The following is a 115,028-nucleotide window of genomic DNA, read 5'->3' on the forward strand; positions in this document are numbered from 1 at the left end:
CCGAAATAAGGCTTTAAAAATCGCCGGCAAAACTCATGATATTGTTATGCTCTGTTTATCTTTGCACATTACAACTTTAATTATGAGGCACCTTTCTGTTGTGATCATTACGTTTAATGAAGAACGAAACATTGGTCGTTGCCTCGATTCTGTTAAAGAAATTGCGGATGACATTGTAGTGATTGACAGCGGGTCAACCGATCAGACAAAAGAAATATGCCTCCGAAATCAGGCACGCTTTATCAGCCATCCATGGCAAGGATTTGTTGAAACCAAGAATTTTGCCAATGCTCAGGCAAAATATCCATTTATATTATCGCTTGATGCCGACGAAGCCCTGTCTGATAAACTTATCGAGTCAATAAAGGCTGCTAAGAGCCAAAAAACAGAGCCCACATGCAGTATGAACCGCCTTACCAATTATTGTGGCAAATGGATCAGGCACTGCGGCTGGTATCCAGACCGAAAAATAAGGCTTTTTAATCGTGAAAAAGCCCGTTGGACGGGAATGGTTATCCATGAAACCCTGAGTGTTGACCCGGATATAAAAATCCAACATTTAGAAGGCGATCTCCTGCATTATTCATACTATAGCATAGCCGGACACGTTGCACAGGCCAACCGCTTTACCGATCTTACTGCCGAAGAAGCATTCCGAAAAGGCAAAAAATCTACCCTGTTGCACATTCTGATAAAACCTGTTGTTAAATTCATAAGAGATTATATTTTCAAACTTGGGTTTCTCGATGGCTATTATGGCTTTATAGTATGTTATATCTCCGCTCAGGCTACGTTTTTAAAGTATGCTAAAATCAGGCAATTAGAGGGCAGCGCCAATTAATTACATGCAGATGAAACCCAGGCATATTATTATTAGCCGTACAGATAGTATTGGAGATGTCATGCTTACTTTCCCGCTTTTGGGTTTGCTCAAACAAAAGTATCCTGACATCAGAATTACTTTTCTTGGAATGAATTACACCAGGCCGGTTATTATGTCGTGCAGCCACGTTGATGACTTTCTTGACTGGAATGAAATGCAAAGCCAAACTGCAGCTGCAAAAGTGAGTTTGCTTAAAAGCATGGAAGCCGATACCATTCTGCATGTATTTCCCCGGAAAGAAATTGCCCAACTGGCCCGCAAAGCCGGAATTCCTGTCAGAATAGGAACAACCGGCAGAATCTATCACTGGCTCAATTGTAATCATCTGGTAGGGTTATCACGCAAAAACTCACCCTTTCACGAAGCTCAACTGAATATCATGTTAGCCAAAAAGTTGCTTGGCCAACCGACATTACCACTTGATAAAATCTCCGGTTTCTATGGTTTTAATAAAATTGTAAAACTTCCTGATGAGCTTGCCTCTCTGATTGATCCGGTAAGATTCAATCTGATATTACATCCCAAATCGAAAGGAAGTGCCAGAGAATGGGGAAGTGATAATTTTGCCAAACTCTCAGTTCTTTTGCCACATTCCTTGTTCAAAATATTTGTCACCGGCACAAAAGCGGAAGGTGACCTATTGATTCAGGAAGGCTTTTTTGACAAGGCAACCAATGTAACCGACCTCACAGGCAAAATGAGCCTGGAAAAAATGATTTCATTCATTAACGCTGCCGACGGGCTTATTGCGGCAAGTACAGGCCCGCTTCATGTGGCTGCGGCCTCAGGTAAAATAGCGCTGGGTATCTACCCCCCAATCAGGCCGATGCATCCCGGGCGGTGGGCTCCTGTTGGGCAAAAGGCTGGTTTTATTGTTGAACAAAAAGAGTGCAGCGATTGCCGTAAGGAAGGAAACTGTCAATGTATGCTCAACATCAGCCCGCAACAGGTAAAGCTCAAGCTGGAATCAATGCTTAATGATGACTTTCAATAAAAATAAACTATGGATTTTACTGGTGAATGGTTTGTAATTGTGAATCCAAATGCTGGCCGACGGAAAGGCGAAAAAGACTGGCTTGAAATCGCAGCTTTGCTCAATGAAGCTGACATTAAGTTTACCAATGTATTTACTGAACATCCCAACCATGCGGTTAAACTTGCAAGAAAATACATTGAATCAGGCTATCGCAAAATTATTGTTGTAGGTGGCGACGGCACCCTCAATGAGGTGTTGAATGGCGTATATACTCAAAAAAAATACCCGCCCAGGGAAATTACCCTGGCCATGATTTCAGTAGGCACCGGCAATGACTGGGGACGATCCTTTAATATTCCGATGGGATACCGCGAAGCCATAGAAGTTATCCGTCAATTTAAAACAAAACCTCAGGATGTAGGCCGTGTTAATTACATGCAAAATGATTTACCCAAACACCGCCATTTTATCAATATGGCCGGTCTCGGGTTCGATGCAATGGTTGCCAAACGTACCAACAAAGTTAAACAAGAGGGCAAAGGCGGTCCGTTTTCATATTTAATCAGCCTGTTCACCAGCCTTATTTCCTATCAGTCTATTAAAAGCCGTGTGATAGTTGACGGCCTGAAAACAAATGCAGATGTTTTCAGTATGAGTGTGGCTATTTGCCGATTTAACGGAGGCGGTATGATGCAGGCCCCTGACGCCATTCCCGACGACGGCCTTTTTGACATCACCATCATTACCCGTGTAAGCCGGTTTATGGTCATCAGAAGTGTAAAGAAACTCTATGATGGTACTTTTCTGAAAATGCCGCAAGTGTTAACTTTCAGAGGGGCTAAAGTAGAAATTGAATCAGAACCTGCACTTTTTCTTGAAACTGACGGAGAATCATTAGGACATACTCCCATGCAGTTCGAAATTATCCCGTTGGGAATCAATGTAGTTGTGGGCGACTAGTTATGCGCAGAATCAATATGTGACAAAGAAAGTTTGTCACTTATCCTTCTGCAGGATAAGCCCGGCATTCAACTAATCCTGAATAGCATTCGCAACGTTTACGCCTGATTTCTTCCCACTTTAACTACCTTTGCTGTATGGCAGGAATTTATATTCACATACCTTATTGCAGACAAAAATGTCATTATTGCAATTTTTTTTCTGTTGCCTCTCGCTCCACTATGCCAGCCATGGTGAATGCCATTTGCCATGAAATGACGCTTCAACGCGAATACACGGGCGCACAAACAATTGAAACCCTATACTTTGGAGGAGGAACACCTTCCATGCTTGGACCTGAAATGCTAGAACAACTTTTCATGAGCCTGAAACAAAATTTCAGCCTTGCAACAAATGCTGAAATTACACTGGAAGCCAACCCTGACGACATTAACGATGAAAACCTGTATCAATGGAACAAATCAGGCATTAACCGGTTAAGCATTGGCGTTCAATCTTTCAGAAACCACGACCTGACATATCTGAACAGAGTTCACACTGCAGAAAGATCCATCAAATGCCTTCATCAGGCTAAAGATGCAGGTTTTGAAAATTTAACAATTGACCTTATTTTTGGCATTCCGGGCCTTACAGACAATGACTGGGAACATAATATCCAAACTGCCCTTGACCTCGAAATACCACATATTTCAGCATATTCACTTACCGTAGAGCCCCGCACTGCTCTTGACCTCATGATTCAAAAAAAGCAGGCAGCACCGGTTGATGAGCAGCAATCCGCCCGACAGTTTGAGCTTTTGATGCAGCTGATGCAAAAAAGAGGATATGAACATTACGAAATCTCCAACTTTTGCCTTCAGGGGCATTATGCAAGGCACAATACATCTTACTGGAAAGGCGAACCCTACCTGGGACTTGGCCCATCAGCCCATTCGTTCGATGGCAGGTCAAGACAATGGAATGTTTCCGCAATCAAACCTTACCTTGACGCTGTTAAATCGAATCAAATTCCCTGTGAAACAGAGAAACTGACTACTGAGCAGATGTATAACGAGTTTGTAATGACAGGTTTACGAACCATGTGGGGCTGCAACACCATTGAAATTGAACAGCAATATGGCAAACTTTTCTCCAACTTCTTTTCGGCCAACGCCATAAAATGGATCAACAGAGGTTGTGTAAACAAAACGGGGCATGTATACACCCTTACGCAACAAGGCAAGCTGCTGGCCGATGGCATAGCATCAGACCTTTTTATGATTGAAAACGCTGAATAGCCATCAACCATTCAGATTTAATAAATCTGTTTCAGTTTAATAAAGAATAATCATCCGAAACAGGCATATCTGCCTGATTTTAGTTCAAAACCACCTTCATGGTAACGGGTTGATGGTCTGATTCCATGAAGCCAGTAGGCGTTGTTCTGACAAATTCAAGCTTTACATTGGGTGAAATCACAAAAAAATCTATCAGGGTTGATTTTGTTTTTCCTTCAGTATAAGGCACATCCACATCACGATTGGTAGAATGCAAGGGATCAAAGGCATACTTCCAGCCTGAGGGCAGGAAATCGTCAGGAATAGGAGGATTAATTGTTTTTACCAGGTATTTATCAAGAACCAGCGTACTGTCAAAAACAGAAGGATTCTGGTTCCAATCGCCTCCCACAATCACATAATTACCTTTGCCTGTTTCATCCAGCATAACTTTTTTGAGCTGAGCCAGTTCCTTTTGGCGAATTTCAGCGGCATCACTAAATGCCGAATTATGGATATTTAAAATCAATAAATCCTTCCCGTTTTTAGTTTTATACCTGGTAGCCACAAAACACCGCTTGAGCATAAATAAACTCATGGGCCACGAATAACCCGACTCAAACGCATGCCTTACGGCTTCGGCCGGTGTATATTTGCTTAAAGTGAGAATGCCCGCTCTGACTTTTCCCATAGGTGATTTTAGCGGCATGGGCACCCAGGCTTTGTAATTCATACCAAATGATGACTGGTAATCGGGCAGTTTTTCACGCAATATTCCATATTCATTTACAAACCCGCTTCGTTTAGCTAAAGAGTCAACTTCCTGCAGAAGAATAAAATCTGATTCGCCAAATGAAGAAAGCCGCTGCAGCAGGCCTGAAAGATATTTATCAAATTGCGCTTGATCAGGTTTAACCATAGAACCTCCCTCATAAAAAAAGTCCATATCGGCGCCTAAGCCACAATAACCAATGTTGTATGTTGTACATATTAAAGTATCAGGAACAACCTGTGCCTGACCGTGAACACGAATAATTTCAACAGGTAAAGGCCTGTAATCCGTTAAAGTCTGATAAGCTAAAAATGAGCCCACAGACAGCAACAAAATAGCAACAATCATCAACAGAACACGAAAAATTCTTACAACAGCTCTCATAATAAATTACCGCTTTTTTACACAAACATCAACTCATTCATTTATCAGAGGAATTTCTGATTTTTTGGTAAAAATAACGAAGCTTTATCAAAATAAGGGAAAATAAAAACACACTGCGTGAAACAATTAAGAAGTGTACACGTCAAAATACGGTGAGGAATACTATCAGAAACGGTCATTCGGACAATCTCAAGCCTCAATCAGTAAATAAAAATCACTAATTTTACACCCGCAAAAGGATAAACTAAAAAAAAACAGATATGCCTATACTGGGTTCTATCATCAAAAGCGCGATTGAATTTCCCGGAAAAATCCCGCTGGAAAAAATCAGACGAGCCAATCCTGCTCAACAACAGGCTGCAACCCTCAAAAAACTATTACGAAATGCGCAATACACCTCCTTTGGTGAGAACTACAATTTTGCAGGTATTCTGAAAAAAAAGGATGTAGTAGCAGAGTTCAGGCAGTTAGTTCCATTGCACGACTATAATTTAATTCATCAGAAATGGTGGTATCGCACACTCAACGGAGAAGCCTTTGTAAGCTGGCCCGGTAAAATCAAATACTTTGCATTAAGCTCAGGCACCAGCGAAGCATCGAGCAAATACATTCCGGTTACGGAAGACATGCTCAAAGCCATCAAGAAAACCAGTATTCGCCAGATATTTTCACTGGCTAAGTATGACTTACCCCGCGATTTCTACGAGCGTGGGATTCTTATGCTTGGTGGAAGCACACACCTGCACTTCAATGGCACTTATTACGAAGGCGACCTTTCGGGGATTACCACCGGAAATATCCCCTTTTGGTTTCAGCATTTTTATAAACCCGGCAAACGCATTTCAAAAGAACGCGACTGGACAACCAAACTTGATGAGATTGTAAAAAATGCCAAAAACTGGGATATTGGAGTTATTGTTGGGGTTCCGGCATGGCTACAAATCCTTATGGAAAGGATTATAGCCCATTATAATGTCAAAACCATTCACGACATTTGGCCCAATCTATCCATTTATGTGCATGGAGGCGTTTCTTTTGCCCCGTATATAAAGACATTTGAGAAATTACTGGCCAAGCCACTTATCTACATTGAAACCTATTTGGCTTCTGAAGGATTTATGGCATATCAAAGCCGCCCCGGCACCAATGCCATGCAGTTGGTTCTGGACAATGGTTTATTTTTTGAATTTGTGCCGTTTAACGAAAACAACTTTGACGCTGAAGGAACGCTGAATCCGGACGCAGAAACACTTACAATAGACCAGGTTGAAGAGGGCCGCGAATACGCACTTTTGATCTCTTCGTGTGCCGGTGCCTGGCGTTACCTGATTGGTGATACCATCAAGTTTACGTCAAAAGCTTTGTCTGAAATCGTAATTACAGGCCGTACAAAACATTTTCTGAATCTTTGTGGCGAACACCTTTCACAGGAAAACATGAACCGGGCCATTCAGCTGCTGGAAGAACAAATGAATATTCCTGTTCCCGAATTTACGGTAGCCGGAATCAAGCATACCAGCATGTTTGCTCACAAATGGTACCTCGGAACACCCAATGACCCTTCAACCATTGACATTGAGGCCATCAAAGAGCGCATTGATCAAAACCTGAAAGATCTTAACGACGATTACCGTGTTGAACGTATCGCTGCAATCAGAGAAATCATTGTTGAAGTATTGCCATTGCACCTGTTTTACGATTATATGAAATTGCTTGGCAAAGAAGGAGGCTCACATAAGTTTCCCAGAGTTATAAAAAGTAATAAACATACTGAGTGGGAAGAATACCTGGATAATAATTACAGGAAAAAGTAAACTAAGATGCATCCGTTTTTCGAAGGTATGATTCTGGGCATGACCCTGGCGATTATGCTTGGACCAGCAATGTTTTCGCTGATTCAAACAAGCATTCACCGTGGGTTGAGCAGCGGAATACTGCTTGCAGGAGGCATTTTCCTCAGCGATTTAAGTCTGGTTGTCCTTTGTTACCTCGGCGCAGTGCAGGTGATCGGCAACGATCGAAATTACCTCATGTTTGGCATCATTGGTGGCATTGTACTGATGATTTTCGGAGTAGTCACATTTTTGCGCAAAGTTCAGATAGCCGACGATAACAATCTGATTGATGTAAAAATGCCCGGGCCTTTAACTTATATTTTTAAAGGTTTTTTTCTAAACTTCGCAAATCCGTTTGTTTGGATTTTCTGGGTTTCTGTGATGGTTTCCGTCAGTTCAGGCTATGGCACTGACTCCTGGTCAATCAAAGCGTTCTTTTTAGGCTCTTTACTAACCATTTTTTCAACTGATATATTAAAAGTAATAATAGCCAGCAGGCTAAAACGTTACCTGAAACCGCGCATTCTCATCATGATAAACCATCTGGTAGGGATTTTACTGGTGCTATTCGGCATTTATCTGATGATAAGAACTTTTATCAACTTTTAATTTATCATAGAACACAGCGGGGTCAGCAATACTGACCCCGCTGTGTTCTATGGCGTTTGAAAAATATTCTGCCGCAGTATTTTTGGCTAATCTTCTTCCGAAGGAATCTTTATATCCTTAATATTCAACTGAATAGACTTTTGATTATTCCATTCATTTTCTTCAATATGGTAACAGATATTGAAAGAATTTCCCTGGCTGATATAGTGAAAATGATCGCCCTGCTGAAAAGCAATGGCCGGGAAAGGAACTGAAGCAATTTCGGGCTGTCCAATTGTAAGTTTCAGATGATTTTTTCCAACAACCCGTCCATAACCATTATCGATTACCCTTTTGGTTTGAAACACCGGCGACATATTACCTGGTCCGAATGGAGCAAATTGCTTGAGCACCCTGAAAAATTTCTGATTGATTTCATTCAGATTAATTTCAAGGTCTACTTCAACTTCAGGAGTAAGCATTTCATCAGAAATCATCCGGGCAGCCACGGTTTCAAATTTTTCGATAAATGCTTCAAGATTCTCAGGTTTCATTGATAAACCTGCTGCATATTTATGACCACCAAAATGCTCAAGCAATTCGCTGCATTCATCAATTGCATCATAAATATCAAAATCTTTGATCGATCTGGCCGAACCGGTAATCAGGCCATTTGATTGTGTTAAAACAATGGTTGGCCGGTAATAAGATTCAATCAACCTTGAAGCAACAATCCCAATAACTCCTTTGTGCCAGTCGGGGTTATAAACGACTGTGGTTTTGGCATTTTTTAACCGCGGAATCGTTTTTATGGCATCCATTGCCATATCTGTGGTGTTGGAATCCAAATCACGACGGGTAGTATTAAAGTCATTGATTTGTTGTCCGATTTGTTCTGTTTTTTCGGGATCTTCACAAATAAGAAGCTCGACAGAATTCCGGCCACTTTCAATTCTTCCGGCAGCATTTATTCGCGGCCCTACCAGAAAAACAAGATCAGAAATAGTTAACTCCCTGCTAAAAATAAAGCAACCGTTATCTTTTCCATTTCCATTGATCAAACCACTACCCGGCTCCTGCCCGTTAACCTGCTCTTTTCGATTGATATTTGAAAACTTCAAAATAGCTTCAAAGCCAGCTCTGGGGTTTTGATTGATTAGTTTCAGTCCATAAAAAGCCAGAATCCGATTTTCGCCTGTAATAGGAACAATATCAGAAGCAATGCTGACAACAACCAAATCGAGGTACTTATTGAGCGATTCAAACGGCACATTTCTCACCGAGGCCAGGGCTTGAATTAACTTAAAGCCGACACCACATCCCGAAAGCTCTTTGTAAGGATAAGGGCAATCCTGCCGTTTTGCATCCAACACGGCAACAGCATCAGGCAATGTATCGCCAGGCCTGTGGTGGTCACAAATAATATAATCAACTCCCTTTTCTTTTCCTTTAGCTACTTTTTCAATGGCTTTTATTCCACAATCAAGGGCAATAACCAACTTAAATCCGTTTTCAGCGGCAAAGTCAACACTTTGAAATGATATGCCATATCCTTCAGCATATCTGTCAGGAATATAAAAATCAATTTGTTTATGACCAATTTCTACCAAAAAGGTATATACCAGTGATACGGCAGTGGTTCCATCAACATCATAATCGCCATATACCAGAATTTTTTCATTGTTATCCAGCGCTTTAGCTATTCTTTCAACAGCTTTATCCATATCCTTCATCAGGAAAGGATCATGCAGGTTACTTAGTTCGGGTCTGAAAAAAGCACGTGCTTCCCCGTAAGTATTTATCCCTCTTTGCACCAATAGTTCGGCCAGTTTTGGCCCCACGCCCAACTCTTCAGCCAGTGCAGTTACCGTTGCCGGATCACCCCCTGGTTTCAAAACCCATCGCTTTTGCATTCACGTAATTTTTAGATGGGTAAAATTAGGGATAAAGTCGCATAAAAAGGAATAAAATTGTTCATAATTATGCAGTGCTGACGAATACCAACAGTAAGTTTTATGATATTAAACCATTTCGTATTCTTTGTGCCCATGATGTGAACAGCTCCCTGGTGCTATGTTTTCCTTTGATTTAATATTCAAAATTGCACCATTCATGGTTAGAAAATGACAATCAGCCTATCTATCATGTTGATTATCTTTCCCTTAAAACTGACATCGGTTAAATGCAAGTCATTTTCCTGCAAAATTTCAGCAAAGCAACTTTATGAATTCAATGCAATGGCTTCAACTGATTGCTGTCTTTTGCCCGAAGCCTGAAAATTTTTGCATAAGCTAACCAACCCTTCATCATCGGTAATGATAAAAGTTTCCATCATAAACACTGAAGAGGAAGCCGCTAACCTGTTTGGGGAGAATTAGCGATTATTCACGATTTTCATTAAAAGTCCTGGGGCTGTATTGTCTTTTCAGCCAGCTGCTTAATCCGTCGAGTCCGGGAAACAGCACTCTTTCGGTAATGTTGGCCTGATCAAGTTTGTCGCGTATTTCCCATTTAAGTTCGGCGGGAATAATAATTCGGTAAAACAAATCAGGGTGATCACTCAACCATCGGCTCATGAGAAGAGTTGCATTTGACATAAGAGAAAATAATGCATGCTGATTAACAATTCTTTCGTCCATTGACGGAGGTTCAAGAAACAGAGCAAAGCGGTGTTCTGACATAGCATCGAGATGCTTTAAAGAGCTACACTGAAGTTCGAGCATCTGAGGCGTAAATGCATTCGAACCTTCCTCTCTGATGATCTGGTGCAGGGCTTTTGGCAGAAAATTATTGGATCTCACATAATTTACACACCAGATTACACCATCAATATCAAACTTTAACAGATTGGCTGTGGCAAAATGCAATGCTACATAAGGCGAATAAGTCCAATCGAGTAACCGGGTAGGCAAACCATGATGCTGGGCCAAAGCCAGCAAATTCCAGACAGACTCGCCGGAAATGGTATTCCGGTAAGCATATTTTCTGAAATTTCTGAGCAGATGCCGTTCAAGTTCATTGTATGGCCCTTCAATCCTCATCAGGCTGGTTTTCAGCTCATAGTTTACATCTGAAAGCCCTCTGAAAACATAGGAGGATCTGAATCGTCCCAGATTACCGTCCCACGAATCGCGAAAGAGCATTTCCTGAAGTTCACTCCAGTTAGAAACTCTGATATCTGTTGTTTCGTTCATAATGAATAAATAGCGATGAAAGGAAACCCTTAAGTCAAATAATTCATCAGTCGGATAAATTTCAGATGGCTATTTCGTGAAACGGAGAATTCCATTCAGAAATTGAAGATCATCATCAGGCCACTTTATACACACAATTATTAATCAGCAAAAGACACTATAATTCATTCAAATAAAATGACTTAAAATAAAATTTAAAACGTTGATCGCATAGCTTCAACCGGATCAAGGCGTGAGGCCGACCAGGCAGGTAAAAACCCTGAAACCAACCCGATTACGGCCGAAACAGTAACACCCAACGCAATATTGCCGGCTGTCAGAACAAGATTCATATCAAACACAGCCGAAACAGCCAACGTTAAAACATAAATTATCAACAAGCCAACCAGTCCTCCAAAAAGCGAAAGAAACACTGCTTCGAAGAGGAATTGCTGAAGGATAAAATAATTTTTGGCTCCCATCGATTTTTGAATACCTATTTGTGCAGTCCGTTCCTTTACCGAAACAAACATGATATTGGCAATGCCAAACCCTCCTACAAGTAGAGAAAAACCACCAATTATCCATCCAACAATGGCCACGATACGAAATAAGTTATCGAAACCCTGAGAGATAACACTGGTTTCATTAATTGAGAAATCGTCCTCCACACCGGGTTTTAACTTCCGGACTGAGCGCATTATGCCGGTGAGCTCATCGGCCAGTTCATCATTAGACACCATGGGCTTGGCTCTGACGATGATGGCGGCACCAGTATTGTCATTTTTAAGGTCAACAAAATTCCGGGCAAAATTAATGGGCAGTAAAACCTGGTTATCAGCCGAATTGCCAAAACTCTTTTCGCCTTCTTTTTTAAGCAGGCCAATGATTTCAATTTTCTGGCCAAAAACTTTGATTCTTTTTCCGATGGGTTCACTATTGCCAAACAGATTTTTGACCAGTTCATCGCCAATGATACAAACAGGTCTTCCTCCGGCCGATTCCTCGGCGGTAAAATAACGTCCATCAGCAAATTCAACAGGCATCACCCTGCTGTAATCATGCGACACCGCCATAATATTGGCATTGTCGACCGAAGATGCTCCATATTTAACATTTTTAGAAAGGCTAAGCATAAAAGTACTGGCTTCCGAAGCATTACTCCGCCTTTGAATTTCATTTAAATCAGCCATTGTTGGTTCAGGCCGTTTCATATATTTCCACCAGGGGTAGTCTCCACCAAATGCCCAGGGCCATTTTTGAACAAACAACACATTACTGCCCAGCGAATTGATACTGTCGCGCAAAGTTCTTTCAATAGAGTCAAAAACTGTAAAAACGGAAATAATGGAGAAGATGCCAATGGTGATCCCCAGCAGAGACAAAATAGTTCTGACCTTGTTAACTACAATAGCACTAAGAGCAAATAAGTAGCTTTCACGCAGCAACCTTACAAAAATTACAGTCTTTTTCATTATATTGGTTTTATCCCGTTGTAAAATTAATAATTTCCCGATAAGGTATGAAAGTAATTCTTGCGCTTTGCCGCGATTTTTAATAAACTTGCACAATGGGAGCAAACCGATATAATCAGTATTTTTTGGCAGGTAATATTTTGCAGGTCAAATAAATAATAATTTCTTACGTTTCCATTTTTTAACGTATCTGAAGCGCCAAACGTTTCAATCGCAAATTTTTGATATGAGCCAGAACAAAAAAATCAAGTCAGCACTAATTTCAGTTTTTTACAAAGATGGTTTAGCCCCGCTCGTAAAATTACTCGACCAGGCAGGAGTTAGTATCTATTCAACCGGCGGAACTTTTGACTTTATATCGTCATTAGGGATAAAAGCGCATACCGTTGAATCGCTTACCAATTACCCGTCAATATTGGGAGGCAGAGTAAAAACACTGCATCCCAAAGTACTGGGAGGAATCCTGGGCAGACAATCACTTCCATCTGACATAGCTGAAATGGAACAATATGGCATTCCGCCATTTGACTTGGTTATAGTTGATCTGTATCCCTTTGAAGCAACTGTTTCTTCAGGTGCTTCGCATCAGGACATTATAGAGAAAATTGACATTGGAGGAATTTCACTGATTCGGGCGGCCTCTAAAAATTACCAGGATGTAGTGGTGGTTCCTTCATCAAAACACTATCCTGAGCTTATCAATCTGCTTGAGAACAGCGGTTGCAGCACAACGATTGAAGACCGGCTTCGTTTCGCATCCTATGGTTTTGCAGAATCATCACATTATGATTCTGCCATTTTCAATTACATGGGGCAATTATCAGGACATCAGGAATTTCGCTACAGTGCTCCGTCGGGCAATGTATTACGCTACGGCGAAAACCCTCATCAAAAGGGAGTATTTTTCGGCAATCTCCATCAGGTATTTGAACAGCTACATGGTAAAGAACTATCATACAACAACTTACTGGATTTAGATGCTGCTGTTGGATTAATCAAAGAATTCAAGGAAACAACATTTGCCATATTAAAACACAACAATGCATGTGGTGTTGCCTCCCGTCCGCTGCTCACAGATGCCTGGAAAGCAGCTCTTGCCGGAGACCCGGTTTCTGCCTATGGCGGTGTGTTGGTAACCAATACCATCATTGACGCTGAAGCTGCTGCCGAAATCAATTTGCTGTTCTTCGAAATTATTCTGGCACCAGGTTATGAAAAAAATGCACTAGAACTACTGAAGAGCAAGAAAAATAGAATAATTTTGCAGGCTAAATCGTTTGATTTTCAGCCTAAACAGTTTCGCACTGTGCTAAACGGTGTATTACAGCAGGATAAAGATCTGAAAACCGAGACAGCAAATGATTTAAAAGTAGTAACCCGGCTTGCCCCGGAAGCTGAATTGATTGACGATTTGCTGTTTGCCAACATTTTGGTAAAACACAGTAAATCAAATGCCATAGTGCTGGCAAAGGGCAAACAGTTGCTTGGCAGTGGTGCCGGGCAAACATCACGGGTAGATGCGCTCAAACAAGCCATCGAAAAGGCCAATGGCTTCGGCCTAAGCCTTACCGGTGCAGTCATGGCATCTGACGCTTTTTTCCCTTTTGCTGATTCAGTTGAAATAGCACATAAAGCAGGCATAATATCAGTAATTCAGCCTGGCGGATCTGTAAGGGATGAAGACTCAATTGAGTATTGTAATGCCAATGAACTGAGTATGGTTTTTACCGGTGTCAGACATTTTAAACACTAAAAAAGCTTTAACTCCATCAATTAAAACATTAACAGGAAATTAAGAAATCATATAAAATGGGACTTTTCTCCTTCATGACTAAAGAGATCGCAATGGATCTTGGAACTGCCAACACCATTATCATTTATAATGACAAGGTTGTGGTAGATGAACCATCCATTATTGCGATAGAGCGCAACACCGGAAAGATTATTGCCGTAGGGAAACGGGCTATGATGATGCATGGAAAGACCCACGAGAATATCAAAACAATCCGACCTCTTCGCGATGGCGTAATTGCTGATTTCCAATCAGCAGAATACATGATTCGCGAATTAATCAAAATGACCGGCCCTACCCGCAGTTTGTTTCCACCAGCGCTAAAAATGGTTATCTGTATACCTTCCGGCATCACCGAAGTAGAAGAAAGGGCGGTAAAAGATTCAGCTGAACAAGCCGGAGCCAAAGAAGTAAGACTCATTCATGAACCCATGGCTGCTGCCATTGGAATTGGCATAGATGTGTTGGAACCTACCGGAAATATGATTATTGATATAGGTGGCGGCACAAGTGAAATTGCTGTAATTGCACTGGGTGGAATCGTAAATAATAAATCTATCCGCATTGCCGGCGACGACTTTAACAATGACATTGAGGAGTACATGCGCAAGCAGCATAACATCAATATTGGCGAGAGGACTGCCGAAGCCATCAAAATTAATGTTGGGGCAGCCATGACCGAAATTGACAATCCACCGCCCGACTATCCAGTTCACGGACGCGATATGCTTACCGGCATTCCCAAGGAGATTTATGTAAACTATTCCGAAATCGCCCATTGCCTCGACAAATCTATTGCCAAAATAGAAGCAGCAGTTCTAAATGCGCTAGAAATGACACCTCCTGAGCTTTCAGCAGACATATACCGAACCGGTATTTACCTCGCAGGCGGTGGTTCAATGCTTCGCGGACTCGACAAAAGGCTGCACCTCAAAACCAAACTTCCCGTTCATGTGGCCGACGATCCCTTGCGGGCTGTTGCCAGAGGAACCGGCATTGCACTGAAAAATTTCAACAAGTTTACTTTCCTTATTAAATAACAGGCAGGTCTTCTCATGAGCAAGGCCTGTCAGGACTTGTAAACGCCTATGCGACATATTCTGGCTTTCATCTGGAAGCACAATTTCTTTTTTCTGTTTCTGGTGCTCGAAGTAGTGTCTGTTATCCTGATCGCCAATAAAAGTTATTATCAGCGATCTGTGATTACCAAAGCTACTGATGGCATTACCGGAAGCGTATTCTCAACCTATTCAGGTATCACATCATACTTTACTCTGAAACAGGAAAATGCAAGATTAGCCAACGAAAATGCGCGCTTGCTTAACCAGCTCAAGGCAAATCAGGTTGCCATCGATACAACTACACAAACCGTTACAGATACTGTATATCAACAACAATACATTTTTACAGTAGCCCGGGTTATCAGCAATTCTACAACCCTCAGGAGCAATTATATTATGCTGAATAAAGGAAGCCGTCAGGGAATCCACCGCGATATGGCTGTTATCAATCCTGATGGAATTGTGGGAACAGTGGTAAGTGTTTCGGAAAACTTCAGCTGGGTGATGTCTGTTTTAAATAAGCACACCAAAATCAGTGCAAGAATCAATCGCCTGAACCAGATGGGCACTGTGGTCTGGAACGGAGGCAGCCCTGCATCAGGCACACTGCTTGACATTCCGGCGCACGTAAAGGTTAATAAAGGCGATACCATCACTACAAGCGGATTCAGTCATATTTTCCCTGAAGGAATTATGGTGGGTAAAGTTGAAAAAATACACATTGAAAGTGGTGAACATTTTTATGTAATCGATTTCAGATTTTCAGCCGACCTTAACAGCCTGGGAAATGTGTATGTAATTGAAAATCTTCATAGAAAAGAACAGTTGGAACTCAGCAAAAATGTGATTGATGAATAGTTACGGCAAAGATATTCTCAGATTTTTTGTTCTGATTGCGGTTCAGGTGCTTTTGCTTGACAACGTTCATATTGGCGGGTACATCAATCCCTGTTTATATGTATTCTTTATACTTCTTCTTCCATTTGAAACTCCTGGCTGGCTGTTACTTGTCAGTGCTTTTTTTCTGGGGCTAAGCATCGATTCATTCACCAATTCAACCGGATTGCATACTGCAGCCACTGTCTTCATGGCCTTTTTAAGGCCTCAGGTTATCAGAATAACCGGAGCACCAGCCGATTATGAAGGCAACCTGAAACCCGGAATCGCGGATATGGGGTTTCGTTGGTTCCTCATTTATTCGCTCATTCTTATATTAGCCCATCAATTCGTACTGGCCCTGCTCGACGCATTCAGAATAGCCGAAGCTGGCATGATTCTGCTCAGGATGCTCCTCAGTTCACTCGCAACGCTTTCTTTGGTGCTTATTACTGAATATCTTTTTATGCGGCGCCGAAAATAAGCAACCGAACACCTTCTTTTATTACTTGGCTTATATATTTGATTATTTTTGGCATTCAAATCTATAAATCAACACGATGAAAAAACTACTTTTTTACATGTTGGCTGTTTTTGTAATAAGCGCCTGCAACAGCCGTAAAAGCAACGAATTTATTATCAAAGGCGAAATCAGGGGCGACTTTGCCGGACAGGTTTATTTACAGAAGAGCAAAGAAGGTAAATTTGAAGTGCTGGATAGCGCAAAAATTGAAAACGGAAAATTTACTTTTAAAGGCATTATCGAAGAACCCGACTTGTATTTTATTGGTATTGACGAATCGCGTTATATCGGTTTTTTTAATGAACCTTCTGAGATTCAGATGAGCTTTCATATAGACAGCATCATGTCTCCTCAATTCAGCGGCTCCGTTTCAGACAAAGTTTATCGCGAATACCTTAAAAAACAGGAAATTCAGCGTTCAGAAGAAATCAGTCTTTACACTGCTTATAACGAAGCCAGCCGAACCAATGATACGGTTAAAATGAAAGAAATTGAAACCACCATTGACCAGGCCGATAAAAAACAAAAAGATGATATGATGATGTTTGTCAAGGAAAACAGCAGTTCATATGTCGCTCCTTTTGTCGTTATGCGCCATGCCTACCAGTTTGATTTAACAAATCTTGTTGATATCATCGCTGGGTTTGATTCTAAAATAAAAGAATCTATTTATGGCAAAAAAATAGCCGACAGGATTGCAGTACTTCAGAATGTTGAAATTGGAAAAACAGCCCCTGATTTCACGATGAACGATGAGAACGGCAACCCGGTTACTCTTTCACAACTTCGCGGAAAAGTACTTTTGGTTGATTTCTGGGCATCGTGGTGTGGCCCCTGCCGCAATGAAAACCCAAACGTTGTAGCTGCTTTTAACAAGTATAAGGATAAGGGATTTGACATACTTGGCGTTTCTTTTGATAAAGAGAAAGACGCCTGGGAAAAAGCCATTCAGGACGACAAACTTACCTGGAAGCATGTTTCAGACTTGCAATACTGGAGCAATTCAGCAGGTAAACTTTATGGCATTATGTCGATTCCCGCCAATGTTTTGCTTGACAAAGATGGTGTAATTGTGGGCAGAAACTTACGCGGAGAAGAACTTCACAAAAAACTTGCTGAATTGCTGGGTGCTGTATAATCATTCATTCATTTTGGCACAAAAAAGGCTGTCCGAACGGACAGCCTTTTTTGTCTTATACTTTACTTCGATTTACCTTTCAATAACTTTTTATCCTTTGTCATATTTGCCTGATTATTTCCTTTCAAGCCTTTGTGCGACTTTCCAGGTTTCTTATCATTTTTTACAGTTTTGTCGTCTCCTGTTTTTTTTGTCTGCACATTCGCCTGACTAACCTGGGCAGTCTTTACATCCAAAGCCGCCGCTTTTGTTTCATCCTTAGCAATTGGCTTTTGTGCCTCATGCTTTACAATAGTTTTTGATTTAGTTGATTGAGGTTGTCCTTGCTGATTCTGTGAAGCCAGAATCGGAGTACTTGCTGCAAAAATTAACGCAGTTGCGATAATCAGAAGCTTTTTCATTTCAAATAGTATTTATTGTTTATGTTATGTTTTGTCCATCAAAAAGGACACACAAAGGTATGCTCAGCCAAAGGCCTCTATTGTTAAACCACTGTTAAATACTGTGAATAAGTGTTAAAGCCTCATTTACCCAACAGCACAAACCTATCTTTTTTTTCTGAAGAAATCCGACATCAGGCTGCTACACTCATCAGATAAAACCCCTCCTCTGACGATTGTTTTTGGATGTAAAAGTTTAGAACTAATGGTTGAATAACCTCTTTTAGAATCAGCAGCCCCGTAAACTATGGTTCCTAACTGTACCCAGAGTGAAGCAGCCGCACACATGGGACATGGCTCAACAGTTACATACAAAGTACAGTCATTCAAATACTTACCGCCAATAAAGTTTGCTGCAGAGGTAAAAGCCTGCATTTCAGCATGTGCCGTAGCATCGTTAAGTGTTTCGGTTAAATTATAGCCACGTGCTATAATCTGACCATTGCTAACAATAACAGCGCCAACAGGAACCTCATCACGGGCTGCTGCTTTGTGAGCCTCCAGCAGCGCCTGCCTCATAAAATGTATATCACTTTGTTCTTTTTCCATCATTCAATAAGAATTACAACCCTTTATTCGCATAAAAGACTGTTAAAATCTGAAGCATAACTTTGCTCAAAATTACAACAAACAGCTTGAAAACAGAAAAATTAAAAGCAATTCACTGCTGGTCTAAACAAATCAGTATAATGCTTGTTATAAAAAAGTGACCGGGTTTTTGAAAATTTTCAAACGCAAGTCTTCACAAACAATATTTTGTCCCCAGAAAGGGTTATTAGGGTAATTTTTGCTATAATTGCACTCATTATAGTAATGTAAATTTTAAACAGCAGTGGATCCGGAAAAAGCATGAGGACATTTTTACTATCGATTATATTCCTGCTCGGCAGCCTTGGGGCATTTTCATCTAACCCTTCGCATGAAGAACCGCTGCAAACAGGGCACGAAGAAACAAGCCACGAAGAAAAATTTAATGCCGGCAACATGATAATCGATCATATTGTTGACAGTCATGACTGGCACATCGCTTCATTTGGACATACACATTTTACCATCCCTTTGCCCATCATTCTGATTGATGAGGGAAAACTTGTCACCTTCAGTTCTTCAAAGTTTCATCATGGCGAACAATCATACGAAGGATATAAAATTGAAACAGACCGCAAGGCCGGAAAGGGGAAAATTGTAAAAGTGATTCCCGGCACAATGGAAACAGATAAAACGGCATCCAGGCCAATTGATTTGTCCATTACCAAAACAGTGGTTGGCATTTTTGTAAATTTTATTGTGCTGCTGGTGGTTTTCTTTCAGGTTGCCAAATCGTACAAACGCAATGCCGGCCATGCACCCAAAGGGCTACAGGCTTTGCTCGAACCACTTATCTTATTTGTGCGCGACGACATTGCTGAGCCGTCAATAGGCAAGCATTACAAGAAATTTATGCCTTTTTTGCTCACTTTATTCTTTTTCATTTTTTTCAGCAATCTGATTGGGTTGTTCCCATTTTTCCCCGGAGGCGCCAATGTAACAGGCAACATCGCAGTAACATTGGTACTGGCCGCTTTCACTTTTATCATTACCACCTTCATTGCCAACAAGTCGTACTGGCTTCATATATTCAATCCTCCCGGAGTTCCGTGGTGGCTTAAATTTCCGCTGCCATTACTCCCCCTCATTGAATTTACAGGTGTCTTTATCAAACCATTTGTATTAATGGTGCGTCTCTTTGCAAACATCACGGCCGGCCATATTATAGTTCTCGGATTTGTAAGTTTGATTTTCATCTTTGCCAATATGAATCCGGCCCTGGGTTATGGTGTTTCGCCCGTCTCTGTTTTGTTTTCAGTATTTATAAGCCTGCTCGAGTTGTTGGTTGCATTCATACAAGCATATGTGTTTACAATGCTTTCGGCCCTGTATTTTGGAATGGCTACCGAAGAACATGAACATGTACAGGAAGCTTCACATTAAAAAATTGCATTAACCAGATAAACCCTAAAATCAATCAATTATGTCACTTTTATCATTACTTCTGCAGGTAGCTGCTGACCTTGCCCCGGTTGCAAAAATGGGTGCTGCGCTTGGCGCAGGAATTGCTTCAATCGGAGCCGGAATCGGCATTGGAAACATTGGCCGTGGCGCACTTGAATCAATGGCAAGACAGCCTGAATCTACCGGCGACATCAGGTCAAACATGATTGTAGCGGCTGCTCTTATCGAAGGAGTTGCTTTTTTTGCAATTGTTGTTTGTCTGCTTGTTGTATTTATTTAGTGTACAAAATCCTGATGGGGTAACGGTTGGTTGCTTCATCAGGATATTTTTGGGTAAAAAACATTAAACTCTAAACTATGGAATTAGTTAGTCCCGGAATTGGACTTATCTTTTGGATGACGCTTGCCTTTGGGCTGCTTCTTTTCATTCTGGGTAAGTTTGTATGGCCCCCGGTAATGAGAGCGTTACATGAAAGGGAAGAGGCCATCGAGCAGGCACTGCACGAAGCAGATAAAGCCCGCAAAGAAATGCAGGAATTACGGTTTAGTAACGAGCAACTGATGCGCGAAGCAAAAGAAGAACGCGATGCGCTGATGCGTGATGCCAGAAAGGTTAAGGAGACCATTATTGAAGATGCTCGGGTTAAAGCCAATGAAGAAGCTAACCGTATTTTGGAAAATGCCAGTGAACGCATTCACTTTGAAAAAATGGCAGCAATTACCGACCTGAAAAACCAAATTGCCAATCTTTCGATTGAAATTGCCGAAAAAGTATTGGGTCAGGAGTTGTCAGATCCCGCCAAGGATAAGGCTATTGTTCAACAGTCAATCAACGACATTAAACTTAATTAGCCTTTATGGACAACCCCAGGATTAATATTCGTTATGCCACGGCCCTATTTGGCCTTGCAGAGGAAAATAAGGTCCTTGAGCAAACCAGCAAGGATATGGTTACCCTGGCTGAAGTGTGCCAGCAAAACCACGATCTGCTCAACTTGCTGAAAAGCCCTGTGATACCGGCAGGCAAAAAAAACAGGATCATGCGTGATATCTTTGGTAAAACCCTTAGCAGTTTATCTATGGGCTTTGTTGAAATCATCATCAGAAAAAGACGGGAAGCTCACCTGTTTCATATTGCTCTTGAGTTTGGCAATCTTTACCGTGAGTATAAAAACATCAAAAAGGCCGTAGTCACAACTATTTCGCCGCTCACCGAATCAGAACGAAAAGACCTGCTCAACGTACTGTCAAAACAAACCGGCTCAACAATTGAATTACACGAAGAAGTTGACCCGGCCATTATTGGCGGTATCATTGTCAAGCTTGACGGAATTCAGTTTGACGACAGCATCCGCAAAAAGCTACAGAACCTTCGGTCAGAATTTAATGTAAACACCTATATCAAAGAATTTTAAATAAGGAATAACCATATGGCAGAAATTAAACCCGCGGAAGTATCAGCAATTCTAAGGCAGCAGCTTGCCGGATTCAAATCAGAAGCCGAGCTGGAAGAAACAGGAAGCGTATTACAGGTTGGTGATGGAATTGCCAGGGTATACGGCCTTAATAATGTACAGGCCGGTGAATTGGTTGAGTTTACCACAACAGGTGTAAAAGGAATTGTGCTTAATCTTGAGGAAGACAATGTAGGAATTGTGTTACTGGGAGAAGCCGCAGGCATCAATGAGGGCGATTTGGTGCGCCGCACCAAATTAATTGCATCTGTACCGGTAAGTGAAGGAATGCTGGGCAGGGTTATCAATACCATTGGTGAACCCATTGACGGCAAAGGGCCCATTACTGGCGAAGTTTTTGAAATGCCACTTGAACGTAAAGCGCCGGGTGTAATTTTCAGACAACCCGTAAATCAGCCACTCCAAACCGGCATCAAGGCTATCGACTCCATGATTCCTATCGGAAGAGGTCAGCGTGAATTGATAATTGGCGATCGCCAAACCGGAAAATCAGCCATTGCCATTGATACAATTATCAATCAAAAAGAATTTTTCGATAAAGGTGAACCTGTTTACTGTATTTATGTAGCTATTGGACAAAAAGGCAGTACTGTGGCCAATATTGTTCAGACTCTTGAAGAAAAAGGTGCATTACAATACACTGTTGTAGTAGTGGCAACAGCCGGCGACCCGGCAGCTATGCAGTTTTATGCCCCATTTACAGGTGCAGCCATCGGAGAGTATTTCCGTGACACAGGACGTCCGGCTCTCATTATTTATGACGACCTCTCAAAACAAGCCGTTGCTTATCGCGAAGTTTCGTTGTTGCTCAGACGTCCGCCCGGACGTGAAGCTTATCCCGGCGACGTATTTTACCTTCACTCCCGTTTGCTCGAAAGAGCTGCCAGGATTGTTGCCTCAGACGAAATTGCAGCCAAAATGAATGACCTGCCTGAAACTATCAAACATAAAGTTAAAGGCGGAGGTTCACTTACAGCATTACCCATCATTGAAACACAGGCTGGCGACGTTTCAGCTTATATCCCAACCAATGTAATTTCTATTACTGATGGCCAGATTTTTCTTGAAACAAACCTGTTTAACTCAGGCATAAGACCTGCTATCAACGTTGGTATTTCTGTTTCGAGGGTTGGAGGAAATGCCCAGATTAAAGCCATGAAAAAAGTAGCCGGAACCCTTAAGTTAGATCAGGCACAATTTCGTGAGTTAGAAGCCTTTGCAAAATTTGGTTCTGACCTTGATGCTGTTACCAAGTCCATTCTTGAAAAAGGAGCACGCAATGTAGAAATCCTGAAACAGCCCCAATATTCACCTATGAACGTTGAATCACAGATAGCCATTATTTTCTGTGGCTCAAAGGGTCTGCTGCAAAAAATTCCAACAAAGCGCATCCATGATTTCGAAACTGAATTTCTTCATAATCTGGCCGATACCAAACCAGCACTTATGGAATCGCTGCGCAAGGGAAATTATACGCCTGAGATTGAAAAAGAACTTGAAACAGTTGCTCTTGACCTGCGCAGAAAATACGAAGTATAACCAACCAATTTTTCTGAAATGCCCAGTTTAAAGGAAGTTAGAACCCGAATTGCTTCGGTAAAATCAACTCAGCAGATTACCAGCGCTATGAAAATGGTGGCTGCATCAAAACTGCGCAAGGCCCAGACAGGAATTCTCCAGTTAAGACCTTTTGCCCAAAAACAAAAGCAGATGCTGCAGGAGTTGAGCTCAGGAAACGATACTCTCGACTCGGGCAGCTATGCAGTTCAGCGCACTGGTAAAAAGCTTTTAATCGTAGTCTTTTCATCAAACAGAGGCTTGTGCGGAGCTTTTAATACCAATGTGATTAAACAGGTAAATAATACGATTTCAAATTGGGGAAAACCTGATAAACCTTCCGATCTCGGATTGATTACCATCGGGCGAAAAGCTTCAGAATATTTCAGACGGCAGGGATTTAATGTCATTGAATCGCATGATGATTTGTACGATAACCTTAACTTCAACAATGCCTCAGTAATTGCTGAAAAATTGATGAAGATGTTCAAAGAGGGCCATTTCGACAAAATAATGTTCGTTTACCACCAATTCAGAAATGCAGTGGTTCAGAGGTTAATTACTGAACAATTTCTTCCGGTTGAACCTGCGCTGAATGATTCGGAAGAATCTCATGTTGTATCAGAGTTTATATACGATCCTTCGAAAGAAGAAATTCTTGAAGAACTTATCCCGCAGATTCTTAAAACCCAGTTTTACAAAGCATTACTTGATTCATGGGCCTCAGAACTTGGAGCACGCATGACAGCGATGTCGCAGGCGACTGACAATGCTGCTGAACTGCTTAAAGACCTCCGGTTATCGTATAACAAAGCAAGGCAAGCTGCCATTACCAAGGAAATACTAGAGATTGTAAGTGGAGCCGAAGCTTTAAAAAACAGCTGATTTCGGGCAATCTTTTGCCCATTAAATCGTTTAACCAATACAAAAACATTTAGATTATGATCTCAAAAAAAGTTGAAGAAGCCATCAATATCCAGATTAAAAATGAAGAACATTCTTCGAGGATTTACATGGCAATGGCCTCCTGGTGTGAAACCAAAGGTTACCGGGGTGCTGCTGATTTTCTATATAAACAGTCGGACGAAGAACGGATGCATATGCTAAAGTTCATTAAATTTTTGAATGACAGAGGCGGTTATGCAGTATTATCAGCACTTGAAGTTCCTGCATCAACCTACAACTCTTTGCTCGACGTTTTTAACCATGTGATGAGCCATGAAGAGTTTATTACCGACTCCATCAACAAGCTTTATGAAGTTTCGTTGAATGAAAAGGATTACACCACTGGCAACTTCCTGCAATGGTACATCAATGAACAGATTGAAGAAGAAAGCACAGTACATGGAATACTGGACAAAATGAAGCTTGTTGGTGAAGATAAAGCAGGAATGTTCCACATGGACAAGGATCTGCAAGCTATGGCTGCAGCCAAAGTAGTGGCACCTATTGCTGAATAATTTCTTATTTTTTTGAAAAATAACATAAAGCTGCCCTTACAGGGCGGCTTTTTTTGCTATTTCTCAGTATTTTTCTGAGCCTCAATTCCGTCACATAACTGCGCATACCATTTTTCACCATATTTCCTGACAAGAGAGTCTTTCAGAAAAACATACATGGGAACATTCAGTCTTTTCCCCAATTCAAGTGCCGGTTGACATATATGCCACTGATGGTAATTGACAGCATCAAAATCGTTGTAACGATTGATACGAACCGGGTATAAATGACATGAAACAGGCTTGCGGAATTTGGATTTGCCAGCCTCCCAGGCCTTTTCAATAGCACAACCAGCAATTCCGTCTTCTGAAAATACAACAAATGCACATTCAGCTCCATTTACAAGAGGAGTAACATAATGGCCGAAAGCATCGTAATCGAACACACCCAGGTGTTCAACAATTTCAAGTCCATCCTGCCGCATAAAGGGCTTAATGTAATCAAGCGAATCTTCGAGTTCACCTATTTCGCTTTCTTCAAGCGGAGCTCCGGCATCACCTTCCACACAGCAGGCTCCCTTGCATTTCATTAAATCGCATACAAAGCAAACCTTCCCAAGGTCGTCAGAATTAATTGTATCATCAATGGCTATCATGCTGCAAAGATAAGTGGAATGAATTTCACTATAACAATTGTTGAATTTACGGCTTCAATCATTCAGTCCTTATAATTTCAAAATTGTTGACCACCGAAACCAAAATTTCAATCATCATCATATAAATTGCAGATTTACGGGCAATTAAACCACAGGTTTTGGAAGCGATATAATCATGAACATTTCGCCATCAGGCATCATCTAACCATACCCATTCTGAAAAATCTTAAAAACTTGATAAATCTATTTGCGTTTTTAAAAAATGGTTTACTTTTGACTGTCTATTCGCACATAAAATGACATCCAGGTATTCTTACAGGCTAACGGCCAAAACAATCTTCCGCAACATTAAAAACAGGGATGAATATCAGTCCTGACTCCCTCCTTTGTTTTCATTTTTTCTAAAAATTACCTTTTTATTTTCCTTAAACATCTAATTATCATGGAATTACCATTTGCCGAATCATATAAAATAAAGATGGTTGAACCTATCCGCCGCAGTACCCGCGAACAGCGTGAGCAGTGGATAAAAGAGGCCAACTACAATCTTTTCAAACTGAAAGCTGAATATGTTTTTATTGACCTGTTAACCGACTCAGGAACCGGTGCTATGAGCGACCGTCAATGGAGTGAGATGATGTTGGGAGATGAAAGCTATGCCGGAGCGTCATCATTCTACAAAATGAAAGACACCATCAGGGAATTGCTCGGTTTTGAATACTTTTTACCCACACATCAGGGCAGGGCTGCAGAAAATGTTTTGTTTTCGGCCATGGTAAAGGCAGGTGATTTTGTACCTGGAAACTCACATTTTGACACGACCAAAGGGCATATAGAATCGCGCAAGGCCAAAGCTATTGATTGCACCATTGATGAAGCTTTTGATACGAGCGTATACCATCCGTTTAAAGGCAATATTGACCTGAATAAGCTGGAAGATGTGCTCAAAAACCATCCCAAAGAAAAAATTCCATTTATAGTTGTAACCATTACCTGCAATTCGAGTGGAGGACAACCTGTTTCAATGGCAAACATCAAAGCAGTTAGACAACTGGCTGATAAATACGGAATTTTTGTACTGTTTGATTCAGCCCGCTTTGCAGAGAATGCCTATTTTATAAAAACCCGTGAAGAAGGGTATAAAGATATTTCCATCCGCGATATCGTCCTCGAGATGTTTAGTTATGCTGATGGCATGACAATGAGCAGCAAAAAGGATGCAATTGTGAATATGGGCGGATTTATCGCCCTGCGCGACAGAGAGTTGTTTGAGAAAGCGACTGTTTTCAACATCATGTTTGAAGGTTATGTGACCTATGGTGGCATGTCAGGTCGCGATATGAATGCCCTGGCTCAGGGGTTGCGCGAAGGAACTGAGTTTGATTATCTGGAAACACGTATCGGCCAGGTAGCATATCTGGGCAACCGTTTGGTTGAGTTTGGCGTTCCGGTGCAACAGCCTTTCGGCGGACATGCCATATTTGTTGATGCCAAACGCTTTTTACCTCAGTTGCCCAAAGAACAATTTCAGGCGCAATCTCTGGCTGTTGAACTTTATCTTGAAAGTGGCGTAAGAGGTGTTGAAATTGGAGCTCTGCTTGCCGACCGCGACCCTGAAACCCGCGAAAACCGCTACCCTGCTCTTGAACTGCTCAGGCTAACTATTCCCAGAAGAGTTTATACAAACAACCATATGGACTATGTTGCTACAGCTCTGGCCAATGTTTATGAGCGAAGAAACACTTTGACAACAGGGCTCAAAATTATTCATGAAGCTCCGATTATGCGCCATTTTACTGTGGATCTTGCAAAAGTTTAGGCTTTTTCAGCCATTCTTCAGAAACCTGCCATAAACAGCGTTCCGGCAAATGGCTAAAAATAAAAGAAAGCCCTTCCGGGCTTTAGAACAAAGTGCACATCAGATGTATCAATCACCACATCAGATGTGCACTTTGTTATTTCCCGCTTGCGCATTTATCCGGCAATTCTGCAAAAAACCACAAAAATGAGACCCGGGTTATCTGTCAAGCCATTCCCTGAAAGCCTGCACCCGCTCACGGGCAACCACTATATCTTTATCATCCACTCCGTCAATCTGAAGACGCAACCTGCTGTTTGACCACGCTGTAATACTGGCACAGGCATTCAATGAAACCAGATATTTTCTGTTTATTCTGAAGAATTTTTCCGGATCAACTATTTCTTCAAGATGATCAAGGGCAAAGTCGATGCAATAGCTCCGCTTTCCTTTCGTATGCAAATAAGTAGCTTTTTCATAGCTATAGAAAGCATCAATTTCTTCAATTGGAATGGATTTGATTCGATCGCCTATCTTTACCAAAAACCTTGATTTATATTGCTTTTCCTGTTTTTGGGCAACCATTTCAAAAAGTTTCTCAAGCGCAGGCATCGGAGAAAACTGTTTTACCTTTTCAATGGCTTTCAACAAACGTTCTTCCTCAACAGGCTTTAACAAATAATCAATACCGTTGGTGTTAAAAGCTTCAATAGCATAATGATCCCAGGCTGTTGTAAAAATGATCGGGCAACTCACCTTTATCTGCCTGTAAATCTCAAAACTTAATCCGTCAGCAAGTTGAATATCAGAAAAAATCAAAGCGATGCCCTGGTTTGTCGATAGAAATTCAACAGAATCGCGCACTGATTCCAGGCTTGCAACAACATCCATATCCGGAGCAACCTTGCTGAGCAAACGTTCAAGATGGCGTGCGGCTCTCGCCTCATCTTCAATTATAAGAACCTTCATTTCTCTGTTTTTTGAATGATAGGAATCCTTACCAGGTAAGTTTTAGTGTCAGCATGTATCTCAATTTGCCTGTCGGTAAAAAAGCTATATTGCTGCGAAATATTCCTCAGCCCGGTATTTTTTGAATCTTTTCCTGAGTTTTTAAGTTTCAGTGCATTTTCAACTTCAATAAAATCTCCATTCTGCTTTATCGCAATATGCAAAGGATATTTTTCCGATACTTCATTGTGCTTTACAGCATTTTCAACCAGTAATTGCAACGTCATTGGCACAATAAGAGCCTGACAGTCTTCATTAAGTGTGATACTCAAATGAAGCTTATCGCCAAAGCGCGTTTGAAGCAGCCAAGCATAAGACTTCATAAAGTCCACTTCTTCTTTCAGGCTAACCAATTCCTTATCGCGGCAATCAAGCACATAACGGAACAAATCACTCATTTGCCTGATGAACTTTACAGCCTGAGCCTGATCATCATATACCAAATCGCTGAGCACATTGAAGCTATTGAACAAAAAGTGTGGATTGAGTTGGTTTCGCAGCGATTCATACTTATAGGTCATCATTTCTGATTTAAGTTCAGCTTCTCTTAATACCGACTTTCTCCATGCTTTAAAAAAGCCAACAGCCGTAAAAACAAGCGAAATAAAAAGAGAGATAAGAAATGTGATAAGAATTGAGTGGGAAATAGATTGCCAGGCATCTGATGGAGCAATGCCATGCACCAGATACATCATGATCAACTGTACGGATATAAATGCCCCAACCGACCAGATTAGCAGGCTGGAAATTTCAATAAATGTCCGTTTCACTGGCTTATCAATCCAACGAATTTTTTTATCGAGCAAATTCCCTATCATCACCGGCCCGGTCCACTGGGTTATACATATGGAAAATGACCAGATAAAACCTATCAAAAACCGTTCAGGACTTACAAAGACATTTCCAAAAAAAATTACGAGAATAAGTAGCGACAACACTACATTAGCCAGTAAAAACTGCCATAAGTTTTTTACACTAATTTGCCTGCTGTAAATGTTCATATTGATAATTTATGCCAAAACGATTGATTGTGTAAAATTAAAGATAAAAGAAACGATTTTCATGATTCAATTTTTCGCACTATGAAAATGCTCAAACACAAGGGAGAGTATAAAAAGCAGCCGGAACCATTATGTCAACCATGTAGAAGATTCCGGCCGGGGATTTGGGTAAACTGCTTTCATTAATTGCATGAAGCTGTAATTTCAACTGCCTGCTGTTTACCCCATACAGGATGTAAACTTGATTTAGGTTTAAAACCATCCCAGGTGGCAACAAGCTCCTTTGCCTGATCGCAAAACGCTTTTGGATCTTGTCCAAAAAACCGGGCTGTTCCAATATCATTCTGAAGTTTTATTAATCTTGCCCTGGGGTTTGAAGGGTCGATACCCATAGCTGTACCGGCAGCCTGTGAAGCCAGCATACCGAACTTTTGTCCTCGTTCCATCGGGTTAACCATCAACCTGCCTGAATAAAACATAGCCTGCAAAGCATAAACATCAGCTTCCTTATTGGTAATTTCAAGCATTTTGTTTATTGAAATTTCTGCCGCATCAAGCAAAGCATCTTTTTTGTTCATATCAGAAGGCTCCATAAAGCTCATAATGATATAACAGTGTGCATGATAATACAGAGGAAGCCATTCGTCAGGCGTTGATTTTGCTATCATACTAAACTTGTTGCCAAGAGCCTGGAAATCATCCATTGATTTGCACGTAGCATACTGAGAAAGGCTCTCTCCCATTGCCTGATAGTATTGTTCTTTTTGCGACATAGCAGCAAATGAAATAAATAACATAGCAAGGGTAATGTGAATTGTTTTCATGTTTGTAGTTTTTAGGTTTATAGGGGTTGTTGTTTCCTTTTCGTTGAAGCACCTTTCTTTAACATTTCTCAATGTTCACAGGGCTGTTTTACAATATCTTACTGAATTTTATCCAATTGATTCTGGTCTCCTTTTTTGGTAAAAGTGATAAAACATGCGAGCACAAAGAACCTTCCCGAACCAGGAGTAATAGCAGTACTCTGATAAATGCCTGACTCATCGGGTTGACTGGAGAATCGCCTCCCGAACTCCTGCTTAAACCCGGGCAAATTGGTTACCGCTCCATAGATGATGATATGAGGTTTAAACAAAAAGCTCCAGCTTACATCCAAAGTGTGATATGCCATGGTTTGCATGCTATTAAAATTATTGCTGTTAGGATCATTATAAACCCTTGGCGAAGAGTATCGGTAGTTGACACCTGCAAGCGAACGCAATTTTCCGAACCAGTGCTTATACACTACGGCCAGATTGTGAGTACTTGCAAAATTCGGGATAGCTGTTTCGGGATAATTCCGGTAGTTGCGTCTGGTATCAAGATATGAATAAGATATCCAATAGTCGCCGTGCTTGATGGTCTTTTTGTCGCGCCAGTAAAGGTCAAGTCCACGTGCAAACCCATTACCGTTATTATTATAAGATTCAGGAAGATAAAACTCATCGGTCAGCTGCTTAACGAGATTTTGATAATCTTTATAATAAATCTCTGCTCTAAGCGTACGGCCTTTTTCAGAAGACTGATAACTTAAAATATAATGATTAGCTCTTTCGTATCCGAGCCAACGGGTATAAAACAGATAATCGTCGGAGGGATTTTGGTAAAACCACCCATAAGCAGCAGAAAACTGGCTGTTTTCGTTCAGTTTCCATGCTGCTGTAATCCGGGGAGCCATGTTGAATTTCCGGAGATAATCAGAATACTCAACCCGCCCTCCGATACGGGCCACAAAACGACCTGATGTATACATTTCAGCCTCGGTAAATGCGGCGATTACATTATTGTTAACACGGTTACTAAATGAATCAACAGGTGTTTGCCAGATTTGCTCCGACAAATGACTAAACCATTCAGCACCAGCCCTGACAGTTACTTTATTGGTCATCTCGCGCGAAACAACCTGCTTAAGATGAAATCCGTTCAATTCTTTGTCCCAATGTTTGCCATCAAATGCCACTTTGTCAAAATCGCTGGTAAAAGAAGCTGCGCTTGAAAGTGTTGTTTTTTCGCCCAAATTTGCTTTCCAGGATGCATTCACAAAAAAATTGCGGTTATTTAGTGCATAATCAATCATTTTGTTTTGGTCCAAATCGAGCTGAGCCAGAATAAAGCTGCCATTATCAAAGCTGCTGTATATTTTAAGCATTCCTGTTTTACCGGTTTTCCGTCGGATACTTACAGCTCCGTTGCATGATTCAGGTGCTTTTTGCCATTGATAGTTCTGAGGTACCAGTTGCATGTAAGGTGCCAGATTGGTATAACCCAAAGAAGCTGTTAATGCACTGCTTCCTTTCATTTTAGTAACGGCCATTTCGGCACCAATTGATAAAATGGAGAGGTCAAGCTGATTCTGAGAGGGCATATCATTGGTATTTAGCAACAATACACTCGAAAGTGCCTGGCCATATTCAGCTGAATAACCGCCTGTACTGAAAATAGTACCTTTAAACATAAACGGATTAAAACGACCGCGGGTGGCGGTATTGGGCGCTGATGAGTTATAGGGCGTGTGTACCAATGCCCCATCAATATATGTTTGCGACTCATCGCTATCGCCTCCTTTAACAAAAAGCCGGCCCGATTCACCATTGGTAGTGGTTCCCGGAAGGGTTTGAAGCGCGCCAAAAACATCGCCTGCAGCCCCTGCTGTTGTAATCATATCAAGAGAACTCAGGTGGTTGGCTTGCTTCTTATCTCCAGCCTCAAATGTACCGGCTGTTATGGTTACCGCATCCAACCGGTTAAACTTTTCCTTTAGCTCAACATCCAGGTGAATATTGCTTCCTGTAAGCTCCAATTCTTTCGAAAAAGGTTCAAAACCCATAAACTCAACCATCAGCACATAAGAGCCTTTCTTTTGAGTTTTAAAACTGAACTTGCCATCAACATTACTCGATGTACCATCGTAAGTCCCCTTCAGATAAACATTGGCACCGGGTAAACTTCCGTCTTTCGGAGCTCTTACAGTTCCACTTATGGTCGTTTGAGCCGATAATCCTACGCTGAATAAGAATAAAAAGAAGGCGATACAGTTCTTCATGGCTTTTGCTTTGATGAAGCAAAGATGCTTCGGGCTTTAGCCGAAAAAAAACAAAAGCTACCGTATTGTCGGAAAATGCGGATGAATTGTAGAGTAAACCGGAAGAGTATTTTTAAAAACGGAGAACACTTTAGCGGCAGTAATCATCTCCGCTTCGCTTTAAAAGTGACAAAGAAGGGTTTCGTCTATTTTTTCCCAAACGCAGTAATAGATGAAACTGAATCCTTCAACACACCTGTTAAAACCTTATTCAATTGATTTAATGACCCTTAACCACTAAATCCTTCACTTATATTTTTACCCTTTTAAACTTAACTTTATCCTCTGGTTTCATTTTTTCACATGCATATTGAAAAATCAATCTTGGTGAAACATCCTTCCATTTCATTAAAAAATCTTCAGTTAAAGCATGATTAAGCTTCCATGCCTCCCTCAAAAACCAGCCCATACCCTGATGAACCTCACGTTCGGTGTCAACCATTAAAGGCTCAAGTCTGTTGAATAAAGGGCTGTAATCCTCGTTCTGCCTGAGTAGTTTGATAAATGTAACCGGAACACACCTGCGCTGAAATTTATAAACCGAGGCAACCCAGTTGTCCATTCTTTCAGGAGAAAGCACCCCGGTTTTTATCAGTTCAGGAAGTAAAAACATTCCGAGATAATCAGCGTGAGCCCAATTGGAAATACCAATACTGAAAAGGCTTTCGAGTCTTTCTATATCTTTATCTTGAAACTGATTCAGCAACATGCTCATCATGCTAAAAACAAAAGAAGTTTCTTCATATCTCCCGCTTTGCATCAATAAAGGGGCTGATTCAAAAACCAAATCAAGGGTTAAATCACCTGACTTTTTCAGTTCAGCCATTTTTGTGTCCATATGCTCCTTTGTTAATCCCCAGCCATTGTACCCGCCTTTAAAATAGCGCGAATACTTTTTTACGATTTCATCGTTGGCATTGGCCACACAATAAGCGGCCAAATCATTGTAAAGAGAATCAGCTGTCATATAAAAAATGATAAAAATGATTAACAATCAGACGAGTTGAAAAAAGCTTTCAAGAATTACTTAAAAACAGATGTTGACACATGATGCCTGATTTTTCGGAATCCTAATCGCCACAGAAAAACAATAAATACAAGAAAAACAATGATCAGAATCCAGGCTCTGTCATTTAAAGCTGCAGCAGAGCCAGCATACCAAAAAATCAGGAAATCATAAATTCCATGTGCAAAAATGGCATATAACAGGCTTTTTGCAAGATTCAAAAATGTGCTTGTAAAGCTAAACCGAGCGATAGAAAAGTAGTAACCCATGATAACGCCAAACAAGGCATGAGCAGGCACTGCTAATATTCCCCGCATAATACCTACCCCTGCCCCATGCTGAAAAACGTAGAAAATATTCTCGAGACAAGCAAAACCAAGTGAAACAAAAACGGCATAAACAATACCATCGTAGTTCTCATTAAAATTGCGGTTCTTCCATACTATCCAGTAAAGGAACATGAACTTGAACAGCTCTTCAGGAATAGCAGCCCATGCAAATGCCTTGATAATCGCATTGTTTAATATGCCATCGGGCACAGGGAACAAACCATCAAGCGGTGTTAAAACAACAAGGGTTACTATGGCCGAAAGTATGCCACCCATAAAAGTTTTAATAAGCAACCCCAATGGCTCCTTCTCATATTTATCGCGATAATAAACATAACCCAAAATAATAACAACCGGAAGCGTTGAAATGGCAATGAGCAACATAAAGGTTTGAATTAAATATTTAATTGGAAAAACAACAAATTTCCGAGTCCGGATTATTAAATTGATTGCAGAAAACTCTCATTACCCTGACATAACCAAAGGAGCAAAATATTGACAAGACTGATATTCAATCGATAACAAATCAGACAAAACCAACAGAAATCAACACTATAAAGGCAGAGTAAAACTAAAAACAGCCCCTTTCCCTACCTCGCTTTCAACCTGAATATGACCTCCCAGCTTTTCAACAAACTCACCACACAGAATAAGACCGAGCCCTGTGCCGCTTTTCACATGGCTATTGTGAGGTTGAAATGATTCTTCCTTATTAAACAAGTATTTAATGTGTTCCGGTTCAATACCTTTGCCATTATCGGCCACTGAGATAAAATAGCCATCAGGCTGTTTCTGGCATGAAACAACCACTTCACCTCCCGGTTTATTAAACTTCACTGCATTCCCAACCAAATTACCCAAAATTATACGAAGCAAAGTTTTATCGGTATTAATCTGCAATTCAGCATCTGTTTTATTTATCAACTTTAAGTCGTTAACCATTGCCCCTGCTTTGGCAGTATTGAGCACCTCATTGGTTAAATCGGATAGCGTGAATACCTGCGGATTGATATCAATAGCACCCCGTTGCGATTTAGACCAGTAGAGGAGATTATCAAGCAACTGAAAAGTTACAGTTGAGGCCTGGTAAATACTTTCAGCATAAAACTTTAGAGTGGCCTGGTCGGCGGTTTCTATCTCTTCATTCAACAACTCCGACAGATTAAGAACTGATGAAAACGGATTCCGGATATCATGCCCGATAATAGAAAAGAGTTTATCCTTTGTTGCATTTGAATCACGCAGTAATTCCGATTGTTTCAACACTTCTTCATTCCGGCTTTTAAGTTCTTTATTGGCTTGTTTCAATTTCTTACGACCACTTAAAACCACAATCGCCAGAACAGAAATCATGAGCAAAATTGACACTATCCCAGCTGTTACAATGCGCTGATTTCTAATGACTTCAAATTGATATTGATTTTCCGACATAAGTCTTGCATTTTCAGACTCTATGGTCTTAACCTCATATCTTGTCTGGATTTCCTCAAGCAGCTCATTTTGTTCATTCTTTTGAATACTGTCTTCAAGAATTACAAATGCCTCCAGATGTTTCAGTGCTTCAGTATTTGATGAAACCCCTTTGAATATCTTATACAAGTTTAAGTGAATATCGTAAAGAGACTTTATATCCTTCAACGAATCTCCAATTGCAAACGCCCGGTTAGCCAGTGTAATGGCTTCAGGTATTTGTTTCAATTCGCGCTTCTGTATCGACATGCCATTTATTGCCAAAGCCTGTTTCCATGGATTGTTTATTTTCTGATAAATGCTATTTGCTTCCTCAAAAGTGGTAAATGCATCCTTATAGTTTTTTTGCTTTTCGTAAATGAGTGCAATCTGCATCAAATTGTTGGCCATGTATTCGAGAAATCCTGCCTTCTTGTTTATTGCATAAGCCTTATTATACTCTCTTACAGCCTCATTCAGCCTTCCTGTGTTTTGATAAATCAGGCCCAACCCATGCAGCGAGGCCGCCTCGTACTGATAAATACCATCAGCCTTTGCAGCTTCAATACTCACTTTAAACATCTTTTCAGCATCATTAAACTTTTTCATTTCTTCGTAAATGCTGGCGAGATTATTGGCTGTACGGGCAATGCCAAAGTTATCTTTCCTTCGGATTTCAATTTCATACACTTCATGATACAAGTACAAAGCGGCATCGCTGTTGCCCAGCTGTTTATATATTAAGCCAAGATTATTCAGATTACCAGCAATTTCAGAAGAGTCGTTCAACTGCCGGAATATTTGCAATGCCCGATTTTGAAAATCAAGTGCTGTCCTGAACTTTCGTGTATCTCTGTTGATAATTCCCAGCAGATTAAGAATCTTCCCTTGTTGATACAGATCATTCGTTTTTTGAATGTATTCAAGAGCTTTTTCAGCAAAAAGAGCTGCATCAGCACTTTTGCCCTGAACAATTTTTATTGCTGCCAGGTTACGGTTGGCAAGTGCAAGACCTTTAGCATACTGAATTTTTTGAGCCAGTTGCAAAGCTTGTTGTGTATGAAGCATAGCTGTGTCGGGCATCGAAAACTTAAGTTCCCAGCCAAGTTCATTCAAAATATCTGCACGTTTCTGTCCTTCAGATTTGGCTAATACTCTTTTTAAACTATCAATAACCGATAAATCAAAGGCATATACCTGGGTGGTAAAACAAATTGAGAATATGAAAAAGTATAGAACTTTACGCATAAATCAATAATAATTAGTCTTATATCTCTAATATTCAGCTTACAAAATAATGTTCTAATGCTGGCTTATACAACTTATTTTAAAAATTGCAGTCTCAAAGCACCCAATAATCTGAATATTATAGTTGACCTTACAAATATAGCAAAATCATTCTCCAAAGCAAGTATTATAAATACTTAATACAGTGACTAAACCATTGAATCGCAGATCAGATAACAAATTTCGCCATTTTTTTGCAGATTCATTCCAAATTAACAATTTTCTTTTAAACAACAGCCAATCAATTGGTTTTGAGATTATATTTGCAATAGTTTCAAATGCTATGAAAGGGATAAAATCTTATTCAAACCTTTACCACTGCTTTGGGCGTGGGCTTTATGAATGCTGGCTTTGCTAGTTATTCTCCCTTTCTGAAACTGCAGCCAACTGCAGCCAGCTTTCATCTATTTCCTAACTCTTCTGATTTTTCACTATATTCTGTTCATATGGCCACATCCGGCTATGTATTCGACATCCGGCATTATTCAGTGCACGATGGTCCCGGAATCCGCACTTCAGTGTTTATGAAGGGCTGCCCGCTGCGTTGCGATTGGTGCCACAATCCTGAAAGCCAGCTGATGCTTCCCATTGAAGTTATTAAAGAAAAAAAAATCGGCGACAAACTTTTAAAACTGCCTGAAACCATAGGCAAGCTCATGTTACCAGCCGATGTTCAGGAAGAGATCCTTAAAAGCCGGCTATTTTTTGAAGAATCGAAAGGAGGTGTCACTTTTACCGGAGGAGAACCTTTGATGCAGCCTGATTTCCTCTCAGATTGTTTAAACCTTGCCCATCGCAGCAATATTCACATTGCTCTTGACACATGCGGATTTGCCCAACCTCAGACTTTTAACAGAATCATTGCACAAACAGACCTGGTATTGTTCGATTTGAAACATACCGACAGTTTGATGCACAAAAAATTCACCGGTGCTGCGCTAGAGCCAATACTGATAAACCTTCAATCCGAAGTACTGGCCCAAAAACCGCTTTTTGTAAGAATTCCCTTAATTCCGGGCTTTAATATGACCTTGGAAACCTACCACGAAATGGCAAAAGTGCTAAAAAGGCTAAAAAACCTCAAACAGGTTGATTTACTGCCATACCACCGCATTGCATCTCATAAATACACCCGACTGGGTATGCAAAATAAAATGGCTGAAATAAATGAACCAAAAGAAAAAGAAGTGAACGAAGCGGTCAGCTTCTTTATGCATGAAGGTTTTAAAACCACCGTTGGAGGATAAGCAAACCTTACACCTTCAGCCAATAGTAAATTATCACTACACATCTGAATCAAAAACTTTATTGGAATAATCAACATGAACCACAGAATCACACAATTACGCGAATCGAGCCTGAATGCAACCAACCGGATATCAGATGAACGGGCCCGGCTTATCACCAGTTTTTACAGCAAACCTGAAACCAAGGGACTTCCTGTTCCGGTACAGCGAGGCCAAGCCCTGCAATATCTGATGCAGCATAAAAAATTATACATTGGAACAAATGAGCTGATTGTTGGTGAACGAGGCCCGGAGCCCAAATCTGTGCCAACCTATCCCGAAGTCTGTGTGCATTCATTACAGGACCTGGATATCCTCAACTCCCGTCCGAAAGTATCGTATAAAGTAAACGAACCAACACGCCATGTCTATAAGGAAGAAATCATCCCTTTCTGGAGCGGAAACAGCATTCGTGACCGGATGTTTGGTGCACTGCCCGAGGCCTGGAAAGAGGCATACCATGCAGGCATATTCACCGAATTTATGGAACAACGCGCACCCGGACACACAGTTGCGGGCGAAAAAGTTTTTAAACACGGCTTACTTGATTTGATAGGTGATATCGACACATCGCTTGCCTCTCTTGATTTTCTTAATGACAAGGAAGCACTTTCAAAATCGGAAGAGCTGCAGGGAATGCGAATTGCGTGTGAAGCTGTAATACTGTTGGCTGAACGCTATGCCGGATTACTTGGAAAACTGGCAATTGAAGAAGAAAATCCGGTTCGCCGTGATGAACTGCTCGATATGGCCAACATATGTCGTAAAGTACCGGCAAATGCACCCGAAACTTTCCATGAAGCGCTTCAGCATTATTGGTTTATCCACCTGGGCGTAATCACCGAGCTAAACCCGTGGGATTCATTCAATCCCGGCAGGTTAGACCAGCACCTGTTGCCTTTTTACACAAAAGAGCTTGCTGCAGGGTCACTTACACGGGAAAAAGCTATTGAACTTCTGCAATCTTTCTGGATTAAATTTAACAACCATCCTGCACCCCCCAAAGTTGGCGTTACAGCTCAGGAAAGCAATACTTATACCGACTTCTGCCTGATTAACGTTGGCGGAGTAAAAGCTGACGGGTCTGATGCAGCGAATGAGCTTAGTTATTTAATCCTGGACGTGATAGAAGAAATGCGTTTGCTCCAGCCCAGTTCTATGGTACAACTGAGCAAAAAAAATCCCGATCATCTGATTCACAGGGCAGCCCAAATTGTAAAAACCGGGTTTGGCCAGCCTTCTATATTTAATACAGATGCTATCGTTCAGGAACTAATCCGGCAGGGAAAAACGCCTGAAGATGCCCGCAGAGGCGGCGCTTCAGGATGCGTAGAGGCAGGTGCTTTTGGCACAGAAGCTTATATCTTAACCGGTTATTTCAATTTACCAAAAATCTTAGAGTTAACGCTATACAATGGCCTCGATCCATTAACCGGCAAACAACTCGGCCCGCAAACCGGGAATCCCGCTGATTTTAATACCTATGAGGATTTTATGATGGCCTATCAGAAAATGCTTAAACACTTTATTGATATTAAAATTTCAGGCAGCAACATCATCGAATCCATCTGGGCAAAACATATGCCAGCACCTTTCCTTTCGGCCATTATTGACGATTGCATTACCAACGGCTGCGACTACAATGCCGGTGGAGCGCGTTACAACACCAACTACATACAAGGTGTTGGGCTCGGAACAATGACCGACTGCCTTTCCTCCATAAGGCACAACATCTTTGATAACAAGCGCTTTACTATGAAACAACTCATATGTATGCTTGAAAACAATTTTGAGAGCCACGAACAAGAGCTGGGCCAACTTTTATTTGACACCCCCAAATATGGCAATGACAATCAAGCTGCAGACCGGCACGTAGTAGAAGTTTTTGAAGCATTTTTCAATGTAGTTGATGGTCGAAAAAGCCCCAGAGGAGCAACCTACCGGGTTGAAATGCTTCCTACTACTTGTCATGTTTACTTTGGAAGCAAGATAAATGCGCTACCCGACGGACGCAAAGCAGGCAAGCCCGTTTCAGAAGGAATTTCACCAGTTCAGGGAGCTGACCGTAACGGACCCACAGCCGTTATAAAGTCTGCCGCCAAGTTTGACCAGATTAAAACCGGAGGGACATTGCTGAACCAGAAATTCTCCCCCTCTTTCTTCAAAGATGATGAAGCCATCATAAAAATCGGACAACTGGTAAGAACCTACTTCAGAATGGATGGTCACCATATACAATTTAATGTGGTGTCGGCTCATACTTTAAGAAAAGCACAATCCAATCCAGAACAATACAATAACCTGATTGTCAGAGTTGCCGGATATAGCGACTACTTCAATGATCTTACGCCTGAACTCCAGGAAGAGATTATATGCCGTACCGAACAGGAAAGTGAGTATTTTTGATAAATTCAGTGCTTAAAATCCAGTGTTTCATTCAATGCCAAAAGCCTGAAGCTATGATTACACTCAAAACAGTCATTTAAAATTCAACAACCTGAAAAACACAAATAACAGATGATGAAAAATTTCAAAATCCACGCTCTTCTTATCATCCTTTTATTGAGTCACACCTTTTCATCTTTCTCATGCACAATCATTGCAGTTGGCAAAAAGGCAAGTAAAGACGGTTCGGTTATTGTTTCGCATACCGACTGCGGCGATAATTCGAGATTTAAAGTCATGCCCGGACAAAAATATCAGAAAGGAGCGATGGCTCCTGTTTACTGGGGATTGCAGGATGTAAGGCAACCACTCGACAGCATGGGTAAAATAATAGGATATATTCCTCAGGTTGCACAAACCTATACTTATATCCGATCAGCCTATTCTCACATTAACGAATATCAGCTGGCCATTGGTGAAAGCACCTTGAGCCAGCGCGATGAGCTTAAAATTGTTAGAGAAGAAAGCAAACAGATAATGACCATTGAACAGGCTCAGATTTTTGCACTTGAGCGCTGCAAAACAGCCCGTGAAGCACTTGAGTTAATAACGCACCTGCTTGATACTTACGGATTTTTACCGTCCTGTGTTGACGAGTCTGAATGTTTGGCTATCGCCGATCCAAATGAGGTCTGGATTCTTGAAGTTTTTAGTGTTGGCCCCGGCTGGGAACCAGGCAGTAAAAAACCAGGCGCCATTTGGGCTGCTCAACGCCTGCCGGATGATCATGCAACATTGGTTGCTAACTGGAGCATAATAAAAGAAATTAACATCAAAGACAAAGCAAATTTCAGGGCATCAACCAACTACATGAGTGAAGCTATTGAGCGTGGCTGGTATAACCCCAACTCAGGCAAACCCTTTATCTGGCAGGATGCATATGCCCCGCTACCCCGCGAATGGGCAACTTCTCGCCTGTGGATGTTCTACAGCAAATACGCACCTGACATCAAAGACATGCCCGACAGAACACTCAAAACACCTTTTGATACACAAAATCCATATGTTCAGTATGTTGAACCCCTGAGTTTATATCCTTTCTCATGCAATCCGGTTGAAAAAATTGGCATACAGGATGTAATGGCTATGCAGCGGTATACCTTTGAAGGAACCATTTATGATATGTCAAAACACCCATCATATTTTATACCTGATGGAAAAGGTGGAATGAAATACAGCAACATGGCCACTCCTTTTCCAACCCGCAACATGCGCGAACTTCTGGGCATCACATGGCGCAGAAATGTGGCACGCGGCGGATACGGTATGATTGCCCAACTTCGCTCCTGGCTGCCCAATGAAATAGGCGGCGTTTACTGGGTTTATCTTGATAATCAAGCTGTAAGCCCTTATTTGCCGGTATATTGCGGCATTCAACAAATACCGCAATCATATGCCACCTACGACCCCGATCAATTTGATGATGCCAGTGCCAAATGGACCTTTGATGAAGTGGACAATTTGTTATATCTCAACTGGCAGGAAGGATTTAAACTGGTAAAAGCTGAGCAGCAAGCACTTGAAACTTCCTTTATGGATGAAATGAAAAAAGATGAACTCATCTTTAATGAATTGCTCAGCAAAAACCGCCAGGAAGCACTGCAATTTATCACCAGCAGAACTGCTGAAAAAGCGGCCCGCAACGTTGAATCGTATCGTAAACTGCGAAAAACACTGCTTACCAAATTCACCAACAACCGCCAGGGAATTAACTTCCAGTAAGGAGTGCCAGGCTAACCCCTTAAAAATACCAATCCCGGTAACCTGTAATTCGGTTATCGGGATTTCTTTCCTGTAGAACTTCCCGGCAAAAAAAGAGTGCAGAAAAGCTGTTTGAGTAAGAATAGAGAATAGCGTATATTTACAAAAACTATAAGCATGACCAATCCCGACTCAAAAATGCCCTATTCCATGTTTCTTTTATCGTCCATACTTGTTTTTACAGGCCTGGGTGGTTTATACGGAGGCTACTCACTTATTGATTCACCAGATGGCTCAAGCCTGAAAATGAGCACTGATATATTAGCCAACAGCCCCTTTAACAATTTTCTTATTCCCGGCATTATTCTGCTTTTATTTAACGGAATATTGCCATTGCTGATTGTATGGGGTTTATTTGCCAAACCCAACTGGCACTGGCCAGAAATGCTGAACCTTTACCATAAACAACACTGGTGTTGGACATTCTCACTTTATTACGGTTTTATACTTGTCATCTGGATAATCGTTCAAATAATTCTTTTGGGCTATTCATCTTTACTTCAACCTGTATTTGCATTAACCGGCGTATTAATTTCAATCCTTACGCTCTTGCCCAAAGTATTTCAATACTATAAAAAACATTTATAAACCATTGAATAAAACTAATACACGCAATAACCGGCCTTTGAATTTCAGATGCCGGGGGCAAGCGGTTTAGTTTAGTTTACAGCCATTTTCTATATCTTTGCACCTGTTTTTAAAATTCCAATTATGTCTGATTCATCCACTAAAAGTTTTAAACGTTATACTGTAACTTCCGCTCTTCCTTATGCCAATGGGCCAATACATATCGGTCATCTTGCCGGTGTTTACGTTCCGGCCGATATTTATGTTCGATATCTGAGGTCCAAAGGAGAGGATGTGATTTTTATCGGTGGTTCCGACGAACATGGCGTTCCTATTACGATTAAAGCCCGCAAAGAGGGGGTTACTCCTCAGCAGGTGGTTGATAAGTATCATGGAATTATCAAAAAGTCATTTGAAGATTTTGGGGTTTCATTTGACATTTACTCGCGTACATCAAATGCCACGCACCACAAAACAGCCTCCGAATTTTTCACCAATCTCCATGAAAAAGGGGAGTTTATTGAAAAATTTTCACAACAATATTACGACGAAGAACATCAGACTTTCCTGGCCGACAGATACATTACCGGCACATGCCCACATTGTGGCTTTGAAAAAGCTTATGGCGACCAATGTGAGAACTGCGGTACATCGCTGAATGCTACTGATCTTATCAATCCCAAATCGGCGCTTAGTGGAAGTATTCCGGTTATGCGCGACACCAAACACTGGTTTTTACCTCTCGATAAATACGAACCCTGGCTACGCGAATGGATTCTTGAAGGCCACAAAGACGACTGGAAGACCAATGTTTATGGTCAGTGCAAATCGTGGCTTGACCATGGATTGCAGCCACGCGCTGTAACCCGCGATCTCGACTGGGGCGTAAAAGTTCCTTTGCCTGAAGCCGAAGGAAAAGTACTTTACGTTTGGTTTGACGCCCCCATCGGTTACATCTCAGCCACCCGCGAATGGGCTGAACAAACAGGAAAAGCATGGGAGCCTTACTGGAAATCTGCCGACTCCAAACTTGTTCATTTTATTGGAAAAGACAACATTGTATTCCACTGTATTGTATTTCCAGGAATGCTTAAAGCAGAAGGCTCATACATCCTTCCCGAAAATGTTCCGGCCAATGAATTCTTAAATCTCGAAAACGATAAAATATCCACATCACGCAACTGGGCTGTATGGTTACATGAATACCTCGAAGAATTCCCCGGCAAGCAGGATGTGCTCCGTTATGTACTTACAGCCAATGCCCCGGAAACCAAAGACAACGATTTTACGTGGCGCGACTTTCAGGCTCGTAACAACAGTGAACTACTGGCTATTTTCGGGAATTTCGTTAACCGCACACTGGTGCTGACCCAAAAATATTTTGACGGAAAAGTCCCTGCAATGGGCTCTGCTGATGATTACGACCAGCAAGTGCTCGCTGAAATGAAAGACTTTCCTGCAAAAATCGGCCAAAGTATTCAGCTTTACCGCTTTCGCGAAGCCTTAAACGAACTGATGAACCTGGCCCGCCTTGGCAACAAATACCTGACCGACACCGAACCCTGGAAAGTTTTTAAAACCAATCCTGAGCGTGTTCAGACTAACCTGAACATTTCGCTTCAGATTTGTGCAAATTTGGCCATTCTTTGTGAACCATTTCTCCCATTTACCGCTTCCAGGCTTAACAATATGCTGAATCTTGAAGCCTCAAAATGGGATAAGGCCGGAAGTGCTGAACTTCTTCATGAAGGCCACCATCTGAATCAGCCCGAACTTCTGTTTGAAAAAATTGAAGACCAGGCCATTGAACAGCAGGTTCAAAAATTGCTCAACACTAAAAAGGCCAACGAAGCGGCAAATATTGTTGCCAATCCAGCCAAACCAATTGTTGAATTTGACGATTTCGGAAAAATAGATCTTCGGATTGGAACCATTATTGAAGCATCGAAAGTTGCTAAAACAAAAAAATTACTTAAACTTACCATTGACACAGGCATTGATAAACGCACTGTAGTTTCAGGCATTGCCGAATACTATGAACCCGAGAATATTATCGGACAAAAAGTTACCATACTGGTCAATCTGGCTCCTCGTAATCTTAAAGGAATTGAATCGCAAGGAATGATTCTCATGGCAGAAGACCATGACGGTAAGCTTTGCTTTGTTTCGCCAACTGCAGAAATCAATAATGGCAGCGAAGTCAGGTAAAAAAAACGGGGAATTCGCGGTAATTTAATCCGCACAGAGTTCAACCCAATCTTCTTATAATCAAAAACAATGCAGGCATCAATAACGATGCCTGCATTGTTAAAAACAGAACGTTTATCAAACCTGAAAACAGATGAGATAAACGTTCGAGATATCAATTGGAATTAAGAATTCGCAACTGACACAGTAATACTTTACAATTTTTCTGAAAGACCTTTTCCGGGCTTAAATTTTGCAACAGTTTTTGCACTTATTGTCAGCATTTCACCGGTTTTAGGATTGCGGCCAGTTCTGGCTTCTCTGGTTACAGCTGAAAATGAGCCGAAACCTAAAATTTCAACTTTCTGACCTGCTTTTAATGTATCAGCAATGGTGTCGTGATAGCAATCAATGGCTTTTTTAGCTTGTTCTTTTGTTAAACCAGCACCTGCGGCTACAATACCAATTAAATCTGTTTTGTTCATAATTTAAGAATAAAGTTTGTTAATAAATTAATTATGAATTGAGTCAATATGCAATCAAACTTCCTAATTACAGATTATAGGTTGCCTTGCTACACTCTTTTCATTTACAGGAAATCTATGAAGCTGGCAATACTAATTAAATGTTTGGCTAATGTATGAAGAATTGTAATAAAATTTCAAGTATTTACAAGGCTTTGCAAATATTTTTTATCATTTTTTCTTCAATTTTAGTCCCAGGTGAAGAAAGAAACTAAAAAAGGACAATTTATTCAGGGAACCTCCTCAGAAAAACAGAAAAACAGGAAGATGTATTTACATACAGATACATGGAAGCGATATCCCGAATTTTTACATCAGGCAACAGACATCAGCTAACAATCCAAAATCAATTTCCTATCTTTGCAGCATGGCAAACAACGAAGAACTATTTAAAAAAATAATTTCCCATGCCAAAGAGTATGGGTTTGTATTTCAGAGCAGTGAAATATACGATGGCCTTAGCGCTGTATACGATTATGGTCAAAATGGTGTTGAACTCAAAAACAACATCAAAGAATACTGGTGGAAAGCAATGGTACGTTACCACGAAAACATTGTGGGCATCGATTCTGCCATTTTCATGCATCCAACCATATGGAAGGCTTCTGGCCACGTTGATGCATTCAGCGACCCGATGATCGACAACAAGGACTCAAAAAAGCGCTATCGTGCCGATGTGCTTGTTGAAGAATTTATCGCTAAAACCGAAGAGAAGATCAATAAGGAGGTTGAAAAAGCGGCCAAACGTTTTGGCGATGCTTTTGATGAAAATCAATATCGCGCTACCAACCCCAGAGTAATGGAGTATCAATCAAAGATTGATACAGCCAAAACCCGTCTTTACAGCGGACTGGAAAAAAACGATTTTGACGGCATCAAAAAGCTGATTGAAGAACTTGAGATTGTTTGTCCGGTTTCCGGCTCGCGCAACTGGACAGAAGTTAGACAGTTTAATCTGATGTTTTCAACACAGATGGGATCAGTGAGTGACGAAGCCAACACCATTTACCTCCGACCTGAAACCGCCCAGGGAATTTTTGTCAATTTCCTGAATGTGATGAAAACCGGTAGAATGAAAATACCATTTGGAATTGCTCAAATCGGGAAGGCCTTTCGCAACGAAATTGTGGCAAGGCAGTTCATTTTCCGTATGCGTGAGTTTGAACAGATGGAAATGCAATTTTTTGTAAAACCCGGCACTGAACTCGAGTGGTTTGAATTTTGGAAAAAAGAACGCCAGACCTGGCACCTTTCACTTGGCATTCCTGCCGAAAATTACAGATTTCACGATCATGAGAAACTGGCTCATTACGCCAATGCTGCCAGCGATATTGAATTTAACTTCCCTATTGGATTTAAAGAGCTGGAGGGCATTCACTCACGCACCGACTTCGATTTAAGTGCACATCAGAAGTTCTCAGGGAAAAAAATTACCTATTTTGACCCTGAACTTAACGAAAGTTATGTTCCATATGTAGTTGAAACTTCAATTGGGCTGGATCGCACATTTCTGGCATTAATGAGTTACGCGTTTACTGAAGAAAAGCTTGACGATGGCTCAGAACGCATTGTTATGAAATTCCCGCCAGTACTTGCCCCTGTAAAAGCAGCAGTATTACCACTTACAGCAAAAGATGGCCTTCCGGAAAAAGCCCGCATGATTATGGACTCACTCAAATATGAGTTCAACTGCCAATATGAAGAAAAAGACTCCATCGGAAAACGCTATCGCCGTCAGGACGCCATTGGCACCCCGTATTGCATTACAGTTGACCATCAGACACTTGAAGACGGAACTGTGACCATACGCGAACGTGACACCATGAAGCAGGACCGGATTCATGTAACAGAAATCAGCCATATTATCCGCGAACGTCTCAAACCCATTGCCCGGTAAATATTTAGTTTATAAAAAAACAGGCAGGATTTGTATCCTGCCTGTTTTTTTATATCTGAGGTAAACCTATTTGTTATTATATGCATTCATTGTATTGGTTGCGCCTCCGGCTACAAAGCTTTTAACCATTTCAACTGCAACAGGTATTTTTTCCATAAATATTTTTTCTTCCTCACGAGAAAAGCGGCCTAACACATAATCTACCTGAAATCCACGGGCAAAATTACTTCCTATCCCCACCCTGAGTCTTGGAAAATCATTGCGTCCCATCATCTCAATAATATGATTAAGCCCATTATGACTGCCTCCGCTACCTTTCGTTTTCATGCGAAGTACGCCTGTGTCTAAATCCAGATCATCCACAATAACGAGAGAATTTTCAATGCTTATATTTTCCTGTGTTAGCCAATACCGATAAGCCTTACCGCTCAGGTTCATATAAGTGGTTGGCTTGATTATAATCAATGTTTTCCCGCGATATTTTGCTTCGGCGCGTGCAGCCAATCTGTCGGTTGTAAATTTTACACCAAGGTCTGAAGCCAGTGCATCGCCAATAATAAAGCCAATATTATGTCTCGTATTGGCATACTCTTCGCCAATATTGCCAAGACAAACGATTAGATATTTCACATTACCAAGATTAAATCAAACAGAAATCTCTTCTATTTCAACTATTTGCATCATAAAAAAACCGGAAGGCAGCCCGATGCAGCCTTCCGGTTAAATTATATTCACGCTAATTACTTACCAGGAGCAGGCTGTTCAACATTACGGGTTGAAATAACAGTAACGACAACCGAACTCGGGATATCGAGGAACTGAACATTTTCAACTTTAAGGTCAGAAACCCTGATAGACTGATTAATTTCCAATTTGCCAATATTAATCTCGATTTCATCCGGAAGATTAGAAATCAATGCTTTAACTTTCAATTTGCGAAATTTCTTAATCAATTTACCTCCAATAAGAACACCAGGAGAAACGCCTGTAATTTTAATAGGCACAGCAATAGTTACTGGTTTCTCAGGCTGCAGTTCAAGAAAATCTGCATGCAGAATACTATCGCTTACCGGGTGAGACTGAACATCCTGAAGGATAGTCAGATACTCTTTTCCATCAATATTAATATTGATAAGGTGAGAAAACGGGGTATTCAAAATCGGTTTAAAGCTGGTTTCTTCAGCTGAAAAATGAATTTGTTCTTTACCACCATAAATTACACAGGGAACCCTTTCAGCTTTGCGCTGGGCTTTTGCGTCTTTTTTCCCTACGTTCCCGCGGAGGGAACCGCTCAATGAGACTACTTTCATTTGTTTAAAGATTAGATGAATATATAAAACCCTTTGTGGGAATTATTCAAATTTAAAGAGAGTTGAGATAGATTCGTAGTTATGCACTTTACCAATTACATCAGCCAAAAGAGAAGCTGTGCTCAGCACTTTAATCTTGGTACTTTCTACCCGAAGGGGAATTGTATCGGCAACAATAACTTCAGTAAAAGGTGATTTTTCAATACGTTCAACCGCATTGGCCGACAAAAGAGGATGGGTACAGAAAGCCCGAACACTGGCGGCTCCATTTTCCATCATAACTTCAGCAGCCTTGCAGATAGTGCCGGCTGTATCAATAATATCATCCACCAAAACAACATCCTTACCTCTTACATCACCAATTAAAGCCATAGTATCTACATGATTGGCTTTTGATCGTTGTTTGTAACAAATAACGAAACTGGTATTTAAAATTTTAGCATAAGCAGCTGCTCTTCTGGTACCGCCAGTGTCAGGCGATGCCATTGTAAGATTGGGGAGATTCAGCTGTTTGAGGTAAGGAACAAAAATAGATGATGAATACAAATGGTCAACAGGAACATCAAAGAATCCCTGAATCTGATCGGCATGTAAATCAATGGTAATAATGCGCTGAACACCAGCAGCTGTCAGCAGATTAGCAACAAGCTTGGCTGCAATTGAAACCCTGGGCTTATCCTTTCTGTCCTGACGAGCAAAACCGAAATAAGGAATCACGGCGATAATATGTCTGGCAGAAGCTCTTTTAGCTGCATCAATCATCAGCAAAAGTTCAAAGAGATTATCGGAGGGAGCAAAGGTTGATTGAACAATAAAAATATCATTACCACGCACATTTTCCTCAAAAGAAGGCTGAAATTCACCATCTGAAAAATCAGTGATTATAACATCACCCAGCTTTTTACCATAGCTGGCAGCTATTTTTTCTGCCAGATAACGGGTGGCTCTTCCCGAAAAAATGTTAACCACTGTGGCCATTTCTTATTGTGTATTAAGGAGTTATATATTTGACTTTGAGGATTGCAAAGGTACAGCTTTTTTTTCAGCTTTACGCAATGAAACCTGTATTTTCAAAAATTAGGGGCAAAATACTTGATTTTTAGGCAATTTTGCATTACTTTTGCACCCCCTTAAAACAGGCTGATTTTCGAAACCTTCTGATTACTATAATATTAAGGCCTTGGAAATCGTTCATTAATTTCGGTGCAAACTTACAATAGTTTATTGTTATTACAGCAAAAACTATGATGTTTTTTGCGCATTGTTACTATAAACAATTTAATACACTACGGAATGAAACTCTCTCAATTTCGTTATCACCTGCCCAACGACCTTGTTGCAATGCAGCCGTTAGACAATCGTGACGAGTCAAGGCTAATGGTTCTTAATCGTAAAACCAAAACGATTGAGCACAAAATGTTCACCGATATTCTGGACTATTTTGGAGATGGCGATGTTTTCGTTATCAACGACACCAAGGTTTTTCCAGCTTTACTTACCGGTGAAAAAGAAAAAACCGGAGCTAAAATCACTGTTTTCCTTCTGCGTGAGCTAAACTCTGAAGCCCGTTTATGGGATGTTTTAGTCGACCCGGCGCGCAAAATCAGAATTGGAAACAAACTTTATTTTGGTGATGACGATTCCCTGGTAGCAGAAGTTATCGACAATACTACCTCACGTGGCCGTACCCTTCGCTTTTTATTTGACGGGCCTTACGATGAGTTCAAAAAAACCATCGAGAGCCTCGGTAAAACGCCTTTGCCTGAAGAATTACAGGCGCTGCGCGAGATCATGCCGGAAGACAAAGACTGGTATCAAACCATTTATGCTTCAAAAGAAGGCGCTGTTGCTGCTCCAACAGCAGGTTTACATTTCAGCCGCGAACTAATGAAACGCCTCGAACTCAAAGGTGCTTCATTTGCTTCAGTCACTTTACACGCAGGTGTTGGAAATTTCAGAGCGATTGACGTGGAAGATTTAACCAAACACAAAATGGATTCTGAAGAGCTCATTATTGACGATACAGCAGTAAGTATTGTAAATAAAGCAAAGGAACACCGCAAGCAGGTTTGCGTTGTGGGCACTACCACTATGAAAGCCGTTGAAACATCAGTTTCTATTGCCGGAACACTCAAACCTTATCAGGGATGGTCAAATAAGTTTATCTTCCCTCCTTACGATTTTAGTATCGCCAGCAGCATGATTACCAATTTTCATTTGCCCCTCTCTCCTATGCTCATGATGACTGCCGCTTTTGCCGACTTTGACTTTTTGATGAAAGCCTACAAAGAAGCCATTAATGAAAAATACAGATTTTTCACTTACGGAGATGCTATGCTGATTCTCTAATCATACTTCAAAATATCAAAACAGGGCCATTGCAATGCAGTGGCCCTGTTTTTTGAGGTAACCTGCCCAATTCTTATTGCTTTAAAATTTCGCTTCATTGCTTATTATCTTGCGCTCTAAATTGCATAAAAACTCTTTTTAATGTAGGTTTGCTAAAAATCTGAGTCAAGTGGTCCGTTACGCAATTATTGTGGCAGGGGGAAGTGGCCTGCGACTGGGCACTGAGATTCCCAAGCAGTTTATTCCGGTTGCCGGGAAACCTCTGTTAATGCATACAATTAACGCTTTTTCGGGTTTTAATCCCGAGATAAAAATAATTCTTGTTTTACCCGGCAACTATATAACTTATTGGGAACAATTGTGTTCGCAATACAATTTTACCGCAAATTACTGGGTGGCCCAAGGGGGAATTACCAGAAGCGATTCGGTAAAAAACGGAATTGAGCTTATTTCCGACCAGGAAGCCCTGGTCGCCATTCATGATGGTGCACGCCCTTTTGTTGACCGGCAAACTATCAGTAAAGGATTTGAGCTTGCCCAAAAAAATGGCGCTGCTATTCCTTCAAGAGAATTAACAGACTCTGCAAGAATAATTATAAACGACCGGAATGAACCAATTGACCGAACGAAAATAAAAACAGTGCAGACCCCGCAGTGTTTTCGTCTTTCAATTCTCAGAAATGCATACAAGCAAGCGAATAATAGCTCATTTACCGACGATGCAAGCCTGGTGAATAATTGCGGACATCAGGTTCACTTGTACGCAGGCAATCCTGAAAACATTAAAATCACAACACCACTTGACCTTCTGATAGCTGAAGCAATACTCAGGAATAAAACCCAATCTGACATCTGACACAATTACAACTGAACAAATGAACTCAAAAAACAATCAGGATGCCATAACCGAAGGATGGGTTTCGGTTGGCGGCAACATTATGTTGTTTATACTTAAGTTCTGGGCGGGGATAGCAACCGGCTCAATTGCCATCATTGCTGACGCCTGGCATACACTTTCCGATTCGCTAACTTCAATTGTTGTAGTGATTGCGGCCAAGGTTTCGGCTAAACCGGCTGATAAGGAGCACCCATTCGGACATGGCAGAGCTGAATTAATTGCGGCAATGATCATTGGCATGTTATTAAGCGTGGTTGCCTTCAATTTTATTCTTGAGGGTGTCAAACGCTTGCAAACCAAAGAATTGGTAAGTTATAGCATTTTTGCTATAGTGGCCACTGTTATTTCGGTTATAGCCAAAGAAGGAATGGCTCAATACGCATTTCATATTGCACGTAAAACCGGCTCAAAATCAGTAAGGGCCGACGGATGGCATCATCGATCAGATGCCATATCTTCTCTGGTTATTCTTGCCGGAATCTTTTTGGGAAAACAAATCTGGTGGGTTGACGGAGTATTGGGAATTATCGTCGCATTGCTCATTTTTTATGCGGCTTATGACATCCTTAAAGATGCCATAAACATTATGATGGGAGAAACCCCTGAAAACAGCCTGATTAGGCAGATAGAGTCCATCTGTAAAAATGAAAGCCTGCTTGAGCTTGCTCCGCATCATTTCCACATTCATCGCTACGGAGACCACACCGAAATGACTTTTCACATCAGACTTCCCGATGGACTTAGCATTTTTGACGCCCATGAAATAGCGACAAGAATAGAAAAACATATCAAAGAAGATACTGGAATTATCAGCACCATTCACATGGAACCTGAAGGCATAAAACACTATTAAAACCTAAACAGGCCTTACTTTCCTTCCTTTCCAGCTTACATTCATCAGATTTCCTGCAATGGCAGCCAAAACAGTATAAATAACAACCAAAGGCTCGATTACAGGAATAAAGATTACGAATTTTTCACGCTTTGCAAAACGGCTGAAAGACCAGAGTAAAGGCAAATCAGCCAATACTTTTATCGCAAAAAGCCATATCGCCAAATTCAATAAAACCGGAACAAAAAAAGCGCCCACCGTAGCTGCAACAATGCTGAAGTTGATGAGAAAAACAGAAATTGCAGTGACTATAAGAAAAGTATCCCGATAGGCACTGCTTTTTGAAACCCATCGCATCCGCTGATTCATATAATCCCGCAGGGTAGCAGAAGCGTTTGTTTCACAAATGGCTTCTCTGTTTTTAAGAAAGGTTATACGCTGCGCTCCAAATTGCTGTTTCATAGCAAGCATTAAAAACACATCATCGCCCGAAGCGGTTGCACTTTTCATGGCATCATCATTTAATTGCCTGAGCGCAACAGAAGAAAATCCGAGATTTGCGCCATTGCACATAATCGGTACACCGGCACCAATAGCGCCGGCTCCTGAAGCTATCAGAGACAAAAACTCCAATTCCTGAAAAACGCCCCACAAATTACCATCAGATTTAAGCAGAACAGGCCCTGATATAAAAACAGGATTTTGCTGTTCGAAACATTGAGACATCGCTTTTATCCATCCTGCCGGATGAGAGCAATCGGCATCAGTATTAAGAATCAGCGAACCAGTTGCCAGCTTATATGCCTGTCGAAGTGCAGCTTTTTTCCCGAAATTACCCTCTAACCTTATTAGTTTAAGATTAAATTCAGGATGGTTTTGGGCAAATTCCAAAACAAGTTGGGCAGTAGCATCTTCAGAAAAGTCATCAACCACTATAACCTCAAATAATGAAAGAGGATAATCCTGCAGCAGAACCCCTTGAAGACAGGAAACAATATTTTGTTCCTCATTACGGGCAGGCACCACCACACTCACCTTTGTGCATGGTTCAATATTCTCATTCTGCCTTAAAGCCAGGCCAATCCATCCTGCAAAAAACTTTGCCAGCAGAAATACATATGCAGCAGCAATCAACATTAAAAACGCTGACAATATTATAAATTCACTTGACATCAGAAGTTGATTTTCTTATAAATGTAAGCCTGTTGATAAAAAGCAGCCCCAGCAAGGCAGGTAAAGCCAAATTCACTATCCATATGGTTGTGGTTGCAGAAAGAATAGCCATTGCAACCTGCTCTCCCTGTTTAAAATACATTCCGATAAAGTAAATCGCCACAGAACCTCTAATACCTAAATCAACCAGGGCTACTGTCGGAATCGCAGTTGCAACAAAATAAGTCATTGAAATCAGCATAAAAGCATGCAAAAATGGGATAGATAGATCAAAAGCCCTTAACATAAGATAAAACTGGGTACTAAAAATCAGATACCTGAACATGCTTAACAGCAACACTTTTAGTAAAACCTTTCGCTCAACCGATTGAAGAACCGCAATATATTCATGTATTTTATTCCAACCAGGCTTCACCATTGAATGTATGCTGGCCGAAAGGACAGGAGATCTTAAAAACAACATAATCATAAACACTGCCCCAATGATAACAAACAGCACAACACCAAAGTATAAATAACGGGCCCACAACTGATTAGTATCAAAATACAGCGGTAAAAAAGCTATCAGGGAAAACGATCCAAACAGCAAGGTAACGATCAACTGGCTCAGACTTCCGGCGATAGTGAGCAAAACGCCTTTCAATGGATCTGCCAGCTTTAATGTAAAAACCCTTCCGAAAAACTCGCCCACCCTGTTTGGAGTAAACAGGCTGGTTGAAATTCCTGTCATTACAGAACGAAATGCACTAAAAAAACTAATTTTCTCTACATAGCTGATAAGCAGCTTCCACTTTACAGTTTCAACGCCCCAATTTAAAGGCATCATTATCAGAACCATCAAAACAATCAGCACAAATCTGCTATTGCCTGCCCTTTCTAAAAATAGCAATCTGAAATGCTCAAAGTCACCTGTTACCACAACCTGCCTGTAAATAAACCAAAAGGCAAGCAGCGCTATCACAATCCTGAATCCGATATTGAGGGATTTCTTTACCTTTGCTGAAAGCACCATGTTAGATTATATTTGCAGGACAAGCACATGAAAAGTGAACGCATTATTTTGGGAATTGACCCAGGCACCCAGGTTATGGGTTACGGATTAATTGTGGATAAAGGTAAGAAAATAGAGCTGATCACCCTTGATGTGTTTAAGTTTACTACCAAAGATTCGCAACCACTGAGGTTAAAAAAAATATTTTCATCTGTTCTTAACCTCATAGATCAGTACCACCCTGACGAACTGGCTATTGAGGCTCCTTTTTTCGGGAAAAATGTTCAATCAATGTTAAAGCTTGGACGGGCTCAGGGTGTAGCAATGGCAGCCGGGCTTTACCGGGATATCCCTATTTTTGAATATTCACCCCGCAAAATCAAGCAATCGATTACAGGAAACGGCAACTCTTCAAAAGAACAAGTGGCAGGTATGTTAGTCAACCTGTTACAAATGAAAGAAATTCCAAAACTTATGGATGCCACGGATGCAGTTGCAGTTGCTGTTTGTCATTACTTTCAGCGCGAACCTTCAGAAACAGGCAAGAGCTACACAGGCTGGAAAAGCTTTATGGATCAAAACCCCGGCAGGGTGGTAAAAAAATAAAGTTAAGGAGATCAAATATCTCAGGATTTTGTTGGCTGTTGACATTCGCGACCCGGTTAAAAAAATGTGTCGGATTACGATTGACGAATTACAGCATTACCTGAACTTACATCAGCTTTTGGTAAACCTGCCACCAGCGGTCAGGTATTTCGTTATTACAAGCCACCTGATAATCGCTGTAAGAACATGGGACGACATAATGACTGGCATATTTTTGCCGGTTTTCAGGACCACAAACAACCTCCATCCACCAGCGGTCAGTTTTGCGGCTCTTGATAAAAACGATGCCATCTTCAAAATCTGTTGTCGGAACAATATAACGGATAAAATTATCGCTGTCAGAGGAAGGAAAGTCCATTTTGCGGTTATTGTAACCTTCAAAAACATACCAAATCATTTGAGCGAGCAGATGCGCTGTAATTCCGTTCCGGTCAAACAAGGGGTTAAGCTCAAAAAATCCGATTGACGAAAGTTTATCACTCATGGCAGCATAGCGGACAATCTGGCAAGCTTCGTCGCCCGAAAATCCATTAGGAGTGGCATTGGCATTGCCAGGTGCATCGGCCGCCCGGATGGCGCCCATATCAAACGACAATAAATCGGCATTACGCACCAGGGGCTCAGCATCAGTAAGGTTGCCATGCAACATGCCGAGCCTGTAGGTATCAAAAAGCAATTTTTTCATTAAATCGAGGCCGGGTTGATCAACAAAATAAGTCTGATAACCCAAATTGGTGTAGTTGAACAAAAAGTTGGGCCGCTGCATGATAATTTTGCTCAAAAAAGTTTGGGAATTCAACTCCTGATTAGTTTCACCCAAATCGAACATTGGATCAACAACAGCCATGTTAATTATTTGCCCGATTTGGGCATATGCACTATACATGGCAAAGGTAAGATCCTGACCACCGCCAATGATTACCGGCAATATCCGGTTGGCCACCAAAGCTTCAACAACCGATGTCAGGGCAAAATAAGTATCCTCAACAGAAAATCCCCTCCTGATATTTCCCAAATCGGCAATGCCCGAAGTCCAGGCTCCTGGAAAAAGTTTATATAAGAATCTGCGGACTTCATCAGCCGCATTAGCACACCCTTGATTATTGATCGAATTGCGATCATCATTCACCCCAAAAAGTGCAATATGATAACCTGCGGGTTCGGGAAAATCGCCTTCATTTCTGAAAGCTTTAATTATTTGTCCAATTCTGAGATGATCGCCAGCCGGAAACCCTTCAAAAAGCTCCTCTGCAACTGGTTCAAAATAAACAGCAATCTCCATAATTTAAGCCAATTTTTCTAAAATCAAACCTACGCCATTTTTTTGGAATTTTACCAAGGTTGATTTAAAAAAACAGGGAGATCGTTTTCACGATCTCCCCTTCTATCTTTTAAAAAAGCTAATACCAAGATGTTTATTTCTTTTTGGCAAACCTGCCTTTACCGGTTGTTTTCGGCTGAGCATCCTGTTTTTCAGCAATTTCACGACATTGTTCCAGTGTCAGGCTGGCTGGTTCTGTTCCTTTAGGAATTCTGTAATTAGATTTACCTATGGCAATATACGGCCCGTACCGACCATTCAACACCTGAACTTCCGGCGCTTCATCAAACGATAGAATGAGACGTTCGCTTTCCTTCTTGCGCTTTTCCTCAATAAGCACAATGGCACGCTCTACATCAATGGTAACAGGGTCGTCTGTTTTGGCAAGTGAATAAAAAGCTGATTTATGCTTAACATAAGGCCCAAAGCGACCAATGGCAACAGTAAGTTCAGCATCTTCATAAACTCCGATTGACCGCGGGAAATCAAAAAGTTTTAATGCCAGTTCAAGGGTTAGATCGTCCATTGCCTGCCCTTTTTTCAGACTTGCAAATTTCGGTTTTTCTTCATCATCGGCTTCACCAATCTGCACCATTGGTCCAAAGCGGCCAATTCTTACGTAAACGTTTTTACCAGACTCAGGATCAGTCCCCAGCAAACGTTCACCCTTGACTTTTTCCGAATTTTCAAGTGTTTCCTTTACCTGTTTGGCAAATGGATAATAGAACTCCTTGATCATCTGATTCCATACTTTCTGCCCCTGTGCAATTTCATCAAACTCTTTTTCAACATTGGCTGTAAAGTTGTAATCGAGGATGTTTTCAAAGTTTTGCACCAAAAAAGTATTTACCAGGGTTCCTATGTCAGTTGGAAAAAGTTTTGATTTCTCAAAGCCGGTATTTTCCGATTTCTCATCTTCCGTAATTTTTTCATTTTTCAGTTTAATGAGAGAAAACTGACGTTTAACCCCGGGCCTATCTTCCTTAACTACATATTCGCGTTTTTGGATTGTAGAGATGGTGGGTGCATAGGTAGATGGTCGTCCGATACCTAATTCTTCCATTTTTTTCACCAAACTGGCTTCGGTATAGCGGGGAGGCTGTTGTGAGAACTTTTGCGTGGCAAGCATCTCTGACAAATCCAGCTTTTGACCTGCCTTCACCGGTGGTAAAATACCTTCTTCATTCTCAGCTGATTCATCATCGGTAGATTCCATATACACTTTCAAAAATCCGTCGAACTTAATGACTTCCCCTTTCGCTACAAACTTTTCAGGTGTTGTGGAGATGCCAATATTCACAGTTGTGCGTTCAAGTTCGGCATCACTCATCTGAGAGGCAATGGTTCGTTTCCAGATGAGTTCATAAAGTTTTTTCTGAGAAGCATCACCTTCAACTTCCTGATGATTCAGGTAGGTTGGCCGGATGGCTTCATGCGCTTCCTGAGCGCCCTTTGATTTAGTCGTGTATTGCCTGGTTTTGATATATTTTTCGCCATACAGATTTGCGATCTCCTCTTTGGCCATATCAAGGGCAAGGCTCGACAGGTTAACAGAGTCGGTTCTCATATAGGTTATTTTTCCGGCTTCATAAAGCTGCTGGGCAACCAACATTGTTTTAGCCACCGAAAATCCGAGTTTTCGGCTTGCTTCCTGTTGCAATGTGGAAGTAGTAAAAGGAGCCGCAGGTGATTTCCGGGCCGGTTTGGTATCAATATCAATAATATGAAAAGCCGCTCCAACGCATTTGCGCAGAAACTCCATTGCCTCTGGTTTCTCAGGAAACCTTTTTGAAAGTTCGGCATCAATTTTAGGTTTACCGGCTTCGTCAGGAACTGTAAAAACAGCAGTAACCCTATAGTTAAAAGTAGATTTAAACGCTTTTACCTCTTCTTCTCTCTCAACAATCAAACGAACGGCCACCGACTGAACCCGTCCGGCGGAAAGAGCTGGTTTAACTTTCCTCCATAAGACAGGAGAAATTTCAAAACCAACCAGGCGATCGAGCACTCGGCGCGCCTGTTGGGCATCAACAAGATTTAAATCAATTTTGCGGGGGTTTTTTATGGCTTCAGAAATTGCATTTTTAGTAATTTCATGGAACACTATACGCCTGGTCTTCTTTTCATCAAGCGACAAAGCTTCAGCCAAATGCCATGAAATAGCTTCTCCCTCGCGGTCTTCATCGGACGCAAGCCATACAATTTCCGCTTCAGATGCCAGCTTGCCAAGTTCCTTGATGAGTTTGGCCTTATCTGCCGAAATTTCATAATTGGGCATGAAATCATGCTCAACATCAACCCCAAGTTGCTTCTTTGATAAGTCACGCACATGGCCAAAACTTGATTTTACAATAAAGTCCTTTCCCAGAAATCCTTCGATAGTCTTGGCCTTTGCAGGTGACTCAACAATTACAAGATTTTTAATCATACTGAATATTGTTAGCGCTCAATGAGTTATTAAAAATGGGCACAAAGTAACGGAATAAAAACTTAACTGACTTCGCAATATGAAAACTTTATTTACAACAAATTAAGAATGAGGCTGTTCAATTATTCTTATTTTTGCAACCCGATACGATTGTATCCATCATTGTTCAAATATCAGGATTAACCAACAAAAATTGTACCTTGGAAATTAAACGCAAACTCTATATTGAAACCTATGGTTGTCAAATGAACTTTTCTGATAGCCAGATTGTAGGTTCCATCATGACTGATAACGATTTTGAAACCACAGAAAACATTGCTGATGCAGATGTTATTTTTGTAAACACCTGCTCAATACGCGACCATGCAGAAAAACGGGTCAGAGCCAGACTTCAGGAATTCAAACGATACAAAAAAACCAAACCTGGACTGATTATAGGCGTTCTCGGATGTATGGCCGAAAGGCTAAAATCGCAACTGATAGAAGAAGAAAAAATGGTTGATGTGATTGTTGGACCAGATGCATACCGCGATCTGCCACGATTGCTGAACATTGCTGAAAGCGGACAGAAAGCTATCAATGTGATACTTTCGGCTGACGAAACGTATGCAGACATCAACCCTGTTAGAATGGACAAAAACGGCATTTCAGCCTTTATTTCCATTATGCGCGGATGTGAGAATTTTTGCTCATATTGTGTGGTTCCATACACACGAGGCAAAGAACGAAGCCGCGACCCGGAAACAATTGTAAACGAAGCCAGAAAACTGTTTGAAGAAGGCTATCGCGAAATTACGCTGCTGGGCCAAAATGTAAATTCATATAACAGTGAAAACGGAACAGGATTTCCGCAGTTACTTGAGATGGTTGCTCAGATTAACCCCTTGCTCAGGGTAAGATTTGCCACCTCTCATCCCAAAGACCTTTCTGACAAGCTCCTGACGACCATGGCTAACTACCCGAACATTTGCAAGTCAATCCACCTTCCTGTTCAGGCCGGCAGCGATCGCATGCTTAAACTCATGAACCGCAAATATACTGTAGACTGGTACAAAGAGAGAATAAATGCAATAAAATCAATTCTACCCGGTTGCACCATTTCAACCGACATTATAGCCGGGTTCTCTTCTGAAACAGAAGAAGACCATATGCAAACCCTTGAGCTGATGAATTGGGTTAAATATGATTATGCTTTTATGTTTAAATACTCTGAAAGGCCTGACACGCTTGCGGCAAAAAAAATGAAAGACGATGTTCCTGAAGATGTAAAAAGTTTGAGACTTCAGCAAATCATCGATCTGCAGCAAGATCTTTCATTCCGAAGCAATCATGCCGATATTGGCAAAACTTTTGAAGTACTGGCCGAAAGCCTCTCCAAAAAATCAGGCAAAGAACTGGCTGGCAGAACCACTGGCAATAAAGTTGTAGTATTCCCTGCCGGAAAATTCAAACCTGGCGATTATGTGAATGTGCAAATTAAATCGTGTACCGCAGCAACTTTACGTGGTGAAGCGACTACTGATATTCTTTAACAAACTTGTTGATTAACATTTTGACATGCTTAAAACATTTCTGTTGACAGATTTTCCGGCTTGCCAACAACATGCGGCATTCACGAATAGCTTTCAGAAGTAGATAATGTTTGAATTAATTGTAATAACTTTGCGCATGTTTAACATTAGTAACATGTCTGCATTGTAAAACTTTTACAATTAATCATTTAAAGCTGTCAAAAGCACACAAATAATTATACTAATTTTAGCGCTGATTACTTTTACCTCATTATTGCAATATAATTAACAGTAATAGATGCTGTTCAACATGAAAAAAGACTTTATTCAAAAAATGGCTCACCGGCTGATTTTATTTTCAGCATTGTTGATGATGGGCTCGTGTATCTCCATGAAAAAGATCAATTATCTGCCTGATGCTGAACTATACAGACAAGGTGATAATATTGAATTTATAAATGATGTCAGCCCCGACTATCTGGTAAAAAAGGGAGATAACCTATACATTGATGTAAAGAGCCTTGACCCTAAAAATATGAATCCATTTGAATCAGATCAAAGGGTTTCGTACCAGAATAACAGCGAGATGAGCGTATACCTTAATAGTTATATGGTTACTGATTCAGGATACATAATCCTGCCGGTTATCGGCAAATTTCATGTAGCCGGGCTGACAATCAATGTCATTAAAGACAAGTTACAGACTGTTATCAATGATTTTTACCAGCTAACTACAGTTACGGTAAAACTTGTAAATTTCAAAATCAGCCTGTTGGGTGAGGTAGCAAGACCCGGAACTTATATGGTTTATCAGGAAAATATCAACATTTTTCAAGCATTGAGCTTAGGTGGCGATGTTACTTCGTATGCCAACAGGAGTAAGGTAAACATCATCAGGAAAACAGATAAAGGTTCAGCCGTACACACCGTAAACCTGTTGAAGGCCGATGTACTTCAATCGCCATACTATTACCTTCAGCCGGGCGACATCGTATATGTTGAACCACTCAGGAGCAAAAATTATGCTTTCACAGCATTCCCCTATGCTATAATCTTTTCAACGGTTACCACTACGCTGCTCATTTTAAGTTATTTTAAATAATCCACCCATGGATAATTACATCAAGGAATTTCCGCAGGAAGAATCTGTAGACTTTAAACAACTTTTTTTCAAGTTTTACAGATATTGGTACTTTTTTATCATCACCATATTTATTGCATTGACCATTGCTTTTCTTTTCAATAAATATACACAGCCCATTTATAAAGTAGGTACAACTGTCTTAATCAAGGACGACAAATCAAGCTTTGACCCCCAGGCGCTTTTAGGGTTAGGCAATGTTAAAAATGCGCAGGTACTCGAAAATGAAATTGGCGTACTCAAATCACGTTCTCTTGTAACCAGAGCAATTCAGGCACTTAACTTCAATATTTCATATTTTGAAGAAGACAATTTTCTGACCAAGGAAATTTACAAAGACTCACCCTTTACGGTTGTGTTTGACACTGCCTATCCTCAACCTGCCGGCCTCAGATTCAATCTAATAATACTGCCCAATAACGAATTCACCCTGTCGACCGAAGGCGAATCGGTATTTTTATACGATTACACCAAAAGCAAACAAATTGAAAAAATTACCGAAAAGGTTAATTTAAGCGGGAAATTCAGATTTGGAGAGCAAATAAAAAGCAAGTACTACAATTTTAAAATATTACTGAATACCAACTTCAGCCCCAGGGATCATGTTAATAAAAACATGTATTTCACTTTCAATAAAATTGAAGATTTAACTAAACAGTTTATGGGTTTCACCATAGAACCTATTAACCGTGAAGCCTCAATTGTTGAAATTTCACTGCGTAGCACCAATGTTGAAAAAGCAACCGATTTTCTGAATACACTTACAACAGTGTATATGGAACGAGGCCTTGAAAAGAAAAATCAGATTGCGACCAATACAATTTCATTTATTGACGATCAGCTTTTGGGTATTACCGACTCACTGCGTACAGCCGAAACAGTTCTTCAGGATTTCAGGACAAAAAATGCAGTCATGAATCTTGACTTTCAGTCACAACAGGTATTCGATCTGATGAAACAGCTTGAAAACGAAAAAGCGGTCCTTCTCGTTAAAAATAAATACTACCTGTATCTGAAGGAATATCTGAAGAAAAACGAAAACGATCTTACCGGACTAACCGTTCCTTCGTCAATGGGAATTGAAGACCCGGTATTAACCAAATTGATTACCGATTTAACCATGCTTTACGCCCAAAGAGGCGAAGCAATGCTCATGGCTAAAGAAAAAAACCCCATTATTGCATCGTTTGACGACCGCATTAGGGTAAACAAGCGCACCCTCGAAGAAAATATCAAAAACATCGTAAATACTTCCAACATATCAATAAAGGATATTGACAACAGGATTAATGGCCTTACCGGTCAAATTAGCAAATTGCCTGCTACACAGCGCTTGTTATTTGGAATTGAAAGAAAGTTCAAGCTGAACGACGCTATTTACACCTATTTACTACAAAAAAGATCAGAAGCCCAAATTACCAGGGCATCAAATATGCCTGACAATGAAGTAATTGACCAGGCAACATCTGACGAGCTTGACCCGGTTTTCCCTAAAAAAACCCTTAATTACACCATCGCACTACTGCTTGGCTTTATATTTCCAATAGCCTATGTCATTGGTAAAGACTACTTTAACGACAAGCTCATTGATAAAAAGGATGTTGAAAATATTACTTCGCTTCCAATACTCGGACACATCATTCACAATAACAAAGACAGTAAAATTATTGTTGCCGAATACCCCAAATCATCCATCGCAGAATCTTTCAGATCCATCAGAACCAACCTGCAGTATTTTTCAAAAAATTCTGACCACCAGGTAATTCTTATCACATCTACAATGGTAAGCGAAGGCAAGACATTCACCTCTATCAATCTGGCTTCTATTTTTGCGCTTTATGGCAAAAAAACCCTGTTGATGGGATTTGACCTGCGCAAGCCTAAAATCTACCAGGACTTCGGATTATCAAACACTGAAGGTATCAGCTCATATCTTATCAATAAAAGTAATCTTGAAGACATTATTCAAAGGTCAACGCTTGAAAACCTTGACATTGTAATGGCAGGCCCTATTCCTCCGAATCCGGCAGAACTGATTGCTTCTGATAAAAACACTGAACTCATTACCCGCCTGAAAGAAATTTACGACTATATCATTATTGACACACCGCCGGTAGGACTGGTAACCGATGCCTTTTTGCTGATGAACCATTCTGATATCAATGTTTATGTTGTCAGACAAAACTACACCAACAAAAAAGTGTTTGGCTCAATTATTACCGATATTGAAAAACGCAATATACCAAACGTTTCAATTCTGGTAAATGATGTAAGGTCAGATAATCAGTCTTATGGCTACGGATATGGCTATGGTTACGGTTATGGTTATGGTTATGGATATGGTTATGGATACTACACTGACGATCAGGAACCTGAAAAGGAAGGCTTGGTCAGCAAAATGTTCAAGAAATCATAACCCTCAGATATAACAACAAGCCACCTCACAGGTGGCTTGTTGTTACTTATAAGGTCAATTTCAGCCATTCAAAAATAAGTGCTAATTTTGCGGTGCTTAATGACAGCATTTCTTATAGCAAAACTGCCGAAACAGCATCAGAAAACATCGCTTCATAAAGTTAACCTGGCCTGACTGAATGTGAACCCATTAGCATCCCGGATTGCGAATCAGGATAAACACATGAAAACCGATTGTTCTTTACTAATTAATGAAATAGAAATACATTTTACCCTAAATACAAATTGCGCATGAAGAATAAATATAATCTCACGCATCTTGAAGAGCTGGAATACGAATCTATATATGTAATCCGCGAAGTTGCCGCACAATTTGAACGGCCTGTGCTTCTTTTTTCAGGCGGAAAAGATTCAATCGTAATGACCCATCTGGCAGTTAAAGCTTTTTGGCCTGCCAAAATCCCCTTTCCTTTGCTCCATATAGACACCGGACATAATTTTGAAGAAACCATTGTTTATAGGGATGAGCTGGTTAAAAAAACAGGTGCAAAACTGATAGTTGGTTCTGTTCAGGAAAGTATTGATAAAGGCCGTGTTGTGGAAGAAAAAGGACCAACCGCAAGCCGTAATCTTTTGCAAACCACTACCTTGCTCGATACAATTGAACAATACAAGTTTGATGCTGCTATGGGTGGTGGCAGGCGCGATGAAGAAAAAGCCCGTGCCAAAGAAAGATTTTTCTCTCACCGCGATGAATTCGGACAATGGGATCCTAAAAACCAACGCCCTGAATTGTGGAACATATTTAATGGCCGCAAAAACCACGGTGAACATTTCAGGGTATTCCCCATAAGCAACTGGACCGAAATGGATGTATGGCAATACATTATGAAAGAAGGCATTGAACTGCCCAGCCTCTATTTTACGCATCAACGCGAAGTCTTTTTCAGAGATGGACAATGGATGGCCAAAGCGCCTTTTATGACCTTAAAAGAAAATGAATTTTATGAGACTAAAACTGTCAGATGCCGTACCATTGGAGATGTTTCCTGTACAGGACTAACGCTCTCATCGGCCAATTCGCTCGAAGATATTATTCAGGAAATTGCAGCAACCAGAATTACTGAAAGAGGTGGAAGAGCCGATGATCAACGTTCGGAAGCTGCGATGGAAGACAGAAAAAAAGAAGGTTACTTCTAGTCTGCTCCTTTTGCCCGAAAGCAATCAATTATTTACACCACAGATTTGATTTACCACAAAATACTATTGAATTATGGATGAATTTTCAACCAAAGGATACCTTGATATGGAACTTCTGAGGTTTACAACAGCTGGCAGTGTTGACGATGGCAAAAGCACTTTGATAGGCCGCCTGCTTTATGACAGTAAATCAATTTTTGAAGATCAGCTTGAAGCCGTAAAACGTGCCAGTATCAGACGTGGAAATGAACATATGGACCTCGCCCTGCTTACCGATGGCTTAAGGGCCGAACGCGAACAAGGTATCACCATTGACGTAGCTTACAGATATTTTGCCACGCCAAAACGAAAATTCATCATTGCAGATACCCCGGGTCACATACAATACACCCGTAACATGGTTACCGGAGCCTCTACTGCCAATGCTGCCATCATTCTCATTGATGCCCGCAATGGTGTAATTGAGCAAACCTGCCGCCATACTTTCATCGCATCTTTGCTCAGAATTCCGCATATTATCGTCTGTATCAACAAAATGGACCTGGTAAATTACAGTTATGATATTTATGAAAAAATCAGATCTGACTATGATGCTTTTGCCACTAAACTCAACCTGCCTGATGTCAGATTTGTGCCAATAAGTGCACTGCACGGCGATAATGTAGTTGATGCATCAACCAATATGCCCTGGTACAATGAAGGCACACTGCGTGAAGTGCTTGAAGGAATTGAAATAGGAAACGACCATAATCTGACAGATGCCAGATTTCCTGTTCAATACGTAATAAGACCATTGTCTGACGAATTCCATGACTACCGGGGATATGCCGGCCGCGTTGCGGGAGGAATATTTAAATCAGGTGATAAAGTTACTGTGCTGCCATCAATGCTTCAAAGCACTATCAAATCCATAGATTTGTATAACGCCAGCGTTGAAAGCGCCTACGCTCCCATGTCAGTCACTATCACACTGAATGACGATGTGGATATCAGCCGGGGCGATATGCTTGTTAAATCAGACAATATGCCCGTGGTTACCCAGGACATTGAGGTAATGATGTGCTGGATGCATGAAAAAGCGCTGCAGATTAATGGTAAATATGCTGTTAAACATACCACCCGCGACGTCCGCTGTATTGTAAAGGAAGTGAAATACAAGGTTGATGTAAATACACTGGAAAAAATAGAAGGTGACTCTGTTGTTGGTCTGAATGAAATTGCTTGCGTAACCATACGCACCACTAAGCCCCTGTTTATTGACCCGTATCAAAAAAACAGGCGAACCGGAGCATTGATTCTTATTGACGAAGCAACCAATAATACGGTTGGAGTTGGAATGGTGCAATAATTTTGTCAGAAAAGCGAATTTCTGACAAAATTATTCTTCTGTTTTTATTGGCAGAAGCCCATATCTGTAATTAACCACAAATCAATTGACGTCCTTACTCGAGCAATAATCTGCACAAAAAATTGCAATTATTGCTGATGCTAACAAATCACACCATGTAGAAACATGCCCCGGTACAACTGCTCAGCCAGGTAGATTCTCGTGCCCCAATGACAAGGTTTCAGGCACAAATAAAACACTATTTTGACCGGCAATTGTCAGCATAGAAAGAAAAAAAAGCAGGACCAGAATTTTGATTTAGAGCTTATTATACTAAGAAGTCAAAACATCAATTCAACAATCTTACTATAATCATTATGGGTTAATTGATGAACATTTGAATTTACATGATGCCGGGTCATAACCCTGATAATTTCGTTTGAGTCAGCATTATTACCCATCATTTGCCGAATACGAACAGGGCAGTCCAGCAATTTGAAGAAGCCTTCTAACCGGTTGATGGTCATATCCACATCGTCAGTTCCAAAAACATTTTTACCTAAGAGACTTATGCGCGGGCCGAGTTTATCTCGTTGAAGTTTTAGCCAGGCAGGATAAACAATGCTTAATGAAGCCCCAAAAGGCATGTCATAAAGTAATGACAGTATATGTCCAATACTTCTCACACCCCATTCGCCCGAAACCCTACCATACATTGTCATTCCGTTTAAAGCCAGGGCAGCTGCCAGCATAATTTTTGCCCTAAGTTCATAGTCTCCCAGGTTTTCGAGTAGTGCGGGGCCAAATTGCACAGTTTCGCTTATGATTGACAAAGTAAACCTATCGGCCAACGAAGCCTCTTCGCCCAATCCAAAATAAGCTTCCAAACCATGACCTATGATACAAGCCATACCGAATGCAGTATAATTTGCCGAGACTGAAAAAGTTAGCCGTGGATCTAAAAACGAATGTTTGGGAAACAATAAAGGATGACCATAGCCGAGTTTCAGTTCAGCCTCATGATTAGACAAAACGGCAAAGGGATTCATTTCGGAGCCGGTGGCTGCCAGGGTCATTACGCTTACCAAAGGGATGGCAGAGCGCGGAACAGTCCGTCGCTCAATAAAATCCCATGCCGGAACATTGGCCGGAATTGCAATAGAAATAGCCTTAGCTGAATCAATCACACTTCCGCCTCCAACAGCCAGAATAACATCAACCATATTTTCACGCCCAAAGGAGGCTGCTTTATCAACATCCTCCACTACCGGATTCGGCTTTATTCCTCCAAATTCATATATATCGGCATCAATATGGTTGAGTTGCTTTAAAATTAAATTGTACAATCCGTTTTTCTTTATCGAGCCCTGACCATAAACCAGCAGTACTTTTTTGCCATATCTGTTAATGACAAGTCCTAACTGGCCAAGTACATCTTTCCCAAAATGTATTGTTGTTGGGTTATGAGCCGTAAAGTTTTCCATAGGCTCTATTTGAATTTCCTATTTCGTTTTGAATTGGGCCGAAACATAGGCTCAACAGGTTCAGCGTCAAGCACGAAATCCATTTGCTTTTTTTGAAGATCGACCTGCAGCACTTTAACTTTAACTTTATCGCCCAGTTTAAACTCACGGCCATAATGTTGACCAATTACGCGATAGTTTTCGTCATCCAGATAATAAAAGTCATCATCCAAATACTTTAACGAAACCATTCCTTCGCATTTGCTGCCTTCCAGTTCAACAAAAATCCCCCATTTGCTAACCCCAGATATCAAACCATCAAAAGATTGTCCGATTTTATCTGCCAAAAATTCGGCCTGCTTATATTTAACGGATGCTCGTTCCGCTTCAACAGCCTTTTTCTCCATTTCAGAACTGTGCATGCAATATTCTTCATATTCGTCCTTATTCACCGAGCCACGGCCTTCCATATACCATTCAAGCAGGCGATGTACCATCAAATCAGGATAACGGCGAATAGGGCTTGTAAAATGGGTGTAATGCTGAAATGCCAAGCCATAATGCCCGATATTTACAGTAGAATAGATGGCTTTTGCCATGGTTCTGATGGCAATGGATTCGATCATATTCTCCTCACCTTTACCTGCAATCTGGTCAAACAGGTGATTAAACGAACTGGCCAGTCCTTTTCTGGAGCCAATATTCATTTTATAACCAAGTTTTGATAAGAACTCAACAAATTTCATCAGTTTTTCCTGATTGGGTTCATCGTGAATTCGGTAAACGAAAGTTTTGGCTTTTTGCTCACCTGCCTTTTTCCCAATTTTTTCAGCCACTTTTTTGTTTGCCAAAAGCATAAAATCTTCAATCAGCATATTGGCTTCCTTTTGCTCTTTGATATAAGTATCAACAGGCTTTCCTTTTTCATCAAGAATAAACTTAACTTCCTGACTATGAAAAGCAATCGCCCCCTTTTTAAATCTTTCTTCACGAAGTTTAGTGGCCAGACCATTTAAAACGAGAATTTCGTCTTTAAAGTCACCGTCTCCCCCGTCAATCATAGCCTGAGCTTCTTCATAAGCATACCTTCTGTTACTTCTGATAATAGTTTTACCAAACCATTCGCTGCTTATATGCGCTTGTTCATTCATAACAAAAACAGCCGAAAAGCAGAGCTTATCCTCATCGGGCCGAAGTGAACAAACCATGTTTGAAAGTTTTTCGGGAAGCATTGGAATGGTACGATCAACAAGATAAATGGACGTGCCCCTGTCGTAGGCTTCCTTGTCAAGGGCTGAATCGGGCTGTACATAATATGAAACATCAGCAATATGCACACCAACTTCCCAATCGCCATTTTCAAGTTTTTTAAGTGAAAGGGCATCGTCAAAGTCTTTAGCGTCAGGCGGGTCAATGGTACAGGTCCATACCGATCGGAAATCACGACGTTTTGCAATTTCCTTTTCAGAAATGACTACAGGTATTTTTTCAGCTTCTTTCAGCGTTTCGGGTTTAAATTGCAGTGGAAAGTCGAAAGAGGCCAATATAGAATTCATTTCTACATTGTTATCACCAGGTTCTCCGAGTACCTGGGTAATTTCTCCGAAAGGATTTTTTGATCTTTCCGGCCATTCTGTTATGCGGGCTATGGCTTTTTGCCCGTTTGTTGCTTTATTGAGCGACTCCTTTGGAATGAAAATATCAATGGGCATATTAACATCGTCGGGCACCAAAAAGGCAAATTTTCCTGAGAGTTGCACTGTGCCCACAAATTGTTTTCGACCGCGTTCCAGCACTTCAACTATCTGCCCTTCAGTCTTGCGTCCCTTTCGCATTGGAAAGAGATGAACTTTCACTTTATCGCCATGTAGGGCATGACCGGTATTGCCGGCAGCAATAAAAACATCTTCATCTAAATCGGCAGAGCTCACATAAGCCTTACCTGTTTGTTTCATATCAACAATTCCGGTAATACTTGCCTGTATGAGTTTGTCGGCCAGTAAATCAGGATTATACTTAAATTTCCCACGATTAAGTTCAAGTATAGTACCGGATCGAGCCATAGTTTCAAGAACCTTGCTCACCAATTCCTTGCTTACCTTATCCGTAATTCCGAGCATTTTTGAAATCTGCCTGAAATTAAATGCTTTTAAAGGGTTGGCAATAAACAATGCTTCAACCAGATTAACTATCGGACTGGCAGGCATGGTATTCGTTTTCAAATTTTTCTTTTTTGCCATTGGATTCTTGATTTAGTATGGTAAAGGTAGCAAAAAACCTTGTTTTGGGAAAGGAAACCCTCATGAACATTCAGAATAACTCAATTGTGGATAAAAATTCTGAAAATGCTGAAAATTCTGCTAAAAGCCCAGTTACTTTAGGCAAAAACAGCAATAAACTACAGAAACCCCGGAAAACCAATTTGGACGGGAACAGGTTTTGGGGTCATTTCTAACTACATCTTACGGAGGTTACATGGATACGGGAAAGAAAAAAATACTGCTGGCAGAGGACAATGCTATAAATCAGAAAGTGGCCATGCTCATGCTCAAAAAATACGATCAAAGTATTGACATTGCCGATAATGGACAGATTGCTGTGGAAAAATTTATGAAAGAAGAATATGACCTGGTTTTAATGGACTTACATATGCCTGAGTTAGACGGCTTTGAAGCTACAATGAAGATCAGGGAAATTGAAATGAAAGAAAACCGCAGTAAAAAAGTGAAAATATACGCTATGACAGCCAGTTCGATTAACGATGAAAGTGCCCGTTGTTATGCAGTAGGCATGGACGGATACATCAGTAAACCTTTCAGGGTTGAGGAAGTTATCAAAGTACTGTCGTAAGTTTAGCTCCCGGTATGGCGGCAATCAAATCTTTCGTATAGCTTTCTGACGGATTTTCGTACAAAGCATCTGCTTCGCCACTCTCAATTATTTTTCCGCTTTTCATAACCATCATCCTGTCAGACATAAATCTGACAACGGAAAGGTCGTGTGAAATAAAAATGTAGGTAAATTCAAAATCACGCTTCAAATCATTGAGTAAATTGAGAACCTGAGCCTGAACTGACACATCAAGTGCAGAAACAGATTCATCGCAGATGATAAACTCAGGCCTGAGCGCCAAAGCTCTGGCGATACAAATCCGTTGGCGTTGCCCTCCTGAAAACTGATGAGGATACCGATTAAAATGATCGGGATTCAGATTTACTCTATCAAGTAAATCCAGCACCTGCTTCTTTCTTGCAGCATTATTGCCATACAAATTATGCGCCTGCATTGGTTCCATAATTGATTGACCTGCTGTAATCCGAGGATTCAGAGATGAATAAGGATCCTGAAATATGATCTGCATGCGTTGACGCATCTGGCGCAACTCACGTTGATTGAGCTTTTGCAGGTCTACACCTTCAAAAAACAACTCGCCTGCTGTAGGTTTTATCAACTGTAAAATAGCTCTGCCCAAAGTTGTTTTTCCACACCCTGATTCACCAACAAGGCCCAAAGTTTCGCCTTTAAAAACATCAAAACTAACCTTATCAACAGCTTTAAATGCTTCTTTTTCCTTCGCAAAAATCTTGCGTGGCTGCGGATAGTAAACTGAAAGCTCTTTGACCTTTAAAAGCGGGGATTGACCGTATAATTCCTTGTGAGCCAGCGCCCTGTCAGCGTTATCAATGTATTTAAATAACTCATTGGTTAATGCAGGTTCCAAAAATGCTTTTCCGGTAAAGTCAGCAACAGTTGGTAAGCGTTTCAAGCGCACACCCAGCGGGGGGCGGCAAGCAATAAGACCTTGTGTATATGGGTGTTGTGGATTGTTAAAGATATCGGCTACTTTCCCTTGTTCAACCACCGCCCCCTGATTCATGACCACAACCTCATCAGCAATTTCAGCAATTACTCCAAGATCATGACTGATAAAAATGAGGCTCATTCCATATTTAGCCTGCAAAGATTTTAACAACAGAAGAATCGCCTTTTGAACAGTCACATCAAGGGCGGTGGTAGGCTCATCGGCAATAAGCAACGAAGGATTGCAGGCTATGGCCATGGCAATCATAACCCTTTGCTTCTGTCCGCCTGAGAGCTGATGAGGATAAGCCTTAAAAACCCGCTCAGGATTAGGTAAAAGTACTTCTGTGAATAGCTCCAAAGCAAGTTGGCGCGATTTTCCGGCATTATGTCCCAGATGTAGCTGAATAGCTTCTGTTACTTGCCGGCCGCATCTCATCACAGGATTCAGAGAGGTCATGGGCTCCTGAAATATCATGGCCATGCGATTTCCTCGCAACTTTCGCATGTCTTTTTCAGATAAAGTCAGTATATCTGAAACTTTGCCATCAGCCCCTGTAAAAGTGATTTTGCCACTATCAAAACGGCTGTTACCTTTTGGAAGCAACCGCATTATCGAAAGAGACGTCACTGACTTGCCGGAACCACTTTCGCCAACAATACCGATCGATTTGCCTCTGCCAAGCGAAAATGACACCTTTTCCACAGCATTACGCCAACCTGTTTCATCGCGAAAAGAAACAGATAAGTTTTCGACGTTCAGAATAGGCTCTTCCATAACATTCAATGTCTAAGTAAAGGTCTAAAGTAAAGCATTACGGTTGGCATCCTGTTTAATAAAGATAAAAAGCAGGATGGTAAATGCCCAAAGGGAAGAGCCTCCGTAACTAAAGAAAGGTAGCGGAATTCCAATCACAGGCACCAATCCGATAGTCATCCCGATATTTATCATAAAATGAAAAAACAAAATAGAGGCAACACCATAACCATAAATCCGGCTGAAATCAGAGCGCTGTCGTTCGGCAAGCATAACGATACGCATGAGTAATGCCATAAACAATCCAATAACAACAACCGAACCCAGAAAGCCCCATTCTTCACCAACTGTGCAAAAAATAAAATCAGTACTTTGCTCAGGCACGAAGTTATACTTGGTTTGAGTTCCATTGAGGAATCCTTTACCTGAAAAGCCACCCGATCCAATAGCAATTTTCGATTGATTGACATTATAGCCAGCACCTCTCAAATCCAATTCCTTACCCAAAAGCACATTAATACGGGTTTTTTGGTGTTCTCCCAAAAAGTTTTCAACTGCATATTCTACTGAAAAGGTAAATCCGATTCCAAGAATCAGTAAAGCAATAAGATTAATGATATTGCGCCTGTTTCGTTTAATAAAAAAGAAAAGTATTCCGGCCATTATAATCAGGAGGCCCATTATATAAATCGTTCCTACCATCAGAGTTGAAATAGCAATAAATACAACCATAACTCCGGCCAGTAAAAAATTTCCTGACAACCCCATGCGATAGAGCACAAGAATAAATGAGCTATAAACCAACGCACTGCCCGTGTCATTCTGAAGCAAAATAAGCAATGCCGGAATGCCCATCAATATCAAGGGCATTAGCCTGGTTTTTAAATCCTTAACATTCAAATGCTGACTGCTGAAGAACCGGGCAATAGCCAGGTTAGTAGCAAATTTTGCAAACTCGGCCGGCTGAAGACCAAACCCACCAATATGAAACCAGGACTTTGAACCCGAAACCTCGCTGCCAATGCCAAGTACCACGATGAGCAGCAACATAAAAAAACCATAAATAAGGTAGGCAAAGGTGGAAAAGAACCGGGCATCGGTAAGCAAAATTACCAGCGCTAAAAAAACGGATGTACCAATCCAAATCAATTGTTTCCCATAGCTTTGGCTAACATCCAAAATACTGCTATAGTCTTCATTGTAAACGGCTGCATAAATATTTATCCACCCTAACAATACCATAATCAGGTAGAGGATAACCAGTGTCCAGTCAATGTTACTGAATAAATTGTTTCTTTCACGAATCATTTAAAAAAGCCTTTTTGCAATCATATCCTCTTCCACATCTTTACGGGCAACGCTGCCTTTCACATATTTTTCAATCATCAGAGAAGCCACTGGCAACGCCCATGTTGAACCAAAGCCGGCATTTTCAATGATTACAGCAATAGCAATCTTTGGATTTTCAGCAGGAGCAAAAGCCATATAGAGCGAATGGTCCTCACCGTGAGGATTTTCAGCCGTACCCGTTTTTCCGCACATGGTTACCCCTTCAATCTGATACCACCTGGCGGTTCCCAAAGTAGCAACCTGCCTCATTCCTTCAACTATAATTTCAAAATTAGCCGGGCTTATACTTGAAACTACCTTTTGATACTCTTTCGATTTTTTTCCTTTTTCACCAATAGACTTAACAACATGAGGCACAATATAATACCCTCTGTTGGCAATGGCGGCAGCATAATTGGCTAATTGAAGCGGAGTCACCAGAATCTCTCCCTGGCCAATTGACAATGAACGCACCGTCATTGCATTCCAATGCCCTTTGCCGTATATAGCGTCGTATTTTTCGGCCGAAGGAATATTTCCTGAGAGTTCGAACATAAGGTCGGTACCCAGTTTATGACCAAACCCAAGACTCATTACATAATTACGCCATCTTACATAGTTTTCGCGAATTCCACCTTTGGCTCTGTTATTTAAAATACTTTTAAACACTTGCCAATGAAAAGGATTGCATGACTGCTGAATGGCTACTTCAACATTTAAAGGCGATTGGTGATTATGCGTACAACGGATTGGAGAAGAAGCCTTTCCCTGACAGGTATAATGTGTTCCGAGATCGAGAACACCTTCCTGGATGCCAATCAAATCGTTTACCATTTTAAAGGTAGAACCAGGCGGGTAAGCACCCATCATGGCACGATTAAGCAAAGGCTTAACCGGATCGTTAGACAGAATACCAAAATTTTTCCCTCTTACACGGCCCACCAATAAATTAGGATCGTAGCCCGGGCTGGATAAAAAAGCAAGAATCTCGCCCGATGCTGGTTCAATGGCAACTACACTCCCCATTTTCCCCTGCATCAATAATTCGCCATATTCCTGAAGATCAGCATCAATCGACAGATACAAATCATGTCCCATAATGGCTGCTGAGTCATATTTCCCATCCTGAAAACTTCCTACCTCCCTGTTATGAACATCAACCATTTTAATTTTCATTCCTTTAATACCCCGAAGTTCCTCTTCATAAGACTTCTCAATGCCGCTTATCCCTATGTAGTCACCTGATTTATAGTATGGATTTTTATCGATTACACCTTGAGTAACCTCACCAACATAACCAAATAAATGAGCTCCAATAGGCTTTGGGTAATAGCGCAAGGTGCGGGGTTGAACAAAAAACCCGGGAAACCGGTACATTTTTTCTTCCAGGTAGCCATAAGTTTCTTTGGAAATCTGCTTTTCGAAAAGGCTAGGTTTGTAGCGGGAGTATTTTTTTGCTTTCTCCATGCGGTCAATAAAGCCTTCTTTTGTAATTTCAAGCAGCCTGCAAAACTCGGCTGTGTCTATTTGTTTTACCTGCACGGGCAAAACCATTAAATCATAAACAGCTTCATTATAAACCAACAGCTTTCCATTACGGTCGTATATCAATCCACGGGCAGGATACTGGGTTACATAACGCAACACATTGTTGTTCGCCGAAAGTGTATAACTTTTGTCAATTACCTGTATGTAAAATAACCTCACCAGATAGATGAAGCCAAAAACCAGAAATATGGCAATTACTGTTTGTTTGCGCGATGCGAGAGATTTATTCGCCATGAGGCACCCTGATAGTCTTTAATTTCTTTACAAAATTAATGATTAACAGAGCACGGATTGCAGCAGGAAACGATTTACTAAAAGTTTATATTGAAAAAATAAAGGTGCACTCTTCGCCCGTATAAAACTATATATAACTGATTAAATGTGATTTACGGGAATGATTGTCTCAAATCGCACAATAATTATCGAAATGGGACGTCATTACAGCTTTGGCGATACGGAACATCAGAAATAATTCACCGGTTCATATCCTCCACAGAAGTCAAACTTATGTAACCGAAAAAAACCGTTAAGCCTTGAAACACAGGCTAAATCCACCCTCTTACCCTGTAATAAAACAAGGCAAAATACTCTCTGATGACAATAACCTCATACTTGAGATGATTCCAAAACTGGTATCTTACCTGGAGATTATTTCCAATGGGAGGCGCTATCTTGTTACCTTTAAGGTCATGGTCGTTAAAAGTCAGGTCCGTTTCAAGTGAGTTTTCAAAGGCGGGCAAGCCACTAACGTTGGTAAAACCGCATTTACGAAAACTAAGCACCGCTCTTTTAATGTGCTCGGGCGATGTAACTACTGTTACAGCGGTTGCAAGTTGTTTTTCAGAAAATAAGCGGGCAATTTCCAATGACTGACTCCTGGTATTTTTCCCTTTACTCTCATAGGTAATTCTTTCAGCACTCACCCCTCTTAAAATAAGTTCGCTGGCAATCCTTGCCGGATCGCCCATGGTATCATTCACATTTCCGGGAACAGCAATAATTACCAGTGCTTCAGGGCATTGCCGGGCCAGCTTGGAAGTGTAATAAGCCCTGATTAAACTATTTTCGCTTGGGATTCCTGCGCCCGCAAGCATCACAATAACATTTGGCGGCTCTTTAACCGAACTATTGGAAGTTGCCAGATGGTAGTAAGCCCAAAATGGAACAGTAGTAAAAGCAAGTACGCACAAGGTAATGAAAACAGTGCCTGATATGATAAGCACAGCTTTAAGATAACGTCCGGTGCGTCCTGATTTTTTAATCATTTACAAAAAGAAATATACCTCCGTCATTCTTCCCATCGTTGATCTCCCCAAAAAAATTCTCATCCATTTGTACATTCATGGTTTGGGCATTCAGATATCGTGCAGAAATTTTGACTTTCCCATTTTCACTCAATTTTACCTTAACATAATTATAAACGTAATCATCACCCTTAGGGTTTTGAATCAATTTAGACTCAGAAGCCACCAGGAATGCTTCTTTGTTTCTTACACTGTTTTGGGCAAAGTATTCAAAAACATCAAGCGACATTCCTCCTATTGCATCAGGTACTTTTTCCTGCTTTTCATTATCGGAAATAAGTTCACATTTGGCATAATAAAACACCATTTTTACATGGCTGCCTGTTTTTACTGCTTTTAAAAGCTCGTCAAAACTGTTGAGTTGTCGGGGCTGAGCTACTACGGCGGCGAACCCGGTAAGCATGAGAATCAGGGAAGTTGTAATAATTTTTCGCATACGTACTTATCGTTTTTTAATTATAATCGGAGGGGTTTGAATAACATTGCTTTTGTTTAAATCACGATCTTTGATATAAACTTCAAACATGATGGTATCAAAGCTCGACAAGGGATTGTTGACAAAAAGAGTGTCTTCAATTTCGCCACTTATGGCTTTGTTCTTGCCGGCCGGCATTAAATCAGGAATTCGCCCGTTAAATGTAGCGGTATCGTAAACAATAGTTGTATCGTTTATGTAATTGGGCGTGACAAGAAAAACTTCTTTGAACTCACCATTTTGCCGTTCAAAATATCTGATAAACAAATTATAATCAAACGGAGGGAGGGTATCACTGTCGTAAAGCCCAATATTGCCATCACCGTCAGTAAAACCAAATCTGAGCACACCGCGCTGATCGATGCCCTGGGCATCGCGCAGAGTAATAAAATCAAGGAATTCAATGGTTGGTTCGGGCGGATACTCATCATATTTCTTACAGCCATTCACAACCAGGCCTATTATCAACACGACCAGAATCCATTTAATAACTTTCATTTGTTTGCACATTTGATTTACAAATTAACGTAATTTTCAGACAAAAGGTGTGCCGCAATGGCCTTTTAAACCTGAAATAATCCTTAAATGATCAATCTTATTTAAGCCATACATCAGTCTGAATCGGCATCTCCGAATAAATCAGGCTGTTCAGCTGGCTTAATAAGCAAGGGCCCTTCTGATTTAACAGAATTAACCAAATCAGAAACCTTGTATTTTTTCATTTTTTTTGAAGGATAAGGCACGAGTAACGATTGTACGTTTGCCGGCTGATGGCTAAAAAGCCACTCTTCATAATTCTCAGGCTTCAAAATTACAGGCATTCTGTTATGAACAGGTTCCATAAGTTCATTCGGCGTGGTGGTAATAATTGCAAAAGATCTGATTAACTCACTTCCTTTCCCTTTCCAGTATTCCCAAATACCAGCCATGGCAAACGGAGATTCGTCATCCATCACAAAGCGGTATGGCTGTTTTTTCCCTGAATGTGTCCATTCATAAAATCCGTCAGCCGGCACCAGACATCTCCTTGACTTCAGAGCCTGCCTGAAACTGGCTTTTTCTGAGAGCGTTTCTGCACGGGCATTAATCACCGGAGTACTTCGCGGAATTTCTTTTGTCCATGAAGGGATAAGCCCCCATCTGAAATATTGAAGCCTTAATACTTCCTCTGCAGCTATAATGGCCATTTGTTGAGTGGGTGCTCCGTTGTATCGGGGCACATAAGGCTCTGTCCCTCCTGAAAGTTTAAAAAATTTGTTTAACTGTTGCTCTTCCGTAGTCAATGAGAATCTTCCGCACATGATCTTTTTCTTTTCGCTAAAATTAGCAATTATAAGGACTTCAGCTTCATAAATAGCTGAATAATGTGTAAGTTTGGATTGAAAATAAATTTTCATTAATTATCTAACAATCAGACAAACATGAAGAAATTTGCAATAGTTCTGGCCGGAAATGGTGTTTTCGACGGTGCAGAAATCCACGAAGCCACTCTTACCATGCTTGCCATAAGGAAACAAGGTGCTGAATACAGTATTTTTGCACCTGATATTGAGCAACATCACGTTATAAATCATATGAATGGCAACGAAATGCCCGAAACACGCAATGTGCTTGTGGAAGCAGCGCGTATTGCAAGAGGAAAAATCAGCCCGCTGTCTGATTTCAAAGCCCGTGATTTTGATGCTCTTATTTTTCCGGGAGGCTTTGGTGTAGCCAAAAACCTATGCACATTTGCATTAAGTGGTACTGAATGCAAAGTGAATGCTGAGGTTGAAAAGGCAATTAAAGAAATGGCATCATTAAAAAAACCCATTGGAGCCCTTTGCATTTCGCCTGTACTCATTGCGAAAGTACTTGGCAATGTAGAAATTACAATCGGGAATGATGCAACAACTGCATCTGCTGTTGAAAAAATGGGAGCTACTCACATGATAACTACGCACGGTGAAGTTGTGCGCGATAAGCACAGGCCTGTTTTTACAACCCCATGTTATATGCTGGATGCTGATATTGTTCAGATTGCTGAAGGCGCTGAAAACATTATAAAAGCGATACTTTCAGAGCTAAAATAGCGAAACCGGTCAAAACCAGTTTTTAGTTTTGCCAAATTGTATAGCATCAGAAACCACCAATAAATGGTCAAATGCCAGCGGAGGCAAATTATCAATTGAAAACCAGGCAGCTTCCGCCGCATCATCACCACCCTTTGCCTGCTGATTATTTACGGCGAGTAAACCGGTGTAAGCTATGGATATTGTCCGGTGGCGGGGATCACGATTCACTTCGCCATACGCGTGATATTGAAAAAGCTCAACATCGCTGATACCGGTTTCTTCGTAAAGTTCCCTTGCTGCGGCATCACCGGGGGTTTCTTCCATATCAATAAAACCACCCGGAGCTGCCCACATACCTGCGAAAGGATGCTTAGCTCTTTTAATCAAAAGGACTTCCGTCTTTTTCTCAACTTTTCTGAAAACAACCGCATCAACTGTTACTGCTGGCCGCGGATACGAATAGGTGTATGACATTGCTTATTTTTACTGCGAAAGTTATAAAAAAAATCCTGCCGGGCAGGATTTTTAAACACTTAACTGAAGGCAACTAACACTTAAACACTCTAAATAAAACTTAAATTCCGGCAGCAAAGCAAATATGTGGGGTATCACTTCTGCCGGAATTTCCTATTTAATACATAATAAATTTCAGCATCAGGTTAAATTGCTTCTCTCTTGACTCATCAGCCCTGATAATTAAACTATTTAACTTCTCAATTACATAATCAAGCAATCCGGGGTGTGTAGCTGTACTTTTATGAACCGAAATCTTACCACAGCTATCTGTTGCCATATCAACATTAACAAAACCTTCGAGATGAAATGTCCGGGCAAATTCCGGATATAGAATACTCCGTCCTAATTCTTCGCGCAGCAACTTATGCTCTGCTGCCGCAAACATGGATCGACTGCCTTGCAAGCCAACCACCATAACCAGAGGTATATTGTTTTTCATGAATTGAAAATTTCAACACCTGGGAATAAGCCAAACTCATGCCAAACTTATATCATACTGTATACCTGCATGTTACATTCATTTTAAAACTCAAATACGTCCGGTTTTAACAGTTAACTGTCCGAAACCGAACGCAAATCATTCCATATCTTCGGTCAAATAAGAGGAGGTTTTATATGGGAGAAGCACAACCCAACAGCCAACAACTCTTTACAGATTTGCAAAAAGACAGGGCATGGCTCACCCTGGTTATTTTCAGGAAAGTTTGACGATAATTTTAAAGAAATGAAGCGAAGGCTGCTTTATTCATCTTCCTCTGCCTCTGTTTTAACATCTATGTGCTGACTACTGCCGGCAACAGTGAGCACTATTTCTCCCTTAGGTGGGTTCAAAGAGTAATAAGAGGCCAGTTCAGAAAGTGTACCCCTTTTATTTTCTTCATACATTTTAGTCAATTCACGCGAAACACAAGCTTGCCGGTCAGCACCAAATGCAACGGCAAGTTGTTCTAATGTTTTGACCAAACGAAACGGAGATTCATAAAGCACCATGGTATAAGTGAGCCTGGCAAGAAATGCAAGGCGTGTTTGCCTGCCTTTTTTATGTGGGAGAAATCCTTCAAAATAAAACCTGTCACAAGGCAGACCCGAGTTTACAAGTGCAGGAACAAAAGCTGTTGGTCCGGGAAGACTTTCAACCTCAACACCCATGGCAATGCAGGTTCTGACAAGTAAAAACCCCGGATCAGAAATACCCGGAGTACCAGCATCGGTAACCAAAGCAATGGACTCTCCGGCTGCAATACGACCTGCAATATTTTCAGCGGTTCGGTGTTCGTTATGCATATGATGCGAGGCCAGGCGGTTATCAATACCATAATGTTTGAGCAAAAGCCCTGTTTTCCGGGTATCTTCAGCAAGGATCAGACTTACTTCCTTTAAAACCCTTACAGCCCTGAAGGTCATGTCTTCAAGATTACCAATTGGCGTAGGAACGAGAAATAGTTTAGGCATTGATTCTTTGATTGAAATTATTTATAAAACCCTGCATTTGCACCCATCAGGCTTGCATAATTCACATATGATATGCAAAAACAAAATCTCTTAAAAGCCTGAAAATATCTTCATACTTTGTTAAAGGCAGCTGTTCGGATCTATCAAAAATATTGTGATACTCACGAAACTCCTTACCCATTGAATAGATGAAAACGGCAGGTACACCCGCTTTATAGAACGGACAATGGTCACTGTTACAACTTTCGCCGCGTTCAGCTACTTTGAGCACATAATTATGCTGGTGGTTGATATCGGAGAGCAATTCAAACTGCTTTTTAAATACATTTCCATTGACAACCGTAACACCCTCGCTGCCTGTACCAACCATATCGAGGTTTAAAAGAAAGCTGACTTGTTTAAGCGGGAACAGCGGATGATCAACATAAAATTGCGAGCCAAGCAAACCAGCTTCCTCTCCGGCAAATGCCAGAAAAGCCATACTGCATCGAGGCCTGTTTTCAGCAAGTGCAAAATGCCGGGCCATATCCAACATCATAGCAATCCCGCTTGCATTATCGTTTGCACCCGGAAACAGGGCATTACGGCCCATCATTCCCAAATGGTCGTAATGCGCCGAAATCACGATAAACGAATCGGGCAATTCAGTTCCGGGAATAAACCCAACAACATTCCGAACAGGCATACCGGCAAAAAACTCGGCATTTACATTACATTCTACAACCCTGGGGTTGCGAGGAATGGCTGATTTCAATACTTCAAATACAGGAAATGATTTTTGTCTGAATGCCTGAGAGACACTCCACATTAACTTTTCCTTTGCCTGAGATATTACAAATCCCGCGGCATGTACATAATTAGTTCTGACCAATGAATCAACCAACCTTTGTCGCTCCTTTGGAATATCTGCCTTATCAATCAAGAAGAAGGTTTTTGAAAAATCCTTCCCTGAAAGACGGTTAAGCCTTGACGGCTTGCTAAACACTTTGGATTTAATCGTTTTTAGTTTATATACACCCTTAATATCAGGACTATACGATGCTACCGTAAAATCGCGGCCCGGCACTATATTATTTCCATTTATTGAAAATTCAACCGTATCAGGAAACGTATTAACAGGCATTTCAAAAGATTGAAAAAATGTTGAATTAAACGGCCTCAGTCCAATACGCTCCATTTCAGAAGCAATATACCCGGAAGCTAAGCTGTTTCCTTCATTTATATAACCACGGCCATACATAGCGGGCGACGCCAGGGTGTCAACCAGACAACGGGCATAATGTAAATTCTGAGAAAAACCATGATTCACAAAACCAAACATTACCCCTGTAACAAACAGAAAAATGAGTTTGCTTTTAATCAGCAATCGGCCAAATACATCGTTCATAGGATTTTATAATATTATTTGTCGGCCGTAAGATATCGCCTGGTTACAAACTCGCGAAGCCTGATTAAGACAGCATGTTGTTCATCCCACGCAAATCTGGTGCTCATTTCTGCAAGCAACTGCTCTGCCTGAACCCTGTCTGAGCAATTGTTCAGCAGATTGACAGATTCATTGTAAAGCTCGGCCGAACCATTGAACAGCTCATTGATAAACTGGAATTTCTCATTAATTCCAATGGCTGATTTAATATCATGAATAGGCTTTAGCAACATTTGATCGGCCAATGTTAAGTCATTTTTGCCAGCATTCACTTTATCGTTAACAGAAGGCATATCACTTTTATGAACATCTAAAATAGAAGGCATTGCGAATAAATCGGCTGAAGGCTTTAAAGGCTTATTGGCCACGGTTCCTGAATCTCTGGCGAACTCATGCTCTGCATGAAAATCACTTTTAACCGGAGCAGGTACTTCCTTAGGCGGAACAGAACCAAAATGCGGCTGGTTAGAATGCACGATTTCTGGTTGAACAGCTGGCGCCGGAGGCTCAACAACAGGCGGAACCATATCAGGCGCCACAGGAGGAATTTCAACAGGTGTATCTTTATGTTTTTCAACCTTTTCAACCACCGGCGGTGCATACTGCAAAGGGTCGGCTTTAACCGTAAGTTCAACAGGTTTAAGGCTTTTGAGAATTTCAACTTTCTCATATAACTCCCTTAAAACCGAAAGCATCAAATCTGCATCTATCGGATGCAACGCACCTTCAGGAAGGTTATGAAAACGATTGTGTAGCTTATCAATAAGTTCGCTGATTTCAGCTTTTAATGATTCCATCTTCTATAAAAAATTAATGAAAACCCAAAGTATGCAAACGTGGATAGCCGCTATTTTTGTACATTGCAGGCTTAAAAAAAAGCCCCTGAAAAATAGCATTTCTGTTGCACGAGCAATGTTTCAGAGGATAAAATTAACAAAGAAATCAGTGCAAGCCTAAGAAATGTTTCTCGAAAGCGCCATAAACCCTTCTCAGCGCCGCGGTTGGATTGAAGTTATCTGCGGTTCAATGTTCTCCGGTAAAACCGAAGAACTAATCCGCCGACTTACCCGCGCCCGCATTGCCAAACAACGGGTCGAAATTTTTAAACCTGAAATTGACACCCGTTATGACGCCATTAACGTTGTGTCGCACAATGAGAATTCCATCAACTCTACTCCCGTGCAATCATCAACACAAATTTTGCTTTATGCAAATAATGTGGATGTAGTAGGTATTGATGAAGCACAGTTTTTTGACGATGAACTCATCAGTGTTTGCAACAAACTGGCCAACAGCGGCATTCGCGTAGTAATTGCCGGCCTCGATATGGATTTTGCTGGCAAACCTTTTGGCCCTATCCCTGCATTGCTTGCTACTGCAGAATATGTAACCAAAGTTCACGCCATATGCATGCATTGTGGTAATCTTGCACAGTATTCGCACCGTAAAACCACCGATGAAAAACTGGTAATGCTTGGCGAAACTGAAAGTTATGAACCACTTTGCAGAGATTGTTTCGTAAAGGCCAGAGGTGAAACCCATACAAAAAAGACCTAATTTATTGAAACTGAACCACCTTTACAATCAAGGCCTTTTGCTATCCTGATTCCAGTTTCATGAAATAGCAAATGCACTTTCCCGTTTTTCCTGATAATAAAGAAAAAGACTATCTGCTTTTTAAATGGGGACCCATATTTGCTACCTTGATTTCCCCTTCCCATTTTTTTGTAATTTTGCACTTTATAATTTTCTTCGCATGGCCACTGCTGTTAAACACCTGATGTTATTGCCTTTATTTTGCTTTTTTGTTTTTTCCGGCAAAGCTCTAGCGCAGCTTAATGGTAATGATTCCGTTGTAATTATATCAACCGCAAAAGGTGATATTACAATAAAACTTTATAATGATACTCCGCTGCATCGCGATAATTTTTTGAAACTGGCCAGAGAAAATTTTTTTGACAGCACCCTGTTTCACCGGGTTATCAATAGCTTTATGATTCAGGGAGGCGACCCCGATTCGCGCCATGCTGCCACAGGCATAGAACTTGGCAATGGAGGTCCCGGATATGATATTCCAGCCGAAATAACACTTGCCCATTTTCATAAGCGCGGTGTGCTTGCTGCTGCGCGCGAAAGTGATGATGTTAATCCCAAACGACTCTCTTCCGGCTCACAGTTTTATATAGTTCAGGGAAAAGTTTTCACCCAGGCCGAGCTTACTCAATTTGAAAACAAAGTCAATTTACTGGCTAAACAAAGGCTTTTTACATCATTTCTGGACAAACCTGAAAACCAAGAGCTTAAAAATTATTTCTACGCGCCAAATACACAAAAAGACACGCTGAAATTCAAACAATTGACAGATTCAATAAATGCAAATCTTGAAAAAGAATACGATTTAACTCCTGAATTCAGGTTTTCGGATGAGCAACGCCTGTCCTATTCAACTGTTGGAGGCACTCCCCATCTGGATGGAAAATACACTATCTTTGGCGAAGTTATCAGCGGCATGGAGGTTGTTGACGCAATTGCTGCTGTAAGCACTGATAAAAATGACCGTCCGTTGACCGACATCCCCATCATAGTAAGAATCGTTACCAATAATGAAACGCAACCATGAAAAAATTAAGTTTACTTGTTGCACTGATGCTATTAGCAACTACGTTTATTTTTGCCCAAACACCAAAAACCACTGCATCGGCTCAAAAACAAACCAAAATTCTCATTGAAACTGAATATGGTAATATGACTGCTGTTTTGTACAATGAAACACCACAGCATCGCGATAACTTTTTAAAACTCATTAAGCAGGGCTGGTACAATGGCTCCATCTTTCACCGTGTAATTAAGAATTTTATGATTCAGGGAGGCGGAAAGGAAAACCAGATAAATGACCCCGGGTATACCATTCCTGCTGAATTTGTTTCAAAATACTTTCATAAAAAAGGTGCTCTGGCTGCAGCACGCAGAGCCGATCAGGTAAATCCTTCAAAAGCATCATCGGGCTCTCAGTTCTATATTGTGCAGGGACAGGTTCTTCAGGATCAGCAACTGAATATGATTGAACAGCAATCAAATAAAAAAATCAGCCCCGAAAGGCGCGCCGTATACAAAACCATTGGAGGAACTCCTCATCTTGACGACCAGTACACTGTTTTTGGCGAAGTTATCTCAGGACTGGATGTGATTGACAAAATTGCAGCCGTTCAAACTGCCCCTGGCGACAGACCGGTAAAAGATGTAAAAATGAAAATTACTGTGATTAAATAAACCAGTTCGTTTTACCATTACATATCTGTTGTAAACTCTGTTCTGCTGAACCCCAAAGTGAAGTCAGGCAAATTACAATTTAGTAAAACCTTGTACGCATGAAAGATCAAATCAATAAATATCTGGCTGAAATAGAGTCTTTTTCAGCCAAAACCAAGGAAGAACTTGAGCAATTCCGCATTAAATACTCCGGCAAGAAAGGGATACTCAACGATTTGTTTGCTGAGTTCAAAAATGTGGCAGCAGAAGAACGCCGTGAAATGGGAGTTTTGCTGAATGATCTTAAAGGGAAAGCCCAACAAAAGATTGAAAGTTTGAGGGATAGTCTTGAAGGACAGGAAACCTCGTCAGGTCCTGAATTGGATCTGAGTCTTCCGGCAAATTTTCATGATGCAGGTTCGCGTCATCCATTGATGATTATCAGAAACCGCATGATCGAAATTTTTTCACGCGTTGGATTTACTGTTGCTGAAGGACCTGAGATTGAAGATGACTGGCATAATTTCTCAGCGCTCAATTTTGCACCTGAACATCCGGCCCGCGACATGCAGGATACATTTTTTATTGAAAAAGACCCTGATATCGTTTTGCGCACACACACTTCGAGTGTGCAGGTGAGGGCAATGGAAAAAACCAAACCGCCCATCAGAATGATATTCCCTGGCAGAGTGTATCGCAACGAAGCTATTTCGGCACGCGCCCACTGCTTTTTTCACCAGATTGAAGGTTTGTACGTTGACAAAAACGTAAGTTTTGCCGACCTCCGGCAAACTATGCTCTACTTTGCCAAGGAAATGTTTAGTGAAGATACGCGTATCAGACTCAGACCATCTTACTTCCCGTTTACGGAACCCTCAGCCGAAATGGACATCTCGTGCAATTTGTGTGGTGGCAAAGGCTGCGGATTTTGTAAATATACGGGCTGGGTTGAAATTTTGGGTTGTGGCATGGTGAATCCGAATGTATTGAAAAATTGCGGCATTGATCCGGAGGTATACTCGGGTTTCGCTTTTGGCATGGGGGTTGAACGTATCACCAACCTGGTTTTCAATGTTAAAGACCTGCGTATGTTCTCTGAAAACGACGTACGCTTCCTGCAACAGTTTGAGTCTGCCTGGCAGCAATAATTAACCTGTTGAATTGATGTTGCGCCTGAGCGCCACTCTGCCTTTTTTTAAACAAAACACACCATCTTCTCCAATGGCCCGGAAACGCATTGTTGACCTCGATTTTTTGCGCGGACTGGCCATACTTGGCGTGCTGTTCAGGCATTCATCGTGGGACAACAACTTTGCCAGAGCGGGTTGGGCCGGAGTAGATTTGTTTTTTGTTCTGAGTGGATTTCTGGTATCAGGCCTTCTTTTCAGTGAATATAAAAAATCGGGAAATGTTAGAATCGGCCGTTTTCTGATCAGGCGCGGATTTAAGATTTATCCCACATTTTATTTATTTCTCCTTGTCGCATTTCTCGTCTATCCCCGTATTTCAGGTTCAGCATTTCCCGTCCCCAATATGTTGTCTGAAATCTTTTTTGTTCAGAGCTATTTTCAGGGTTGCTTTATTCATACATGGTCACTTGCCATTGAAGAACACTTTTATCTGCTCCTTTCATTGTTCATATTTATCATGTTTTCGGCCAGATGCATAACCAATAAACCGCTGATGATCTCTTCTCTTTTAACCGGCATATTATTGGTAATTTTATTCAGGCTCCAGTTTGTTTACGCAAACAGAAATGAAGAATTTGTGCCATTGTTTTATACACATTTACGAATGGACGGTATGTTGCTGGGGGTTTTACTTGCCTATCTGTTCTACTTCTCTGATTCATTTTACCGCTTTATAGAAAAGAACAGAACGGCACTTATAGTTCTTGCACTAGCCCTTATCAGTCCATTATTTTATATCAAAGCCGGAGGATTCTTCTTTAATACAATTGGATTTAATTTGATACATCTAGGATTTGGTTTGCTGGTAATTATAGCTGCCCAAGGCCGGCTTGTGGCAAAGCTAACTGAAACCCGGTTACTTAAACCTATTATCAATGCCACGGCCTATACCGGGGTTTATTCCTACTCTATTTATGTCTGGCATTTGCTTTTCAGCGACATCATTGAAAAAGGTTTTCATCTTCAAACCGGTGGACTGCTCTATCTTTTCGTTACAATTACAGGCGGCATCTTACTGTCACTGCTGATTGAGCAAACATTTATTAAAATCCGCGACCGGCTTTTTGCCTGATGATGAAATTCAATCAAAAACCAATCAAAGATTTCTGCTTTATCAAATACTTTTCGGCCCTGCTTTGTGAAATGACTTGACCTGAAGGACTCTTCATCAAAAGTATCAATTCATAGTTTCCGGGTATTTCGGGAGTTCTGATTATCACATCCTGTCTGAATTTCTTATCAATATCAACCCTTAACGGCGTGTTTAATGCTGTTTCAGTGGTTACACCTTTCCATTCATAAGTCATAAAAAAACCAGACTTCCTGCCAGAAAAAAGCACAGAAGGCGAACGATTCACTATTACAGACCAAACCCTGACCCATTCTCCGGCAGCAAAAGTCATGCTTTTATCCACTTCCTGCTTCAATAATACCTGTTGCGTAACGCTGTCACTTATTAATTCAGGCGCTGAATCGTTGTTCAGCATAACATAAGCATTTGAATGCAGGGTAAAATAGTGTGGATTTAAACTACCATCAGGCGCTGTATTTATCCGCCAGAACACATATGATGAATCGGTAAGTTCCATGTAAAGATCTTGAAAAGTATAATCTTCCAGCGTACAGATTGTGACAGTATGTTCAGGCCCGGTTTCAGCAGAAAAGAACATGCTTTCGATTGGATACGACCAGTTAGCTCCCGGAGTAAGCGTATCGGCAAGGTTACGTTCGTCCACCACAAATTTATCAGCCCCTGTTGCCTGAACATACCTGGTTATGTATGATAATTGTACAGTGCGTTGCCTGTAAATTGCAGCATTTTCATAAATCAGTAACAGCCTGAAAGCAGTGAAAACCAATAAAACAAACAAAAGTATTGTAGCAGTAAACTGTTTAACTTCACTGAAAAGACCTGTCATCAGCGGAAATAGCACAACAAAACCCAGAGGGAACCATACCTGCTCATTATATCGCGACCATTCAAAATTTCCGGTATTAAGTGCTGACAATATGATAAATACAACAATTGAAATCAGGTAAATCGCCATTATTTTGAATTTCCTTTGTCGGATCATTTGAATTATCATCCCTAAAGCCATTATAATCAGTGCCCAATAATATTGAAAAAGAAATCCAGCCAGGTGCATGAAAAAAGACAGATTGAACTTTCCTGATATGAATTCCTGTACAATAGAGTTTGCCTTCCCTGATTCATATGAGCTGGCATGCAAATACTTGAGCAGCAAAAAGCCAAGAATGACTAATCCGATAAAAGCATAAAACTTCAAATATTTTAAGCCGTAAACTGATGAGTGAAAAACAATAACCATGATAAGTAATGCAATTCCTACCGGGTGACTGCTCGTCACAAAAAAGGCAATAACTATAAGAAGCAGGTAATGGTATTTATTCAAGCATCCTGAATAAAGTACAGAAGCAAAAAGAACAAGTAAGGCCGCTGCATAATAAAGTTCAAACATAGGCACCAGAAAACCAGTAACAAGACCTGCCACCTGAAGCAAAATCAGCATGATTCCTGAAAATTGATTTCTGAAAATAAAAAATGAAAAGAAAAAAATGAGCAAAGGAAAAAGTACATGATTCAATGAATAAAGCAGAAGTACTGTTTTCAATGGGACTACGAGATTTACGCCTATAACGGGCAAAACCTGCGACAATATGAGGATAAACCGCTGATGTTCAACCCATGGCAAGCGGCTATTGATAACCCTCATAAGATAATAGCCTGAATCGACCAGTAACCTTTCGTGATAAAAAACCACCGAAAGAAATATCAGCACAGCAAATACAGACAGTGGAAAAATGAAAAACCAGCTACGCTTGTTTAAAGCCATAAAACACCATAATATGTACTTCAAAAGTAAAAAAAGATATCAGCATAAATGTGCTGTCCTTACCATATAAAAGGAATGAGTTTTTTTGAAGTTTTGGTATATTCAAGATATGGTAAAAAAGCTTTCTTCAGATATTGTTCCTCAATGTGAAGCTTTATAATAAGTACAATGGTTAAAGCAACTACAAAACCCAGCCGTAACAGACTATAATGCCCGGCAACCATAGGCCAGCAGGTAAGCAGAATAGCGGTATACATCGGGTGACGAATAAATTTATAAGGCCCGTGAGCTATCATTATACCATCAGGCTTTACATGGGGTGAAATATTAAAATTGCCTATTCGAATTGTGTATATAGCGTATAATCCCAGCGCTATACCGGTTATTACTAATAACCCAACCCATAACTTAAGGTTAAGGAGCGGAGTAGTAACCAGCACCAACCCTATAAAAGTAAACTGGAGGATAACCAGCAGCCATGCAAGATATGACTTTCGCGTACCTAACCGTGTAGTGTTAAACATATACAACCAGATTTATAAGTAAACAAAAATACAGGGTTCAGGTTAGAGGCTCCTGAGAAAAAATTAAATGCAGAGCACCTCTTGCTTGTAAAAAAAACAGGGTCATTTGAGAACTTCAAACAACCCTGTTAAAACCAATTGTTATTACATTATTTTGCCAATCTGGCCAGCTTGTTTGATTTTCTGCGTGCAATCTTAATTTTCATTTCATAAACCATAAGATAAAGCGCAGGAACAAGCACCAGCGTGAGGAAAGTAGCAAAACTCAATCCAAAAATAATTGACCATGCCAGCGGCCCCCAGAAAGCTACATTGTCACCACCAATATGAATTTGTGGATTCAATTGAGTGAACATGGTTTCAAAATTCAGGTTGAAACCAACAGCCAGTGGCACAAGACCAAGAATAGTAGCAGTAGCTGTAAGAATAACCGGAGTAATACGGGTCAAACCAGCCTGAAGTATTGCATCACGAGTCTTTAAGCCACGCTCTTTAAGTGTGTCAATAAACTCCACAATAAGAATACCATTTCTCACCACAATTCCACCAAGTGCTACAATACCAAGGCCTGTCATTATGATGGAAATTGACATGTTAAATATTACAATGCCCAGCAACACACCAATAATGCTAAAAATAACTTCGCTGAGAATGATCACCGCTTTACTCAGGGAGTTAAACTGTGTAATCAGGATAAAGAAAATCAGACCAATGGCAATCATCATTGCCTGACCCAAGAAGTTGGACGTTTCGGCCTGATCAACCTGTTCACCGGTTAGTTTAATCTGAACACCATTACTTAGAGGAAAATCAGCGGCCAGTTTTTCAATCTGAGGAACAATTTCGTTGGCAGTATAGCCACTTAGCACGGCGCTCGAAATTGTAATGATACGTTTTAAATCCTGCCGTTTAATTCCTCCATAGGAATCAGCATAGCCGATAGTAGCTACCGATGAAAGCGGAATTTGCCTTAACAAACCTGAGGTCATATCACGGTAGGTAATCTTCAGGTTAATCAGATTATTGATATTCTCGCGGGTATCGGTTGAGTAACGCAATTGAATTGAATACTCATCTTCATCCACTTTGTATTTCGAAACTTCCTTTCCAAGCACTGCTGTGCGCAATTCAGTTGCAATCTGGCCGGTGCTAATACCATATTGATTGGCACGTTCACGGTCGATGTTGAGAACAATCTCAGGCTTATTGTCCTGAAAATCACTTTTCAACTCTTCAATACCAGGAATCTGAAGCGAATCAAGATAATTTTTAAACGCTGCAGCGTCATGAATCAGGTTGGTGAGATTCTCACCTGTAACTTCAATATTGATAGGTTTGCCCGTTGGAGGTCCGGCACGGTTTTTCTCTGCTGAAATTTCAACCCCCGGAATTCCTTTGATCTCATCACGGATTTTATCCAGATAATCATTGGTATTTATACCGTTTCGATATTTAAATTCCACAAAGTTAACCGTAACCTTGCCCTTTTCAGAACTTATCGAACGCGAAAAGTCCATATCATCGCCGGCACCAAGTGCTACATTGCTAATAACCGATTCAACAATTGGATTATCCTTTCCCAGCAATGCAATTACTTTCCCTTCTACAATGCGGGTTACAGAATCGGTAACACGCTGATCGGTACCAATAGGCATTTTCACCATCACATTGATACTGGTGGGCATATTATCGGGGAAGAAAAGCACCTTCGGAGAACGAATACCAACCAGCACAAACGTTACCAAAAACAAACCAATTACAATGAGCAGCAGATACAGAGGGTTTCGTCCGGAAAGAACAAACCTGAGCTGCCTTTCATATAATCTCACAAAGAAAGGCCAGCCTTTTTCCTGCCACCATTTGATGTAAGGGTTGAGCAAAGTGTGGAAAAACAATATAAGTGCTGCAACAAACACCATGAAGTTGCCAATTCCAAAAGCAGTTTCACTGCCATTAACGGCATAGGCAATATAGCTGACAACAGCCAGAAGAATAACAATAATCATTTCAAGCGTTATCTTCTTTCTGAGCTTCTGTTTGTCTGGAGCCTCAAACTCATGCTTCATAAAGGAAATGGCAAATACTGGATTAATAATATAAGCCACAAAAAGTGAAGCAAACAAGGTTAGAATAAGCGTTACCGGAATATAGAACATGAACTCTCCAACAATTCCCGGCCAAAAAGCCAGAGGGAAAAATGGCGCCAATGTGGTTAAAGTTCCTGATAAAATCGGAAGGAAGACTTCACCGGCAGCCTTTTTGGCCGCAATAATTATATTGGGCTCATGCTGATGGGTCCGGTGAATATTTTCAATGACAACAATAGCGTCATCAACCACAATTCCCAGGGCAAAAATAAAGCCGAACATCACAATCATATTCATTGAAAAGCCAAGAGCCGGCATGGCCATAAATGCCACAAACATTGACAAGGGAACAGCAAGTGCCACAAAAAAGGCATTTGTAAATCCCATAAAGAACATCAGTACGATAGTCACCAGTATAAATCCGAAAATAATGGTGTTATTCAGTTCTTCAAGAGTATTTCTGGTATAACGCGATTGTTCTCCCGATTTGGTAACTGTTACATCAGAAGGGAATTCTTTGTTTATTAATTCGTTATTTAAAATATCATTGATTTTATCGGAAGCGTCCAGCAGGTTTTTACCACTTTTTTTGACAACATTCAGCGTGATAACATTATTCCCGTTAAGGCGGGAAAAGCTTTCCTGCTCCTTAAAAGTATCTTTAACTTCCGCCACATCCTTCAAATATACGATAGCTCCACTTGAAGAGTGGATAAGGATATTCCTGATAACTTCCATATTATCAAACTGCCCCTGCACCCTGATAGATCTTTTCATTCCGCTTGAAGTGATGTTACCAGCAGAAATAGTGAGATTTTCAGACGCCACAGCACGTTCAATATCAGACATGGTGACACTTGCAGCCTGAGCTTTGTACATATCAACATTTATCTGAATTTCACGCTCAAGGGCGCCAACAATATCCACACGCGTAATTTCGGTGAGCGACTCTATCTTATCCTGAGCTATTTCAGCATATTTCTTCAATTGATCAAGATCATATTCTCCTGAAATCTGAATATACACAATCGGAATCTCCGAAAAATCAATATCAGCCACGTTCGGGTCATCCAACAGGTTGTTGGGCAAATCCGATTTACTTTTATCCACAGCATCTTTAACGCGCTGTTTGGCTTCAGGCACTTCTATGTCGGTATTAAACTCTATCGCGATGGACGAAAAATCCTGCAATGAATTACTGGTTATCTTCTTTACACCGCTTATCCCTTTCAGCTGCTTTTCAATGGGCCTGGTAACCAGGTTTTCCATGTCTTCAGGTGAAGTTCCCGGATAAACCGTATTGACCAGAATAGTAGGAATAACAATTTCGGGAAATTGTTCTTTTGGGATACTACGGTAGCTCGATATCCCAAGCAGGGTGATAAAAACAGTAAGCACATATATGCTTGTTTTATTATCAATTGCCCAGCTTGTAGCAAAAAACTCCTTGAATTTATTGGCTTTCATATGAATTTCATGGTTAGTTTAGTGGAAATCTTCCAGCCGGTTAATTAACACGAATCAATTGACCATCAACAAGACTGTTATATCCGGTGGTGATTATTTTATCTCCTTCAGTAATCCCTTGTGTAATTTCAGCCATGCCGTTATATGTGTTACCTACAGTCACCATTTGCCTGCGGGCAACCATTTTACCGTTCTCAGCCCGCGAAACAAAAATATATTTACCTGATGACGATTCACGTACAAGTGAAACAGGAATGACGACTGTAGACGGATTGCTATAATCGTTGATTTTCACCACAGCAATCATATTGGCACGGTATTCAACCTTTCCGGGGCCCAGTTTCACTTCTGTAAGAAAAGTACGGTTTACCGGATTGATGTATTTGCTGGTAAAATGAACTTTGGTGCTTATTTCTGTATTGAAATCAGGAAACGAAACCAGAACTTTATCTCCCGGTTTAATTTTAGGTGCATAAGCCTCTGCAATTTCGGCCACTACCTTTGCACTCGAAAAATTGACAACTCTCACAGCAGGCAAACCCGGTGAGGCCATCTGACCAACCTTCAGATTCACCTCTTCAACAGTTCCGTTGATGGGTGATTTAATCTTGGTCATTTCCAGCTGATCGTTCATCGCTGCCAGATTTGATTCAAGGCTCTCCTTGTTGTTCTTTGCTGTCAGGTACTGAACTTCACTACCAATCTGTTTATCCCATAAAGCCTTTTGCTTATTGTAAATATTGGTGGCAAAACTAAGTTGAGTCTTTATATTTTCAACCTGCTGTTTCAACACATTGTTATCAAGTTGCGCAAGAACCTGGCCTTTTTTTACAGCATCGCCTTCTTTCACATACACTGCCACAAGCACGCCGGCCATCTGTGAAGAAACTGCAATATTATCTTCACCATCAACCTTCCCCTGTACTTCAATATAGTGGTTAAACTCGGTTAGTGAAGCTTCAGTAACCGCCACATCCACGAGTTTTTCGTTAGAAACGGTATCACTTATCTTCAGCTCCTCTTCCATTGTTTTTATTTTGGCACTCAATTCGTCCCGTTGCTTTTTAAGCATCTCCAGCTCTGATTTTTTATCAGTGGTATTACCACAGGCTGCTGCAAAAATTACAAGAGCAGAAAAAATTACAATCTTATTTATTGCTTTCATTTATGTAAGATTTTGTGTTTTAATTACAGGTTGTTGGTTAATTTGTCGAGCTTGTTTTTTACGGTTATAAGCTTATAAACCGCATTGTAATAATCACCCTGAGCAGTCAGGTACTGGTTTTGAGCATTGGTCAAATCCATACTGGACGAAAGTCCCTCCTTGTATTTAACCAGTGTTTTTTCATAAATTCTGTTGGTCAGATCTATGTTTTTCTTATTGTTCAGATAGCTTTCAAATGCAGTTGCCATCTCGTTTTTGGCATTGGTGTATTCAAGCTGAAGACCACTTGCCACATTCTCTTTGGTATTCACCACTTTTTGCAATTCCAGTTTGCGCTGTTGTACTTTTACCAGGCGTTGTCCGCTTGAAAAAACGGGAATGCTTAATGAAAGCTGAATAACATCTTTTGGTGTAAAGTCAAATGCAGGCTGATTAACTTTCTCTGAATGCCTGTAAACGGCGGCCAAGCTTGGCAAATAACCGCTCTTTTCGCGTTTCAGACTAAGAACACCCAGTTTTTCCTGTGTTTCCAAAATCTGATAATTGATATTTTGATTCAGGATAAACTTGGATGACAAAGCGGTTTCAAGTGTAACTTCTCCTGCAATGGATTCCAGGTTATCAGTTAATGTTATCTGATTATCAAACGGGAGGCCCAGCTGAAATTTCAACAAATCACGCGATGCATCGGCCTGACGTTTAATAGAGTTCAGGCTGTTGGTGATGTTCAATGTAGTGAGCTCAATTTGATCAACATCTGTATTTTCGATAAATCCCTGTTTATACATCTCACGCATTTCACCCAGCGTTTTGTTGAGATTCTCTAACGATTGAGCCAGGGTGTTTTGTGATTGCTCCAGAACCAGCACAAGGCTATACGTGTTAGAAACCGATTCTTTAAGATCGATGATGGTTTTTTGCTGGCTTTGATCAGACATCAAATAAAACACTTTTGACGCCTGCAAACCAACCAGGTATTCACCACTAAAAACAAGCTGCGTCAAGGTAATATCAAGCGTTGTATTGTCTTTCACACCAAGCTGAATAGGTGCTGAAGGAGAAAACCCCAAATAAACGTTCTCATTCAATATATCTGTGGCAGTGATGGGTGTTCCGTCAGGCAGATTGGTGGTGAGAAAAGTTGTTCCTCCGAGGCTCAGCTCCGGCACTTTAAATAAATGCTGATAATTTACCTGTGCATTTACCTGCGGCAAACCAATAGCTGTCGTTTCCCAAATCTTCTTTTTGGCGAGCTCAAGGTCAATAGACGCGTTTTTTGCATTGGCATTATTCAAAACGGCATACTCCTGAGCCTGCTTCAGACTCAAGGGAGTGGTCTGAGTACTTTTCTCCTGCGCATTTGCGAATATCTGCACCAACAGAAACGGGAGTAAAGTCAATAGTTTTTTGATCAGTGGCATTTTCATGGATTGTTGTATGTTACTTTTTTATTTGTTCTTCGTAATAAGCAAGTCCGGCAGGATTGGCAATGCCTCTGATATGATTATCAAACATTACCTGAAAAACCTTCTCCTGCGAAAAGTCGACAGATGATAAAAATTCAGGATCGTGCACATCTATCAGTTTTTGCACGTATAATTTGGCGACAAGGTCAGCGTCAAGATCTGTACGATATATTCCTTCTCTCCCTCCCTGTTCCAGATTCTCCTTAATTTTTTTGTAAACATGCTCTCGTTTGGCATTTACAAAATTGCGGTACAGCACAGGGTAAAATTTCTCCAAATCAAACGCAATTGATGGATTCAACTCCTTTATTTCGTCACTTACCCTCACACTTACCTGAAGCAAAATATCAATGGCATTCATTGGAACATCTCCTTCAGTAATACAGGATGTACTATCCGAAACAACATGCTTCAGCAATTTTTCAATCAAATCTGTTTTATTCTCAACATACTGATACAGCGTCTTTTTCGACATACTCAACTCCTTTGCAATATCATCCATCGATATACTCCGGATACCATATTTACGGAATAAGGTGCCCGATGTCTTGAGAATCATTCCAAGTTTTTCATCCATAGGTATTCAAATTTTCGGCAAAAGTACACATTTATGGAAACATTTTACCCTTTAAACGTTTCTTTGTTTATTTTGTTTACATATTTTGTTTGTATTACACAAAACATTTCTTCTGCCTAATCGATGTGCAAAAGTATCCTGACAGCACGCTTATATAAAATATAAATCGGCAGACCGGCATTTTAGCAGGATGAAAGGGTGTATTAAAAGGATAAACAGAAATAAAATCTGAAGCAGGCAACACTTGAGAAGCACAAAAAAAAGCCCCGTAACAAGCAATTACGGGGCTTTTCATCTATATTGATCGCTTATTTGAGCTCAAAACTGCTTTGTCCGATTTCAAAATCATCTGAATATACTGAAACCACATAAACGCCTGCCGGAAGATCATCTTTGATTGACCGGTTAATCCAGTATAAACATAAATCAATAGACTGATTCTGGTAATTGACTGTTTCTTTAATTGAGTACTGAAGGATTTCTCCTTTATAATTAAATGCGTATTCGTCACCTTTGCCCCTGGCCAGAATCATTTTATCAGGTCGTGAAATACGGACATAAACGTCTTTACGACCAGCCGATAAAAGAGGATTTTCGCTTAAGGTGAAACAAACTTTTATTTTTTCAACACGTTTGGCTTTATCAGTAACTCTTTCCTTATCGCCATTGCCTCTTACACCTGCTCCGGTTATTTTATAAGCTTTTAACACAGCGGCACTGCTTACTTTTTCAGAAAGGGCTTCCTTATCCTTTAACAGTGAGCTGCTTTTTTGCTGTTCTTTTTGGTAACTTGATCTTATCTGTTCATTTTCTTCACGCAGTTCGCGATTAACGGTATAAAGCGAATCCATTTGTTTCAAATAGCCTTGCGATATTACTCTCAACCGGTCCAGTTTTTTCTTTACCTTATAAAATTCATACTGAGTATCGAGTAGTTTTCTGATTTCAATGGCATTAGCCTGAATCAAACTATCCTTGCCCGCAAGTGAATCGGAAAGAGCTCCGTAATTAAGCTTTATAGAATTGTGTTCTGTAAGAAGAGAATCCAGTTCGTGTTGCAATTCAACCCGTTGCATTTCTTTTTCTTCCAGCATATTGCCGAGCCGGGAACGTGTTGACAAATAAAGCCATGCAAGCAATGCCAATGCAGCTACAAGCACAGCTATTATAATTATCCACGTCCTGTTTTTATTCTCTCTCTCGCCATTGCCATTATAACTGCTGATATTCTCCATTTTTGATGATTGTTATAGGGTTCAATTTTCAAGAAGCATTATTAAATTGATAACGCCATGTATTTTGCAAAATTATTCGATTTTTCAGTAATAAAACTATTTTTTATTCTTTTACCTGAACAAGATTTTTAATATCTCGACAGACTTTGCCGGAATACAACTCTCACACCGAAATGCCCAAAACTCAATTATAAAAGGTACAGAATTCTTGTTTTTGAGATTTAAACACCGGCTTTATATCCGATAGGGATTAATTATGCCCGACAAAACTCAAGGCATTGTAAGATTTCGAAAATCAATATAAATATACCATTTTAAAACGGTTTATTTCATTTTACCAGCTCAATTATTTAATTACGGTAAATTGGCAAGCAGGTGCCTGACAAAGCAACGGCTTCAGATCACATGACATCAATACTCATACAAATTGCAAGTATAATTACGATTGATGCCTTGCCAGACAATACTCCCGGACGATTATTCCCAACATCCGGATATTTACTTTTACAGATAAAAAAAAGGCAATCTTTGTCTGACTGCCTTTTTTTAAGACTTTGGAAGAGATTAATGTCCCCCGGCACCTTCAGGTTGCCTGAATTTATCGTCAGTTTTTTCAATAATCATGCGATAGTATGATTCATCATAACCAGGAAATTTAACTATCGGATTTTGATTATCACCATCCTTCACCTTCACATTCCCGTCGAGGAACTTAGTAAACAAATGCCTGTATAATTCCTTCCATCTGGCAACAGTACTGTTTCCCTGATTTACAGAATAATCTGTTAAAAACTCAAGCGCACTTGCGGGGTTAGTTTGATATAGTTCGAGGGCGGCTTTATCTACTACCGGAGTATATGCGATAAACTTTCCCTCAAGCGCAGATTGCACTTTTTGAATATCTACAATCATATCTTTGTAACGAGTATAGGCCAGATTTGAAACCTGGTTAAAGACCCAAAAAGCTGCATCATCACTAAATTCCATCATTCTTCCATTGCCAACGGCATAAGATTCTGGCACCTTAGTAATTCCACAATACATAGGAACGTAAACTGTTGAATAGGTATCATCAACTCCAAACCAGAGAATTCCTCCGATAGGATTAGGCAACCAGCCTCTTGACTGGGCAACAAACGAGAAACCTGTTTGTTGGGTTGAAATAGCTCTTTCGTGAAAGTAACCTACGCCATCAACCTTCCATGTCATTGGCCTCCAGCGGACAATTGACTGGTAGGGGCCGGCTCCGATGTCTTTGGTCATATCCAGATCGGTGCCCTGATAATAATCTCTCATCATTCCCATTACATCACTCACACTAAGTTTCTTATCTGGTTTAATCCAAAGAGGCATGCGGTTTTTTAAATCATGGCCTTTGGCATATTCCAGATATTTATCCATTCCGCTTCCAACCTTATTAAAACCAGCCCAAACTCTGGCTTCGCAAAAGCGGGCTCCCCCAAAATCAACCGGGGCATAGGTATCTGAAAAGCTAAAATCTTTATCCTCGCCATTAAAATACCCTTTTTCGCGGGCGAAACTAATGACATCGGGAGCGTAAATACAGTTTTCCGGATCATTTAACGGAAATGTAGTAATTCTGGCCTGATTGGCATGTCCTGAAATATAACCATCAGGTATGCGTCTGGCAACCCATACAGCTCCTTTGTTGTAAACAGTACGGATTCTTCCCCGCTTGTCTTTTACCGAAGAAGGTGAGCCTTTGCCAATCATTTCAAGAATCCATACTTCATTAGGGTCAGCAATTGAAAACGACTCGCCTGAACTGTAATAACCATATTCAGCAACCAGTTCGCCCATAATACGAATAGCTTCTCTGGCTGTTTTAGCGCGCTGGAGAGTCAGATACATAAGGCTGCCATAATCAATAATGCCTGTTGTATCAACCAGCTCTTCCTTACCACCATATGTGGTTTCGCCAATAGAAACCTGAAATTCATTCATATTCCCAACCACTGAAAAGGTATGAGAAACCTGTTTTATTTTTCCCAGATATTTTCCCGTATCCCATTCATAAACATCAACCATTTCGCCTGCAGGATAATCGGCTGCTGGTCTGAAATACAACTCGCCATAAAGAACGTGGGAATCAGCAGCATAGGTAATCATGGTTGACCCATCGGCAGAAGCGCCTTTGGTAATTAAAAAATTAGTACATGCAACCGCATGACTGAAAACCGATGTTAAGGCAAGCAAAACAAGGGTAAGAAAGCTCAATTTTCGCATAATGAATAATTATTAAATTTTTAGTATTGACCATTCAAAAACATTCCTGAAAGCAACATTTTCATACAATTGAAAACCAATTGATTTTATTGCATTCGGGCGGCCAAAATACAAAAAAAATATGGAGACAGAGATAAAGTAATCATCATAAGCTTCATTTTATTCGGCCTGGAACTGAGCTCTATTATTCAAATGAATACTATATTTGCGCTGAACATTTGCAAATCCGGATTGTTTGTTAAATTTGTCACTTTCATATCATACAAATTAATTATGGCCGAAACTATCACCGGTAAAATTTCCCAAATCATTGGACCTGTTGTTGACGTAGCATTTGAACAGGACGGAAAATTACCTAACATTTACGATGCGCTTGAAGTTACAAATGATGATGGTCACACCATTGTGCTTGAATGCCAGCAAGACATAGGCGAAAGCACAGTACGAACCATAGCCATGGACTCAACCGACGGGTTGCGCAGGGGGCTTCCGGTTATTTCACTCGGCAGGCCTATTTCAATGCCAGTGGGCGAAGATGTTAAAGGCCGGTTATTTAATGTAATAGGAACTCCAATTGACGGGTTAAAGAAAGTGTCAGGCGAACACAGCTACGCCATTCACAGAGAAGCCCCGAAATTTGAAAACCTTACGACTCAAAAAGAAGTATTGTATACAGGAATAAAAGTTATTGACCTTATTGAACCCTATTCAAAGGGAGGTAAAATTGGTTTGTTTGGTGGTGCCGGTGTTGGTAAAACCGTAATCATCATGGAACTGATTAACAATATTGCCAAGCGTTATTCCGGCATGTCCGTATTTTCTGGTGTTGGTGAACGCACCCGCGAAGGAAACGATTTGTTACGTGAAATGATAGAATCAGGAGTTATTCGCTATGGCGATGCCTTTACCGAAGGTATGGAAAAAGGCGAATGGGATCTTGACAAGGTTGACATGAATGAATTATTGAAATCTCAGGCCACTTTGGTGTTCGGTCAGATGAATGAACCTCCCGGAGCTCGTGCCAGGGTTGCTCTTTCAGGACTGACAATGGCTGAATATTTCCGGGACGGAGACGATAAAAGCGGTGGTCGTGATATATTATTTTTCGTCGACAATATCTTTCGCTTTACACAGGCAGGCTCTGAAGTGTCAGCATTGCTCGGCCGTATGCCATCAGCTGTAGGATACCAACCCACCCTGGCTACTGAAATGGGAATCATGCAGGAGCGCATTACTTCTACTAAAAGAGGATCCATTACATCGGTGCAGGCCGTGTATGTACCTGCCGACGACCTAACAGATCCTGCCCCTGCAACTACTTTTGCACATCTTGATGCTACTACCGTATTAAGCAGAAAAATTGCAGAATTAGGAATTTATCCGGCTGTTGATCCCCTTGACTCAACTTCACGAATCCTTTCACCTGATGTTGTTGGTGAAGACCATTACAATACAGCCCTCAGGGTAAAAGAAATATTACAGCGCTACAAAGAGCTTCAGGATATTATTGCAATTCTTGGTATGGATGAGCTTTCAGAAGAAGACAAGCTGGTAGTTACCCGTGCACGCCGTGTTCAGCGCTTTTTATCACAACCATTTCATGTGGCCACTCAATTTACTGGAATACCCGGAACATTTGTTTCCATTGAAGACACTATAAAAGGATTTAAAATGATTCTTGATGGTGAAATGGATGAATATCCCGAAGCCGCTTTCAACCTTGTTGGAACAATTGAAGAAGCCATTGAAAAGGGCAAGAAAATGCTCGAGAGTAAGTAATTTTATTAACCCTGAATGTTAAAAATGACGCTGGAAATAATCACCCCTGACCAAATCCTGTTCAACGGAGAAGTGAAACTGGTTCAATTACCGGGCAAATCAGGTTCTTTTGAAGTTCTTGACAATCACGCCCCTATGATAGCCTCGCTTAAAAAAGGCAGGATAAGGATTATTGAACCGGACAAGAGCACACGTGAAATAGAAATTAACGGAGGAACCATTAAGGTGCAGGATAACAAGGTTTTAATACTTGCCAGTTAAAGAATTCATCATTATAAATAAAAAAAACCGACAAATTACTGTCGGTTTTTTTTGTGGTATCGGCCGGGATCGAACCAGCGACACATGGATTTTCAGTCCATTGCTCTACCGACTGAGCTACGATACCGGTTAAGCGGTTGCAAAGTTACGTAAGAAATTTTCATTTTAACAAATATTTTAATAATATTTCTTGAACAAGGGCTAAAATCAGGTACTTTTGCTGCCCTGTTGACACGCACAATGCGTGAATATCAAGAAATTATCTAAAGATAAAAAAATCAAGTTCAAGCATGAATTTTATTCAGGAACCTGACAAACTGGTAATTGACCTGGGAAATTCCAGGGTAAAAGTGGCCACTTTTACCAATGGAGTGCTTGATGTGCTTAACATTATTGAGAATCCCACACCTGAAAAACTGGCCAAACTTGATTTCAGCACTCATGCCTTTAAAGCAGCAATTATCAGTTCTGTTGCTGGAGATCCTCAACCTTATCTGAAACTCTTTCCTGACATTCAATGGATCGTGTTGGATCACCACACACCTTTGCCGATAGTAAACAAATACCTGACGCCCGACACATTGGGCAAAGATCGGATTGCGGCTGTAATTGGTGCAAATCAAATGTTTCACAACTCCAATGTGCTCGTAATTGATGCAGGCACAGCAATTACCTACGATTTCGTAAATTGTAAAGGCGAATACCTGGGAGGAAGCATCTCCCCCGGCATGCATATTCGTTTTAAAGCGCTGAATACTTTTACACAACGCTTGCCGTTATTAAAAAAACAAGAAATTGATTTTTTAACAGGAAGGAATACCGAAGAATCTATTTTATCAGGTGTAATCAATGGAATACGTCTTGAAATTGACGGTATAATTGAAGAATACAAACAAACCTGGCCTAATCTGAAAACAATTCTTACAGGAGGAGACACGATTTATTTTGAAAAAATCCTGAAAAATAACATCTTTGCAGTGCCAAATCTGGTTCTGAATGGTTTAAAACTAATACTCGATTATAACTTTGAAAAGTAAACACATTACAAAACTGCTGGCAATACTGGCTTTTGTTACAATAAGCGGTCAGATTTCTGCCCAAAACAGAATAAGTTCTCCCTATTCAAGATTTGGCATCGGAGATCTATTGAGCAACAACGGGGTTTTCAATATGGCCATGGGAGGAATCTCATACGGCGTTTATTCCCCCTACTTTGTCAATAACTCTAACCCTGCCTCCTACGTAGCATTTGATTCTCTTTCATTTATTTTTGATGTAGGCGCTTTTGCCAAACTTTCAACGTTAAGCAATCAAAACATCAGTCAAAAAGCCAACTTTGCCTCTCTGGGAAATCTGAAGTTTGGCTTCCCTGTTACCAAATGGTGGAAAAGCAGCTTCGGATTACAGCCTTACAGCATGACCGGCTACAGCATGCTCGACAGCCAAGTGGATGCAAATCAGGGAAATGTAAATTTCCTTTATGAAGGAGATGGAGGAATCAGCCAGTTTTATTTCGGCAACAGCTATTCTCTTACCCGCAACCTGAGCGTTGGATTCAACCTGTCTTATCTGTTCGGCACTTTGAACAAATCAAGCAGAAGCGAATTTCCTGACTCATTGTTAAAATTAAATTACAATGTTCTGAACTCTGCAAAGGTTCACGATGTTTATCTTGATTATGGGTTATTTTTTCATAAACAACTGGCATCGGGCTTACAATACAATGCCGGGCTTGTGTTCAGCACTAATTCAAACATCAGTGCCACAGAAAACCGGTTGGGATACACATACTTCATCGGAAGTACAGGCGTTGAGCTGATTCGCGACACCGTACTCAACGAACCGGAAGTTAAAGGAAACATACTATTACCTGCTAACGCTGGATTCGGATTTTCGTTAGGAAAAACTGATAAATGGATGGCAGGAGCTGATATTCAATGGCAACAATGGGAAAAATTTAAATATTTCGGCGTTAGTGACTCACTGAAAAACAGTCTGAGAATTTCGGTCGGAGGCTCGTACACCCCTTCCATAACAACAGTTTCAGGGTACTGGCAAAGAATCACCTACCGCGCAGGATTAAAGTATTCTTCAAGTTATCTTGAATTGCGCGGAAAGAATATTGACGAGTTTGGCATAAGTCTTGGTGTAGGATTACCACTACCACGTACAAGGTCAACCATTAATCTGGCAGCAGAGTTTGGCACACGCGGTACAACTTCAAATAATCTGATAAAAGACAACTATGTAAAATTCACACTTGGTCTTTCAATTTTTGAGAGATGGTTCATTATCAGAAAATACGATTGATAAATTAATTTTAAAAACAACTACTATGAAAAAGGGCGTCAAAGCGGTAATTCTTCTGTTGGTCATAAGCCTGTTTCCTTTAAGTTTTGCATTTGCTCAGGCGGATGAAGAATCAGATTCACAAAGCACAGTTTCCGGTCCGAAATATGGTACTGATTCTGTATCTTGTGTTATGCATCTTTCACTATACCGCGAGTTTTACAAACAAAAAAATTACAAGGATGCATACAACCATTGGAAATGGGTTTTCAATAATTGCCCGGTAGCAAGTCAAAACACCTATATTGATGGTGCAAAACTGGTTACTGCAAAAATTGACGAAAACAAAGACGCAACCATGCGCAATAAACTCATTGACACTCTGATGATGGTTTACGATCAGAGAATCAAGTATTTTGGTCGTGAAGGATACGTGCTTGGACGCAAAGGCATTGATTTGTTCACCTATCAGCCTGAAAAAACCGAACAAATCTACCAGATCCTGAAAAAATCCGTTGACCTTTCCGGAAACAAAGCAGAAGGAGCTTCTTTGGTTTACTATTTCAGAAGCATCATCGGTATGGTTGACCTGAATAAACTTGAGAAATCATCAATTGTTGACGGCTACGATGTCATAAGTGGAATTATTGATTTCAATATTTCTCAGAATAGCGCTAATGCCAAGAAACTTGCTTCATGGGAAAACATAAAAGGCAACATCGAATCTACGTTCGAACCTTTTGCCACCTGCCCTGATCTCATTGCCATTTATGAGAAAAAATTCGCTGATACTCCCGATGACGTTGAGCTTCTCAAGAAAATTACAAGTATTCTCGAACGCAAAGACTGTGTAAAATCAGACTTATTCTACAAAGCAACCGAGAATCTTCACAAGCTGGAACCGAGTGCACAATCGGCTTACCTGATGGGAACACTCAATTTGAAAAAGGAAAACCTGTCAAAAGCTGCTGAATACATGCAGGAAGCAGCCAATTTATACGAAGATCCTACAGATCAGATAAAAGCCTATGAAATTCTTGCCAACATCAATTTCAACCAACGGAATTATTCTCAGGCACGCTCAAATGCAATGAAAATCCTGCAGATTAATCCTAATTATGGCAAGGCATATATGCTGATTGGCGACCTTTATGCTGCCAGTTCATCCATGTGTACAGGTGACGATTTGGGAGGGAAAACTGTTTTCTGGGCAGCTATTGATAAATATCTCAAAGCAAGAAACGTTGATCCTTCAGTTGAAGCCGACGCAAATGCCAAAATCGCCCAGTATTCAAAACACTTCCCGCCCTCAGGCGACCTGTTTTTCCGCGATTTGATTGAAGGAAATTCATATACAGTTGGATGCTGGATTAATGAAACAACCACCATCAGAGGTAGTAAATAAGTAACCTTTAACCGGTGAAAAACCAAACAAAGAATATACTCATACTTCAGATAACCAAAAGCGTTGCTATAGTTGCTATGGCAACGCTTTTCAGTTGCAAAAACGACATCAGTGAAGTTGCCCGCGTAAACCAGCCCGACACGCTGCCTTCGATGTATGCACGTGAAGTAAAAATAGCAGAAAGTGAAGCTGGCAGAATAAAGTACAACCTCACAGCCCCAATACTCAAAAGGTATGAATCAAACCAGGGCGCTGTTATAAAATTTCCGGAAGGATTTAAGGTTGTTTTCTATGACTCACTCCAGCCCGACAAAATCAGAACTGAAATTACGGCTGAATTTGGCGTCAACAATGAAGCCAAAAAAACCATGGAAGCCAGCAAAAATGTGATTGTTATCAACCATTTAAAGGGCGAAAAACTAAATACAGAACATCTGGTATGGGATCAGAACACTAAAAAAGTTTATTCCGAAAAATTTGTAACCATAACCACACCAGATAAAATACTATACGGCGAAGGCATGGAATCTGATGAAAAATTTGAACGCTGGAGTATAAAAAAACCCCGGGGAGAAATGTATATCAATGAAGACAAATAAGCCCTCAGCTTTTTACGGCATAATTCCTTACATTTGTCATACAATAGCAGAACTGTAAATGGAATTATTGATACCTATCATTATAACCCTTATACTTTCAGCTTTCTTCTCAGGCATGGAGATTGCCTTTGTATCGTCCAATAAACTGAAGATTGAAGTTGATAAAAATAAAGAAATACTTCAGGCCAGAATTTTATCAGGCTTCCTGAAAAAGCAATCAAGGCTAATCGGGGCGCTTTTGCTGGGAAACAATATTGCACTGGTTATTTTTGGCATATATTCAGCCAGGATACTCACACCTCCATTGCAAATGTTCCTGCCACAGGGCCCCGGTGCCGATGCATTGCTGCTCATCATTCAAACCCTGATTTCAACAATAGTAATCCTGCTGTTTGCCGAATTTTTACCCAAAGTCCTGTTCAGAATTAACCCCAATAAAGTACTCAATTTCTTTGCGGTACCCGTTTATGCGTTTTACTTATTGTTTTACCCGTTAATCATTCTGTTTATAGGCTTTTCGGAACTTTTTTTAAGATATTTTTTCAGGGTTAACATTACTCAGCCCGATTACGTTTTCAGCGCCATTGATTTGGATCATTATCTGAAAGAATCCAACGTTAACCAGCCCGATGATCACGACGATCGGCAGGAAATCCAGATGTTTCAGAATGTAAGGGATCTCAGTAACATTAAGCTGAGAGAATGTATGGTGCCCCGCAATGAAATAGCAGCACTGTCTTCAGATGAATCAATTGAAGTTTTGCAAAATTATTTCATTGAAACAGGCCATTCAAAAATATTGATTTACCAGCAGTCTATCGACAATGTGATTGGTTACACACACTCCTATGACCTATTCAAAAAACCGGCGGTTATTGATGAGATAATAAAACCAGTTATGATAGTTCCGGAAACAATGGCTGCCAACAAGCTACTCGAAATGTTTATCAGTGAACGTAAAAGTGTGGCTTTGGTAGTTGATGAATTTGGCGGAACAGCCGGAATGCTCACCATTGAAGATGTAATAGAGGAGATTTTTGGCGAAATCGAAGATGAGTATGACGTAGAGGATTTGATTGACAACCAACTTGACGAAGATGAATTTCTGCTTTCGGGCCGGCTTGAAATAGATTATCTCAATCAAAAATACAAATTCGGATTACCTGAATCAGATGATTACAGTACCCTTGCAGGATTTATCATACATCACCATGAAAGCATTCCGGTAATAAACGATGAAATCCAGATTGGGCCACATCTTTTTACGATTGTTCAGGCATCAGACACCCGCATTGAGCAAGTGCTCTTACGCCTGAATCCATCGTGAAAGGCTAATCACCTGAAATTAAGGCAGCACGAAAATCAGAAAATCTGCAAAAAAGCCGCAAAAATCCTACCGGAATTCCATTTTTATTTTTATCCTATCAGTTTTATTGTAAATTTGCACCCTCTTTCTTTACAGCGATAACAGGCAAAACAAAATAATAAACCCACCCAAATAAAAGCCCTGTTAAACAGCTATTTCCGAACTTTAATATAAAAATAAGATTGTTTTATTTTTGCTTTTTTATTGCATTATTTGTACCTTTGTTGTACCTTGATACGATTACTTGTACCTTGATACAACAAAAATAGGCCATGAAAAAGAAGCAACAGACCTCCGTAACCCTTAGAAAAAGGCTACTTTCAGACAAAAAGAAATACAGTTTGTACCTTGACTTGTACCCCGGAATTGAAGATACAAACACCGGCAAAGTACAAAGGCGTATTTATTTGAATAGTTATATCACAGTTAGGCCAAAGACTGATTTAGAAAGGCAATTAAACGATGAACGTTTGACAGCGGCCAATGCCGAAAGACTGAAAATTGAGGCAGCAATTCAGCGTGGCGAATATGGAAAGCCAAAAAGCAATATTTTTTTATTTGAATACTTTGAAAACTATGTAAGCAGTAAGAAAATTAGCGCAAGCATTTACAATGGCTGCCTGCAATTTCTTTTTGAGTTTACCAATAAGCAGAACATTAAAGTTGCCGATATTTCAGACAGCTTTGTAAAAGATTTCAGGGAATACCTTATCAATGCCAAAAACAGAAAAAACGGCAAGCCATTAAGCAAAAATTCAGCAGCAAATTATTTTGTTGTTTTTCGGGCAGTATTACACCAAGCATTCAAAGAAAAGTTATTGAGTGAAGATATTAGGGCAAGACATGAAAACATAAAAAAAACCGAAACACGCAGGGAATTTTTAACTTTGGACGAACTCCGCAAACTTGCACAAACCAACTGCAATAGTGAAATTCTAAAGAGGGCGTTTATTTTTTCTGCCCTAACCGGATTAAGATATTCAGATGTACAATCTTTGAAATGGCAGGATATAAGCACCGACAACGGCCAAACATACATCTACAAACGAATTGTTAAGAATAAAGGAATGGAACGCTTGCCGCTCACCGATGATGCATTACAATACATGGGTGAACGAAGCAGCGACACTGCAAATGTATTTGAAGGAATTGAATATAGTTATCACATGAATAACGACCTTAGGTATTGGGCTGCCTCCGCAGGAATAAACAGACATATTACCTTTCATTCAGCCCGGCATACCTTTGCCACATTACAGATAACTTTAGGAACTGATATTTATACAGTTTCAAAGATGTTAGGACATAAGGAGCTGGCTACCACTCAGATTTATGCTAAATTGATTGACAAAAAAAAGATTGAGGCAGTAAACAGGATAAAATTATAGAAAAATGAGTAAACAAGTAAAACTTAGCCCTGAACTTCAGGAAATATTTGATAAAATACCAGCAATTATAGAGTATTGCGAACGTGAGGCAATAGATTACTCTGCGAATGAGTTATCAAAAATAGAGCAAGAAATAAACCTTGCACCTGATGAATCTGATAAAATTATCCGTTTACATAGAGATAGAGCAATATTAAAATACAACGAATTGATTAATTCAGGTTTGCGCTTAATCCCCACAGATAAAACCGAAATACTGCAATTGATAGGGGGTTGGATGATTGCAAAAAATACATGGCAAATACCATTGCCTAAGGATTGCAGTTTTTCAAGTATAAAACCCGACCCATTAATGCACATTCACGCTGCCATTTATCCCGTTTACTATCAATACAATCTAATACAGGCCTGCAATGAATTACTGATCCCGACCAGTAAAACCCCGCCAAACGGCATTGATGAAGAAAGCAAAGGGAAAATAAAAATGCCAGAGGCTGCATTAATTTTGATTTATAGGAATGTTACACTGAAAGACCCCCGAACAGACCCGGAACAGAAGGCAAAAATTTGGGCTGAAAGATTTGGATTTGATAACTTAGGCTCAGGGGATGTACTATTCAGGAAATGGCAAAGTTTGAGTAAAAAAAACGGAATAACAGGATTTGATGAAACTCAGGTGCAAAAGATCAAAAACATGATTAAGCGTATTGAAAAGATAACACCTTACCTGAGAAAGCCCGAACAGCAAGAAAGGGCAGCTATTGACATTCAAAAACTGCAAATGAAACTAAACTAAAACAATACTCCGCAACCGGTTGCAATCGGTTGCAACCCATTGGCCTGAAATAACTTTGCTAAAAATAACAAACACATTTAGCAAAATGGAACAGGCTTTTTTATTTCAGATGCCAATAAGTGAATTTAAAGACTTTTTAAATTCAGCTATTGATGAGGCAGTCAATAAAACGCTGGCTGCCGTAACACCTGAGCAACCCGAATACCTGACTATTGACCAGTTGCGGGACTACCTACCTCAGAAACCAGCAAAACAGACCATTTATCAATGGGTGCACTTTAAGCAGATACCCTATCATAAAAGGGGTAAATCTGTATTGTTCAAACGTTCAGAGATTAACCTTTGGATAAGTAAGACAAGGCGAACCACTTTAGAAGAGGCTGAAAGGAGGTGAAAAATGGCAAATAAAGCAATTGCTCACCTACGACAGTTGGCGGCCGATGAAATAAAGCGCAAACACGCCAAATATCCCGAAACATTAACGCTGCCTATTAAAACCTATACCGATAAGACTGCAAACGGGCTAACCAGATGCATAATAGATTTTCTAAAATTTTCTGGTTGCCAAGCTGAACGAATTAACACCACAGGCAGACCAATTGACCGCAGGCAAATAATTACAAATGTAATCGGCCAGCAGCGAATGATTGGCTCTTTAGAGTGGATACCCGGAACAGGCACCAGAGGAAGCGCAGATATTAGCAGCACTATTCTGGGTAAGTCTGTAAAAATTGAAATCAAAATAAACAAAGATCGTCAGTCCGAAGCTCAGAAAGACTATCAGAAAGCAATTGAAAAGGCCGGGGGTATTTATTACATAGCAAAGGATTTTCAAACTTTTTTCGATTGGTACATGAAAACATTTAAAAACGGAGGGAAGCTATGATAAAAGAAAAAAGCCCCACCGGGCAAGGTAAGGGCAGCAGAATCATCAACAAAGATAAGAAATTCAGCAGACAAATACAAACTGTTACTGAATCATGGGCAAAATTGCCGGGTACCATGTTAGAAATTGCCCACCGCAACAACATAGAACGTGCAAATGTGTGCCGGTACGTTTCAGCCCTACGCAAATCAGAGCGTATTTATTTTATTGGCAAAGGCTATTGTTCAGTATCTAAACACATTGCCGGATTTTATACTACTGATTACGATTTGTTTATAGAATTGACAGGAGGGCAAAACAATGGATAATCAGTTACTCGAACAGGTAAAAACAAAAATTGAGGCGGTCAATAATATAGCTGCCACAATACCCCCCGAAACAGTCCGCTGGCTATCATTGTTAGATCAGGCTTATATTAATCCAGCCGAACCCATCACAAAACCCCCTGTATGCCTTTGGATAAAAGGGCAAAAAGGGGATAGCATTATTGGGAGTTTGGGTAATTTTTCAATGATAATAGGTAAGGCAAAGAGCCGTAAAACATTTATGATTACTGCGGCATTGGCAGCGGCCACAAAACATAATAGCGTATTAAATTTTATTGGTACCCTCCCCGATAACCAAAGCAATGTAATATATTTTGATACAGAACAGGGTAAATACCATGCTTATAAAACAGTGGAGCGTGTTTGCACATTGTCAGGAATTGAAATGCCTGAAAACTTTAAAGGCTACGGACTGAGGCCATACCCACCGGCCGAAAGGCTCAAAATGATTGAAACAGCCCTTTATAATACTCCTGGGTTAGGCTTTGTTTGTATTGATGGAGCAAGGGATTTAGTAAGCTCAATTAACGATGAAGAACAGGCCACAATGTTAACCAGCCTATTACTTAAATGGACAGCTGAGTTAAACATTCATATCATAGTTGTATTGCACCAAAATAAAAGCGATCAGAACGCGAGGGGACACTTAGGCAGCGAATTGCAAAACAAAGCCGAAACCACGCTATCAGTAACAAAGGACATTAAAAATAAAGATATTTCAATTGTTGAGGCTGAATATTGCCGGGACAAAGAACCGGAACCGTTTGCATTTGAAATATTTAACGGCCTGCCCTTGTTGGTTACTGATTGGGAGGTAAAGACAAATAAAGCCGGGGGCGCAAAGAAAGTAACCCCGGATGAAATACCACTTGATACACACGTTAAAGTTTTGAAAGAGGTATTTAAGACAGAACCTAAACCATTGGCGAACAGCCTATATTCAAATATGACTGTTCAATTTAAAAAGCTCTTTAATTTGGATATCAGACGCAATAAAGCAATAGAATTTGTAACGTATTACAAGGCCGAAGGGCTGTTATCTGTTAACGAAACACCAAAGACAAAAGACCGTTTTCACGTACTTAATGATATTCAGCAAATTACAAATGAATCAGAGCCTTTTTAACCAACAGTTTAACAGTTTAAACTATCACTCTAAACCATTAAACTATCACCGACAGTTTAACAGTTTAATAGTTTAAGCGTGTATTTATACGCTAAACCATTAAACTATCTAAACGTAAAAAAAAAACATTGAGGCAGCAAATGGACACAAGTAATAAGACAAGGCAAACGAACCACCAGACCACTACCCACCAGCACCGGTTTAGCTGGTTTAAATCCCAATATGATAAAACACCATCTGGAGCAATAACACTCAATCAGCTGTTTGACATTATCACAAAGCCCGAAACCGGTGGCGAAACAATATTAAAAGCTGCCACAATTGTTGATGAAATCAGAGCCGGCAAGGTAGATAAAACGGAGAAATCAAAGCTACCTGTTTTTACTGCCTCAGCAGTAATTAGCCGCAACGAAGGGGCATTTACCCCTGATCGTATAGTTGAGTATAGCGGTTTCACTCAGTTGGATATCGACCCAAAAGGGAATCCCGGCTTGCTAACCAGCCAAGCAGATGCCGAAATATTAAGGGACACACTGGCCGGTCTACCATTTGTTAAAATTGCCGCATTATCGGCCTCAGGTAAGGGGGTTTGGCTACTTGTAGGGGTGCCCGATGGGAAACTAAAACCATACTTTTTAGCATATCTGAACTACTTTGAATATTTGGGTATTAAGCTGGATGCAAGCAAAGGAACCCGGCCAAATCAGTTTAGATATTACGCACCTGATCGGGGGGCAATACTGAATGATATTTGCCAGCCTATTGCACTACCAAAGGAACAGGAACCTAAACAATTGATTAACACCATTAAGCCACAATTTATTAACACTGAACTAAGCCCAATAGCAGACTATAATAAACGGGGGGATATTGTGGCAGAATTAAAGAGGTTTGGATGGATTGTTATAAATGAAAACGGCAATAAAATCAGGCTAAAATCAGCAGCAGGCCAGCATAAGTTTAACTCTGAATATGACCGGCAAAAAAATTATTTTTTTGTATGGACAGACCACGACACACCATTTAAAGCTGATACCGGATACACCCCTGCCAGCACATGGGCTATATTAAATAATATTGACCCTGATAACCCTGCCGAATTAAACAAAGCACTAAGGGAGAACGGATATGGTAACAGGCAAACCGCTGATGGCTTTTTTAAGCGAATAACAGCGCAAGAACAGCAACCGCAACAAATACACCCGCAACAGTTAGAAAGTGCGCCACAGGCCACCGCAGAGGCCAACACGTGGGCGTTAATAGAACAACAATTCAGGGCAATGGGTGACGAAATAAACCTATTTATGAACCCCGGCAAGACAGAAGCGCAAATATTGTACGACCTTGAAATATTGAGCCAAGACCTTGCCAACAGGTATGGCAAACACTTAACACCGGATGAGTATTACAAGGCTTTAAAATGGCGAGAATCGCAGTTATCAAATGTAGTTTAGTAAGTATCTAAAAAAACTAACTTAAATGATACTGAAGTTAGAATCCAACGAATCCAACGACTTAAAGGAATCTTACGAATCTTACACGCTAAAAGAGTTATCAGGCTTAATACTTCATATCTAACTAACAATATTCTTACACTATAAAAAGGAATTTAGTTACACTATAAAAAGAGGAAAAACAGCACGAACTGCACACTATAAAAAGGGGTAAAACTTTACGAATCGGACACTATAAAAAAGCGGGATTATTTTTATAATAAATAAGATTTAAGCCAAATAATTTTATATTCAAGCGATTTACTATATTTGCACGCTGAAAACCAGCGACCTAAAAGGGGCAAATTTACAGGTTTTGTACCTTATCTGTACCTCATTAGGTCTAAGTAATTGATTTACAGGGTATGTAATTTAACACCCTCTTATAAAAATTTAATAAAATGGCTTTAATCGGAGATATTCGAAAACATTCAGGACTTCTGGTCATTATCATTGGTGTAGCATTAGCAGCCTTTGTACTTGGAGACTTATTATCAAACCGCCGTGGCCCTGCCAAAAACGCAAACACACTGGCTGAAATTAACGGCGAAAAGATACTTGCAACCGATTTCAACCAAAGGGTTGAAGAGAACCTCGAAGCACAAAAAATGAATACCGGGAAGGAAAACCCATCTGCTGAAGAACAGTTTCAGATCAGACAACAAACCTGGGAACAGGTATTGAACGAAACCCTGCTTCAGGAAGAAG

The 115,028-nt window shown here is 40.6% G+C and carries 100 protein-coding genes and 1 tRNA gene; 56 read left to right on the forward strand and 45 right to left on the reverse strand.

The window, feature by feature from the left end:
* Nucleotides 1-82: 82 nt before the first annotated feature.
* From H6541_09580 to hemW, 4 genes are all read left to right on the forward strand, one after another.
* Complete coding sequence (locus tag H6541_09580) at nt 83-841, forward strand: glycosyltransferase family 2 protein (protein MCB9016032.1); 759 nt, start codon at nt 83-85, stop codon at nt 839-841.
* A 10-nt stretch (nt 842-851) separates the two neighbouring features.
* Entirely contained in the window at nt 852-1,877 is a 1,026-nt protein-coding gene (locus tag H6541_09585) for a glycosyltransferase family 9 protein (protein ID MCB9016033.1), read from the forward strand.
* Between the two features lie 9 nt (nt 1,878-1,886).
* The gene (locus tag H6541_09590) at nt 1,887-2,819 is read left to right on the forward strand and encodes a diacylglycerol kinase family lipid kinase (GenBank protein MCB9016034.1); all 933 of its coding nucleotides are present in this window, start codon (nt 1,887-1,889) and stop codon (nt 2,817-2,819) included.
* A gap of 137 nt (nt 2,820-2,956) precedes the next feature.
* Nucleotides 2,957-4,096 carry a radical SAM family heme chaperone HemW gene (gene hemW / locus H6541_09595; GenBank protein ID MCB9016035.1) on the forward strand — a complete coding sequence of 380 codons (1,140 nt, stop codon included), beginning with the start codon at nt 2,957-2,959 and terminating at the stop codon, nt 4,094-4,096.
* 79 nt (nt 4,097-4,175) lie between these two features.
* Here hemW and H6541_09600 read toward each other — a convergent pair whose 3' ends face one another.
* Entirely contained in the window at nt 4,176-5,231 is a 1,056-nt protein-coding gene (locus H6541_09600) for an endonuclease/exonuclease/phosphatase family protein (protein ID MCB9016036.1), read from the reverse strand.
* A 260-nt stretch (nt 5,232-5,491) separates the two neighbouring features.
* Between H6541_09600 and H6541_09605 the strand changes: the two genes are divergently transcribed.
* Both H6541_09605 and H6541_09610 read left to right on the forward strand, forming a co-directional pair.
* Nucleotides 5,492-7,045: a GH3 auxin-responsive promoter family protein gene (locus tag H6541_09605; protein ID MCB9016037.1), complete on the forward strand. Its 1,554-nt coding sequence runs from the start codon at nt 5,492-5,494 to the stop codon at nt 7,043-7,045.
* Between the two features lie 6 nt (nt 7,046-7,051).
* Nucleotides 7,052-7,675 carry a LysE family transporter gene (locus H6541_09610; GenBank protein MCB9016038.1) on the forward strand — a complete coding sequence of 208 codons (624 nt, stop codon included), beginning with the start codon at nt 7,052-7,054 and terminating at the stop codon, nt 7,673-7,675.
* Between the two features lie 86 nt (nt 7,676-7,761).
* Here H6541_09610 and H6541_09615 read toward each other — a convergent pair whose 3' ends face one another.
* From H6541_09615 to H6541_09625, 3 genes are all read right to left on the reverse strand, one after another.
* The gene (locus H6541_09615) at nt 7,762-9,567 is read right to left on the reverse strand and encodes a DHH family phosphoesterase (protein MCB9016039.1); all 1,806 of its coding nucleotides are present in this window, start codon (nt 9,565-9,567) and stop codon (nt 7,762-7,764) included.
* Nucleotides 9,568-10,035: 468 nt separating this feature from the next.
* Nucleotides 10,036-10,848 carry an FRG domain-containing protein gene (locus tag H6541_09620; GenBank protein ID MCB9016040.1) on the reverse strand — a complete coding sequence of 271 codons (813 nt, stop codon included), beginning with the start codon at nt 10,846-10,848 and terminating at the stop codon, nt 10,036-10,038.
* 194 nt (nt 10,849-11,042) lie between these two features.
* Nucleotides 11,043-12,302 (reverse strand): ABC transporter permease, encoded by a 1,260-nt coding sequence (locus tag H6541_09625; protein MCB9016041.1) that lies wholly within the window; start codon nt 12,300-12,302, stop codon nt 11,043-11,045.
* Nucleotides 12,303-12,528: 226 nt separating this feature from the next.
* On the opposite strand from H6541_09625, the gene purH reads away from it, so the two are divergent.
* The 5 genes from purH to H6541_09650 all read left to right on the forward strand — a co-directional run bounded on the left by purH (nt 12,529) and on the right by H6541_09650 (nt 17,692).
* A complete protein-coding gene (gene purH / locus H6541_09630; GenBank protein MCB9016042.1) occupies nt 12,529-14,055 on the forward strand; it encodes a bifunctional phosphoribosylaminoimidazolecarboxamide formyltransferase/IMP cyclohydrolase in 1,527 nt (508 codons plus the stop codon).
* A 56-nt stretch (nt 14,056-14,111) separates the two neighbouring features.
* Nucleotides 14,112-15,134, forward strand: a complete 1,023-nt coding sequence (locus H6541_09635; protein ID MCB9016043.1) for a rod shape-determining protein — start codon at nt 14,112-14,114, stop codon at nt 15,132-15,134.
* A gap of 48 nt (nt 15,135-15,182) precedes the next feature.
* The gene (gene mreC / locus H6541_09640; protein ID MCB9016044.1) at nt 15,183-16,013 is read left to right on the forward strand and encodes a rod shape-determining protein MreC; all 831 of its coding nucleotides are present in this window, start codon (nt 15,183-15,185) and stop codon (nt 16,011-16,013) included.
* Nucleotides 16,006-16,515, forward strand: coding sequence for a rod shape-determining protein MreD (gene mreD / locus H6541_09645; GenBank protein ID MCB9016045.1), 510 nt, complete (start codon nt 16,006-16,008; stop codon nt 16,513-16,515). The genes mreC and mreD overlap by 8 nt, the downstream gene beginning before the upstream one ends.
* 76 nt (nt 16,516-16,591) lie before the next feature.
* Nucleotides 16,592-17,692 carry an AhpC/TSA family protein gene (locus H6541_09650; GenBank protein ID MCB9016046.1) on the forward strand — a complete coding sequence of 367 codons (1,101 nt, stop codon included), beginning with the start codon at nt 16,592-16,594 and terminating at the stop codon, nt 17,690-17,692.
* 62 nt (nt 17,693-17,754) lie between these two features.
* On the opposite strand, the gene H6541_09655 is transcribed toward H6541_09650, so the two are convergent.
* Both H6541_09655 and H6541_09660 read right to left on the reverse strand, forming a co-directional pair.
* Nucleotides 17,755-18,093, reverse strand: a complete 339-nt coding sequence (locus tag H6541_09655; GenBank protein MCB9016047.1) for a hypothetical protein — start codon at nt 18,091-18,093, stop codon at nt 17,755-17,757.
* A 144-nt stretch (nt 18,094-18,237) separates the two neighbouring features.
* A complete protein-coding gene (locus H6541_09660) occupies nt 18,238-18,684 on the reverse strand; it encodes a nucleoside deaminase (protein ID MCB9016048.1) in 447 nt (148 codons plus the stop codon).
* Between the two features lie 297 nt (nt 18,685-18,981).
* Between H6541_09660 and atpB the strand changes: the two genes are divergently transcribed.
* The 7 genes from atpB to H6541_09695 all read left to right on the forward strand — a co-directional run bounded on the left by atpB (nt 18,982) and on the right by H6541_09695 (nt 24,616).
* Complete coding sequence (gene atpB, locus H6541_09665; GenBank protein MCB9016049.1) at nt 18,982-20,103, forward strand: F0F1 ATP synthase subunit A; 1,122 nt, start codon at nt 18,982-18,984, stop codon at nt 20,101-20,103.
* A 40-nt stretch (nt 20,104-20,143) separates the two neighbouring features.
* Nucleotides 20,144-20,404: an ATP synthase F0 subunit C gene (atpE, locus tag H6541_09670; GenBank protein MCB9016050.1), complete on the forward strand. Its 261-nt coding sequence runs from the start codon at nt 20,144-20,146 to the stop codon at nt 20,402-20,404.
* A gap of 77 nt (nt 20,405-20,481) precedes the next feature.
* Nucleotides 20,482-20,976, forward strand: coding sequence for a F0F1 ATP synthase subunit B (gene atpF / locus H6541_09675; protein MCB9016051.1), 495 nt, complete (start codon nt 20,482-20,484; stop codon nt 20,974-20,976).
* A gap of 5 nt (nt 20,977-20,981) precedes the next feature.
* On the forward strand, nt 20,982-21,539 hold the full coding sequence (atpH, locus tag H6541_09680; GenBank protein MCB9016052.1) for an ATP synthase F1 subunit delta: 558 nt from the start codon (nt 20,982-20,984) through the stop codon (nt 21,537-21,539).
* A gap of 15 nt (nt 21,540-21,554) precedes the next feature.
* Nucleotides 21,555-23,138, forward strand: a complete 1,584-nt coding sequence (locus tag H6541_09685; GenBank protein ID MCB9016053.1) for a F0F1 ATP synthase subunit alpha — start codon at nt 21,555-21,557, stop codon at nt 23,136-23,138.
* 18 nt (nt 23,139-23,156) lie between these two features.
* Nucleotides 23,157-24,041 carry an ATP synthase F1 subunit gamma gene (atpG, locus tag H6541_09690; GenBank protein MCB9016054.1) on the forward strand — a complete coding sequence of 295 codons (885 nt, stop codon included), beginning with the start codon at nt 23,157-23,159 and terminating at the stop codon, nt 24,039-24,041.
* A gap of 56 nt (nt 24,042-24,097) precedes the next feature.
* Nucleotides 24,098-24,616, forward strand: coding sequence for a ferritin (locus tag H6541_09695; GenBank protein ID MCB9016055.1), 519 nt, complete (start codon nt 24,098-24,100; stop codon nt 24,614-24,616).
* Nucleotides 24,617-24,672: 56 nt separating this feature from the next.
* On the opposite strand, the gene H6541_09700 is transcribed toward H6541_09695, so the two are convergent.
* On the reverse strand, nt 24,673-25,251 hold the full coding sequence (locus H6541_09700) for a DUF3109 family protein (GenBank protein MCB9016056.1): 579 nt from the start codon (nt 25,249-25,251) through the stop codon (nt 24,673-24,675).
* Between the two features lie 442 nt (nt 25,252-25,693).
* Here H6541_09700 and H6541_09705 point away from each other — a divergent pair, with 442 nt between their 5' ends.
* Nucleotides 25,694-27,070: a tryptophanase gene (locus H6541_09705; protein MCB9016057.1), complete on the forward strand. Its 1,377-nt coding sequence runs from the start codon at nt 25,694-25,696 to the stop codon at nt 27,068-27,070.
* Nucleotides 27,071-27,268: 198 nt separating this feature from the next.
* On the opposite strand, the gene H6541_09710 is transcribed toward H6541_09705, so the two are convergent.
* From H6541_09710 to H6541_09740, 7 genes are all read right to left on the reverse strand, one after another.
* Entirely contained in the window at nt 27,269-28,018 is a 750-nt protein-coding gene (locus H6541_09710) for a response regulator transcription factor (GenBank protein MCB9016058.1), read from the reverse strand.
* Nucleotides 28,015-29,058, reverse strand: coding sequence for a sensor histidine kinase (locus H6541_09715; GenBank protein MCB9016059.1), 1,044 nt, complete (start codon nt 29,056-29,058; stop codon nt 28,015-28,017). The genes H6541_09710 and H6541_09715 overlap by 4 nt, the downstream gene beginning before the upstream one ends.
* A 182-nt stretch (nt 29,059-29,240) precedes the next feature.
* On the reverse strand, nt 29,241-29,882 hold the full coding sequence (locus tag H6541_09720; protein MCB9016060.1) for a hypothetical protein: 642 nt from the start codon (nt 29,880-29,882) through the stop codon (nt 29,241-29,243).
* Between the two features lie 98 nt (nt 29,883-29,980).
* Nucleotides 29,981-32,140: a TonB-dependent receptor gene (locus H6541_09725; protein MCB9016061.1), complete on the reverse strand. Its 2,160-nt coding sequence runs from the start codon at nt 32,138-32,140 to the stop codon at nt 29,981-29,983.
* Between the two features lie 289 nt (nt 32,141-32,429).
* The gene (locus tag H6541_09730) at nt 32,430-33,146 is read right to left on the reverse strand and encodes a DNA alkylation repair protein (GenBank protein ID MCB9016062.1); all 717 of its coding nucleotides are present in this window, start codon (nt 33,144-33,146) and stop codon (nt 32,430-32,432) included.
* 56 nt (nt 33,147-33,202) lie between these two features.
* On the reverse strand, nt 33,203-33,898 hold the full coding sequence (locus H6541_09735; protein ID MCB9016063.1) for a PrsW family intramembrane metalloprotease: 696 nt from the start codon (nt 33,896-33,898) through the stop codon (nt 33,203-33,205).
* A 168-nt stretch (nt 33,899-34,066) separates the two neighbouring features.
* The gene (locus H6541_09740) at nt 34,067-36,211 is read right to left on the reverse strand and encodes a tetratricopeptide repeat-containing sensor histidine kinase (protein ID MCB9016064.1); all 2,145 of its coding nucleotides are present in this window, start codon (nt 36,209-36,211) and stop codon (nt 34,067-34,069) included.
* A 485-nt stretch (nt 36,212-36,696) separates the two neighbouring features.
* Here H6541_09740 and H6541_09745 point away from each other — a divergent pair, with 485 nt between their 5' ends.
* The 5 genes from H6541_09745 to metG all read left to right on the forward strand — a co-directional run bounded on the left by H6541_09745 (nt 36,697) and on the right by metG (nt 44,517).
* Nucleotides 36,697-37,497 carry a glycyl-radical enzyme activating protein gene (locus H6541_09745; GenBank protein MCB9016065.1) on the forward strand — a complete coding sequence of 267 codons (801 nt, stop codon included), beginning with the start codon at nt 36,697-36,699 and terminating at the stop codon, nt 37,495-37,497.
* 75 nt (nt 37,498-37,572) lie between these two features.
* Nucleotides 37,573-39,942, forward strand: coding sequence for a glycyl radical protein (locus tag H6541_09750; protein ID MCB9016066.1), 2,370 nt, complete (start codon nt 37,573-37,575; stop codon nt 39,940-39,942).
* A 114-nt stretch (nt 39,943-40,056) separates the two neighbouring features.
* Complete coding sequence (locus H6541_09755; GenBank protein MCB9016067.1) at nt 40,057-41,703, forward strand: C69 family dipeptidase; 1,647 nt, start codon at nt 40,057-40,059, stop codon at nt 41,701-41,703.
* 156 nt (nt 41,704-41,859) lie between these two features.
* Nucleotides 41,860-42,330, forward strand: a complete 471-nt coding sequence (locus H6541_09760) for a hypothetical protein (protein ID MCB9016068.1) — start codon at nt 41,860-41,862, stop codon at nt 42,328-42,330.
* Between the two features lie 123 nt (nt 42,331-42,453).
* Nucleotides 42,454-44,517: a methionine--tRNA ligase gene (gene metG, locus H6541_09765; GenBank protein MCB9016069.1), complete on the forward strand. Its 2,064-nt coding sequence runs from the start codon at nt 42,454-42,456 to the stop codon at nt 44,515-44,517.
* 194 nt (nt 44,518-44,711) lie between these two features.
* Here metG and H6541_09770 read toward each other — a convergent pair whose 3' ends face one another.
* Nucleotides 44,712-44,981, reverse strand: coding sequence for an HU family DNA-binding protein (locus tag H6541_09770; GenBank protein MCB9016070.1), 270 nt, complete (start codon nt 44,979-44,981; stop codon nt 44,712-44,714).
* 406 nt (nt 44,982-45,387) lie between these two features.
* Between H6541_09770 and H6541_09775 the strand changes: the two genes are divergently transcribed.
* Nucleotides 45,388-46,917, forward strand: coding sequence for a glycine--tRNA ligase (locus tag H6541_09775; protein MCB9016071.1), 1,530 nt, complete (start codon nt 45,388-45,390; stop codon nt 46,915-46,917).
* Nucleotides 46,918-46,983: 66 nt separating this feature from the next.
* Here the strand turns inward: H6541_09775 and H6541_09780 are convergent, their stop codons facing one another.
* The 3 genes from H6541_09780 to H6541_09790 all read right to left on the reverse strand — a co-directional run bounded on the left by H6541_09780 (nt 46,984) and on the right by H6541_09790 (nt 49,205).
* The gene (locus H6541_09780; protein ID MCB9016072.1) at nt 46,984-47,547 is read right to left on the reverse strand and encodes an aminoacyl-tRNA hydrolase; all 564 of its coding nucleotides are present in this window, start codon (nt 47,545-47,547) and stop codon (nt 46,984-46,986) included.
* A gap of 110 nt (nt 47,548-47,657) precedes the next feature.
* Complete coding sequence (locus H6541_09785; GenBank protein ID MCB9016073.1) at nt 47,658-48,227, reverse strand: 50S ribosomal protein L25; 570 nt, start codon at nt 48,225-48,227, stop codon at nt 47,658-47,660.
* 42 nt (nt 48,228-48,269) lie between these two features.
* Nucleotides 48,270-49,205, reverse strand: coding sequence for a ribose-phosphate pyrophosphokinase (locus H6541_09790; GenBank protein MCB9016074.1), 936 nt, complete (start codon nt 49,203-49,205; stop codon nt 48,270-48,272).
* Nucleotides 49,206-49,520: 315 nt separating this feature from the next.
* On the opposite strand from H6541_09790, the gene queA reads away from it, so the two are divergent.
* The 3 genes from queA to H6541_09805 all read left to right on the forward strand — a co-directional run bounded on the left by queA (nt 49,521) and on the right by H6541_09805 (nt 52,327).
* Nucleotides 49,521-50,576: a tRNA preQ1(34) S-adenosylmethionine ribosyltransferase-isomerase QueA gene (gene queA, locus H6541_09795; GenBank protein ID MCB9016075.1), complete on the forward strand. Its 1,056-nt coding sequence runs from the start codon at nt 49,521-49,523 to the stop codon at nt 50,574-50,576.
* A gap of 169 nt (nt 50,577-50,745) precedes the next feature.
* Nucleotides 50,746-51,432, forward strand: a complete 687-nt coding sequence (locus H6541_09800) for a 2-C-methyl-D-erythritol 4-phosphate cytidylyltransferase (GenBank protein MCB9016076.1) — start codon at nt 50,746-50,748, stop codon at nt 51,430-51,432.
* Nucleotides 51,433-51,451: 19 nt separating this feature from the next.
* Nucleotides 51,452-52,327 (forward strand): cation transporter, encoded by an 876-nt coding sequence (locus H6541_09805; GenBank protein ID MCB9016077.1) that lies wholly within the window; start codon nt 51,452-51,454, stop codon nt 52,325-52,327.
* A 3-nt stretch (nt 52,328-52,330) separates the two neighbouring features.
* Here H6541_09805 and H6541_09810 read toward each other — a convergent pair whose 3' ends face one another.
* Together H6541_09810 and H6541_09815 are read right to left on the reverse strand one after the other, a co-directional pair.
* On the reverse strand, nt 52,331-53,479 hold the full coding sequence (locus tag H6541_09810) for a glycosyltransferase (protein MCB9016078.1): 1,149 nt from the start codon (nt 53,477-53,479) through the stop codon (nt 52,331-52,333).
* Nucleotides 53,469-54,491: a flippase-like domain-containing protein gene (locus tag H6541_09815; GenBank protein MCB9016079.1), complete on the reverse strand. Its 1,023-nt coding sequence runs from the start codon at nt 54,489-54,491 to the stop codon at nt 53,469-53,471. The genes H6541_09810 and H6541_09815 overlap by 11 nt, the downstream gene beginning before the upstream one ends.
* Before the next feature lie 27 nt (nt 54,492-54,518).
* On the opposite strand from H6541_09815, the gene ruvC reads away from it, so the two are divergent.
* Nucleotides 54,519-55,076, forward strand: a complete 558-nt coding sequence (gene ruvC / locus H6541_09820) for a crossover junction endodeoxyribonuclease RuvC (GenBank protein MCB9016080.1) — start codon at nt 54,519-54,521, stop codon at nt 55,074-55,076.
* Nucleotides 55,077-55,182: 106 nt separating this feature from the next.
* Here ruvC and H6541_09825 read toward each other — a convergent pair whose 3' ends face one another.
* Together H6541_09825 and topA are read right to left on the reverse strand one after the other, a co-directional pair.
* Nucleotides 55,183-56,358 carry a formimidoylglutamase gene (locus H6541_09825; protein ID MCB9016081.1) on the reverse strand — a complete coding sequence of 392 codons (1,176 nt, stop codon included), beginning with the start codon at nt 56,356-56,358 and terminating at the stop codon, nt 55,183-55,185.
* A 133-nt stretch (nt 56,359-56,491) separates the two neighbouring features.
* Nucleotides 56,492-58,825 carry a type I DNA topoisomerase gene (topA, locus tag H6541_09830; GenBank protein MCB9016082.1) on the reverse strand — a complete coding sequence of 778 codons (2,334 nt, stop codon included), beginning with the start codon at nt 58,823-58,825 and terminating at the stop codon, nt 56,492-56,494.
* A 170-nt stretch (nt 58,826-58,995) separates the two neighbouring features.
* Here topA and miaB point away from each other — a divergent pair, with 170 nt between their 5' ends.
* The 5 genes from miaB to cysN all read left to right on the forward strand — a co-directional run bounded on the left by miaB (nt 58,996) and on the right by cysN (nt 66,440).
* A complete protein-coding gene (gene miaB / locus H6541_09835) occupies nt 58,996-60,357 on the forward strand; it encodes a tRNA (N6-isopentenyl adenosine(37)-C2)-methylthiotransferase MiaB (protein MCB9016083.1) in 1,362 nt (453 codons plus the stop codon).
* A gap of 289 nt (nt 60,358-60,646) precedes the next feature.
* The gene (locus H6541_09840; GenBank protein ID MCB9016084.1) at nt 60,647-61,438 is read left to right on the forward strand and encodes a polysaccharide biosynthesis/export family protein; all 792 of its coding nucleotides are present in this window, start codon (nt 60,647-60,649) and stop codon (nt 61,436-61,438) included.
* A gap of 7 nt (nt 61,439-61,445) precedes the next feature.
* Nucleotides 61,446-63,893 carry a polysaccharide biosynthesis tyrosine autokinase gene (locus tag H6541_09845; GenBank protein MCB9016085.1) on the forward strand — a complete coding sequence of 816 codons (2,448 nt, stop codon included), beginning with the start codon at nt 61,446-61,448 and terminating at the stop codon, nt 63,891-63,893.
* Between the two features lie 290 nt (nt 63,894-64,183).
* Nucleotides 64,184-65,092: a sulfate adenylyltransferase subunit CysD gene (gene cysD / locus H6541_09850; GenBank protein MCB9016086.1), complete on the forward strand. Its 909-nt coding sequence runs from the start codon at nt 64,184-64,186 to the stop codon at nt 65,090-65,092.
* A gap of 106 nt (nt 65,093-65,198) precedes the next feature.
* Nucleotides 65,199-66,440 carry a sulfate adenylyltransferase subunit CysN gene (gene cysN / locus H6541_09855; GenBank protein MCB9016087.1) on the forward strand — a complete coding sequence of 414 codons (1,242 nt, stop codon included), beginning with the start codon at nt 65,199-65,201 and terminating at the stop codon, nt 66,438-66,440.
* Nucleotides 66,441-66,760: 320 nt separating this feature from the next.
* On the opposite strand, the gene H6541_09860 is transcribed toward cysN, so the two are convergent.
* Together H6541_09860 and rnr are read right to left on the reverse strand one after the other, a co-directional pair.
* The gene (locus H6541_09860) at nt 66,761-67,903 is read right to left on the reverse strand and encodes an iron-containing alcohol dehydrogenase (protein ID MCB9016088.1); all 1,143 of its coding nucleotides are present in this window, start codon (nt 67,901-67,903) and stop codon (nt 66,761-66,763) included.
* A 5-nt stretch (nt 67,904-67,908) separates the two neighbouring features.
* Complete coding sequence (gene rnr / locus H6541_09865; GenBank protein ID MCB9016089.1) at nt 67,909-70,122, reverse strand: ribonuclease R; 2,214 nt, start codon at nt 70,120-70,122, stop codon at nt 67,909-67,911.
* Nucleotides 70,123-70,357: 235 nt separating this feature from the next.
* Between rnr and H6541_09870 the strand changes: the two genes are divergently transcribed.
* Nucleotides 70,358-70,732, forward strand: coding sequence for a response regulator (locus tag H6541_09870; protein ID MCB9016090.1), 375 nt, complete (start codon nt 70,358-70,360; stop codon nt 70,730-70,732).
* Here H6541_09870 and H6541_09875 read toward each other — a convergent pair.
* The 7 genes from H6541_09875 to H6541_09905 all read right to left on the reverse strand — a co-directional run bounded on the left by H6541_09875 (nt 70,716) and on the right by H6541_09905 (nt 78,397).
* Nucleotides 70,716-72,461, reverse strand: a complete 1,746-nt coding sequence (locus H6541_09875; protein MCB9016091.1) for an ABC transporter ATP-binding protein — start codon at nt 72,459-72,461, stop codon at nt 70,716-70,718. The genes H6541_09870 and H6541_09875 overlap by 17 nt on opposite strands.
* A gap of 24 nt (nt 72,462-72,485) precedes the next feature.
* Nucleotides 72,486-73,748, reverse strand: coding sequence for a rod shape-determining protein RodA (rodA, locus tag H6541_09880; protein MCB9016092.1), 1,263 nt, complete (start codon nt 73,746-73,748; stop codon nt 72,486-72,488).
* Nucleotides 73,749-75,551: a penicillin-binding protein 2 gene (gene mrdA / locus H6541_09885; protein ID MCB9016093.1), complete on the reverse strand. Its 1,803-nt coding sequence runs from the start codon at nt 75,549-75,551 to the stop codon at nt 73,749-73,751.
* Nucleotides 75,552-75,862: 311 nt separating this feature from the next.
* Nucleotides 75,863-76,582: a YdcF family protein gene (locus H6541_09890; protein MCB9016094.1), complete on the reverse strand. Its 720-nt coding sequence runs from the start codon at nt 76,580-76,582 to the stop codon at nt 75,863-75,865.
* Nucleotides 76,575-77,057: a hypothetical protein gene (locus H6541_09895; GenBank protein MCB9016095.1), complete on the reverse strand. Its 483-nt coding sequence runs from the start codon at nt 77,055-77,057 to the stop codon at nt 76,575-76,577. Before H6541_09895 ends, H6541_09890 begins: the two co-directional genes overlap by 8 nt.
* 6 nt (nt 77,058-77,063) lie before the next feature.
* Nucleotides 77,064-77,594: a hypothetical protein gene (locus H6541_09900; protein ID MCB9016096.1), complete on the reverse strand. Its 531-nt coding sequence runs from the start codon at nt 77,592-77,594 to the stop codon at nt 77,064-77,066.
* 113 nt (nt 77,595-77,707) lie between these two features.
* On the reverse strand, nt 77,708-78,397 hold the full coding sequence (locus H6541_09905) for an SOS response-associated peptidase (GenBank protein ID MCB9016097.1): 690 nt from the start codon (nt 78,395-78,397) through the stop codon (nt 77,708-77,710).
* Between the two features lie 120 nt (nt 78,398-78,517).
* On the opposite strand from H6541_09905, the gene elbB reads away from it, so the two are divergent.
* Nucleotides 78,518-79,168 carry an isoprenoid biosynthesis glyoxalase ElbB gene (gene elbB, locus H6541_09910; GenBank protein MCB9016098.1) on the forward strand — a complete coding sequence of 217 codons (651 nt, stop codon included), beginning with the start codon at nt 78,518-78,520 and terminating at the stop codon, nt 79,166-79,168.
* A 9-nt stretch (nt 79,169-79,177) separates the two neighbouring features.
* Here the strand turns inward: elbB and H6541_09915 are convergent, their stop codons facing one another.
* From H6541_09915 to H6541_09935, 5 genes are all read right to left on the reverse strand, one after another.
* Complete coding sequence (locus tag H6541_09915; protein MCB9016099.1) at nt 79,178-79,624, reverse strand: NUDIX hydrolase; 447 nt, start codon at nt 79,622-79,624, stop codon at nt 79,178-79,180.
* Between the two features lie 157 nt (nt 79,625-79,781).
* Complete coding sequence (locus tag H6541_09920) at nt 79,782-80,105, reverse strand: hypothetical protein (protein ID MCB9016100.1); 324 nt, start codon at nt 80,103-80,105, stop codon at nt 79,782-79,784.
* A gap of 302 nt (nt 80,106-80,407) precedes the next feature.
* The gene (gene rsmI, locus H6541_09925) at nt 80,408-81,118 is read right to left on the reverse strand and encodes a 16S rRNA (cytidine(1402)-2'-O)-methyltransferase (GenBank protein ID MCB9016101.1); all 711 of its coding nucleotides are present in this window, start codon (nt 81,116-81,118) and stop codon (nt 80,408-80,410) included.
* Nucleotides 81,119-81,179: 61 nt separating this feature from the next.
* A complete protein-coding gene (locus tag H6541_09930) occupies nt 81,180-82,505 on the reverse strand; it encodes a M28 family peptidase (protein ID MCB9016102.1) in 1,326 nt (441 codons plus the stop codon).
* Nucleotides 82,506-82,519: 14 nt separating this feature from the next.
* Nucleotides 82,520-83,341: a hypothetical protein gene (locus tag H6541_09935; GenBank protein MCB9016103.1), complete on the reverse strand. Its 822-nt coding sequence runs from the start codon at nt 83,339-83,341 to the stop codon at nt 82,520-82,522.
* A gap of 163 nt (nt 83,342-83,504) precedes the next feature.
* Between H6541_09935 and H6541_09940 the strand changes: the two genes are divergently transcribed.
* The 5 genes from H6541_09940 to H6541_09960 all read left to right on the forward strand — a co-directional run bounded on the left by H6541_09940 (nt 83,505) and on the right by H6541_09960 (nt 88,055).
* On the forward strand, nt 83,505-84,101 hold the full coding sequence (locus H6541_09940; GenBank protein MCB9016104.1) for a thymidine kinase: 597 nt from the start codon (nt 83,505-83,507) through the stop codon (nt 84,099-84,101).
* Nucleotides 84,102-84,324: 223 nt separating this feature from the next.
* Nucleotides 84,325-85,164, forward strand: coding sequence for a peptidylprolyl isomerase (locus H6541_09945; protein MCB9016105.1), 840 nt, complete (start codon nt 84,325-84,327; stop codon nt 85,162-85,164).
* A complete protein-coding gene (locus tag H6541_09950) occupies nt 85,161-85,814 on the forward strand; it encodes a peptidylprolyl isomerase (GenBank protein MCB9016106.1) in 654 nt (217 codons plus the stop codon). The genes H6541_09945 and H6541_09950 overlap by 4 nt, the downstream gene beginning before the upstream one ends.
* 98 nt (nt 85,815-85,912) lie before the next feature.
* Nucleotides 85,913-86,941: a phenylalanine--tRNA ligase subunit alpha gene (gene pheS, locus H6541_09955; protein ID MCB9016107.1), complete on the forward strand. Its 1,029-nt coding sequence runs from the start codon at nt 85,913-85,915 to the stop codon at nt 86,939-86,941.
* A 16-nt stretch (nt 86,942-86,957) separates the two neighbouring features.
* Nucleotides 86,958-88,055, forward strand: a complete 1,098-nt coding sequence (locus H6541_09960) for an acyltransferase (GenBank protein MCB9016108.1) — start codon at nt 86,958-86,960, stop codon at nt 88,053-88,055.
* A gap of 13 nt (nt 88,056-88,068) precedes the next feature.
* On the opposite strand, the gene H6541_09965 is transcribed toward H6541_09960, so the two are convergent.
* The 8 genes from H6541_09965 to H6541_10000 all read right to left on the reverse strand — a co-directional run bounded on the left by H6541_09965 (nt 88,069) and on the right by H6541_10000 (nt 100,606).
* On the reverse strand, nt 88,069-89,838 hold the full coding sequence (locus H6541_09965) for a hypothetical protein (GenBank protein ID MCB9016109.1): 1,770 nt from the start codon (nt 89,836-89,838) through the stop codon (nt 88,069-88,071).
* Between the two features lie 59 nt (nt 89,839-89,897).
* On the reverse strand, nt 89,898-90,362 hold the full coding sequence (locus H6541_09970) for an isoprenylcysteine carboxylmethyltransferase family protein (GenBank protein ID MCB9016110.1): 465 nt from the start codon (nt 90,360-90,362) through the stop codon (nt 89,898-89,900).
* A gap of 149 nt (nt 90,363-90,511) precedes the next feature.
* A complete protein-coding gene (locus tag H6541_09975; GenBank protein MCB9016111.1) occupies nt 90,512-93,916 on the reverse strand; it encodes an efflux RND transporter permease subunit in 3,405 nt (1,134 codons plus the stop codon).
* 40 nt (nt 93,917-93,956) lie between these two features.
* A complete protein-coding gene (locus H6541_09980; GenBank protein MCB9016112.1) occupies nt 93,957-95,081 on the reverse strand; it encodes an efflux RND transporter periplasmic adaptor subunit in 1,125 nt (374 codons plus the stop codon).
* Nucleotides 95,082-95,104: 23 nt separating this feature from the next.
* Nucleotides 95,105-96,502 carry a TolC family protein gene (locus H6541_09985; protein MCB9016113.1) on the reverse strand — a complete coding sequence of 466 codons (1,398 nt, stop codon included), beginning with the start codon at nt 96,500-96,502 and terminating at the stop codon, nt 95,105-95,107.
* 19 nt (nt 96,503-96,521) lie between these two features.
* Nucleotides 96,522-97,124 (reverse strand): TetR/AcrR family transcriptional regulator, encoded by a 603-nt coding sequence (locus H6541_09990; GenBank protein ID MCB9016114.1) that lies wholly within the window; start codon nt 97,122-97,124, stop codon nt 96,522-96,524.
* 308 nt (nt 97,125-97,432) lie between these two features.
* A complete protein-coding gene (locus H6541_09995; GenBank protein MCB9016115.1) occupies nt 97,433-98,359 on the reverse strand; it encodes a hypothetical protein in 927 nt (308 codons plus the stop codon).
* A 564-nt stretch (nt 98,360-98,923) separates the two neighbouring features.
* Nucleotides 98,924-100,606 carry a C69 family dipeptidase gene (locus tag H6541_10000; GenBank protein ID MCB9016116.1) on the reverse strand — a complete coding sequence of 561 codons (1,683 nt, stop codon included), beginning with the start codon at nt 100,604-100,606 and terminating at the stop codon, nt 98,924-98,926.
* A 273-nt stretch (nt 100,607-100,879) separates the two neighbouring features.
* On the opposite strand from H6541_10000, the gene H6541_10005 reads away from it, so the two are divergent.
* Both H6541_10005 and atpC read left to right on the forward strand, forming a co-directional pair.
* Nucleotides 100,880-102,385 (forward strand): F0F1 ATP synthase subunit beta, encoded by a 1,506-nt coding sequence (locus tag H6541_10005; protein ID MCB9016117.1) that lies wholly within the window; start codon nt 100,880-100,882, stop codon nt 102,383-102,385.
* A 24-nt stretch (nt 102,386-102,409) separates the two neighbouring features.
* A complete protein-coding gene (gene atpC, locus H6541_10010) occupies nt 102,410-102,646 on the forward strand; it encodes an ATP synthase F1 subunit epsilon (GenBank protein MCB9016118.1) in 237 nt (78 codons plus the stop codon).
* A 54-nt stretch (nt 102,647-102,700) separates the two neighbouring features.
* Here atpC and H6541_10015 read toward each other — a convergent pair.
* Nucleotides 102,701-102,773, reverse strand: a tRNA-Phe gene (locus H6541_10015).
* Between the two features lie 163 nt (nt 102,774-102,936).
* On the opposite strand from H6541_10015, the gene H6541_10020 reads away from it, so the two are divergent.
* The 13 genes from H6541_10020 to H6541_10080 all read left to right on the forward strand — a co-directional run.
* Nucleotides 102,937-103,683, forward strand: a complete 747-nt coding sequence (locus tag H6541_10020; protein ID MCB9016119.1) for a type III pantothenate kinase — start codon at nt 102,937-102,939, stop codon at nt 103,681-103,683.
* Complete coding sequence (locus tag H6541_10025) at nt 103,673-104,956, forward strand: hypothetical protein (protein MCB9016120.1); 1,284 nt, start codon at nt 103,673-103,675, stop codon at nt 104,954-104,956. The genes H6541_10020 and H6541_10025 overlap by 11 nt, the downstream gene beginning before the upstream one ends.
* 25 nt (nt 104,957-104,981) lie before the next feature.
* On the forward strand, nt 104,982-106,340 hold the full coding sequence (locus tag H6541_10030; GenBank protein ID MCB9016121.1) for a hypothetical protein: 1,359 nt from the start codon (nt 104,982-104,984) through the stop codon (nt 106,338-106,340).
* Between the two features lie 14 nt (nt 106,341-106,354).
* Complete coding sequence (gene lptC / locus H6541_10035; protein MCB9016122.1) at nt 106,355-106,939, forward strand: LPS export ABC transporter periplasmic protein LptC; 585 nt, start codon at nt 106,355-106,357, stop codon at nt 106,937-106,939.
* Between the two features lie 58 nt (nt 106,940-106,997).
* Nucleotides 106,998-108,266: an HlyC/CorC family transporter gene (locus H6541_10040; GenBank protein MCB9016123.1), complete on the forward strand. Its 1,269-nt coding sequence runs from the start codon at nt 106,998-107,000 to the stop codon at nt 108,264-108,266.
* A 311-nt stretch (nt 108,267-108,577) separates the two neighbouring features.
* Nucleotides 108,578-109,693, forward strand: coding sequence for a site-specific integrase (locus tag H6541_10045; protein MCB9016124.1), 1,116 nt, complete (start codon nt 108,578-108,580; stop codon nt 109,691-109,693).
* 4 nt (nt 109,694-109,697) lie between these two features.
* Nucleotides 109,698-110,489 carry a hypothetical protein gene (locus H6541_10050; GenBank protein ID MCB9016125.1) on the forward strand — a complete coding sequence of 264 codons (792 nt, stop codon included), beginning with the start codon at nt 109,698-109,700 and terminating at the stop codon, nt 110,487-110,489.
* Between the two features lie 85 nt (nt 110,490-110,574).
* Nucleotides 110,575-110,883, forward strand: coding sequence for a helix-turn-helix domain-containing protein (locus tag H6541_10055; protein ID MCB9016126.1), 309 nt, complete (start codon nt 110,575-110,577; stop codon nt 110,881-110,883).
* Nucleotides 110,884-110,886: 3 nt separating this feature from the next.
* Nucleotides 110,887-111,375 carry a hypothetical protein gene (locus H6541_10060; protein ID MCB9016127.1) on the forward strand — a complete coding sequence of 163 codons (489 nt, stop codon included), beginning with the start codon at nt 110,887-110,889 and terminating at the stop codon, nt 111,373-111,375.
* On the forward strand, nt 111,372-111,683 hold the full coding sequence (locus H6541_10065; GenBank protein MCB9016128.1) for a hypothetical protein: 312 nt from the start codon (nt 111,372-111,374) through the stop codon (nt 111,681-111,683). The genes H6541_10060 and H6541_10065 overlap by 4 nt, the downstream gene beginning before the upstream one ends.
* Nucleotides 111,676-112,827, forward strand: coding sequence for an AAA family ATPase (locus H6541_10070; GenBank protein MCB9016129.1), 1,152 nt, complete (start codon nt 111,676-111,678; stop codon nt 112,825-112,827). The genes H6541_10065 and H6541_10070 overlap by 8 nt, the downstream gene beginning before the upstream one ends.
* A gap of 140 nt (nt 112,828-112,967) precedes the next feature.
* Nucleotides 112,968-114,281: a hypothetical protein gene (locus H6541_10075; protein MCB9016130.1), complete on the forward strand. Its 1,314-nt coding sequence runs from the start codon at nt 112,968-112,970 to the stop codon at nt 114,279-114,281.
* A 440-nt stretch (nt 114,282-114,721) separates the two neighbouring features.
* Nucleotides 114,722-115,028, forward strand: a 307-nt coding sequence (locus H6541_10080) for a SurA N-terminal domain-containing protein (protein MCB9016131.1), incomplete at its 3' end; no start/stop codon positions are given.

This window comes from Lentimicrobiaceae bacterium, from assembly GCA_020636745.1.
In the GTDB taxonomy this organism is placed as follows: Bacteria; Bacteroidota; Bacteroidia; order Bacteroidales; family Lentimicrobiaceae; genus Lentimicrobium.

Bases quoted from the DNA above. Each gene is read 5' to 3' on its own strand.
- H6541_09775 (MCB9016071.1), top strand. From the start codon at position 45,388: ATGGCAAACAACGAAGAACTATTTAAAAAAATAATTTCCCATGCCAAA.
- H6541_10065 (MCB9016128.1), top strand. From the start codon at position 111,372: ATGATAAAAGAAAAAAGCCCCACCGGGCAAGGTAAGGGCAGCAGAATC.
- H6541_10020 (MCB9016119.1), top strand. From the start codon at position 102,937: ATGAATTTTATTCAGGAACCTGACAAACTGGTAATTGACCTGGGAAAT.
- H6541_09585 (MCB9016033.1), top strand. From the start codon at position 852: ATGAAACCCAGGCATATTATTATTAGCCGTACAGATAGTATTGGAGAT.
- rnr (MCB9016089.1), bottom strand. From the start codon at position 70,122: ATGGCAAAAAAGAAAAATTTGAAAACGAATACCATGCCTGCCAGTCCG.
- H6541_09810 (MCB9016078.1), bottom strand. From the start codon at position 53,479: ATGTCAAGTGAATTTATAATATTGTCAGCGTTTTTAATGTTGATTGCT.
- H6541_09615 (MCB9016039.1), bottom strand. From the start codon at position 9,567: ATGCAAAAGCGATGGGTTTTGAAACCAGGGGGTGATCCGGCAACGGTA.
- H6541_09590 (MCB9016034.1), top strand. From the start codon at position 1,887: ATGGATTTTACTGGTGAATGGTTTGTAATTGTGAATCCAAATGCTGGC.
- rodA (MCB9016092.1), bottom strand. From the start codon at position 73,748: ATGATTCGTGAAAGAAACAATTTATTCAGTAACATTGACTGGACACTG.
- H6541_09960 (MCB9016108.1), top strand. From the start codon at position 86,958: ATGTTGCGCCTGAGCGCCACTCTGCCTTTTTTTAAACAAAACACACCA.
- H6541_09815 (MCB9016079.1), bottom strand. From the start codon at position 54,491: ATGGTGCTTTCAGCAAAGGTAAAGAAATCCCTCAATATCGGATTCAGG.
- rsmI (MCB9016101.1), bottom strand. From the start codon at position 81,118: ATGCCTAAACTATTTCTCGTTCCTACGCCAATTGGTAATCTTGAAGAC.
- atpH (MCB9016052.1), top strand. From the start codon at position 20,982: ATGGACAACCCCAGGATTAATATTCGTTATGCCACGGCCCTATTTGGC.
- H6541_09935 (MCB9016103.1), bottom strand. From the start codon at position 83,341: ATGGAATCATTAAAAGCTGAAATCAGCGAACTTATTGATAAGCTACAC.
- H6541_09825 (MCB9016081.1), bottom strand. From the start codon at position 56,358: ATGGAGATTGCTGTTTATTTTGAACCAGTTGCAGAGGAGCTTTTTGAA.
- H6541_09860 (MCB9016088.1), bottom strand. From the start codon at position 67,903: ATGGAAAACTTTACGGCTCATAACCCAACAACAATACATTTTGGGAAA.
- H6541_09980 (MCB9016112.1), bottom strand. From the start codon at position 95,081: ATGAAAGCAATAAATAAGATTGTAATTTTTTCTGCTCTTGTAATTTTT.
- cysN (MCB9016087.1), top strand. From the start codon at position 65,199: ATGGAACTTCTGAGGTTTACAACAGCTGGCAGTGTTGACGATGGCAAA.
- queA (MCB9016075.1), top strand. From the start codon at position 49,521: ATGAAACTCTCTCAATTTCGTTATCACCTGCCCAACGACCTTGTTGCA.
- H6541_09900 (MCB9016096.1), bottom strand. From the start codon at position 77,594: ATGAAAGTTATTAAATGGATTCTGGTCGTGTTGATAATAGGCCTGGTT.
- H6541_09920 (MCB9016100.1), bottom strand. From the start codon at position 80,105: ATGAAAAACAATATACCTCTGGTTATGGTGGTTGGCTTGCAAGGCAGT.
- H6541_10030 (MCB9016121.1), top strand. From the start codon at position 104,982: ATGAAAAAGGGCGTCAAAGCGGTAATTCTTCTGTTGGTCATAAGCCTG.
- H6541_09730 (MCB9016062.1), bottom strand. From the start codon at position 33,146: ATGACAGCTGATTCTCTTTACAATGATTTGGCCGCTTATTGTGTGGCC.
- metG (MCB9016069.1), top strand. From the start codon at position 42,454: ATGTCTGATTCATCCACTAAAAGTTTTAAACGTTATACTGTAACTTCC.
- atpG (MCB9016054.1), top strand. From the start codon at position 23,157: ATGCCCAGTTTAAAGGAAGTTAGAACCCGAATTGCTTCGGTAAAATCA.
- atpE (MCB9016050.1), top strand. From the start codon at position 20,144: ATGTCACTTTTATCATTACTTCTGCAGGTAGCTGCTGACCTTGCCCCG.
- mreD (MCB9016045.1), top strand. From the start codon at position 16,006: ATGAATAGTTACGGCAAAGATATTCTCAGATTTTTTGTTCTGATTGCG.
- pheS (MCB9016107.1), top strand. From the start codon at position 85,913: ATGAAAGATCAAATCAATAAATATCTGGCTGAAATAGAGTCTTTTTCA.
- atpC (MCB9016118.1), top strand. From the start codon at position 102,410: ATGACGCTGGAAATAATCACCCCTGACCAAATCCTGTTCAACGGAGAA.
- H6541_09760 (MCB9016068.1), top strand. From the start codon at position 41,860: ATGACCAATCCCGACTCAAAAATGCCCTATTCCATGTTTCTTTTATCG.
- H6541_09715 (MCB9016059.1), bottom strand. From the start codon at position 29,058: ATGAACATTTACAGCAGGCAAATTAGTGTAAAAAACTTATGGCAGTTT.
- H6541_09605 (MCB9016037.1), top strand. From the start codon at position 5,492: ATGCCTATACTGGGTTCTATCATCAAAAGCGCGATTGAATTTCCCGGA.
- elbB (MCB9016098.1), top strand. From the start codon at position 78,518: ATGAAGAAATTTGCAATAGTTCTGGCCGGAAATGGTGTTTTCGACGGT.
- H6541_09660 (MCB9016048.1), bottom strand. From the start codon at position 18,684: ATGATGGAAAAAGAACAAAGTGATATACATTTTATGAGGCAGGCGCTG.
- ruvC (MCB9016080.1), top strand. From the start codon at position 54,519: ATGAAAAGTGAACGCATTATTTTGGGAATTGACCCAGGCACCCAGGTT.
- topA (MCB9016082.1), bottom strand. From the start codon at position 58,825: ATGATTAAAAATCTTGTAATTGTTGAGTCACCTGCAAAGGCCAAGACT.
- H6541_09895 (MCB9016095.1), bottom strand. From the start codon at position 77,057: ATGCGAAAAATTATTACAACTTCCCTGATTCTCATGCTTACCGGGTTC.
- H6541_09650 (MCB9016046.1), top strand. From the start codon at position 16,592: ATGAAAAAACTACTTTTTTACATGTTGGCTGTTTTTGTAATAAGCGCC.
- H6541_09845 (MCB9016085.1), top strand. From the start codon at position 61,446: ATGGATAATTACATCAAGGAATTTCCGCAGGAAGAATCTGTAGACTTT.
- H6541_09990 (MCB9016114.1), bottom strand. From the start codon at position 97,124: ATGGATGAAAAACTTGGAATGATTCTCAAGACATCGGGCACCTTATTC.
- mrdA (MCB9016093.1), bottom strand. From the start codon at position 75,551: ATGGCGAATAAATCTCTCGCATCGCGCAAACAAACAGTAATTGCCATA.
- H6541_09965 (MCB9016109.1), bottom strand. From the start codon at position 89,838: ATGGCTTTAAACAAGCGTAGCTGGTTTTTCATTTTTCCACTGTCTGTA.
- atpF (MCB9016051.1), top strand. From the start codon at position 20,482: ATGGAATTAGTTAGTCCCGGAATTGGACTTATCTTTTGGATGACGCTT.
- H6541_09985 (MCB9016113.1), bottom strand. From the start codon at position 96,502: ATGCCACTGATCAAAAAACTATTGACTTTACTCCCGTTTCTGTTGGTG.
- H6541_09735 (MCB9016063.1), bottom strand. From the start codon at position 33,898: ATGTTGCTCATTGCCATTTCAACGCTTCCGGTTGTTATTATTTTGGGT.
- H6541_09700 (MCB9016056.1), bottom strand. From the start codon at position 25,251: ATGATAGCCATTGATGATACAATTAATTCTGACGACCTTGGGAAGGTT.
- mreC (MCB9016044.1), top strand. From the start codon at position 15,183: ATGCGACATATTCTGGCTTTCATCTGGAAGCACAATTTCTTTTTTCTG.
- H6541_09930 (MCB9016102.1), bottom strand. From the start codon at position 82,505: ATGAACGATGTATTTGGCCGATTGCTGATTAAAAGCAAACTCATTTTT.
- H6541_09975 (MCB9016111.1), bottom strand. From the start codon at position 93,916: ATGAAAGCCAATAAATTCAAGGAGTTTTTTGCTACAAGCTGGGCAATT.
- H6541_09875 (MCB9016091.1), bottom strand. From the start codon at position 72,461: ATGGAAGAGCCTATTCTGAACGTCGAAAACTTATCTGTTTCTTTTCGC.
- H6541_09720 (MCB9016060.1), bottom strand. From the start codon at position 29,882: ATGAAAACAATTCACATTACCCTTGCTATGTTATTTATTTCATTTGCT.
- H6541_09940 (MCB9016104.1), top strand. From the start codon at position 83,505: ATGTTTCTCGAAAGCGCCATAAACCCTTCTCAGCGCCGCGGTTGGATT.
- H6541_09655 (MCB9016047.1), bottom strand. From the start codon at position 18,093: ATGAAAAAGCTTCTGATTATCGCAACTGCGTTAATTTTTGCAGCAAGT.
- H6541_10070 (MCB9016129.1), top strand. From the start codon at position 111,676: ATGGATAATCAGTTACTCGAACAGGTAAAAACAAAAATTGAGGCGGTC.
- hemW (MCB9016035.1), top strand. From the start codon at position 2,957: ATGGCAGGAATTTATATTCACATACCTTATTGCAGACAAAAATGTCAT.
- H6541_10075 (MCB9016130.1), top strand. From the start codon at position 112,968: ATGGACACAAGTAATAAGACAAGGCAAACGAACCACCAGACCACTACC.
- H6541_09890 (MCB9016094.1), bottom strand. From the start codon at position 76,582: ATGATTAAAAAATCAGGACGCACCGGACGTTATCTTAAAGCTGTGCTT.
- H6541_10045 (MCB9016124.1), top strand. From the start codon at position 108,578: ATGAAAAAGAAGCAACAGACCTCCGTAACCCTTAGAAAAAGGCTACTT.
- H6541_09725 (MCB9016061.1), bottom strand. From the start codon at position 32,140: ATGAAGAACTGTATCGCCTTCTTTTTATTCTTATTCAGCGTAGGATTA.
- H6541_09600 (MCB9016036.1), bottom strand. From the start codon at position 5,231: ATGAGAGCTGTTGTAAGAATTTTTCGTGTTCTGTTGATGATTGTTGCT.
- H6541_09790 (MCB9016074.1), bottom strand. From the start codon at position 49,205: ATGGCCACAGTGGTTAACATTTTTTCGGGAAGAGCCACCCGTTATCTG.
- H6541_09705 (MCB9016057.1), top strand. From the start codon at position 25,694: ATGGAATTACCATTTGCCGAATCATATAAAATAAAGATGGTTGAACCT.
- H6541_09745 (MCB9016065.1), top strand. From the start codon at position 36,697: ATGGCCACATCCGGCTATGTATTCGACATCCGGCATTATTCAGTGCAC.
- H6541_09625 (MCB9016041.1), bottom strand. From the start codon at position 12,302: ATGAAAAAGACTGTAATTTTTGTAAGGTTGCTGCGTGAAAGCTACTTA.
- H6541_09685 (MCB9016053.1), top strand. From the start codon at position 21,555: ATGGCAGAAATTAAACCCGCGGAAGTATCAGCAATTCTAAGGCAGCAG.
- purH (MCB9016042.1), top strand. From the start codon at position 12,529: ATGAGCCAGAACAAAAAAATCAAGTCAGCACTAATTTCAGTTTTTTAC.
- H6541_09580 (MCB9016032.1), top strand. From the start codon at position 83: ATGAGGCACCTTTCTGTTGTGATCATTACGTTTAATGAAGAACGAAAC.
- H6541_09785 (MCB9016073.1), bottom strand. From the start codon at position 48,227: ATGAAAGTAGTCTCATTGAGCGGTTCCCTCCGCGGGAACGTAGGGAAA.
- H6541_09995 (MCB9016115.1), bottom strand. From the start codon at position 98,359: ATGGAGAATATCAGCAGTTATAATGGCAATGGCGAGAGAGAGAATAAA.
- H6541_10040 (MCB9016123.1), top strand. From the start codon at position 106,998: ATGGAATTATTGATACCTATCATTATAACCCTTATACTTTCAGCTTTC.
- H6541_09770 (MCB9016070.1), bottom strand. From the start codon at position 44,981: ATGAACAAAACAGATTTAATTGGTATTGTAGCCGCAGGTGCTGGTTTA.
- H6541_09740 (MCB9016064.1), bottom strand. From the start codon at position 36,211: ATGCGTAAAGTTCTATACTTTTTCATATTCTCAATTTGTTTTACCACC.
- H6541_09905 (MCB9016097.1), bottom strand. From the start codon at position 78,397: ATGTGCGGAAGATTCTCATTGACTACGGAAGAGCAACAGTTAAACAAA.
- cysD (MCB9016086.1), top strand. From the start codon at position 64,184: ATGAAGAATAAATATAATCTCACGCATCTTGAAGAGCTGGAATACGAA.
- H6541_09635 (MCB9016043.1), top strand. From the start codon at position 14,112: ATGGGACTTTTCTCCTTCATGACTAAAGAGATCGCAATGGATCTTGGA.
- H6541_10050 (MCB9016125.1), top strand. From the start codon at position 109,698: ATGAGTAAACAAGTAAAACTTAGCCCTGAACTTCAGGAAATATTTGAT.
- H6541_09915 (MCB9016099.1), bottom strand. From the start codon at position 79,624: ATGTCATACACCTATTCGTATCCGCGGCCAGCAGTAACAGTTGATGCG.
- H6541_09755 (MCB9016067.1), top strand. From the start codon at position 40,057: ATGAAAAATTTCAAAATCCACGCTCTTCTTATCATCCTTTTATTGAGT.
- H6541_09620 (MCB9016040.1), bottom strand. From the start codon at position 10,848: ATGAACGAAACAACAGATATCAGAGTTTCTAACTGGAGTGAACTTCAG.
- H6541_09840 (MCB9016084.1), top strand. From the start codon at position 60,647: ATGAAAAAAGACTTTATTCAAAAAATGGCTCACCGGCTGATTTTATTT.
- H6541_09870 (MCB9016090.1), top strand. From the start codon at position 70,358: ATGGATACGGGAAAGAAAAAAATACTGCTGGCAGAGGACAATGCTATA.
- atpB (MCB9016049.1), top strand. From the start codon at position 18,982: ATGAGGACATTTTTACTATCGATTATATTCCTGCTCGGCAGCCTTGGG.
- H6541_09970 (MCB9016110.1), bottom strand. From the start codon at position 90,362: ATGTTTAACACTACACGGTTAGGTACGCGAAAGTCATATCTTGCATGG.
- H6541_09945 (MCB9016105.1), top strand. From the start codon at position 84,325: ATGTTATTGCCTTTATTTTGCTTTTTTGTTTTTTCCGGCAAAGCTCTA.
- H6541_09750 (MCB9016066.1), top strand. From the start codon at position 37,573: ATGAACCACAGAATCACACAATTACGCGAATCGAGCCTGAATGCAACC.
- H6541_09610 (MCB9016038.1), top strand. From the start codon at position 7,052: ATGCATCCGTTTTTCGAAGGTATGATTCTGGGCATGACCCTGGCGATT.
- H6541_09805 (MCB9016077.1), top strand. From the start codon at position 51,452: ATGAACTCAAAAAACAATCAGGATGCCATAACCGAAGGATGGGTTTCG.
- H6541_10055 (MCB9016126.1), top strand. From the start codon at position 110,575: ATGGAACAGGCTTTTTTATTTCAGATGCCAATAAGTGAATTTAAAGAC.
- H6541_10000 (MCB9016116.1), bottom strand. From the start codon at position 100,606: ATGCGAAAATTGAGCTTTCTTACCCTTGTTTTGCTTGCCTTAACATCG.
- H6541_09695 (MCB9016055.1), top strand. From the start codon at position 24,098: ATGATCTCAAAAAAAGTTGAAGAAGCCATCAATATCCAGATTAAAAAT.
- H6541_09950 (MCB9016106.1), top strand. From the start codon at position 85,161: ATGAAAAAATTAAGTTTACTTGTTGCACTGATGCTATTAGCAACTACG.
- H6541_10060 (MCB9016127.1), top strand. From the start codon at position 110,887: ATGGCAAATAAAGCAATTGCTCACCTACGACAGTTGGCGGCCGATGAA.
- H6541_10005 (MCB9016117.1), top strand. From the start codon at position 100,880: ATGGCCGAAACTATCACCGGTAAAATTTCCCAAATCATTGGACCTGTT.
- H6541_09710 (MCB9016058.1), bottom strand. From the start codon at position 28,018: ATGAAGGTTCTTATAATTGAAGATGAGGCGAGAGCCGCACGCCATCTT.